The sequence below is a fragment of the Clostridium sp. chh4-2 genome (assembly GCF_002899675.1).
Classification (GTDB): Bacteria; Bacillota; Clostridia; order Lachnospirales; family Lachnospiraceae; genus CHH4-2.
In genome coordinates this window covers 57,672-173,014 of record NZ_PKUU01000006.1, presented here as the reverse complement: position 1 = coordinate 173,014, position 115,343 = coordinate 57,672, and the positions used below count along the sequence as shown (strand labels likewise).

Sequence of the window (115,343 nt, the reverse complement as noted above, 5' to 3'; positions counted from 1 at the left end):
CTATCCGGGAAGCCCTTGCCGCTGCTTCCGGCTTTGATGAGTTTGCCGCCCTGCTTCTCCGGCATGGTGTGACCGTCAAGGAGAGCCGGGGGCGGCTAAGTTACCTCACGCCGGACAGGACGAAGCCAATTACCGCCCGGAAGCTGGGGGACGATTTTGACCGGGCTGCTGTCCTCTCCGTTTTGGAGCAGAACGCCGCCAGAGCCGCCGAAAAACCCGCAGCCATAGCGGAATACCCCGGCAGTATCAAAGACCGCTTACGGACGAAAAAAGAAGCGAAAAACGCCCCGAACAATGACGCTGTACAGCGCATGGTAGACATAGCCGCCAAGCGAGCCGAGGGGAAAGGACGGGGCTATGAGAAGTGGGCGACCATGCACAACCTCAAACAGATGTCGGCTACCCTCATGCTCTACCAGCAGTATGGCTTTTCTTCCCCGGACGAGCTGGACGCTGCCATTTCCGCAGCCAACACCGCCACGCAGGAGAGCCTTGCCGGACTGAAAGGGCTGGAAGCCGCTATCCGGGAGAAAAAGGAATTGCAGCGCAACCTTTTGGGCTATATCGGCACGAAGCCCGCCCGTGACGGTCTGAAAGCGCAGAAATCGGAGAAAGCCCGGAGAGCCTACCGGGAACAGCACGAAAGCGATTTTATCATAGCGGACACAGCCGCCCGTTATTTCCGGGAGCATGGAATAACCAAGCTGCCAGCCAGCAAAGCCCTGCAAAGGGAGATTGAGCAGCTTACCGTCCAGAAGAACGCCGGATATAACGACTACCGGGAGAAACGCCAGCGGGCGCAGGAGCTTCAGACAGTCAGACGCAATATCGACCAGATTTTAAGGGGCGCACCGAGCCAGCAGAAAAAGCGTGAACAGGAGCGTTAAAGACCGCCCCGAAATGATACCGAAACCCTACAAAAATACAGGTATGATATGAACCCTTACCGCAATACTCCCCGACTTCCAAACGGGGCTTACAGGGCAGAAAAAGCCCGAAAATGATACCGAGAACATACAGAAAATGCCCCCTATCCCGCTACACCGATAGGAACGGCAGAAAGGAGCTTACCATTGCCGAGAATGAGCAAGAAGCGGCGGCTGGAATGGTCTTTCTTCCTCAACCACCGCAACCGTATCACTTACAACGACCTATGCCGGGGCTGCACCCGTGACTGCAAACAGAGCTTCCGGGCGGTTATCATACTATGCCCTCGCTATTATTCCAAACGCTGGAAAAAGGAGGACGCAGCCTATGGCAGATAACCGCAAATATTACTACCTCAAGCTGAAAGAGAGCTATTTTGACGATGATGCAATCGTTCTGCTGGAAAGTATGCAGGACGGCGTTATCTATTCCAACATTCTCTTGAAGCTGTACTTGAAATCGCTGAAAAACGGCGGGAAATTGCAGCTTGACGAGAATATCCCCTACACCGCCCAGATGATTGCGACCATTACCCGCCAGCAGGTAGGTACCGTAGAGAGAGCTTTGAAAATCTTTATGAAGCTGGGGCTTGTGGAGCCTTTGCCAAGCGGCGCACTCTACATGAGCAACATTGAGCTTTTAATCGGCCAGTCCTCTACCGAGGGGGAGCGCAAGCGCAGGGCGCGGCTGGCTTTGCAGGAACAAAAAGCCCTGCCGCAGACAGGGGCGGACAAATGTCCACCATATCGAGCGGACATTTGTCCACCAGAGATAGAGATAGAGAAAGAGATAGATATAGAAATAGAAAAAGAGAGAGAGTTAGAAACGGGACACCCCGCCCCCGCCGCCTATGGCAGATACCACAATGTCATTCTTTCCGATACGGAGCTTGACGGGCTGAAAACAGAGCTTCCCGGCAAGTGGGAGTATTACATTGACCGCCTATCCTGCCATATCGCTTCCAGCGGGAGGAAATACAAGAGCCATGCAGCCACGATTTTCAAGTGGGCGCAGGAGGACGCAGCCAAGAAAGCCCCGAAAAAGGGCATACCCGATTATACCTGTAAGGAGGGCGAGAGCTTATGACGAATGGATTTGATGAAATGATTTTGAATATGACCGACACCACGCCGGAGCCGGAGGACTACACCGGCGAGGACGGGCTTTTATACTGCGGGAAGTGCCACAAGCCCAAAGAGGGCTATTTCCCCAAAGAAACCGCCGCATGGCTGGGGCGTGACCGCCACCCGGCAGAATGTGACTGCCAGCGGGCAGAGCGTGAGGAACGGGAAGCCGCAGAGAAACAGCGCAGTCACCTTGAAACTGTCGAGCGGTTGAAGCGGCGGGGCTTTACAGACCCGGCTATGCAGGGCTGGACGTTTGAGAACGACAACGGCAAGTGCCCGCAAATGGAACACGCCCATTTCTATGTGGAGAACTGGGAAACCATGAAAGAGCGCAACATTGGCTATCTGCTATGGGGCGGCGTTGGCACAGGCAAGAGCTATTTTGCGGGCTGTATCGCAAATGCCCTTATGGAGCGTGAAATCCCCGTGTGCATGACAAACTTTGCATTGATATTGGGTGACCTTGCCGCCAGCTTTGAGGGCAGGAATGAATATATCTCCCGACTTTGCAGCTTCCCGCTGCTTATCCTTGACGATTTTGGAATGGAACGGGGAACGGAATACGGCTTAGAGCAGGTCTACAACGTGATTGACAGCCGTTACCGCAGCGGCAGGCCGCTGATCGTCACGACTAATCTCACGCTGGAGGACTTGCAGCACCCGGAGGACACCGCCCACGCCCGCATTTATGACCGTCTGATTGAAATGTGTTCTCCTGTCCGCTTTACCGGGAGCAACTTCCGAAAAGCCACGGCGCAGGAGAAAATGGGACAACTGAAAAAGCTGATGAACAGAAAGGAGAGCCGCCTATGACCAACACCCCAAAGAATGACCGCAGCACCCGCCGCCCGGATTGCGTGACGGAAATCCGCATAGGTAATTCTGTCCTTGTCGTTTCCGGCTATTTCAAGCAGGACACCACCGCCACCGCCGCCGATAAAATGCTGAAAGTGCTGGAAGCGGAAGCTGCTACACAAAAATCGGCAATTTGACGGGACGTAAAGAAGCAGAAAGGACTGTACAGCCAGCCCCGGCGTGTGGTATGATAGTCATACGGAATAGTGGGGCTGGCTGTCGGAAATGGAGGACACTATGTTAAGACAGACCACCCGAAACCTTATTACCGCCCTTTATCCGAGATTATCCCACGAGGACGAGCTGCAAGGTGAGAGCAATTCTATTTCAAACCAGAAGCGTATTCTTGAAACCTATGCGAAGCAGAACGGCTTTTCCAATCTGCAATGGTACACAGATGACGGTTATTCTGGGGCGAACTTCCAAAGACCCGGTTTTCAAGCCATGCTTGCGGACATTGAAGCCGGAAAAGTCGGCACCGTTATCGTCAAGGATATGTCACGGTTAGGGCGAAACTATCTGCAAGTGGGAATGTATACGGAAATGATTTTCCCACAGAAAGGCGTCCGCTTTATCGCTATCAATGACGGAGTGGACAGCGCACAGGGCGACAATGATTTTGCCCCTCTGCGGAACATTTTTAACGAATGGCTGGTGAGAGATACGAGCAAGAAAATCAAAGCAGTAAAACGGTCTAAGGGTATGAGCGGGAAGCCCGTCACGAGCAAACCCGTATACGGCTACTTTATGGACGAGGACGAAAATTTTATCATTGACGGGGAAGCCGCCCCTGTTGTGCGGCAGATTTACAGCTTGTGCCTTGCCGGGAACGGGCCGACCAAGATAGCCCGTATGCTCACAGAGCAGGAGATCCCCACGCCGGGAACGCTGGAATACCGTCGGACGGGAAGCACCCGCCGCTACCACCCCGGCTATGAGTGCAAGTGGGCGACCAATACCGTGGTACATATCCTTGAAAACAGGGAGTACACGGGCTGTCTGGTAAACTTCAAGACGGAGAAGCCGTCCTACAAGACCAAGCACAGCGTAGAGAACCCCATTGAGAAACAGGCGATTTTCGAGAACCACCATGAGCCTATCATTGACACCCAGATGTGGGAGCGTGTGCAGGAGTTACGCAAGCAGCGCAAACGCCCGAACCGCTATGATGAAGTGGGCTTATTCTCCGGCATACTCTTTTGTGCCGACTGCGGCAGCGTCCTTTACCAGCAGCGTTACCAGAACGCCACCCGCAAGCAGGATTGTTATATCTGCGGGAGCTACAAGAAGCGTACCCGTGACTGTACGGCGCACTTTATCCGCACCGACCTGTTGACCGCCGGAGTGACCGACAATCTGCGGAAAGTCACCAGCTATGCAGCGAAGCACGAAGCCCGGTTTATGAAGCTGCTGATCGAGCAGAACGAGGACGGGGGCAAGCGCAGGAACGCCGCAAGGAAAAAGGAGCTGGAAGCCGCCGAGAAGCGTATCAGCGAGTTATCCGCTATCTTCAAGCGGCTGTATGAGGACAGCGTGACCGGGCGCATTTCAGACGAGCGTTTCACGGAGCTGTCGGCAGACTATGAAGCCGAGCAGAAAGAACTGAAAGAGAGAGCCGCCGCTATCCGGGCAGAGCTTTCCAAAGCGCAGGAAGCCACGGTAAACGCAGAAAAGTTTATGAATGTTGTCCGCAAGTACACCAGCTTTGAAGAACTTACCCCTACCCTTTTGCGTGAGTTTGTGGAGAAAATCGTTGTGCATGAGTGCAGCTATGACGAGAACGGCACACGCAGACAGGACATTGATATTTATTACTCTTTCGTTGGCAAGGTAGACCTGCCCGAATGACCGCCCGACCTATCCGGCGCAATGCGCAAACGCCGGATAGGAACGGCAAAATTTTTTACACTTCTACTACTTCTTTATCACACATCAGCAAAGGATTCGGGATTAAAACAGGCGGAATTTGCCGACAGGACGGGGGTTAGTGTGGTTCAGCTGTCCAGGATGGAGAATGACAGGATACAGCCGGATCTCCGCTGGCTTTTCGGGGTTTGCGAGCAGTTTCATGTAAATGTCAGGTGGCTTTACCAGGGAATCGGACCTATGTATAAAAAAGAAGGGCGAAGCATGGAAACGGCTCGACGGATGCTTCACCAAAGCCTTGCTTTGACCGGGCTTTTGGAAAAATTATCACGTCTGCCGGAAGAGGAACAGCAGGAGATCATCAGACTGTGGGAGACGGGGCTGGAGCAAAAACGCAAGGAAGAGGGATGCCGCCAGGAAGAGAAGAACCTAAAGGTTTACCGCCTTCACCTGGAGCTTTATTCTGCATGGTTTCTTGCGAGTGAGCAGCGGATATTAGAGCGCTATAACGGAGGGGAGGCGATTACCCGGGATATACTGATTCCGGAGGATATGACTTTCCATGCGCTCCATTATGCGATTCAGAGGCTTTTTGGATGGAGAAACAGCCATTTGCATCAATTCTGCCTGGAAGAGGAAGATTTTGAGCGGCTGACACATGGGGGGAAATATAAAGTCTGGAAGCGGCTGGCAGGATATCTCTTCCGGGTTCCCACGGATGATCCCGGATATTTTTGGGATGATGATTACGATCAGGATGGGCCCTCCGGAGTGCGGTGGATGAAAAAGAAATATAAGGGGCCCTATTATTATGATTCTGATGTGGAAACCTTGGAATATGCCTATGATTTTATAGAAGAAACGGAAAAAACGATGAAAAAGATCGGAACCGTTACGGTGCCGGATTATTTCGAAGCGGTTTCTGAGAACACTGGAAAGCTGATGAAGCGGGAAAAAAAGGTGGATTTAGCGGATTTTGAAAATTTGCGGCTGGCAGACCTGCAAAGCGCAATTATATTTGACGGCAGCTTTAACAGGATCCGGGAGAGCCTGCCGGTGGCTTCCGTGCTGAACAGCAGGGCGGATATAGGGGAAAACAGCGGATATCCCGATGACGGGCCCGTCTGCAACTGTATCGACTATCAGTATGATTTTGGCGACGACTGGAAGGTTCTTATTGAGTTATACACCCTCAGCGCGGCGGAATCAGAAGACAGAAGAATTTTAGAGGCTGTCCAAAAGGTTCGTGCTTCCCATGCGCCGGTTTGTATTGAGGCGGTAGGCAAATCCGTTATGGACGATGTGGGAGGATACCGCGGCTATATAAGCTTTTTGGAGACGATCAACGGCTGCGGCGGATCAGATGAGGAGAAAGAACAAAGGCGCAATTACAGACTCTGGGCGGCAGGGCAGGGATGGAAAAACACAAAACCGTCTGCGGAGAAATTATTATAAGCTGAAAATTCATGCTGTTTATCCCGTCAAACATACTGCCTGTCAAGAGGACAATACAAAGTAATAAATTTTCATATCGTCAGCCCTGCTGTGGCTGGCGATATTTTATGCTGCTTTCGTATACAGGGCTTGGTAACGGGCCTTTAAGGCGCTATATTAGTGGAATTTAATAAATGCCATATAAAAAACATCTTGATAACAGAAAATCCTTATAACAACTCAGTCATTCCACCACTCCTATCAGCTATTCCCTCAAATCTATTGTCATATATTGTAAAAACAAGTATAATAATTCTGTGAAATAGACAGAAAATAATGGCGAAATCGATGAAAGTTGATGACGCAAAGCTATAGGGCCTATAAAATGGCATCCAGTTGCATGTTTAATGGAAAAATAAAAGACACTAGCTTATTGATGTAAGAATTCTTCCGTTGAAGGCTGAGTGCTATAAAAGATTCCCATTTCGGAATGTATGTGCTTACACCGCAATTCCAGATGTGAATCATAGATGAAAAAGAAAGGAGTATTATATGGCAGAATATCGATCACCCGGTGTGTATGTGGAAGAATTTGACTCCGGATCAAAACCCATGGAAGGGGTGGCGACGAGTACGGCGGGTTTTATCGGCGCAGCCCAAAAGGGACCGGTACAGGGACTTCCCCGGCTGGTTACTAATTTTTCTGATTTTAAAAGGATTTATGGAGAATATCTTTCCGCCAATGAATATGGAAATTACCGGTTTTTGCCCTATGCAGTGGAACATTTTTTTATTAATGGAGGTTCCAGGTGTTTTGTGATGCGTGTGGCGCCTCAGGATGCCTCCTGTGCGGTTTGCGCGGTTCCGGCAGGAGAGAATGCAGTGATCCGCATAACGGCGAAAAATCCCGGGCTGTGGGGGAATAATATAAAGGTCATCATTTCTCCGTCCAGTAAGGCGAAAACTCAGATTTATGAAGTGTTGGATACGGAACAGGAAAAACGGTATTCTGTGAAAAACAGCGCAGGATTTTTTGAGGGCGACGTGGTGTGTTTTAAGGACCGCGACAGTGTCTCTTATAACCGGGTGGTGAAAAATCAGGATAATTTCCTCACATTTGAGCGTGAGTTTGAAGGAGATGTGACGGACAAGAATCTTCTGCCGGAGAAATACATAACCACCTGTGAATTTAATATGGAGGTCCGCTATGAGGACTATATGGAAAATTATGAGAATTTGTCCTTTAACATAGGCAGTCCCCACCATGTAGAAAAAAAGCTTGCCAAGTCGGATCTGATCACTGTTGCCTATACCGGTGGTGAAACAGAAACTCCGGCTCCCCCTTTTGCCCGTCTTGCAAAGGCCGGTGAGGCGGTTATCAATGCCGGATTTACAGGAGGCGGCAATGGTAATGTTCTTGGCATGACGGCGCCGGACTTTATTGGAAAGGATGAGGTATCGGGGAAGCGAAGCGGTATCCAGGCATTTATGGATAATGATGTGGTATCCATTATGGCGGTTCCCGGTGTGACCGATTCCAGTGTTCAGCTTTCGCTGACTGAGCACTGCGAAAAATTAGCCAGCAGATTTGCGGTGCTGGATGTACCTCAGGAAGCAAAAAACGTAAAGAATATTATGGCTCACAGAAATATTTTTGACAGCACTTATGCTGCTCTGTATCATCCCTGGCTGCTCGTATTTGACCCTTTGGATAAAAAGAATATTGCGGTGCCGCCGTCAGGGGCGATTATGGGAATCTATGCCAGAAGCGATAATACCAAAGGAGTACATAAGGCTCCGGCCAATGAGGTGGTACGGTCATGTATAGGATTAGACATTCAATTCGACAAGGGAGAACAGGATATCTTAAATCCCCGGGGCGTGAACCTGATCCGGACATTTCCGGGTATGGGAATTCGCGTGTGGGGAGCCAGGACTGCCGGCAGCGACGGAAGTTGGAAATATATCAATGTGCGCAGACTGTTTATCTTTATTCAGGAATCGATCAAGGCAAATACCAGCTGGGCGGAGTTTGAACCCAATGATGAAATGCTGTGGATACGTGTACAGCGAAGCATAGAGATGTTTTTGACGAACCTTTGGAGAAATGGTTCATTAGCCGGTTCTTCACCGGCTGAGGCCTTCTTTGTCAACATAGGACGCTCTACTATGACACAGGATGATATTGATAACGGGCGTCTGATCTGTGTAATCGGCGCTGCACCTGTGAAACCAGCAGAATTTGTGATCTTCAGGATCACAAAGAAGACTGGGGATGCGCAGTAAACTAGAAAGATAGGAGGCAGAAGACATGGTAGATTATCCACTGAAAAAATTCCGTTTTAAACTGGAAATAGACGGCCTGGGCACCGGAGGATTCTACGAGGTCAGCAGTTTTGATACCTTCCAGCCCATCGAATACAGCGCTGGCGGCAGAGAGGCGGCCCCTCATTTAAAAATGGCTGGGAGGGTAAAATATGGAAACATTATATTAAAATACGGCATGATAGAAGGCCGGGGGTTCTATGACTGGATTGTAAAAGGTTTGACCGGCGAGGCGGAGAGAAAAGACGTTGCGGTCAGCCTTTTGGATGAAAATCAGGCAGAGGCGGCCTCCTGGAAGGTAATAAACGCATGGCCCATCAAGTACACAGTACCGGATTTTAATGCGTCTTCCAATGAAATTGCGGTAGAAATTCTGGAACTGGCTCATGAAGGTATAAATAGAGTGTTCTAAAATATAAGAATGGGGAGGATAAACGTGGAAAGTATTGCGACAGCGATTGTAAAAGAAAACTGGAATCAAGAAAAGCCGGGATATGTGAAAGTAGAATATACCCTTGGGGAATCGGAAAAATGTGTGACAGACTGGATACCCGTTATGACACCTTATGGCGGCTCCGGTTATGCGGGCTATCATCTGCCGGAAGTTGGAAGCAAGGTGGTTTTGGGTTTCAACTGCGGAAGAGAGGATATGCCCATTGTGTTGGGCTGTTTGAGTAATGGAGACGATGCTGCGTCTGAGCGCATATCTACAGAAGAAAACACCACAAAACTGATCCGAATGAAGTCCGGATACCAGATATTTGTGGATGAAGAAGAAAAGAAAATGGTGATCAGCGACAGCAAAGGGGAAAATGATATCACAATTCTGGAGGAATCCGGCACGGTATGCATCCGGGCCGGGAAAAAGCTGGAATTTAGAATCGGAGATCAGATAAGAATGACTATGGATAAGGATAAAGTGGATATTGCAGAAGTTCTGACTGTTACAGATGGAATCCTGATGAAGGGAAAATCCATCACGGAAGACCCGGAAAATGAAGTCTCCATAAAGGGCAGATCGGTAAGCGTCCAACCAAAGGAAAAGATATCATTAAACTCCACGAATGTACAGGTGGAAGGAATGCAGGTGAAGATCAAGGGAAACCAAGTGGGCATAGAGGGGAAAGCTGGAGCAAAAATACATTCAGATGGAATGATGGAAGTCAAAGGCGCGATAATAAAGCTGAATTAGTTGAGGGCTCTATAGAAGGTTATAAAATCCCGGGAAGGGGGACTTTTCGGGATTTCAGACAGAGTTCCAGACAGGTTTTCAGGAAAACTTCTGATCAGAGAAGGAACTGAAGCCGCAGTGAGAATGAAACCAACCTCTGTTTCCGAAATCCATATTAGCGCTCAGAACGATAAAAGGCCTGTCAAGACAGGCGGATGGGAGAAAATCATGTCGAAACTTGTATGCGGAGGAGCCAGTCTCCGGTGTTCGTTTGGCACAGCACCAGGTATATTATTGGTGCAGTCGGCCGCAAATGTTATGACCCCTCAGATGCTGGCCAGCATTATGGATCAGATACCGCTAGTAAATATAATGCCATTTGGAATGTGTACCAGTATGGCAAATCCCACTGTGGCGGCCGCCACAGCAGCAGCCTTGGGAGTATTGACGCCGATGCCGTGTATTCCGAATACGATATCACCCTGGATGCCGGGAGATCCCCGGATTTGGATCGGAAATTACCCGGCTCTTACCGATAATTCCAGACTGATGTGCGCATGGGGCGGCTCTATCAGCATCGATTTTCCGGGAACGGCCAATATAATAACCGGCTGAATATAAATGGCGTAACTATCTTTTTATAACAAAAAAACAGCTTACGGCAATAATCTGCCCGACAGCTGTTTTTTATCTTATCTCGTTTTAACCCATTTCCCACTGCTGTTAACATAGTAATTATCAATCCAGGTATCATGAGCCATGGTGCCGTCCTGATGAAGGTAATACCAGGACCCCTGATCTTTGAGCCATCCTGTTTTCATGTATCCTTTATCATCGAGATAATACCAGTTATCATCAATTTCGATCCAACCGTATTGATATTTTCCTTTGTCATTCGTGTATTTCCAGCCGACGTCACCCTGTTTTTCCCATTCGGCATAAGCGGGAACCGACAGGTAAGTGACGAGAAGGAGAGTGGTTAGTATTGTCAGTAAGGCCTTGCGCTTCATAAACAATCTCACCTTTCTTAATTTTTTCTTAATTATAGCACAGTTGGAATCACTATGCTAGTATCGTAATTTACTAAAATGTGAACTTTTTCTGACATTTTTAAAAAAGGCCTACAAAAATAGTAAAGTATCCGATATAATACTAGATGTTGAACTTGAAGGAGGAAAAAAGCAAAATGAAGAAAATGCTTATTTTAATTGCGAGCTGCCTGTTATTCCTGAGCGGCTGTACCAAAAGTAATATCGTTGCACCGAGTCTTGCAGTGGAACCGGAAACTGACATAAAAGAAGGAATTGAAATCGACTGGGGACAGGTATGGGACGGCCTGGACGAAACATTTATCGATCCGGATGCCTATCCGATGGCAGTGGAGATCGGCGGAGCGGTTGAGCCTGACAAAAAGTATGCCCAGCTGACCATCCAGGTAAAAGAAGGAACCGATCCGGATGAAGCGGTTGCATATGCCATGGAAGTTGCAAAAGGCATGAACGATGAAGTGGCCACACAGGATTTTAACTATGAGCGGTCATCTGCCGATTCATTTGGCGGGTTTTTCAAAGAATACACCTTACAGGTTATGGTTTATCCTGAAGGACAGTATTTCGATGAAAGCAAGTGTATTATGGACGTAACGGTTGAGCCGGGAGAATATGTGGAGTTTAAGGCTCAGAGTTAATCTGTTTGCTGACAGTGAAATAATTCCATGATCCATACCGTTTGGTGAGAAGCTGTTCAATCTCATGTTTAGGATAGACGGTAAATGGAAATTGTTCTTCCGCTATAATGAGATCGTCAAAGAGCCTGCACGCATCTAATGCCAGCAGGCTTTCTTTTACAAAGGTCTCAGGATTATAGGCGACCAGCACGCTGTGGATTCCTTTATTGCGGTTCTTTTTCAATGCATTCGGAACTTCATGAGCGAAATGGACATCCGGAAGGGAACGGAAAAAGAGTTCTCTATAATTTTTTGGAAATGTTTTTGTGTCAATTTCGACGATTTCATCGAATATAAATATCTGTGTCATATCCATAGATCTTGTATCCTCTCCATTGAAAAATCCATATTTTGTATAACTGAAGGCTATAAAAGTGTTAATTGTTAGTTAATTTGTTGATCAGCTTGTCGAATTCTGCGATTTAATTTACTTTTCAAAATGAGAAAAAAGATTTATATTGGTTTCAGTTAATAATCTTGCAAGGAGGTTCCCGCGATGAATGAAACCAATCAATTGGTCTTGCTTCAAAAAGAAAACGAAAGGCTGAAGTCTGATAATGAAATGCTGCTGAACATTGTGGCGCAGATGAAAGTTACATTAAACCGCCTGATCGGTCACTATATAACGGATGACAGTTCAGAAAAGATGGCTTAAACTTACCGATACATAAGAACAAGGGGAGTGCAGTGCACTCCCGGCCGTTATTTCTCTAATTCTTTTTTCAACTGTTTGTTTTCTTTTAACAGATCCCATATGGTGTTGTGCATCCATTTAAGCGTATCATTCAGTTTTTGGTTGTCCGTTTCCAGCTCAATAATTTTCTGACTCATGCGGGCAATTGTTTCCCGATGGTTGGCCGCCTGATGAGGAGCCATGAGCTGTTGGACATAAGTAGGGCAGGATTCAAGGATCAAGTGAGAAAACAGATGATCCCGCTCTTCGCAATCCAGGTTCATGAAGTCCTGATAAGTCATATCCAGAAGCTTCATAGGTTCATTACAGATCGGACAGGTCGCATTCTTTGATGATTGGTAATAGCCGTAGCGTCCACATTTCAGGCAATAATACACAGCTAATTCTCTCACAGTGATCCCCTTCCTAAAAAATGATAAAAAATAACCTAGTAGTATAAACGCAAGAATGACTATATTATAACAAAATTCGACAAATATAAATACGATAATAGAGATTTGTAATTGAAAAAGCTGCCTTGGGCAGCTTTAAAGACCACATATAACTATATATATGCAAAAATAATATCGAATAGACTATTTTGAACTAAAATATACAGAAAATTTGCCGCTTTTTGCAGCGCTTGGATGTCGATTTATACAAATAGAACAGAAGCGCAGCAAAAGCATTACAAAAGAGATCCACACCAATTTCATAAGAACTGGTGTGGATCTCTTTGTGAACGGACAGACGGCAATCTGCCCGTTTGTATGAACGGATCTTTTTCTCTCTAATCCGACAAGGCGGATTCGTATTACTGAACAATACCTTTTGTATCTACAACCCAGGTTTTATCATTTGCATCTTTGATATCCTTATAACCGGAACCTAATTCCGGCTTTTCGCTGGACTTGGAACCGGAGGATGCCTTCTGGATGGTTCCTGCCGTATTTACCAGGTAGGAAACGTCGTCAAGAGTTACAGGGGCATAACGCAGGTCAGCATCCGCTTCCAGGCGCAGGCCGTATTTGAACACGTTATTTTCACGCACACCGTGGAATCCCTGTCCTTTTTTGGAACCGTCTGTATAGAAGAACCATGTCTGGTTCTGGCCCAGGTCTTCATCGAAAATGGTCTGTTTTCCGGTTTTCATGATGCCGTCGGTGCCAAAGTAGAAGTTGGCAACATTTCCGTTATCTAAAGTAACAACCTGAAGTCCTGTCTGCATTTCACCTTTTGTATTGAAGCCGTATTTCTTGGAATCTACGGTAAATACCTGGATTCCTGTTTCTGCGAAGAATGGTTTTCCGTTTTTGAAGTAGAAGTTATACAGTTCTGCTTCTTCACTGATGCCCTGTGCGCCTTCGATTCTGCGCCATCCATCGGCACGTTTGCCATTTTCTTTATCATAATACTGGTATCCTGCAACAGTAGCAGTTGTCTGAGCTGCTTCTGCATTGGAATCAGTCGCTTCATCCGCAGTTTCTGCGACAGGAAGTTTGTACCAGCCGGTCTGCATTTTACCGTTTACAAATGTGTAATATGCGCCGTCGATCTTTTTGTCAACCTGGTTTTCAACCATTTTACCGTTGGAGTTGAAATAGTACCAAACGTATTCCTCGTCCGGATTGTCAGATTCTTCTTCTAACTGAATCCAGCCTGTTTTCATAACGCCGTCATTTTCCTCTCCCAGATAATAAGTTGCGCCGTCAATTTCCACTTTTCCTGTCATCATCTGGCTGTCACTATTGAAATAGTACCAGTTTTCGCCTATATTGTACCATTTGGAAGTAACGGCTTTTCCGTCCTTGCCAAAATAGTACCAGTAATGTTCCGGCTCGTCTGAATCCCAGTCCACCTCATTGTCAACGGTGATCCAGGTATTGAAGACACGTTTGCCGAATTCATCTACGTAGTATTCGTCTACCATGGTGTCAAAAGCGAGTTCGCCTTCACTGTCTAAATAATACCAGTTGTCACCATGCTTTTTCCATGAGTCTGTCAGATAGTAACCATCGGCATCATAATACATCCATGAGCCGTTTTCCTCTACCCAGCCTGCAGGCTGAGCCGCGTAAGCGTCTGTAGTTGATACGATAGGGGCTGCCACACACATCATTGCAGCAGCGGATAATACAGCCATAAAATTTGTTGATTTTTTCATAAATATGTTTTCTCCTTTTTGAGTGTTGAATTGATAATTTTCTTCTGGCCGAAAATCCATCGTTGCATTACGTTTGTGATTATATCCTGCGGCAAGCGCTTTGCATAGATGTGTGTTACTGGTAAACCTACCAGGAATTAGGGTGGGCCGAAAGGAGACGCGTGATCCGGGGAATGGATGGCAGGGGTCCGGTGGTCTGGACAGGGGTGGGGGTTCGCGGTTCCGGCTGTGGGCATTTCTAAGGCTGGGGGCGGACGAAAAGCTCAGAACCGGCAAATGTCACCCGAATTTCTGAAGAAATTCGCGCGCCAGTTGCCTTGAATTTTGATTTGGAGATCAAAATTCATCTGAGCTTTTCGCCCGCCCCCAGCCTAAGAAATGCCTACAGCCTCCACAGCGAATCCCCACCCCCTGTCCAGACCACCGGACTCCTGCCATCCATTCCCCGGATCACGCTGTTGACTGGCGGCCGTGAGGATAAAAGACTGGTTTGATGGGAGGTATTGTCTCTGATTGGTTGACATGATTATTTTAAAATACTAAGATTAAAATAAAGTTTCATGGACATCAGGGAGTACGGGATGTTCAATGAATTGGAATTTGCAAAAGAAAGAGGGATTGATATGGGATATGGCATTGCTATTGTAGGCGCAAACGGCAGCGGAAAAACCGTTTTAGGCAGATACCTTGCCGATTTGTTGGGATATTATCATATGGATATAGAAGATTATTCTTTTAAAGACTCCACGATCCCGTATTCCAATCCCCGTACGAAAGAAGAGGTGCACAAACTTTTATTAGCTGATATTGAAAAACAGGAACATTTCATTTTATCCGCAGTGAACTGTGATTTCGGAGATGAAATCAACGATAGATATCGATGTGTTATCTATATCAAAGTTCCTCTTGAAACAAGACTTAACCGCATTAAGCAAAGAAGCCTTAATAAATATGGAAGCCGTATCTTAGATGGCGGGGATATGTACGAACAAGAGCAAAACTTTTTCAAGTTCGCCGCTTCCCGCACAATGGATAAAACCGAAAACTGGCTGCAGACCTTAACCTGTCCTGTCATCTGTATAGATGGAACAGAACCGGTTGAAGTAAACGCAAAGAAAATAAAAGAATCCATCATAAACCTGATTTGAAGATACCAAAAATCCCAGGAGGTCAAATTATGTCTCATAATTTAGATGAAATATTAGAAAATGAAGAGTTCCCTGCAATTTGTCCATTTTGTCATCACAGGGAAGCCCATCTCTATCTTCGGGGCGATACCCAGCGTTCTTATCGGGGCGGAATGTGGCTCTGGTGCAGCAATTGCGGCGCTTTTGAGCACGGTTCGATCCAAATGCCTTCCTATTGGGTAAACGACAGCTTCACCGATCCCGAAAAACTAACCATATCTTACTTAGAACATCACAAACATAAAATCGATTCCTACATAACTGAAAACTACAAGGGCCTTGACCACGACCCCTGCGGCTCTTGCATCCGCTTCCAGGATTTTTCCGACGCCCTATGCCCCAACTGCCGCAGCAAAGGCGCAATAATCCGCTTAGAAGGCCACACCCTAATCGCCAAATGCCCAAACTGCGGCTACGAAGTTGCAGGAGCCAGCTTCTACGCCCCCTGCGAAAAAGACAACCGCACCTACCACATTAAAATTCACGACAAGAACCTCCCCGCCCCCCAAATCCTCTCAATCAGCCGCACACTCCACCTGAATGCCCAAACAACCAGCCAAACCATAACCTCCGGCCTCCCCCTTCCAACCGCCCTGCACTTAGGAGACCTCATAAAAGCAGAACAACTACTAAACTCCCACCAAATCAAATACAGCACCATCCCGCCCCACCACTATTCCAAACTCCACCAATGCCCCCGAAAACTCCTCCCCCTCCACCTATAAAGTTTTTAAACAATTTTTCGCTTTTCCCTCCCTAACTCCCGAGAAAACCAGCGAATCATCGGATGGGGACGGCAAAGGCGCATGGTGTGGGGGATGAAGGCGCTTTGCAGGCTGTTAGGGGTTCTTAGGCCGGGAGCGGCGAAAAAGGTCAGGTGAATTTTGATCTCAAAATCAAAATTCAAGGCAACCGGTACGCGAATTTCTTCAGAAATTCGGGTACCATTTGCCGGTCCTGCCCTTTTTCGCCGCTCCCGGCCTTAGAACCCCTTACAGCCGAAACGCGCCTTCATCCCCCACACCATGCGCCTTTGCCGTCCCCATCCGATGATTCGCGTCCCCCCCTCAAAACAAAACACTTTCCCCGAAAAAGTTAATATGGTATACTATTGGCAATAATGTGTAGAGGAGAAATCGCATATGAGAATGAAGGTATCTAATTATATTGCGGAAAAGCTGGTACAGGAAGGCATCAGCCAGGTATTTACCGTCACGGGCGGCGGAGCCATGCATTTGAATGACGCTCTGGGCCATCAGAAGGGCCTGCGCTGCCTTTATAACCATCATGAGCAGGCCAGTGCCATTGCAGCAGAGGCATATGCCAGAATCCATAATACAATCGCCGCTCTCTGCGTGACCACAGGTCCCGGAGGAACGAATGCGATCACCGGCGTGGTGGGCGGATGGCTGGACTCCATTCCGATGCTGATTTTATCCGGGCAGGTGAGATATGATACGACGGCCCGCTGGTCCGGCGTGGGCATCCGCGCGCTGGGAGATCAGGAATTTGAGATCACAAAAGCCATCGGCTGCATGACCAAATACTGCGAGATGGTTATAGACCCTATGCGCATCCGTTTTTGTCTGGAAAAATGTCTTCATTTGGCTTATTCCGGCCGTCCGGGCCCCGTTTGGCTGGATATTCCTCTGAATGTCCAGGGCGCGTTTATCGAGACGGATGATCTGATCGGATTCGACGCGGCGGATTATGACGCAGGAGGAACGGGATGGCCTGCGGATGCCAAAGGAACGGTTCCGCAGATTGAGGAAGACAAAGCGGGCTTTGGAGAACCGAGACAGGTTCTTCCGGAAAAAGTGAGCGAGGAGACAGCCCGCGGGATTATAGAGAAGATCCGGCAGGCAAAAAGGCCGGTGTTTAATGCGGGCAATGGAATCCGCATCGCAGGAGCCCATTCCGTATTTATAAAAGTGGCGGAGAAACTGGGAATTCCGGTTGTGACCACATGGGACAGCGAGGACTGTATCTGGGATACCCATCCCCTTTATGTAGGCCGTCCGGGCAATTTAGGAGACCGTCCGGGCAATCTGGCCATGCAGAACAGCGACCTGGTATTTTCCGTAGGAAGCCGTTTGAGCATCCGGCAGGTTGGATATAATTATGAGACATGGGCGAGAGAAGCCTATACGATTATCAATGATATTGATCCGGAAGAATTGAAAAAGCCCACTCTTCACGTGGACATGCCGGTGTTGGCCGATGCGAAAGACCTGCTGGAGGTGATGGACCGTCTGCTGGATCAGGAGGAAACTCCCGTATTTCACGGCGGCGAAGGGCTTCCGGGGATGACCTGGCAGGAGACATGTCAGATGTACAAAAAGAATTACCCGGTGATCCTGCCGAAACATTTTGCCAATACGGACGAGGAAGAGGCCAATGTATATGCGATGATCTATGAGATCAGCAGCCGTCTGCCAAATGGGCAGATTACAGTGGTCGGCAACGGTTCCGCCTGCGTGGTGGGCGGACACGGATATATCATCAAGGAAGGACAGCGCTTTATTACCAATTCGGCCATCGCTTCCATGGGATATGACCTTCCTGCGGCCATCGGTGTTTGTATGGCGGAAAATGCTGAGAAAGACATCATACTGGTGACCGGAGACGGCAGCATCCAGATGAATATTCAGGAACTTCAAACCGTGATTCATCATAAGCTGCCGATTAAGATCTTTTTGATCAATAACGGAGGATACCATTCCATCCGCCAGACCCAGAAGAACTTTTTCGGCGAGCCTTTGGTGGGAATCGGCGTGGACAGCCACGATTTAAGCTTCCCCGATATGGGAAAACTGGCGGCGGCCTATGGATATCCGTACATCTGCGCTCATCACAACAGCCAGTTAAAGGATGCGGTGGAAAAAACGCTGGAGACCAAAGGGCCTGTGATCTGCGAAGTATTTGTCACAACCGATCAGAATTTTGAGCCGAAATCAGCGGCAAAACGGCTACCTGACGGAACGATGGTTTCTCCGCCTCTGGAAGATCTGGCTCCGTTCCTTCCGGATGAAGAGATGGACAGGATTATGGTGATTAAGAGAATAAAATAAGGGCGGGAACGCAAAATGAAGTTTATAGTAACGGGGGCTACCAGCTTTATCGGCAGCCATACGGTAAAAATGCTGTTGGAGCAGGGACACCAGGTCTGCGCGGTCGTGCGCCCTGGTTCCTCCAACGCAGATAAATTGGAATACTATGATAATTTGTCGGTGGTCTGGCAGGATCTGTCAGGCCTTAACCGGCTTATAGAGGATAAGGAATGCCGGGACGCCGATATTTTCCTGCATTTCGGCTGGGACGGGATCGGAAGCGCCGGTCGGAATGATCCGGAGATTCAGAAAAAGAATCTGGAACATTCCATGCAGGCGGTGAAGACGGCTCAGGAGCTGGGATGCGGCCGTTTTCTGTTCAGCGGTTCCCAGGCTGAATACGGCATACACCGGGATGCGATGACGGAAACCAGCAGCTGCAGTCCGGTGTCGGAATACGGAAAGGCTAAACTGGAATTTGGCCGCCGGGCCATGGCTGAGCTTGAGGGCGCGCAGATGGATTTTATCCATGCCCGGATATTCAGCGTCTATGGGCCGGGGGATCATCCGTGGTCGCTGGTGAACACGGCTTTGAGCACATTTTTGTCCGGCGGGCACATGGAACTTGGGGAATGCACCCAGAAGTGGAATTTTTTATATATAGAAGATATGGCCGGGGCTGTGATAAGTTTAGCATTAGGACTTGCGCCAAGGCAGTCGGGCGTATATAATATTGCTGGTAATGATACCCGTATATTGCGGGAATTCGTAGAAGAGATATATGAGTTATGCGGAAAGAGGGGCAGTTTTTCTTATGGATTAAGACCGCCGAATGCGGAAGGACCTGCGTCTCTGATTCCTGATATTAAAAAGATAGAGGAAGCAACCGGATGGAAGCCGGCCGTGTCATTTGCGGACGGAATCCGTTCCATGCTTCCGGTACAAAAGGAGTAAGCTGTGAAACGTAAAAGATGTATATCCTGTGGGGCGCCTTTATATGAGAACCCCATATTGACCCTGGACAATATGCCTGCATCGGCTCAGGATATTCCTGATGCGGACCAGGTTTCATCAGATCATGGGCTGACGCTGAATCTGTGTCAGTGCAGGGGCTGCGGGCTGGTTCAGTTTGATTGTGAGCCGGTGGGCTATTACAGAGATGTAATCCGGTCCGGAGGCTTTTCCACCACCATGGTGGAACTCAGGAAAAGCCAGTATGAACACCTGATTGAAACTTATCATCTTCAGGGGAAGAAATTTATCGAAGTCGGCTGCGGCAGAGGGGAATTCTTATCCGTTCTGACCCGGTTTCCAGTGGAATGTTATGGAATTGAAAACAGAGAAGATCTTGTAAAGACAGCAAAACAGGAAGGCCTCAATGTGAGCCGCGGATTTACGGAAGAGGAAGATACCGTGATTCCGGGCGGACCATTTGACGTGTTTCTGTCATTTAATTTTATAGAACACCAGCCGGACCCCAACCGGATGCTTCAGGCCATCTACAATAACCTGAGAGAAGACGGTATGGGCCTGATCACTGTGCCCAGCCTGGAATACATTCTGGAATATGACGGATTTTATGAGCTGATCCGGGATCATATCGCGTATTTTACCTTTGATACACTGAGATTTTTGCTGGAACGCAATGGATTCGAAGTGCTGGAACAGGAGATGGTGAACCGGGATACCATTTCCATGATTGTGAAAAAGAGACAGAAGCTGAATGCGGCCAGACTGCAGGAAAGCTTTCACGTTATCAATAAAGAAGTAAATGAATTTATCGATCATTTGACGGATGAAGGAAAAAGCATTGCCATCTGGGGCGCCAGCCATCAGGGATTCACCCTGGCGGCCACCACCAGATTGGGGGAAAAGGTGAGCTATATCATCGACTCGGCTCCGTTTAAACAGGGGAAGTTTGCGCCCACGTCTCATCTTGCAATTGTTTCACCGGATTATTTTATGGAACATCCGGTGGATGCCATATTGATCGTGGCTCCCGGCTATACTGCTGAGATAGCCGGAATTATACGGAAACGGTTTGGATCGGAAGTGGAGATACTGGCGTTGAAGTCCAATCACCTTGAGAAACTGGAGGAAAGCTGATGAAAGCATTTGTACTGAAAGAACCCGGAATAGTGGGATGGTTTGACGCGCCGGAGCCGGTACTCACGCCTTACGGCGCAATTCTGCGTCCGGTGGCATTGGCGCCATGTTCGTCTGACGTCCATACGGTATTTGGCGGAGGATCGAAAAAGGCTCCTAACCTGGTATTGGGCCATGAGTGTGTGGCTCAGATTCTGGAAACAGGAGAGCTTGTGCAGGATTTTAAGCCGGGGGAGATTGTGGCCGTGCCGGCCATTACGCCCAACTGGAGGGATCTTGGAATCCAGGACGGGAACTTTAAACATGCCAGCGCGCCATTTTCCGGTCATCAGCTGGGACGAAGCCAGCCGGGAACATTTTCAGAGAGATTTCTGATTCCGGATGCGGATACTACCCTTGCCAGAATTCCGGAAGGGGTCAGCATAGAACAGGCGCTCATGTGCGTGGATGTGGTGACTACCGGATTTACGGGAGCTGAATTTGCGGATATTAAGTTTGGAGACACGGTGGTTGTGATGGGGATCGGCCCCATCGGACTGATGGCCATAGAAGGGGCACGTCATCTGGGAGCTGCCCGCATTGCGGCTGTTGGAACAAGGCCGGTCTGCGTGAAGCTGGCCCGGGAGTTCGGAGCTACCGATATCATCAGCTATAAAGACGGCAATGTGGTGGAACAGGTGCTTGCAATGACAGACGGAATCGGAGCGGATTCCGTTATCATATGCGGAGGCGGAGACGAAGTATTTTCCCAGGCCATCGATATGGTGCGTTATGGGATCGGAACGGTTTCCAATGTGAATTATTTCGGAGGAACCGGAAATCTGCCATTTCCAAAATTCTCAGGCGGACGGGGAATGGCCGGAAAGACCATTCATACGGAGCTTGCTAAGGGAGGAAGAGTGAGAATCGAGCGGATGATGCAGATGGTCCGCTGCGGACGCATTTCTCCGGAAAAACTGGTGACTCATTGTTTTGAAGGGCTGGACAGGATTGAGGATGCCCTGTATCTGATGAGAGATAAACCGCAGGACCTGGTGAAGGTGATGGTCCGCATAGATTGGAAGTGAGCAGATGAAGAAGATCAGTATTGTTGTACCCTGTTATAATGAAGAAGAAAATGTGGTTCCGCTGAGCCAGGCCATTATCGCCATGTTTCATAAGGATCTGCCTGGTTACGAGTACGAACTTTTATTTATTGACAACGATTCCCATGATAGGACCCGGGATTTAATCCGGGAACTCTGTGAAAAAGATCCCGGGATTAAGGGGATTTTTAACGCGAAGAATTTCGGGCAGTTTAACTCTCCTTATTACGGAATGCTTCAGACTACCGGAGACTGCACCATCCTGATGGCGGCGGATTTCCAGGACCCTGTGGAGATGATTCCCAAATACGTGAGCGCATGGGAAGAGGGCTATAAAATTGTGATCGGAATAAAAAAGAGCAGCCAGGAGAATAAGATCATGTACTGGCTGAGAAGCTGTTATTATAAGCTGATTAAAAAACTTTCCGATGTGGAGCAGATTGAACATTTTACAGGATTCGGCCTGTATGATAAACGGTTTATCGGCGTGCTCAGGGAATTGGACGATCCGACTCCGTTTTTGCGGGGAATTGTGGCGGAACTGGGATTCAGAAGAAAAGAGATTCCTTATGAACAGCCGAAACGGCGGGCCGGAAAGACCAGCAATAATTTTTACCGGCTTTACGACGCTGCCATGCTGAGCATCACGTCCTATACAAAGGTAGGGCTGCGTCTGGCCACCATATTCGGATTTATCTGTTCCGGCATCAGCATCGTGGTGGCGCTGGTTTATCTGGTGATGAAGCTGATCTGGTGGGACCGTTTTCCGGCAGGCATGGCGCCTATGCTGATCGGAATGTTGTTTTTGGGGTCCATCCAGATATTTTTTATCGGGCTTGTGGGCGAATATATCCTTACCATTAATTCCAGAGTGATGAAGCGGCCTCTGGTAATCGAAGAAGAAAGAATTAACTTTACAGACCTCAATGTTAATAAAGGAAACAGCGAAGTTTGAAACAAAAATCGTTTCAAATATTGAATTGATGTCCGCTAAAACGGACCAGGGGTGTAAAAATGAAGTACAAGATAGATATTGTCCGGATACGTGAAAATGAGATAACTTTAAACGGCTGGGTCATCGGCCGTGATCCCCAGTCCCAGGCCGTCTTTGCGGTGGAAGACGCCAAACACAGTCCGGTTGAATTCCGCTGTGTGTCCACCAGGCGTGACGATGTGAGCCAGATCTACTATAAACAGATCATAGACAAGGATTTCGGGTTTGACATCCAGTTCCCCTATGAGCGGGGCCAGGATTATTATCTTCTCATCACCTGCGACGGCAAGACGGCACGCATCAAATACAACGAGGAGCTTATCGCAAAACGAAGCAGCGTGGCCCACAAGCGGAAAGAGAAGATCAAAGACCTGATGAACATGGAAACGGTTCATGTGGCCATGGATTTCTGGAAAAAGAACGGCTTAAAAGCGTTAATCGTAAAATCGAAACATAAAATTCAGGGTTTGGATAATGATTATGATTATGCGGAGTGGTATGAGCTGACCAAACCGTCGGAGGAAGAGCTGGAAAAGCAGCGCCATGAATCATTTGATTTCATGCCTAAATTTTCCATTGTAATCCCTGTATTCAAAACACCGGAAAAATATCTCCGTGAGATGATTGATTCCATTCTGGATCAGACTTATGTAAATTGGGAACTTTGCATTGCGGACGGAAGCCCAAAAGGCCAGGATGTGAGCCGCATTTTAAAACGCTATGCAGACCGGGATAAACGGATTAAATACAAGGTTTTAGGGGAAAACAGAGGAATTGCAGGCAATACTAATGCGGCATTGGAAATGGCCGCAGGAGATTTCATCGTTTTGGCAGACCATGATGACACAATTCCTTCCCACGCCCTTTATGAATGCGCCAGGACCATCAATGAAAATGCCGGGTGCGATGTGATTTATTCCGATGAAGACAAGCTGGATATGGATGGAGGGGCATTATTTGACCCTCATTTTAAACCTGATTTTAATCAGGATCTTTTAACCAGCGTGAATTATATCTGCCATCTTTTTGTGGTGAAACGCAGTTTATTTGAGAAGGTGGGCGGTTTCCGCCAGGAATTTGACGGCGCCCAGGATTATGATTTTATCTTCCGATGTACGGAAGAAGCCGAAAAAATCTGCCATATTCCCAAGATTCTGTACCATTGGCGTTGCCATCTGGATTCGACGGCCAGCAATCCGGAAAGCAAGCTCTACGCATTTGAAGCGGGTTCCAGAGCTATCATGGCCCATTATGAGCGGATGGGGATTAAAGCGGAAAAGGTGGAAAAGGGTGTGGACTACGGCATTTATCACACCACATTTGAAATTGAGGGTAATCCTCTTGTGTCCGTCGTGATACCGAATAAAGACCATCACAAGGATCTGGATCTGTGCATCCGGTCGATTTTAGAGCGGGCTTCTTATAAAAATATTGAATTTATTGTGGTTGAGAATAACAGTACGGAGCCGGACACATTTGACTATTATACGAAAATACAGAAAGAATTTCCTTGCGTCCGCGTGGTGACATGGGAGAGGGAATTCAATTATTCTGCAATCAATAACTTCGGCGTGCAGGCGGCCTTAGGGGAATATCTTCTGTTTTTGAACAACGATACGGAAATCATAGAACCCAGGATGATTGAAGAGATGCTTGGATTCTGCCAGAGGCAGGATGTGGGAATCGCCGGAGCCAGACTGCTCTATCAGGACGATACCATACAGCATGCCGGCGTGGTGGTTGGGTTCGGAGGAATCGCAGGCCATACGTTTATCGGGCTTCATAAGGCGGAAAACAGCTATTTCCACAGAGCCATGTGCGCCCAGGATTACAGCGCTGTGACGGCGGCCTGTATGATGACGAAGAAATCCGTGTTTGAAGAGGCGGGCGGTTTCAGTGAGGAACTGGCTGTGGCTTTTAATGATATCGATTATTGTATGAAAGTGAGAGCCCTTGGCAAACTAGTAGTGTACAATCCTTATGCGGTTCTCTATCACTATGAATCCAAATCCAGAGGATTAGAAGACACGCCGGAAAAAGTTGCCAGATTTAACCGGGAAATCTCCATTTTTGCGAAAAAATGGCCGGAGATTCTGGAAAAGGGAGATCCTTACTACAATCCGAACCTGACTCTCAGAAAATCCAATTTCGCCCTGCGCGATCTGCAAAAGGAAGCCATCGGAGAACCTTACCGTCTGGAGGTGTAGAGGATAATATGAAAAAAGTTACGATAATTATTCCCAATTACAACGGCTTGAAATTCATGGAACCGTGTTTTGAGACGCTGAACCGCCAGACCACGGACGATTATCAGGTTCTGGTGGTGGACAACGGGTCGACGGACGGCAGCGTGGAGTGGCTGAAGGAACGGAAGATTCCCTCCATTTTTCTGGAAGAGAATACGGGATTTACCGGCGCGGTGAATGTCGGACTGAAAGCGGCGAAAACGCCATATGTGATTTTACTTAATAATGATACGGAAGTTCATGAGGACTTTGTGGCGCAGATGATCCGGGCGATAGAGAAATCACCCTCTATTTTCTCGGTCAGCTGTAAGATGATCCAGCTTCACCAGAAAGATCTGATGGACGACGCGGGAGATATGTATACCGTGCTGGGCTGGGCTTATCAGCGTGGAGTGGGGCAGAGCTCATCCGGTTATAATAAGGAGCGGGAGATATTTTCTGCCTGCGCCGCCGCGGCTATTTACCGCAGGGAAGTGTTTGAAACCATCGGTTATTTTGACGAGATGCATTTTGCATATCTGGAGGACATGGACGTGGGATACCGGGCGAAAATCGCAGGTTACCACAACCGGTATTGTCCGGACGCCGTCATTTACCATGCGGGAAGCGCCACCAGCGGTTCCAAGTACAATTCGTTTAAGGTGAAACTGGCTGCAAGAAATAACATCTATCTGAATTATAAGAATATGCCGGTGATTCAGCTGCTGGTCAATCTCCTTCCCCTTATTCTGGGAATCTGTGTGAAATACGGATTTTTCAAAAAAAGAGGGTTTGGAAAGGATTATTTGGCCGGTCTGACGGAAGGACTGAAGACGGTTCATAAATGCAAAAAGGTGAAATACCGCCCCGAAAACCTGGTGAATTATCTGTCAATCCAATGGGAACTGATAGCCGGAACCTTTCTCTATGTTTGGGAATTTTCCAGGCGGAAGCTGCTAAAATAGGAAAAAAACGTCAGATTATCTAAAGAAAAACGTCGAAAGACCAAACTTTTTAAGAGAATTTTAATAGCATACGTTTATGATATCATGTATAATAGATGAGATATTAAACTGAGGGTGGGTACGATGATAAAAGATAATCAGAAAAAATTTAACCGGTTCCACGTTCTGCTGGATGCGTTGGTGATTATCATTTCCTATACGCTGGCATGGACGATTATGTACTGGGAAAATAGAATCCTGCGTCCCCATTGGGGCATCTTAAAGGCAGAAGTTTATTTCACTGCGCTGGTTATTGTGGTACCGCTTTATCTGTTTTTATATATGGCATTTCATCTGTATGCGCCGAAACGTGTTCAGGGAAGGCGCATGGAGCTTGCCAATATCTGTAAGGCCAATACTATCGGGTTTCTGATCTTAACCATGGTTCTGTTTGCCCTTCGTAAGAATCCGTATTGGGGCAATATCTCCGGCAAGATGGTGCTGTATTTCTTCCTGGTCAATGTGATTATGGAAGGGGTGGAGAGGAATGCGATCCGCCTTGTGCTGCGTTCCATGCGGTCCAAAGGATATAATCAGAAGCATATTCTGCTGATCGGCTACAGCCGTGCGGCGGAAGCGTATATCGACAGGGTTAATGCCAATCCTGAATGGGGATACCAGATTAAAGGCATTTTAGATGACAATAAGGAATGGGGATATGAATATAAGGGAATCCGGGTATTCGGGAAGAATTCCGACTTAAAGGAGATTCTCAACCTGAATGAACTGGATGAAATTGCGATCACGCTGAGCATTAAAGAATACGAACATTTGGAAGAGATCGTTGCCGCCTGTGAAAAGTCCGGCGTCCACACCAAGTTCATTCCCGATTACAATAATATGATCCCGTCCATTCCGCTTATGGAAGATTTACAGGGACTGCCTGTGATACATATCAGGCGTGTTCCGTTAACAGATCCGTTAAATCGTGCGGTGAAGCGTGCGGTGGATATTGTCGGTTCCGTTGTGGGGCTGATCGTATTTTCACCTGTTATGCTTTTGACCGCGTTGATTATAAAACTGACTTCTCCGGGCCCTGTTTTTTACAGCCAGGAACGGATCGGGCTTCACAACCGCCCGTTTAAGATGTATAAGTTCCGTTCCATGGAAGTTCAGGCGCCGGACGCTGAAAAAAGCCAGTGGACAACACCGCGTGATCCAAGGGTAACGCCCATCGGACGTTTTATCCGCAAGACAAGCATTGACGAAACACCTCAATTTTTTAATGTATTGATCGGGGATATGAGTATTGTAGGCCCAAGGCCGGAACGCCCGTTTTTTGTGGAACGTTTTAAAGAAGAGATACCAAGATATATGATCAAGCATCAGGTTCGTCCGGGTCTGACCGGATGGGCGCAGGTAAATGGCTACCGTGGAGACACTTCAATAACGAAACGAATTGAACATGACTTGTATTATATTGAAAACTGGACCCTTGGGTTTGATATTAAAATTATGTTTTTAACGGTGTTCAAGGGACTGATTAACAAAAATGCATATTAGAGGTACAAGATGAATAACGAGTATGAAGATGAATTAGAGTATAGCCGGGAGCGCCGCAGCCGGAGCAGAAAGAAAACCGGAAGCGAGATTCCGGAGAGAACCAGCCGGGGAAGAACTTCCGACCGGGTGGAGACAACGAGAACGTCATCAGAGAGAAGCGAACGGAGAACGCCTAAGTTCAGAGATCCGGAACCGGAACGTCCGACGCCCAGAAAGGCCAGGAACAAGAAGCGCAGACGGATTATAACCATGATAGTTGCGGAATGTTTCGCACTGCTGTTTATTTTTACTTATGCATTTTTTGCAAAACGATGGAATATGATTCAGCGGCACGAATTTCAGCCGGACAGCATTAAGAATGAAGAGCTGACGGTGGAAGATTTGACGAAGATGAAGGGCTACTGGATGATCGCCGTATTCGGCGTGGACAGCCGTGGCAGCAACGTGGGAAAAGGAACCAATGCGGATGTTAACATGATCTGCTGTGTAAACAGGGAGACAGGAGAGATCAAACTGGTATCCGTTTTCCGTGACAGTTACTTAAACATCGATGATAAGGGAAGCTACAATAAGATCAACGCCGCATATGCCAACGGAGGTCCGGAACAAGCGGTTAAAGCGCTGAATAAAAACCTGGATTTGGATATTACCGATTATATCACGTTTAACTGGAAAGCGGTGGCGGATGCCATCAACATTCTGGGCGGCGTGGATATTGAGCTTAGTAAAGCGGAACACGCATATATTAATTCATTTATCACGGAAACAGTAAAGGTTACAGGAGTTTACTCCACTCACATTAAAAAAGCGGGTATGAATCATTTAGACGGCGTACAGGCAGTTGCATATGGCCGCCTTCGTCTGATGGATACGGATTTTGCCCGTACAGAACGCCAGCGTAAAATCATTGCACAGGCGTTTGAGAAATGTAAAAAAGCAGATTTTGCAGCACTGAACCAGATTCTCGAAATTGTGCTTCCTCAGGTTGCGACCAGTATTGATTTAAGTGATCTGACCAATGTAGCGCTGAACGTTACCAAGTATCATATGGGCGAATCCGTCGGTTTCCCGATGGCCCGTGATGATGCCAATATGGGTAAGAAAGGCGCCTGCGTTATTCCTACAACATTGGAGAGCAATGTAATAGAACTTCATAAGTTCCTGTTCGGCGAGGAAGATTCCTACGAGCCGACTTCAACTGTAAAGAAGATCAGCGCAACCATATCGGAACATACAGGCAAGTATAAAACCGGCACGCCCGTAGGCCATGTCTCCACAGAGGGATATCTTCCAAAGCAGACAACCGCAGCGGTGGAAAAGACAACGGAAGAGACTTCCAGTACAGTGGAATCAGAGAGCACATCAGAATCGGAAACATATGAAACAGATGAGGACGGCAACATCATAGATCCTCCGGAGGATTTAGACCCGTCGGCCCACAGCACTTCATCGGCTGATGGAAACAGACCGTCGTCACCGTCGTCTTCCTCCACTTCGGATGAAAGCTCCGGTCCGGGAGTAAAGCCGACCCAGCCGCCGGAAGAGAGTTCTCCGGTAGAGAGTTCTCCTCACGAGACCACATCGTCACATGGTCCAAACGGCCCGTCAGATTCAACCGGTTCTCCGAATATGCCTGGCGGTACCACATCGGCATCCACACCCGGCGGCACATCGCCTTCGATGCCGGGAGAAACAGTGACGGTTCCTGCGCCGCCTCAGCCTACCAGCTCAAGCGCGCAGCCTTCAAGTTCAAGCCCTCAGCCTTCAAGCTCCGTAGCCCCGTTCCCCGGCAGCAATGAGAATAATACGCCGGGAGGAAATTCAATGGGACCGGGAGGAACGAACTAAATAAATATTGTTATTAATTGCCCTCCAGATAGTTTTTGGCATCGATGAAAAAGCTTCTTATAATCAGGAATATGATAATTCCGATTGGGAACGCTGCGATGATTGAAACTGTCTGGAGGTTATTCATTGAATTCTCCGAGAAGATGAGAGCGATGGGGAGCAGCATTAAAAGGATCGCCCAGAATAATTTCACTTTTTTATCCGGTTCCTGTCCCGCAGGAAGCTCTTTATAGGAATAGGAGGAGGCCACCATAGTCAGCGCATCGAAGGAAGTCGCGTAAAATGCGATCATGGTAACGGCCAGAAGGACTAAACCTGCGCCGGAGAGAGGAAGGGTCTGCATGACGGACATGATGACCTCATATAAATCTCCGCTGGCGGCATAGATGGAAACCACATCCAGTTTTCCGTGCATCTGCAGTCCCAGGCTGTAATTTCCTAATATAATAAAGGAAGTAAATGTCCCGGAAATCCCCCAGAAATATCCGCCCAGTATGGTCTGGCGGATCGTCCGCCCTTTGCTGATCGATCCTATGAAAAATGGAGTTGCAACGCACCAAACCATCCAGTAGGCCCAATAAAAGATTGTCCAGGTCTGTGGGAAGGATGAGGTTCTTAAAGCGTCCGTCCAGGTGGACAGTCCGATAAAATTCTGTACCAGGTTGCCGACAGCGGTAATTCCCGTTTCCACGATATATCTGGGGCTTCCGCCTCCGATAAATACATAGAGCAGCAGCGCAAAAAACAGATAAGTACAGGAAGCGGCCAGCTTGGCGATTCCCTTCATTCCGAAATAAACGGTTACCGTATAGGTGATGCCGATAATCAGTAAAATTCCGATTGTCAGCAGATTTGACTGATGGATTCCGAATACATGGCTGAGTGCCATGGAAAGCAGAGGAGTTGCCAGGGAAAATGTGGTTGCTGTTCCTGCCAGCAATGCGATAACTGCGATCAGATCGATCAATTTTCCGCACCAGCCATCCACTCTATTGCCTAAAATCGGCCTGCATGCCTCGGAATATTTTTGTTTTGTCCTCTTGCGGACATGAAGCATAAATCCGAATGCGACGGCTAATACCATATAGAAACTCCACGGAATCGGGCCCCAATGGAATAAGGGATACGTGGAAGACCAGTCCTGCATACTTCCCATATCCGCAATATGAGGCTCCGCAGCATATAAGATCCATTCACAAAGGGAATAAAACAGGATATCGGCTGCCAGACCGGCGGTGAACATCATGGTTCCCCATTTAAATGAGGAATACTCCGGCTTTTCTATATTTCCCAGTTTAATCGCCCCGTATTTGGAAAATGCGATGTACAGGGAGCAGAGAAACACGCCCAGGCCGATGACCAGATAGTAGCTGCCAAGCTGATCGCCTAAAAAGTAGCGGATAGAACCGAGAATGGCCGAAGACCCTTCCGGGTTCAGCATGAAAAGAGCGCACAGCAGAACTATAAAGATAAAAGGAACAATTGTGGTAATCCAATCCAGCTGCTTGAAAACGCCGGTATTATTTGTATCTTTCATGTGGAACCTCCTGATGTTCAAAAATATTTAAAAAATAATTATATTGAACATACTACCATCATCCCATGGTAATTGCAAGCAAAAAATGGGATTTTTTTTATAATTTTATCAAACCCCCTGTCAAAACCGGGGAGTATCATATATAATACTCGTATTGAAAAATGATAGGAATGAAGGATATTATATGAATAATCAAAAACAAAATGCCTGGTTAGGCCTGCTTTTATGCGCGGCCGTCATCTGTCTGACAGCCGTATCCGGACCTGAAAATCAAAGAAAACCGATTCGCCCCGAATTGCCCGGAGATGTGGTGATGGAAAAACAGGAGATCGGCATACCCGTAATCTTACCGGAAGCGGAACATAAACTGACTGATGAGCCGCCAGCTTCAACCGCATTTTTAGGTGGAGGCAGAATTACCCTGCTGGCCAATCAAACGGACAGCCAGATGCTCTCCGCAGTGTTGGAAACCCCGGAAGGAAGTATCATAGTGGTGGACGGGGGTACTCCCGGAGATAAGGATCATCTGCTGGAAACTCTGCGCAGCAAAGGCGGACATGTATCGGCCTGGCTGGTAACCCACCCACACGCAGACCACATCGGCGCTTTAAATGAAATTCTGAATGACCCGGCCTCCGGCATCACAATCGACGGCCTTTATTACCGCCTGGCAGATTTAAAATGGTATTACTCCAGCGAATCCTATCGTGCAGATATGGTTGCCCGTTTCATGGAAACCCTTTCCAAACAGCCGGAAGAGATGCTTCATGGGGATATTACAAAGAATCAGAAGATTTATGTGGATAATACAGAGATAACCGTGATGAACGAACCATATCTCTTCCCCCGCAATTCAATTAATAACAGCTCAGTGGCTTATACCATTAAGATGAACGGGAAATACATCGTATTTCTAGGCGACATGGGAGAAGAGGCCGGCGACCGCCTGGTAAAGGATTACGGCAGCGATAACATGTACTGCGATATCCTCCAAATGGCCCATCACGGTCAATACGGCGTTTCGGAAAGCGTCTACCGCATCCTTCACCCCAAGATCTGCCTATGGCCCACTCCGGGCTGGCTCTGGGACAACGATAACGGAGGCGGCCCGGGAAGCGGCAAATGGTTTACCGAATCAACCCGCGAATGGATGCGCAGAATCGGCGTGCAAAAAAATTATGTAATCAAAGACGGCGACCAGATTGTTGAGTAAGGGGGGACGCACGGAATCGGGAGGCGGAGCCGGGAGAAGACGAGCGGAGAGGCGGTCCGGGACGGCGAAGGAAGATACAGACGAATGGGATTCGGGATTCGCCCCCAAGAACTACTAAGACCCGTAAGGACAGAACGAGGCAGGCCAGCGCCATTCGCAGTGAACTCTTTATGACTTCGCTGCTCAGTGGCGCTTTAGAAACTGACACGGAAATCAGTTTCTACCTGCCTCGTTCTGCCCTTCCGGGTCTAAGTAGTTCTAAAGGGGTTCCATACGATCCCATTCGTCTGTATCTTCCTTCGCCGTCCCGGACCGCCTCTCCGCTCGTCTTCTCCCGGCTCCGCCTCCCGATTCCGCGCTGGTTTTCGCTAGCCTGGTTAAAAGCGATGTGTTTGCAGTGGTATTTAAATAGAAGAACGTTTATATGGAGTGTCAAGAAATTTGTGGAAAATCCCTCAGGTTTTACATCAAACGTGAAGGCATTTCACGAAAAGCCTTCACGTTTGATGTAAAAACTTATTCTCCGCTCAACCAAATCTTTTTATCCTTAGCTAGCCAAGCAACAGCCGGAAAGAAGGGACCACCCAGGCAGCCGTCTGGGCGGTCCCTTCTTTCCGGCATATCTTAGTTAATCAAATAAAGATTTGCGAAAGCCCCTTTTTACTTTCCGTTAAATTCCGGTTTTCGCTTTTCCTGATAAGCTGCTACAGCTTCCTTAAAATCATGGGAACTGAGCATAAAATCCATAAAGCAGTGTTGCTCGGCCATGAACTTGTCCCTTAGTCTTGCGTCCACATTGGCATTGAAATTCTGCTTAAATAATCCTACTGCCCGGTAGCAGGAAGCGGCAATTTTTGCTGAGAATGCGTCAGCTTCTTCCCAAACTGCCTCTTTTGGTACCACCTTCATTACGGTTCCCCAGCGGAACAATTCTTCCGCTGTTAAAGGAGTTCCGGTAAACGCCATATATTTTGCCACATGGAGTGGAAGGGCTAAATGGGCGAAGCAGCCTGCGGCAGGAATGCCTAAGTTTATTTCGGGAATTCCGAATTTTACGCCTTCTCCAGCGATTATGAAGTCGGAAGCTGCAACCATCCCGAATGCGGCGCCCATACAGGCGCCCTGGACTGCTGCCAGGACAGGTTTTTTGCAGTTCCAGATGGAGTTGATGGCCAGAGCGCATACTTCTGCCGCATCTTCGGCTGTGCTCCTGGAATTAAAGGCTTCGAATTCGCTTATATCATTACCTCCGCAGAAGATCTTTCCTTCCGCGCGCAGCACAATTATAGCCACATCATCCCGCTCGCCCAATTCGTAAAAGGCATTGGCAATATCAAGATACATTTCTCTAACCAGCGCATTGGCCGGCATACGGCTCAGCGTTATATGGGCCGTCTTATTTACCAAATCTGTTTTTATATAATCTGACATAGTTGGTCTCCCTTCCGTATGCGTCAAAGCGTTTTCTTTTCCAGATATTCTCTCAGGCCGCCCCAGCTTTCCTCAAACAGGAAACTGTCCATTTCCTTCAAATCAGGTGAAATGAGAGGTTTAAAATCCATCTGAGCCAGGATGTCCGCTTCCAGATCCACTCCCGGAGCGATCTCAATGAGTTCCATTCCCTGACCGGTCAGCCGGAAAACTCCGCGTTCCGTTATATACAGAACCTCTTGTCCGGATTCCACTGCATAATCGCCGCTAAATGTTACCTGCTGGACTTTGTCCATGAATTTGTGGCTTCTGCCCTCCTGAACGATAACCAGTTTTTTATCCCTGATTTCTGTTTGGAGCTTCCCTGCGGTAAATGATCCGCAGAATACTACTTTTTTAGTCGGCTGTGTGATATCGATGAAGCCGCCCGGGCCGTTAAGCCGGGTGCCAAATTTGCTCACGTTCACATTTCCCCGCTGATCGGTTTCCGCAAGGCCTAAGAAAGCAGTGCCTAAACCTCCGCCGCTGTACCAGTTGAGCTGAACATCCTGATCCAAGAAACAGGCCGGATTGTAGCAGCTGCCGAAATTCTTGCCCTGAACTGCGATTCCTCCGATAATTCCCGACTCGCTGGTCAGGGTAAAGCAGTCATTGACGCCTTCTTCCACGGCTACAAGAGCGATCATCTGGGGGATTCCGATCCCCAGATTGACACAGGTTCCCATATCCATCTCCATAGCTGCACGCCTTGCGATTACCTTGGAGTCCTTCAGAGCGAGACTCGGCATGGCAGACATTTCAGCTTTGACATTGCCGCAGAGAGTGGGATCATAAAATACATCCACAGTCTGATAATGAGTATCGGATGCAGGATCGCTGACAACCACATAATCCACCAGAACTCCGGGGATGTGAATATCCCTTGGATGAAGGGAACCGGCTGCCGCCAGATATTTTGCCTGTGCGATTACGATACCGCCGGAATTTTTAACCGCCTGGGCTACGGCCAAAGCGTCTCCGTTAATACACTCTTCTGAGATAGTCAGGTTTCCGTCCGCATCTGCTGTGGTTCCACGGATTAATCCTACATTTAAACCGGGATTCTTGTAAAACAGCCATTCCTCACCTTCCAGTTCGATCAGTTTTACGATATCCTCTTTGGCGGCTTCATTTACCTTTGCACCCTCCAGTCTGGGGTCCACATAGGTTTTCAGGCCTATTTTGGTTATGAGTCCGGGGGTATGGCCGGCTATCTCATGGTACATGAGATCAATAACCCCCATTGGGAGACAGTAACCTTCGATCTTATTTTCTCTGCACATTTCACCAATTTTGGGTGAGGCGCCTAAAAAGCCGCCGGTCCACCGTTTCAGCATTCCCTCATGCGCCCAGTGGTCCCATCCGTATTTCACGATCGGATTGTCGCCCTGGTGAGCTCCGTAAAATAGGTTCAAGTCCTTAGGATGTCCGGTTTCCAGAAACAGCTGTTCCGTTGCCCGTATGACTTCCTCACACAATCCCATGATTCCCATGCCGGCTGATGCCACGGTGTTGCCGTCTTTGATCAGCTGTGCGGCAGCCTGAGCCGAAATAACCTTTGCCATAAAATGTCCTCCTTTTCATTTCCTTTAAAGTAATTATAACAAATGCATTTCGCCATTTATATTGGCTTACCCGTTGACATTCCTATGATCTTTTTCAGCACTTCTTATAAAAAACCAATGAAATCTACTGCAAATATGGTAAAATAGAACTTTTTCTACCACATTTAGAAATGTATTTTTGCCATATTCCTTTCACTTAACCGGCGGCTTGCTTGATGCATTTTACCTGTTATGTTATAATGAAGACATTAAATTACACCCGGTAAAAGGAGGAGATCACTTGTTCCAATCCCTGCTCAACTGTGAATGGATTTTCATCTCCCAGATGATCTACCGCATTAACCAGTGCAGTTCCTACGAGGAATTTGCCAATGTCTGTCTCTGCAATTTAAAGGGACTTTTTGACTTCTCTCTCGGCGTCATGTTTCAAGCCAATATTACGGATGGAAAACCTAAGCTTCTTAGACCGTACAGCATTGATTCCAATAGTCAGTATTTAGATGTTAATTTTTATATAGAGGGCAACTATCATCCCAAATGGACGGAATACTTTTTCTGCCCCTGGAGCAGCGTGTTCCGCTATTCCGATATCAGTGAAGAATCGGAATGGACGAAAAGCCGGATCTATAAAGAAGTTTTAGAACCGCTGGATCTTTATTATGGACTTTATAACACGCTGATTTATAACGATACCGTGTTGGGAGCTGTGGTTTTGTGGAGACCTAAGGCCGCCGGAGATTTTTCACCCAGGGAACTGTTTATTATGGACTGTTTGAAAAATCATCTCGCCCTTAAATTTTACAGCCTTTCAGCCGGAGCAATCAAACATTCCAAGGAAAAGGAGGACAGAAACACCTTTCTTCTGGCCTCTTTCAGCAGGAAATATCAGTTGACAAAACGGGAAGAAGAGATTATCAGATTGCTTTATTTGGAAAATGGAACGGATGAAATCTGCCGTAATCTGTGCATCTGCCCATCGACTTTACGCAAACATATTTACAATATTTATAAGAAAACAGGAGTCAGCAGCCGGGCTAAGCTGATTCTGTTGATTAAGACATAGTGATATGAAAGAGGGGCAAAAAAGAAAGAAGCGGAGAGGACGAAAATCGTCTGCTCCGCTTCTTTCTTTTTTGCTCCTCTTTTGCTGGCCCGGCGTACCTATCGGTATACTTACTGTACGCTAAGACCGCTGTGATAAGAATAACTGCCTAATTCCTTTATCAGTTTGTTAAAATCCAGCTCATCCAGCGGGATTCCGCTTGTGAGATCGGCATTCAGCTGATAATATACATTGTTGCATTTATTTAAGGACTGGTAGAACAGGTCCGGGAAAGAGGCGGTGGAGGCCAGCCGCTTGTCCCATGGATTGCACCACACTTCGTGATTCAGGTTCAGGCTCTTTTTCGGATTGATAACCTGGTCTGTTACCAGTTTGGTGGAAGCGATTGGTTTTTTCAAAAATATGGACTCCACTTTGCGAATGCCGTTTTTTTTGCGGCCCGACGGATCGGAAAGCGTGCGGCAGCCAAAGCGGATCGCCAGAATGGAACGGTGAACCATCCGCGGCGTCACTTGGAAATTATTCCGGTAGTTGATCGGATAATAAGTCATATTAATGCATTTTGAAAGAATGCGGGAGATGAACTGCATCTCAAAGCCGTTAAGGCAGATGGTGGCCGCCTGGTTAAACTGGGACGGCTTTTTCTTTTTGTATTTTAGCAGAAGGAGGGCGTCGATGTCATTTTCCAAAGTGGCATGAAGGCCGTGGGTATAGTTGTTCGGATTCTTCACGTCGTAATCGATGCGGCCATAGACATAGGGGTGGCAGATGGAGTCACCGATGTAATGGCAGAGGAATCCGCAGAAATAGGAGAGGGCCTGGTCCCGCTGCTGCTTGGATTCAATTTCAGAGACGACTTTCAGATAATTCACAAAAAAATCGCTGATGCAGTGTTCGTGCATATGTGATCCCACATTCCGGTAATCGCGGTGACGGAGGATGGGAATGTTATAGAAGAAGATATCCGGTCCCTGAAGGCCCAGCTGATAAAGCCACCGGTATTTTGCAATTATGAATTTCAGTTGGTTATTGGGTAAATCGTTATAAGCTTTCATCCCTAAGATATAATGAGTCGTAAAACCTGGCATAAAGATACCTCGCTCTCAGTAAAATTCTTTGAACCTATTAAAAATATTATATCATAATCGCCAATCAAATAGAATAGAAGATATAGAGAACAAGTGCGATGGAGTTGACAATTCACGGCTCCGGTGGCCTCCGCCGTCCGTTCAGGTTCCAGCAGTTTTGCAGGAACTTTTATGTGACTTTGCAGGGCATTAGCAATTCTTAACGCGCAGAATTTTTCGTTCAAGGGAAATGTCCACCTGTTTGAGCGGAGCGAGTTTGGGCATTTTCCTTGGCTTTTAGAAAAATCCTGCACGTTTAGAAGTGCTTATGCCCGAAACTGGAACTGGAAAGTTCCTGCAAAACTGCTGGAACCTGAACGGACGGCAGAGGCCGCAAGAGCCGTGAATTGTAACCAACGAAGTTGACGGAGGACAGGATGATCCATACAATTCACCAGCTTGTCTGGGGGCCGTGGCTGCTTTTGATGATCCTTGGAGTGGGCATATTATTTACTGTAAAATCAGGATTTTTTCAGCTTACTGGCTGGAAAATGTGGTGGAAAGAGACTGTGGGGAGTTTGGGCAGCGAGAAAAAGGATGTAGATAATCCCCATTCGGTAACTCAGTTCCAATCCGCATGCACCGCTTTAGCTGCCACGGTAGGGACAGGTAATATCGTGGGCGTGGCAACTGCGCTCTGTGCCGGAGGGCCGGGGGCTCTTCTGTGGATGTGGATTTCTGCGGGAATCGGAATGATGACCGCTTATGCGGAAGTCGTGCTGGGAATCCGTTACCGCAGGAGAAAAAAGGACGGCAGCTGGATCAGCGGACCTATGGTCTATCTGGAAAAAGGGCTGGGATTTTATGGGGCAGCCGTTTTATATAGTTTTTTTGCGGTTTTGGCATCCTTTGGAATGGGGAGCATGGTTCAGTCAAACTCTATCGCAGAAACCCTGGAATTTTCATTTTCATTTTATCCCATAGCTACGGGAGCGGTTCTTACGCTGCTGATACTATTGGTAATACGCGGCGGTTTGGGCAGGATTGCCAAGGTGACGGAGCGGCTTGTGCCTGTTTCGGCCGGAATTTATACGATTATTTCTCTCATTGTCATCATGTCTTATTATGACCGTTTGCCGTCGGTTCTATTAATGATCCTGGAAAGCGCATGGAAACCGTCCAGCGCGTTGTCCGGCGCGGCGGGATATGGAATCAGTGTGGCGGTCAGATACGGCGTTTCCAGAGGCGTATTTTCCAATGAGGCAGGACTTGGGAGCTTGGCTGTTATCCATGGAGCGGTGGAAGAGACGACGCCGGAAAAACAGGGGATGTGGGCTATGTTTGAAGTGTTTTTTGATACTATGATCAGCTGCAGTCTGACCGCATTTGTAATTCTATGCGTGATGGGAAGCGGAGCCGGAACATGCGGTTTGGATGGGGCGGCGCTGACGGCCCATTGTTTTTCAGAACGTCTTGGGCCGGGCGGTGAATATCTGGTGTCTCTGTCTATGCTGTCGTTTGCATTCGCCACGATCATTGCGTGGTATTATCTGGGCAGGCAGAATCTGGCCTATCTGGCTTCCAGAACGGGAATGAACGCCCGGACAGCCGAAATGGTCTATATGTTTTTATATTTAAATGCAGTTTTTATCGGCTGTATCGCCAGGCTGGAAACGGTATGGGAATTGTCCGATATCTGGAACGGACTGATGGCTGTGCCCAATGTGGCCGCATTATTTTTGCTCAGAAAACAAATTCATTTTCCGAAAAAGCATTGACAAATACTGAGAAAATTCATATACTAAGTGGGAATAAGAGGGAGTAGCTTGCAGCTGCAGAAGTGCGGTTGTTATGCGGTATCGTCATCACGATGATTATCATCCGGTACGTATAGTAAGAAGCGAGACTTTTGTTGTATCTTTTGGTACAATAAAGGTTCTCGCTTTTTTGTATCATAAGAAACAATTCGGAAATAATACAATTAGAAAAGAGGGAAAGATATGATGATGTATGTTTGGCTTCTCATTGGTTTTATTCTTTTAGTGAAAGGCGCAGATTATTTTGTGGAAGGAAGTTCCTCTGTGGCAAAGCTGCTGCGTGTTCCAAGCATTGTGATCGGACTCACAATTGTTGCATTTGGGACAAGTGCACCGGAGCTGGCCGTAAGCATTACCGCAGCCATCACCGGAAACAATGAAATTGCGGTGGGAAATGTAATCGGCTCCAATGTTTTCAACTTATTAGTGGTTGTGGGAGCCTGCGGAGCCATCGCGCCTATGGCAATTGAGAAAAAGATATTGAACGGAGATTTTCTTCTGTCCATCGCTGTGGCTGCAGTTTTAACTGTGATGTTAATGTTTGGCAGCGGAGTCGGCAGAGGCGAAGGTCTCCTGCTCCTCGTTTTATTTGTATATTTCCTTGTAAAAACAGTGCGCAGCGCCATGATGAACCGGGTATCGGCAGCGGAAAAGATAGAAGCTCTGTCGCCGTTTCTCAGCATTGTTTATATTGTTGCCGGAATTATAGCAATTGTTTTGGGAGGAGATTTTGTTGTGGACAGCGCCAGCAAGATTGCCGCTTCCTTCGGATTAAGCCAGACTCTGATCGGCCTCACCATTGTGGCGATGGGAACATCTCTTCCGGAACTGGTGACCTCCGTTGTGGCATCCAGAAAGGGAGAAAACGGGCTTGCACTTGGAAATGTGGTGGGCTCTAATCTGTTTAATATTCTGATGGTGTTAGCCGCATCTGCAGCGATCAGTCCGATTAAGGTCAGCATATTGTCCGCATATGATGCGCTGTTTTTAGTGGCGGCCAGCTGTATTGTCTATTTCCTGGCTAAGAGCAAATTTCAGATCAGCAGACGAGAAGGCATTCTGATGCTGGGTATGTACGCATCCTATATGGTTTATATTGTGGTACGATAGAAAAAGTGATATGAGAGCACAAAAAAATTCCTTTCTATTATGAGGATAGAAAGGAATTCAAAAGGTTAAAGGGAGGAGAGCTGATAATCAAGATTATCAGCTCGAGTATTATGAAAAAAATCTTATAAGCTTTGTGGCTAAACAACTTGTTCTGTTGTCTATGGTTATAGTATATGGGGAAAACATGAAGAAATCATGTTAATTGTGTAAAAGGTTTTTGAATGATATATGAACAAAGTATGAATGAGAAGGAGAAAGAGCAAAGAGAACCCCCAACCTGCCGGTCAGCATAAAGGATATCCTATCTTTTTTCACCTCGTAAAAGATCAGAAACAATCAGTCCAAACTCAGGATAAGACCGGCTGGACTTTTACACAGGGTTTTGGTAAAATAACTCTATTGGAATCTGATTCCGAGAAAAGATGATAAATGTAAGGAGAAAGAACGATGAAAAATCCAGTAGTTACGTTTGAGATGGAAGATGGCGGCATTATGAAGGCAGAGCTTTATCCTGAGATTGCTCCAAACACAGTTAATAATTTCATCAGCCTTGTAAACAAAGGTTTTTATAATGGACTGATTTTCCACAGAGTAATAAGCGGCTTTATGATTCAGGGCGGTTGTCCGGACGGCAACGGTATGGGCGGCCCGGGATATTCCATTAAAGGCGAATTCAGCCAGAACGGAGTTGCCAACAATCTGAAACATTCAGAAGGCGTTTTATCCATGGCAAGAGCGATGCATCCCGACTCAGCCGGATCACAGTTCTTCATCATGCACAAGAATTCTCCGCATCTGGACGGCTCTTATGCGGCATTTGGCAAGATTGTGGAAGGTATGGACGTTGTGAATGCGATCGCAGATGTGAGAACGGATTATAACGACAGACCGATGAAAGAACAGAAGATAAAATCAGTTACGGTTGACACCTTTGGCGAGACTTATCCGGAGCCGGAGAAATGCTAATATGACAGAAGAACGGTTTGTAGCAATAGAGGGAGTGAATTATCCTGTATTGATTTCAGACGAATACCAGGCCCTTCAGGCTGCTTTGGCAGCAGGAAGGGCCGTTGTTGAACTTATTATGGGCAGCGGACCCATGTCAGGCGTGCCATTTGCGGTGGAACGCCTGGAAGAGGCCGATGGGGATTATCTGGAACGTGTGGTCCGAAGAGCGCTTAATATGCCCTGGATCATAGGTGAAACTAGGCGTCTAATGATTCGGGAATTCTGTATGGAAGATATTAAGAGCGTAAGAAAAGAGCCGGAAGACACAGAAGATGACCGGATATTCTACACGGCGGATAAACTGGAGGCATATATCAAAAACCAGTATGGATTTTACCAGTACGGAATCTGGGCGCTGGTGGAGAAATGCAGCGGCACTCTGGTTGGAATGGCCGGGCTGACCGATAAAAACGGGGAAGAATGGGACGGTGAAACGGTCCGTTTAGAGCTGGGATATCATATATTTGAGCCTTACAGGAGAAATGGTTACGGAGTTGAAGCATGCCAAAAGATTCTGGATTACGCAGATGAAAATATATGCAGGAAAATCTGGGCTGAGATAGAGTCCGGTAACCTGGCCTCTATCTCGCTGATAAAAAAGCTTGGTTTTAAATTGGTTAGTCAAAGATATAGTGAAGAAGGGCGATGCAGTTTTCTGTATGCTCGGAATTAGAAAACAGGGCAATGAGAGGCGGTTCCATAACCAGGTTCATGTCTGCGGCGAATTTGGTATCCTCCAAAGAGACTGCGCAGGGCTGTGACACGCCTTCTTCATTCATGGTATAATAAATACGGTCTTTCACCTTTTCATACAGATCGGCAGGGAGGATTTCTTCGAGATTTGTCATTCCGCCCAGCTTTGCATAGTTATCAATGCTGTCCGTATCTGCAATCATGATGTCCAGCTCCCTGGATGCGACTAATGCCGAGATCTTTGCCATGGTGGCATAACCCAATTCGTTGGTGTTGTCGCCGTAGCTTATAAACATGCTGGAATCATAAACGATCTCTCTGACATCCGAAAGGTTCAGATAGTCCTTCAGCTCTTCCAGAACCTGATTCTGGTTTCCGGCTTCGCTGGTGCGGTTATTGATAACAACGCAGTAAAGCGCCGTGTCAAAACGGTTGTTGTACATGGTGGTGCCTACAGAGATGATGATGCCCACGGCACAGACAACTCCGATGATGAAAAACTTATAGTATTCCCAAATGTACCAGATCTTGTCCTTTAACGTCATATTGCGGAGCTTTTCCCGTTCCTCACGGGCTTCATTTTTAAATGCTTCTTTCAGTGACATGATGATAAACCCTCTTTCGTTTCATTCATGTGCTTTAAGCCAAGCACAAGCTAAGAAGAGTATATCATAAAAGGGAAGATATTTTTATAAATTTTTCGTGAATTGTTTCGGAAAGTTTGATTTTTTACAGGAAATTAGCTATAATGTTTTAATACGACAAATGAGAGAGAAGAGGTAGTCGAATGTTTTCAGGTTTCTTTAATTATGATAATCCGGTTTGGCGGTTTATCGGTAAATTCTGGGATGTTATTATATTAAGCTTTTTATGGGGAATCTGCAGTATCCCTGTGTTTACCATCGGGGCATCCACTACAGCTATGTATTATGTGACTTTGAAACTGGTAAGAGATGAAGACGGATATACGTTCCGTTCCTTCTTTAAGTCCTTCAAAGAGAACTTTAAGCAGGCCACAATCATCTGGCTGATCATGCTGGCGGCAGGGCTGATTCTGGGCGGCGATCTCTGGTTTTTCCTCAGAGTTTTCAAGGGAAGTTCCCAGTTCCGGTCCATTATGATCGCTATTTTCCTGGCATTTTCCTTCATCTATCTGGCCATATTTACATATGTATTTCCACTGCAGTCCAGATTTTACAATACGGTGAAGAAGACGCTGTTCAATGCATTTTTTATGTCAATCCGCCATTTCCTTCATACGCTGGGTATGCTGGCTATCGATGTGGTGCTGATTATAGTCGCATTGTTCTATTTTCCGCCGCTTATGCTTTTCGGCGTGGCTTTGCTGGCTTTTGCTAATTCCTATATGCTGTCGGCTGTATTCAAACGCTATATGCCGGAAGAACAGAGGGACGACGGCGAGATGAGACCGCTGTTTGCCGACGAAGACGGATACGAAGATTTAAAAATGGAAGTAAAAAATGACGATGATACCCAATAAAGTAAACGAAAATAGTTTCATTTTCACTCCCGATCCGGCCGATATACAGCCTGGAAAAGCGGGAAAACAGGCCGTGGATGCGGTTGTGAAGAATATTCCTCACAACCGCATCCACGGCCTGTTTTTTCACGCTATTTACACATAAATTCCTATTTCTGACTGTCCAGCATTTCCTTTAAAGCGTCATCGCTGTCATCGATCCAGACATCCTCTTCCTCCGCATTCAGCCCTAAAAACTGAGCCAGAGTCCGCGTATCGTCGCTGTTGTTCCACTGGGAGATATAGAGGTCGATCTCTTCAAATTCAATTTCACCTGCAAGGTAACGTTCTTTGAAATTCATAGATTATTCCTTCTCCTTAATATTTTTCGATACGGTGATCTCCTGGTTGTCGATGTGCTCGCGGATCGCGGCCTTTGCTTCAGCCACGTGGCGGCTTCTGACAGCCTTTAAGATATTGTCGTGTTCTACGAGAAGAACCTGGCGTTTATCCTCATCCTTAATATATTCCAGGCGGTAACGGTACATCTGTTCCCGGAGATTATTTAAAATCTGCACCAGGCGTGCATTGCCGGTTCCAAAATAAATGACATCGTGATAATGCTCATCCGTTTCCGCTATTTTCATAACGTCTTTGCTTTCCACCGCTTTCCGGAAATCCTTCTGAGCCTCTTCCAGCTGCATCAGTTCGTCTTCGCTCATTCTCTGGCAGGCCAGTTCAATGGCCAGTTCCTCTAAGGAACGGCGGACTTCCAGCACATCGCGGAGGCTCTTTTCTGAAATCTTGGCAACTTCCGCGCCCTTTCTTGGAATCATCAGCACCAATCCCTCTAATTCCAGTTTCCGGATGGCCTCCCGGATCGGCGTTCTGCTGACGCCTAAACGCTCAGCCAGCTGAATTTCCATCAGCCTTTCACCCGGTGTCAGTTCCCCTTTTAAAATCGCCTGGCGGAGTGTGTTGAACACAACGTCCCTCAGCGGAAGATATTCATTCATATTAACCTTTAAATCATGATCCATAAGACCGGTCCTCCTTAATGTTGTAAAAATTAGTCAGATATACTTGTTTTGCCAGTTCGCTGTACTGCCCGTAGCGAAGGGATTCATAAGCCTCTTCAGCCGCTTTCGGGCTGGTGAACAGGCCGAATACGGTTGGGCCGCTTCCGCTCATGATGGAACCGATGGAACCGGCTTCCATCATAATGGATTTTAACTCTTCGATGACCGGATATTCCTTTGCCGTTACGGTTTCCAGCACATTTCCGAATTTACCGGCAATCCGGTAGATATCCCCGGCTTTTATGGCATTTATCATGCCGTCGATGTCGGGATGCTGTTCCGGCCGCAGATCGTTGGCATGAAGATTTTCATAAACAAATTTTGTGGACACATTGATGCCCGGTTTGGCAATCAGAACCTGGCACTGCGGTACGGGCGGAAGGGGAGTGAGTACCTCTCCGATGCCCTCCGAAAGAGCGGTTCCTCTCATAATACAGTAGGGAACATCAGCACCGATTTTGACGCCCCGCTCCATCAGCTGCTTCATTGTAAGCCCCAGCCCAAACATCTTATTGACTCCGAACAGGACGGCTGCCGCATCGCTGCTGCCTCCTGCCATTCCGGCGGAAACCGGGATGAATTTTTTCAGCCCGATCTTAACTCCTGCCTGGATCTTAAATTCATCCATTAAGAGTTTGGCAGCCTTATAGACCAGGTTATTTTCATTATTGGGAAGATAGTATAAGTTGGTCTCCACTTCGATGCCGGGAGCGGATTGGTAGTTCAGATCGATGCGGTCATAAATTCCTACGGTCTGCATTATCATGCGAACGTCGTGATAGCCGTCTTCACGTTTTCTAAGTACATCCAGGCCCAGATTTATCTTTCCATAGGCCTTTAAGCTAAGGTGTCTGATCATGTAAAAACCCCTTTAAATTGGTAACTATTCAGAGGGTATCTTCTTGTATAGCCTTCGGCCGTACAAGAAGCATCGGAGATTACTCCGATGTGAATATTGATACCAAAATCTGAACTGTTACGTTAATTGTATTTTTGCATTATTTTGTATACAATATATTATATACTCTATACAGCAAAAACACAAGCATTTCATTTTGTCTATATTTCACAAAAGATATAAAAATTGCGGCTTAAAAATATATTTGACAATTTAAAAGATCTCTGTATAATAAACGTATATTGAACGAGGGCGTTCCGGTTTTCCGGAATGGCCCTCTTCTTCGTTGTACGGAACCTTTTTTGTACGACGTAAAAAAATAGGAGGAATGCTGTATGAAAAAATTGGAGATCATTATTAAGCCCGAGAAACTGGAAGACTTAAAGACCATTTTGGAAGGCTGCAAGGCCAACGGCATCATGATAAGCAATGTCATGGGCTACGGCAATCAGAAGGGGTATAAACAGATGTACCGCGGCACCGAATATACGGTCAATCTGCTGCCAAAGGTCAAGGTGGAAACCGTCGTGGCGGAGGAAACGTCGGAAGCCATCGTGGAAAAGGTCGTAAAAGAGATTACGACCGGCAATTACGGCGACGGCAAGATATTCATCTACGATGTCCAGGATGCGGTTCGTATCCGTACCGGTGAGAGAGGCGTTCAGGCGCTGTAAGCCGGTTCTTTCATACAGAATACATAAATTATCAAGGGAGATAATTGCTGAAAACAGCGGTTGTCTCCCTTTTTAATTGGACATTGGGAGCGCTTGAAAAAGGATATGAGGAGGAAATGATTATGAACTTATTAGATTTAATTGACAGCGGCATGGAGGCTTCCCAGGCGGCAGACCTTCTGATGAACGTCACATGGACGATGCTTGGAGCATTTCTTGTCTATTTTATGCAGGCCGGCTTCGCCATGGTGGAAGCAGGATTTACCAGAGCTAAAAATGCGGGCAATATTATTATGAAAAATATGATGGATTTTGTACTCGGTTCCTTATTCTTCTTTGTAATTGGATTTGCGATTATGTTCGGTAAGGATACAGGCGGCTTTCTGGGGACTTCCGGTTTCTTTCAGCCGTATTCTTTAGCGGACGGATCGGGGCTGATCAATGGCCTTCCGATCGGCGTATTCATGATTTTCCACACCGTTTTCTGTGCTACGGCGGCTACGATTGTATCTGGAGCCATGGCGGAGAGAACTAAATTCATGGCGTATCTGATCTATTCGGCAGCTATCAGCGTCTTTATCTACCCGGTAACCGGCCATTGGATCTGGGGCGGCGGCTGGCTGGCAGAAATGGGCTTCCACGATTTTGCAGGTTCCACCGCGGTACATATGGTAGGCGGCCTCTGCGCCCTGATCGGAGCAAAGATTTTAGGGCCGAGACTTGGCAAATACAATGCGGACGGAACGCCAAATGCATTTCCGGGCCACAATATCACCATCGGAGCATTAGGCGTGTTCATTCTCTGGTTCTGCTGGTTTGGATTCAACTGCGGCTCTACAACAGCGGCATCCACCAGCGTAGGCCAGATCGCGATCACAACAAACCTGGCAGCCGCTGCAGCCACATTCGTGACGCTGGTATTTACATGGGCAAAATACGGAAAACCCGATGTTTCCATGACACTCAACGGTTCCCTTGCCGGTTTGGTTGCGATCACCGCAGGATGCGATGTGGTAACTCCTTACGAGGCCATTATAATCGGCGCGCTGGCTGGTATCCTGGTGGTTCTGGTTATTGAAGTGGTGGACAAAAAACTTAAAATCGACGATCCGGTGGGCGCAATCGGTGTTCATGGCGCATGCGGATGCTTTGGAACAATTTTAACCGGTGTGTTCGGAGAAGGCTGTAATATCATAACACAGCTGATCGGTGTGGGGGCTGTTATTGCATATGTGGCGATTATGGCATTTGTAATATTCACAATTATTGACAAGACGGTCGGACTCCGCGTCAGCGACCAGGAACAGCTTGACGGACTGGATATGCATGAGCATGGAATGACCGCTTATGCCGGATTCAGAATTGATAAATAAACTGCTTTTCCCTCATTTTATTGATACATACCTCAGGAAACCCCGGCCTTTTGTGGGCTGGGGTTTTCCTATACCGATGGAAAATAACAGGGCATTGTGATCTGCTAAAATTGATGGTTTTATGCAGAATGCACTTTACATGAAAAATGAAATATGATAAATTTTGTCTAAATTAAAACGAAGTCATGAAGCAAAGGAGCGACAGTTCATAGAGCCAAGCGCCTTTTTTGTATAATGGACTTCCATTAAAAATTAGTACAGTTCATGCATCGGAAAGCAAGTGAGCGCTCATTTTTCCCTTACGGGAACGAAGTGGACGCTCTTTTTTTATATCCAATTCAAGCAGGGTTTGGGGAAGGCACGCCCCAATAAATTACCGTCCGGCTGTCAAGACAAATAAGCAGAATGCGAAATTTGGACTACAGGGCGAAACTTGCTCTTGTATTTGTTTCTCTGCCTATAAGCCGAAATACCGCAAAATAGTTCAAACAAATCTAAAAATATAATGCACACGGTTTTGATTGTCGTTCTGGAGAAATGAGAGGACAATCAAGGAAATTAGGTTGGCGTTCGCCAAATTAAGTGACGCAAACAGAGGAAATTATGGTACAATGTTTTGTATGATGCTATTACTATGGTTCGTTAATGAGAGGTGTTCATTATGGATGTATGCTATAACAAGTTATTTAAGCTATTGATTGATAAAGGATTAAAGAAAATGGATTTCCGAGATGAGGTTGGAATCAGCAGCAATACGCTTGCAAAACTCTCTAAAAATGAATATGTTTCTATGGAAATCATTGTCCGGATTTGCAGAAAGCTGAATTGTACAGTAGATGAAATCATGGATATACTACCAAGTCCCGACAATGGGACAGGTGAACCAGTAGAATGATAATTGGAAAGGAATAGGTTTTGCTATGGAACGAAAAGAATATAGTGCCAGTGCAACCAAACATGCCTTCTGGTTCATGGAATTTCGCAAGGAAGTTCAATTATTGTCTGAAGGAAAAACCTATCATGAAATTAAACTCATGAGTAAGGATGAAAATATATTTGGGGCGTCCTCCACCAATCGTGCTATACAGATTTACAATACTGTAACAGCACGAGTTAAATCACTGGATGAATCCTTCATCCCGGTTTTTCAAAATGGAGATACCTCAACGCAGAAGATGTTTGCACTTGTAGCAGCAATGGCGAATGATGCCTTGCTGTTTGATTTTGTATATGAAGTAGTCAGAGAAAAAATGATCATTGGAAGCAATGAATTTGCAGACTGCGACTTTAGAATTTTTTTCAAAAACAAGCAGCAGCAGAGTGAAAAAATTGCAGGATGGACAGAGGCCTCTATCAAGAATCTGATGAAAAGTTATAAGAGCATGCTCTTTGAAGCTGGTCTGACTGACAAAGGAAAAGATGCTCGTAAAATCCAGAAGCCAATCTTAGAACCGGCAATGGAATTGTGGCTGAAAAACAACGGCATGGAACTAATGATTCCTACGTTGACGGGGGTGAGATAATGGCAAGTTTACAGGAACGATTAGACCTGATGGAGGCTATGATTAAGAAAGACTCCTTCCGTCAGAATAAAGGAAAAGCCAATGAGGTCAATTACTGGATATTCGATTATCCACCTGAACGTGAGCTGGAAGTGCGTGAACGTATTGCATACATGAAGGGAAAAAACTCTAAAGGAACTGATGGATTTGAACTGGTAGTCTTTGATTTATATGACATTATCATCGACTATCTTAGCGAAAAAAACTTTTTAGATAAGTGTATCTCATTTGAAAAGAAACAGGGTTTTGACCGCATCATCAAGGCGGTTAATAACTCCATGAAAATCAATGACGATGACAGCTATCTGGTACGCTATATTTCAGAACACACACCAGAAAAAGCAGTTGTGTTTTTAACGGGAATTGGCAAGTGTTATCCAATCCTTCGTTCCCATAAAGTGTTGAACAATCTCCACCAAGCGTTTGTACGCTTACCGGTTGTCCTTTTCTTTCCTGGAACATATAACGAGCAGGAACTGATCCTGTTTAACGAAATTAAAGACGACAACTATTACCGTGCTTTTAGGATGATTAAGTAAGGGGGACTACTACTATGAACATTAAAGAAATGTTTGCAAAACCGGTTGACCGTGAGATTCAAGGAGTTATTATCGTTGGTCAAGGTGAAAAGACGAACATATCACAGGAACTTGAAGAATATGTTGTGACCAGAGAGCTGCAGAAGCACTTTGCAGATTTCTTTTCTTCTTATAAAAAAGGAATTACAGGAACCACACCGAAGATGGGTGTCTGGATTTCCGGCTTCTTTGGAAGTGGTAAATCTCACTTTCTGAAAATTCTTTCTTATCTGTTGGCAAATAAAGAAGTAGGTGGTAAACATGCCATTGACTACTTCATTGAGGATAGCAAAATTGTGGATCCAATGGTTCTGGCAGATATGAAGCTGGCAGCATCCACCTCCACTGATGTTGTGCTGTTTAATATTGATTCTAAAAGTGAATCTACCGGTAAGCAGGACAAGGATGCCATCGTAAATGTCTTTCTGAAAGTTTTTAATGAAATGCAGGGTTTCTCCGGTTCGATGCCTTTCCTTGCTGATTTGGAACGCCGCCTGTCTGAGGCTGGACGTTATGAAGAATTCAAAGAAAAATTTGAAGAGGAGTATGGTGAAGGTTGGGCAGAATCCCGTCAGGATTTTGACTTTATTCAAGACAGCGTTGTAGATGTGCTTGCAGCTATGGATTTTATGAGTGAAGCAGCAGCTCGTAACTGGTGTGAGAAAGCAGCGGAGCCATATCGCATCAGCATTGAGGATTTTGCAAAACGTGTCAAAGCCTATATCGACCGTAAAGAAAATAACCACCATGTAGTATTTCTTGTGGATGAAGTTGGCCAGTACATTGGTGACGATTCTAAACTGATGCTGAACATGCAGACTGTTACCGAAGAACTTGGTAAGGAATGTGCAGGTAAGGCTTGGGTAATTGTAACCAGCCAGCAGGATATTGATTCAATTACGAAAGTAAAAGGAAATGACTTCTCCAAAATTCAGGGACGTTTTGATACTCGTCTCTCTCTTTCCTCTGCCAACGTTGATGCCGTTATCAAGAAGAGAATTTTGGATAAAAAAGAAACTGCAGCACAGACACTTCGTCTGCTCTACGGTCAGAAGGCAACGATTATTAAAAACCTGATTGTGTTCAATGATGGTGTAGAAAAGAAGCTGTATTCCAATGAAACAGACTTCTCAGAGATATATCCATTTGTGCCTTACCAGTTTAATCTCTTGGCAAGTGTGCTGACCTCTATCCGTACTCATGGTGCATCTGGAAAACACCTTTCCGAAGGTGAACGTTCCATGCTCGCCATGTTCAAAGAGTCTGCAATGGAATTCATGGATGCACCCGAAGGAACCATCATTCCATTCCATGCTTTCTATGATGCCTTGGAGAACTTCTTGGATCATAGTCATCGTGGCGTTATCATTAAAGCCTATGAAAACAGTTTTATCAACCCGGATAAAAAAGAAAGCGATGTTTTTGCTATCAACGTGTTGAAGACCTTATTTATGATTAAATACGTGCAGGACATTACTGCCAATATTGACAATATCACTTCTTTGATGATTTCTGATATTGATAATGACCGTATTGAACTGAAAGCAAAAGTTGAAGAAGCTCTGAAAGTTCTCATGCGTCAGATGTTGGTGCAGAAGAATGGCGACATCTATGTATTCCTAACAGACGAAGAACAGGAAATCAATCGTGAAATTGACAGTCAGGGCGTTGAGATGGCTGAGGTCATCAATAAAATCTCTGAAATGATTTTCGAGGATATTTTCACGGACAAGCGTTATCGCTATCCGGCATTCAATGGTCGTTATGCATTCTCATTCAATCAGACTGTTGATGACCGTCCTTATAAATCAAATCAGAATTATGACATCGGAGTTCGTATCCTTACCCCTGCCTCTGAATATGGCAGCGAGGAAACCACACTTCGTATGATGTCCGGTCAGGGTAAGGAAGTTCTGGTTGTATTACCGGATGACCGTACCTTCATGGATGAAATCCGTACCTACTTGAAAATTGAAAAATTCCTGAGACTGAATACCTCTTTGGCCTTATCAAAATACGAGACAATCAAAGAATGTAAGCGCATGGAAATGCGTGAGCGTTTCAGCACTGCCAAACTCTTCCTGACTGAATCTCTGAAAGATGCAACAATCTATGTAAATGGTGATCGGGCACAGATTGGTTCCAAGGAAGTATCCAGCCGTATCAATGATGCCCTTGGTCGTTTGGTTATGACTGTATATCACAAGCTCTCTTATATTGATATGGCAACATCGGAAGACGATATTCGTAAGCTGATGCGTACTACCAACCAGCTTTCTCTGAACTTGGAAGGCGGTAAGGAAGCAAACGTTCATGCATTGGACGATGTGCTACAGTATATCGCTGGCAATACCAATATGCACATGAAAACTTCCATGAAATCTGTGAAGGATCGTTTCACAAAAGCTCCTTATGGATTTATCGAAGATGATGTGCAGTGGCTGGTAGCAAGACTGTTCAAACGTGGCGACCTTGCATTTACTGTAAATGGAGCAAGCGTTACCCTGATGAATAAAACGGAAGAGGAAATCATCAGTCTGATTACTAAGAAAGCCTTTGTAGAAAAGCTGCTGATGGAGCAGCGTATTCGTGTCGCAGATAAAGATAAAAAAGTAGTGCGCGACATCATGAAGGAACTGTTCCATACATCCAGTGTGTCTGATGAAGAAGACACTATGATGAATAACTTCGTTACTTACAGTAAAAATGTGTTGGAGAGCCTCGGCCAGCTGGAAATTCGCTATGAAAGTAAAGAATATCCGGGAAAAGCAGTAGTGCTTGCAGGGCAGAAAGTGTTGCGTACTGTTATTCAGGCTCAGTCACCGTTAGAGTTCTTCCAAGTAGTTGGAAAAAATAAAGACGATCTGCTTGAATTTGCAGAAGATTTCGAGTCGGTAAAAGCCTTTTTCAATGGTGAACAGAAAGCCATTTTCGATAAGGCCTTACACCTCATGCAGATTTATAACGACAGTAAAACCTACATCGTAGACGCTGACGTGGAAACAGTAGTTGCCGCAATAAAGGACATCCTTCGTAAGCATGTTCCATACAAAGATATTCCAAAGCTGCCTGAACTGTTGGAGAAGTTCCAAAACGCATATATGGCAGTATTGGATGTGCAGGAAGCTCCGGTACTGGCTTCTATCAACGAATCCAGAACCCGTGTATTTGAAGTCTTAGGCGCCAAACCGTACAAAGAAGAAAAGTCTGCTAAGTATCGTGAGTTGTTTGAAGAAATTCATGATGCTGCCCAGCATTGCAATAATGTATCCACCCTAAGAAGTTTCTCTGACCGAGCAGAAGCTTTGAAAATCCGATTGCTGAATGAAATGGATGCAATGGATGCGAAAATTGCACAGGCTGAAAAGGAGAAAGCAGAAGCAGAACGTAAACGTTTGGAAGAATTAGCAAAGCAGCAAGGAAAGGATCCTGCAACCGTAGTTGCAGATCCTCCTGCACCGTATGTTGTAAAGAAAACCAAAAACGTTGCAATCAAAACTGTTACCCGTACCTCTTCTTGGAGAATCGAATCTGCAGAAGATGTCGATAAATATGTTTCTGCCCTTAAAGATCGCCTGATGCAGGAATTGGTTGAAGACACGATTGTGAATATTGAATTCTAAGCGCTTGGAGGAATTGCAGCATGAATAAAACCGCAATTAAGAACTTTGCAGTTTGGGCACGAAACAAACTGATTGCAGATATAAGTTATAAAGCAGGTCTTATGGGCATTGCGGAGGACGGAATCAAATCCGCTCTCCCTCAGTCCACCAAAGGCACAGCGTTCTTTGATATTGGAACTAAAGAACCATATTCTATCAGCGGAGATGAGGTCAAGCAGCGGAACCATCTGGCAGACCTGATTACAGCTAAAGCAGCATCTTTAGACTACAAGACTGCCTACCGTAACGTGGTTGAAGAGGTTGCCTACACTTGGTTTAACCGTTTAATTGCCATTCGTTTCATGGAAGTAAATGACTACCTCCCTTCCCGCATCCGTGTTTTATCCTCTGAGGGAAGCTCTAAACTGGAGCCGGATCTTGTTACAACTCCTTTTGATGCAGAATTGGAATTAACAGACGCTGAAACAGAGCAGATTGTAAAACTGAAAAATGACAACAATGTGGATGAATGTTTTCGTTTGTTGTTTGTAAAACAGTGTAATGCTTTGAATGCCATTCTTCCGAACTTATTTGAAAAAACTTCTGATTATACGGAACTTCTTCTGAATGTTTCTGTTACTGATCAGGATGGCGTGGTATATCACCTTGTCCATGATATTGATGAAGATGACTTCAATATTGAAAAAGGTGGTCAAGTAGAAATCATAGGATGGTTGTATCAGTATTATAATACCGAGCCAAAAGATGAAGCCTTTGCCCTTCTCAAAAAGAACATAAAGATTACCAAAGAACGTATCCCTGCAGCAACACAGCTGTTTACACCGGATTGGATTGTTCGCTACATGGTAGAAAACAGCCTTGGCCGTTTGTGGCTGGAAGGTCATCCAAATGATGACTTGAAATCGGAATGGAAATATTATCTGGAAGAAGCTGAGCAGGAAGCAGATGTTCAGGCACAACTGGATAAAATCAGAGAAGACTATAAGACAATAAAACCAGAAGATATTAAAATTATTGATCCTTGTATGGGAAGTGGTCATATTTTGGTGTACGCTTTTGACGTTCTGATCCAGATTTATGAAGCTGCTGGTTACACCCAGCGTGATGCTGCAAAGAGTATTCTGGAAAACAATATCTATGGCCTTGATATTGATGACCGTGCATTCCAGCTGGCATACTTCGCTGTCATGATGAAAGCAAGGCAGTATAACCGTAGAGTTTTGAATGGCGAATCTATTTGCCATGTGTATTCCATTCAAGAAAGCAATGGTATCAACCGAAATCAGTTGCAATACTTTGGAGCTGGAATGAGTGATATTGAAAAAAATGATGTGATGAACCAGCTTACAAGCGTGTTAGATACGTTTATGGATGCAAAAGAATATGGCTCTATTCTCAATGTTGAAAAATGTAACTGGGAATTGCTCCGCAAATTTACTGCAGGTACAAACGCAGAGGTTCAGCTTTCCATAGATACCATTGGAATTGATGAAACTAAAGCAAAACTGCAGTTGCTGATTGATATTGGACAGATTATGTCTCAGGAATATGATGTGGTAGTGACGAATCCACCATATATGGGCTCTAATAGTATGAGTACAAAGCTGACTAACTATATTAAAAAGTATTATCCTGAGAGTAAAGCAGACCTATTCGCTGTATTTATTGAAAAATGTGATGAAATGATATGTAAAAATGGATTTCAAGCTATGATTACGCAACACGCTTGGATGTTTTTGAGTAGCTTTGAAAAATTACGAGTAAAAATGCTCAAATCAGATTTTGTTAGTATGGTTCATTTGGGCTCACGAGCGTTTGAAGAAATAAGTGGAGAAGTCGTTCAAACTACGTCTTTTGTCAGGCGGCAAGGATTAACTTTGAACTACGCCGGAAAATATTGTCGTCTTATTAAGCCTTCAACGCAAAAAGGAAAAGAAGATGCATTTTTAGCACAAAAAGAACTATTCACTGCTAAACAATGTAATTATGAAAAGATACCCGGCAGCCCCATAGCATATTGGATTAGCGAACATTTTGCGAAAATTTTTGATATGTACCCCAAGTTGGGAGATTTTGTAGAATGTGCAGCAGGTATTTCAACTGGAAACAATGACTTGTACTTAAAACTTTGGCCAGAAGTTGATTTGACTAAGATTGCAAAAGGGATAAAAAGCGAGGAAACTTTTCAATCTTCTGGTTATACCTATGCTTATTGTAACAAGGGAGGAACTGTTCGCAAGTGGTATGGAAACAATGATTATGTAGCCAAGTGGTGTTTGTCTGAGCAGTTTCACCGTAACGGAGCGACATATAAGCATTTGCTTTTTATTGAGGGAATTACGTGGTCGGAAATTTGCATGGGCAATTTTAGCTCTCGATATTATAAGGCAGGACAGATTTTTGATCATAAATCACCGGGTATGTTTGTAATAGATGACAATATGATGAAGATCTATCTTGGCTTGTTGAATTCTAAAGTTACTGCCAGTATATTAAATGTTATAAATCCAACTATAAGCACAGGTGCTGATACGCTTCGAAAAATCCCTATAAAATTGGATGGCCATAGGAATGAAGCTATATTGGCTAATGTAAATAGTTGTGTTGATATATCAAAACACGATTGGGATTCCTTTGAAACCTCATGGGAGTTCACCGATCATCCCCTTGTTAAATGGGCGAAATCTCTATGCGATTGCACAGCGATTGGTGAAACCATGGATTTATACTACGGAGCTGATAAGCCAAAAACAGTCAGTTGCCCACTTGAACTCTGCTATTTGCTATGGCAAGGCGAGTGTAATGAACATTTCAATACCCTCAAAGCCAACGAAGAAGAACTGAACCGTATCTTCATCGACATCTACGGTTTACAAGACGAACTAACACCGGAAGTCGCTGACAAGGATGTCACGGTTCGCAAGGCAGACTTGACACGAGATATTAAGTCACTGATTTCCTACGCTGTTGGCTGTATGTTTGGCAGATATTCTCTCGATACTGATGGTCTTGCCTATGCAGGCGGCGAATGGAACGATGAAAAATACAGGACTTTTATTCCTGATACAGATAATATCATTCCAATCACGGATGAAGAATACTTTCCGGATGACATTGTTGGATTATTCTGTGGCTGGCTGAAAAAGGTATATGGCGAAGATTCACTGGAAGAAAATTTGGACTACATTGCACATGCACTTGGCAACAAAGGCAATTCCAGTCGTGAAGTGATTCGTAATTACTTCCTTGGGGATTTCATAAAAGACCATAATAAGATTTACCAAAAACGCCCTATCTACTGGTTGTTTGACAGTGGCAAACAAAATGGTTTCAAGGCGCTTGTGTACATGCATCGTTATGATGAAAATACCATTGGTAATCTGCGTATTGACTATCTGCACCGTATGGAGCGCGTGTACGAAAGTGAAATCCATCGTATGCAGGATACGATGGATAGCAGCACCAATTCCCGTGAAGTGGTGGCAGCGACCAAACGCAAAGAAAAGCTGCAAAAACAGGTCAAAGAGTGTAAAGAATACGATGAAAAAATTGCCCACCTAGCCCTTGCCCGTATCGCTATTGACTTGGATGACGGTGTAAAGGTCAATTATGAAAAGGTTCAGACCAGTACGGATGGTAAGAAATATCAGGTTTTGGCTAAACTATAATTTATCAAGAACTTGATTAGGGTATAAAGATTTGAGGTGAGAACAAGATATGTCAAAATCATTTGAGTTATCCCAGTTTGATTCCTATAAAGAAGATAACCGCCGGGAAGTGAAAAAGGCCAATGGCGGTTTACCCAATGATATGTGGGAAACCTATTCGGCTTATGCCAATACCTATGGTGGTGTCATTATCCTTGGCGTGAAGGAACTGGAAAATAAGCATTGGAAAACAACCGGATTAAAGGCAGAAGACAAAGAAAAGCTGCTGGATAATCTGTGGAACTTGCTGCACAATCCGAAAAAGGTGAACATCAATCTCTTATCAGAAACTGATGTGGAAATCTATGAGGTTGGAGAAGATATAATCATTGTCATTGAAGTACCAATGGCAAAACGCAGCCAGAAACCTGTGTATATCAACGGAGATATGTTTACAGGAACATACCGCAGAACAAATTCTGGGGATTATCGCTGTACCAGACTGCAGGTAAAAGCAATGCTGCGTGACCAGACTGAAAACACAGTGGATATGGATGTCTTAGATGATGCAGAGCTTTCAGATTTGAACAGTGAAACCATTCAGGGATATCGAAACCGTCATCGGACATTGAAGGCTGGCCATCCATTTGAGCGTTTAGACGATGCAGAGTATTTGCGCAGTATCGGTGCTGCAGCAATATCCAAGGAGGATAAGCGACTCCATCCTACGGCAGCCGGTATGCTGATGTTTGGTGAGGAATTTAATATTGTTCGTCATTTCCCTGAGTATTTTCTGGATTACAGAGAGATGCTGGATCCTGCTATAAGATGGACTGACCGTTTACAGTCAAGTTCTGGCGAATGGTCGGGTAATATTTGTGATTTTTATTTCAGAGTATATAACAAAATCATAAAGGATATAAAAGTGCCATTTAAGATGGTAGGTGGAGACCGAATTGACGATACACCAGTGCATAAGGCACTAAGAGAAGCCCTTGCAAACTGCTTGATTAATACTGATTTTTATGGTGTACGTGGAGTTGTTATCAAAAAAGAACCAGATAAATTGATACTGGCAAATCCGGGATATATCCGTACCGGAAAGCAGCAGATGCGTATAGGTGGAGAATCAGATCCACGAAATAAAGCATTGATGAAGATGTTTAACCTGATTAACATTGGTGAACGTGCCGGAAGCGGTGTTCCGAATATATTCAACGTATGGGCTGATGAAGGTTGGGTGGAACCAGTCATTGAAGAATGGTTTGATCCGGATAGAACAGTTTTATCGCTTGAATTCAAAAAAGCAAGCGATAAAAAGCAAGCGATAAAAACAAGCGATAAAAAACAAGCGAATAAAACAAGCGAAAATATATCTAAAATTCGAAGTTATTTACTGGAACAAGGTGCGTCAAAAACCAGTGATATTGCTAAATTCATTGGATTAAGTGCAGCCAGAACAAGGGCAATTATTGCTAAAATGGATGATGTCGAAGGAACTGGTGCAAACAGAAGCAGAACGTATCGCTTGAAAGAATAAGTATCCGAAGGAGTAGCGTATGGCAGAACTAAACTTTAAACAAATAATAGATCGCCTGAATGCAGAGTTTACCGGGGAAACCCGGAAACTCGTATTCTGGTATGATGATAAAGCTGACTTTGCTGAGGATATTGATACTGTTCAGCTGGATAATGCCAAGCTGTTAAAACTGAAACCAGATAATCAGTTTCAGATAAAGTATTTCTTGGAGCGTCAGGATACCACAACAAATTATCTGATTTATGCTCCATTCTCAAAACCAGATGTCAGAGAAAATCATTTGGAAGATACTATGCTGTATTCCAAACGTTTCTATGCAGACCGGGCATCCTTGCTCTCTGTTGACCTTGGAATTGAAGAAAAATATAAGCATGTGATTGAGAAACACATTAAATTCTTTGCCAATAAAGACCGTACTCAGCGGTTCTACGACTTGGAAATTGAGAATTTCAATGAAGATAATATCCTAACTGGGCTAATGAGTGCAGTATGTCGTACCAAAACCTGTTCCTTTGATGAAGTGGTTCGTGTCCTTCTTACAGATGACACATTGGAAGACAATAAATTCATCGCAGAGTTCGACAAATATGAACTGCTTCCTGTATTCTGGAAGTTCTGTGAACAACAATTTGGGTATGCTGATCCGAAGCCTTCCTTGGAAAAATTGGTCGTAACTATGTTCGTGACTTATGCGGAAAAGTATATTCAGAAGGAAGTTCCAAAGGGCTGGAGGTCCTTCATTTCCTATAAGGCCGGTAATATCATTGCTTTCTTAGACAGCTTGATGAACAATATGCTCTATCGTGAACGTTATGATGAATTATCTGCTCATGTAGCTGCCGGTTTGAATGTTGCATCTGCTTTGGAAGATTATGATCCCGAAACATTGGTAGAGTGTGATTCCTTTGCACAGATTGATCTCATGATTATGAAATGGCTCATAGGTCGTTTACTGGCAGAGGATACCGGAGCAAAACTTGGCAATCATTCGATAACAGAAGTATGTGAGATGCGTTTGAAGATGCACTTTGGAGAACGCTTTGCCGCTTCGTATGATTTGCTAAGAAGTGCATACAGCATTGTAATTACGGTGAATTATCAGGCTCCAAACGGATTTAAAGCAATGACTGACCGGTACTGCAGTAGCGATTGTCTTGTTGATACGGCATACCGTCACTTTTACACTTCATATGATAAGTTGGAGGATACCGGTGCCTTTGAGCAGTTGCGTGATTTGATAGAGAACATCTACACCAATGAATACCTTGGTAAACAGCTTCCAAGTTGGAATGCCGGTATTGTTGGAGAAGATGCCCTTTCTGCACTTCCTCTGCAGCGAGATTTCTTTAGCAGATATGTGAAATACAACAAAGACAGAACCGTTGTTATTATCTCTGATGCCATGCGTTACGAGGTTGGGCGAGAATTGTTTGTGAAAATGCAGGACGATCCTAAATGTACTGCAAAGATAGAATCGATGCTCAGCACCCTTCCTTCCTACACTCGCCTTGGAATGGCCGCTTTGTTGCCACATAGCTCCTTGGAGCTTACGGATGATGGCAAAGAATTGGTGGATGGTGTCTATTGTACAGACACTGTATCCAGACAGACTGTTCTGCAAACGGCTGTCAAAGATAGCTGTTGTGTGCAGTTTGATGAAATCAAAAATATGAAAAAAGCTGGTCTGCGTGAGATATTCACTGGTAAGCAGGTTGTATATATCTATCATGACCATATTGATGTTCGTGGAGAACACATGGAGGATGAAGTCTTCGCTGCCTGTGAGGAAGCCATCACAGAGATTTATGATTTGATACACAAGATTGCAACCAACGCAAACTCCCTCCACTTTATCGTTACTGCAGATCATGGCTTTATTTATAAACGTGACAAGGTGACAGAAAGCGACAAGATTGGTGGCGTAACCGACAAGAACAGCATTGTAAAACGCCGTTATATTGTATCAAAGCAGCCAGTTCAGGATGATGGCATTCACAATCTTGGCTTGGGATATATTCTTGGCAATAATGATGGAAAGATTGTATCCTTCCCTTGCAGTACCAGTGTATTTAAAACACCGGGCAGTGGTGGTCAGAATTATGTTCATGGTGGCTCTTCGCCACAGGAAATGATGGTTCCGGTTATCGACATTAAGATGGAAAAAGGCCACATGGAAACCAGAACGGTTCAAATCATGATGGTAAGCCTTATGCAGAAAATCAGCAATTTGATTACTACATTAGACTTCATCCAGTCTGATCCGGTCAGCGATGTGGTGAAAGGAACCAGCTTTAAGCTGTACTTTGTATCAGAAGATAACGAACGTATCTCCAATGAGAATATCTATGTTGCAGACAAACGTGACGCAGATGCACAGAAGCGTATCTTCCGTATGCGGTTTACATTTAAGAACAAGAAATATGACAAGGACAAGTACTATTATTTGGTGGCTTATGATGAAAGTAATGACTTGGAAGTATTCCGTCATGCAGTAGTCATGGACTTGGCTTTCTCTGATGATTTTGGATTTGGAATTTAAGGGGGTGTATTCATGTTTGATGAAGCACAGGATGAATTGGAGCAGATGCACCAGAAACTGCGAGACAATTTTGCAGGTAAAATAGTCCGCAAAGATTTGACAAAGAAAATCAAAGAAGGAGCTAATGTTCCGGTTTATGTATTGGAATACCTCCTTGGTATGTATTGTTCTTCTCAGGATGATGAAGAAATTGCTGCCGGCGTAGAGAATGTTAAAAAGATACTGGCAGATAACTTTGTTCGCCCTGATGAAGCACAGAAAATCTTATCTATGCTGAGACAAAAAGGCAGTTATACTGTCATTGATAAGATTACTGTAAACTTGAATATTAAGGTAGACTGCTATGAAGCTGAGTTTTCTAATCTTGGATTAAAAAATATTCTTGTTGGAGAAGAATACCCCACTCAATATGATCGACTGCTTTGTGGTGGTATTTGGTGTATTGTGCAGCTTGATTACGAATACATAGAAGAGGATAAGAAAAACGGTTATCCAATCAAAATTCGCAAGCTAAATCCAATTCAGATGCCTCATGTTGATATTGACGAACTGAAAGCAGCTCGTCAGGCCTTTACGCAGGATGAATGGATTGACCTCATGCTTCGTTCTATTGGCATGGAGCCTACAACACTTACTGTTCGTGAAAAGTGGCTGCTTCTTGCTCGTATGCTGCCATTGGTAGAAAACAACTTTAATCTTTGTGAGTTGGGGCCAAGAAGCACTGGTAAGTCCCACCTCTACAAAGAAATTTCACCAAACTCAATACTGGTTTCCGGTGGACAGACTACGGTTGCAAATCTGTTTTATAACATGGGAAGAAAGACGGTCGGTCTTGTTGGCCTGTGGGATTGTGTTGCTTTTGATGAAGTAGCTGGTATTAACTTCAAGGATAAAGATGGTATCCAGATTATGAAGGATTATATGGCATCAGGCTCCTTTGCTCGTGGCAAGGAAGAAAAAGCAGCTTCGGCATCTATGGTATTTGTCGGGAACATCAACCAAAGCGTAGATGTGCTTTTAAAAACATCCAGTTTATTTGATCCGTTCCCTACCGAAATGGGCACGGATACGGCTTTCTTGGATAGAATTCATTGCTATATACCGGGCTGGGAAATTCCCAAATTCCGTCCTGAGCATTTTACAAATGATTATGGTTTCATTACTGATTATCTGGCAGAGTTCCTTCGTGAGCTTCGTAAGGAGCAGCATGGTGACGCATTGGATAAGTATTTTAGACTAGGTAAGAACCTAAACCAGCGTGATACGATTGCAGTCCGTAAAATGGTTGGTGGATTTATCAAGCTGCTTTATCCTGATGGTATTTATTCAAAAGAACAGCTGGATGAAATCATGAGCTTTTCTCTGGAAATGAGAAGGCGTGTAAAAGAACAGCTGAAAAAGTTGGGCGGTATGGAATTCTATGATGTGAATTTCTCCTATATCGACAATGGATCTTTTGAAGAGCATTATATTTCTGTTCCTGAACAAGGCGGTGGCAAACTTATACCGGAAGGAATGTGTAATCCGGGACAGGTTTATACTGTTTCACAGGGTAAGTCAGGCATGATTGGTGTGTTCCGTTTGGAATCGCAGATGCTGCCGGGTAGTGGCAAGTTGGAAAGAACCGGCCTTGGCTCTGACCGTGAACCGAAGGAAGCATCCAATACAGCATTTAATTTTCTGAAAGCCAATAGCAACAGGATTAGTGGCTCTATTAGCACAACAACAAAAGACTACATTATCAATTATCAAGATTTACAAGGAATTGGTATGACAAAAAATCTTGCCCTTCCTACATTGATTGCTCTTTGTTCTATTGCTCTTGGTAAACCTGCTGTCAGTTCACTGGCTGTTCTTGGTGAAATTAGCATCAGCGGAACCATGATTAAAGTGGATGAATTAGCAAACTCTCTGCAGGTATGTCTTGACAGCGGAGCTAAAAAGGTATTGCTGCCAATTACATCTGCTGCAGATCTCGGTGCAGTACCAGCAGAACTTGTGGGATGCTTCAATCTGATTTTCTATCAGAGTGCAGAAGATGCCGTATTTAAAGCGTTAGGGGTGGAATAAATGAGGTGGATAGGAAACTAATATACGCTTAACTCATGAAGACGTATTTGGAAGATTAATAGCTCCCATTCGCCAAAACTTTTTTATCTTTAGCTAGCCAAGCAACAGCCGGAAAGAAGGGGGCTCCCTTCTTTCCGGCGTTTCTTCCTCAGTTAAATAGAGATTTGCAGCAGATCAACCAAGATTTTTCTGTGCCGTAGCCAGCATCAGTTTGATTCTGTTTAATTGGTTCACTTCGCTAGCCCCCGGATCGTAATCCACTGCGATGATATTTGCATCGGGATGGGACCGGCGCAGCTCTTTAATCACGCCTTTGCCTACGATGTGATTGGGCAGACAGCCAAATGGCTGGGTGCAGACGATGTTGTGAACGCCGCTCTGTAAAAGCTCCAGCATCTCGCCTGTCAGGAACCAGCCCTCACCGGTCTGGTTGCCCAAAGAAACATATTCCTTTGCCATATCGGCCAGATGGCTGATGGGCGACGGGGCGTCAAAATGTTTGCTGGCCTGCAGCTCTTTTCTGGAAACCCGTCTGAAGTATTCCAACAGGGAAATTCCCATATTGCAGAGGTAAGCGGTGGAACGTTTGCCTCCCAGATAATCGGCCTTAAAGTTGCTGTTATAGAAACTATATAATAGGAAGTCTAAGAGATCGGGCATCACAGCTTCCGCCCCTTCTGCCTCCAGAAGTTCTACAATATGGTTATTGGCCAGCGGAGAAAACTTAACCAGTATCTCTCCAACAATGCCCACGCGCGGCTTTACAACGTCTCTTCTTGGAAGAGCGTCGAAATCGCGGATGATTCCGCGGATAATCCGGTTAAATTCCAGCATGGACGGAGACTTCTTGGAAAGGGACTGAATACAGCGTTCCTTCCATTTCTGATGAAGGGCGTCGGCGGAACCCGGTTCTGCTTCATAGGGGCGGGTCGCATAGAGTACTCTCATAAAGATATCGCCGTATACGACACCCTGGATTGCCTTTGTCAGCAGAGGCAGGGTGATGGAAAATCCCTGGTTCGTCTCCATGCCGTTGGCATTGACGGAAATCACCGGAATCTGCCCCATTCCCGCTTTTTCCAATGCGCGGCGGATAAATCCGATATAGTTGGATGCGCGGCATCCGCCTCCTGTCTGGCTCATGAAAATGGCCGTATGATCCAGATCATATTTGCCGGACAAAAGGGCTTCCATGATCTGCCCGATCACGATCAGGGACGGGTAGCAGGCATCATTGTTTACGTATTTCAAACCGGTGTCGATAGCGGAGCGGTTGTGATTCTGAAGCACTTCGATCTTATACCCAAAGGAGCGGATTGCCGGTTCGATCAGGTCAAAATGGATCGGTGACATCTGAGGACAGAGAAGGGTATAATCTTTCTTCATATCCTTGGTGAATTCCACCCGGTTGTACGCGCTGGACACCACATGGCGTTCATGGTGCTTCACGTCCCTTACCCGGAGCGCAGAAATCAGGGAACGGATACGGATTCTGGCCGATCCTAAGTTGTTCACTTCATCGATCTTCAAAACGGTATAGATCTTTCCTGAACCGGTCAGGATATCATTCACCTGGTCGGTGGTTACGGCATCCAAACCGCAGCCGAAGGAGTTTAACTGGATCAAATCCAGGTTTTCCGAATGTTTAACCACATCGGCGGCCCGGTAAAGCCTTGTATGGTACATCCACTGGTCAGTCACGATGATTGGACGCTCCGGCTTTCCAAGATGGGAAATGGAGTCTTCCGTCAGCACCGCGAAGCCGTAAGAGGTGATCAGTTCCGGAATTCCATGGTTGATTTCCGGGTCCACATGGTAAGGACGGCCTGCTAAAACGATTCCCCTTCGGCCGGTCTTGTTCAGATATTCGATGACCTCTTCCCCTTTTTTCTCCATATCATGACGGGAGGCTAAAAGCTCTTCCCAAGCCGCATGCGCCGCCTGGCGGATTTCTCCCCCATCGATTCCGAATTCATTTTTAAATTCCGCAACCAGCTGTTTCGTCAGAATTTCTTCGTTGGTAAATGCCATAAACGGGTTCAAAAAGCGGATATTTTTTTCCGATAACTCTTCCATGTTGTTTTTAATGTTTTCAGCATAGGAAGTTACCATCGGGCAGTTGTAGTGATTGCCTGCGTCCGGCGATTCGTTGCGTTCATACGGAATACACGGATAGAAAATGGTTTTCACACCCTGGGCGATCAGCCAGGAAATGTGTCCGTGTACCAATTTTGCCGGATAACATTCCGATTCACTGGGAATGGATTCGATTCCCAATTCATAGATATTTTTAGTCGATTGTGGAGATAATACAGTTCTGAAGCCAAGATTTTTGAAAAATGTGGCCCAGAATGGATAATTCTCATACATGTTCAGCACTCTTGGAATGCCGACCGTGCCGCGGGGCGCCTGATCCGGAGTCAGAGCTTCATAATCAAACATCCGGTGGTATTTATAATCGAACAGGTTAGGGATATCTTTTTTAACCTTTTCCTTGCCCAAACCTCGTTCACAGCGGTTTCCGCTGACAAATTGGCGTCCGCCTTCAAACTTGTTGACCGTGAGCACACAGTTATTGGTGCAGCCCTTGCATCGGGCCATGGCCGTGGTGTATTTTAAGGACAGGATCTTTTCGATCGGCAGCATGGTGGTGCCTTTTTCCGCGTCATACCGTTCACGGGCGATCAGCGCGGCGCCGAAAGCGCCCATAATGCCTGCGATGTCGGGACGGACGGCCTCACAGCCTGAGATCTTTTCAAAGCTTCTTAAAACGGCGTCATTATAGAAGGTGCCGCCCTGTACAACCACATGTTTTCCCAGATCGGACGGGCTGGTGATCTTGATTACCTTATACAGCGCATTTTTAATCACCGAATAAGCCAGGCCGGCGGAGATATCAGCTACGGAAGCGCCTTCCTTCTGCGCCTGTTTTACGTTGGAATTCATGAAAACCGTACATCTGGTGCCCAGATCGATGGGGTTTTTGGCGAATAGCGCTTCTTTGGCGAAATCCACCACGCTGTAGTTCAGGGATTTTGCAAATGTTTCGATAAAGGAACCGCAGCCCGAGGAACATGCTTCATTCAACTGAACGCTGTCAACCGTGCTGTCCTTGATCTTGATACATTTCATATCCTGGCCGCCGATATCCAGAATGCAGTCCACATCCGGCTCGAAAAATGCGGCGGCATAGTAGTGGGAAATGGTCTCAACCTCTCCTTCATCCAGCATCAGCGCCGCTTTTAGCAGGGCTTCCCCATATCCGGTGGAGCAGGAATAGGCGATGTGTGCCTTTTTAGGCAGCAGTTCATGAATCTCCGTCATGGCCTGAATAGCAGTGGCTAACGGGCTTCCATTGTTATTGTTGTAAAAATTATATAAGAGAGAACCGTCTTCCGCCACAAGGGCCACTTTTGTCGTGGTAGAACCGGCGTCGATTCCAAGAAAGCAGTTTCCCTCATAGTTCTGGATAGGCTTTGTCTTCACGTTATTATCCGCATGGCGGTCGCAGAACTCGGCATAATCGTCTTCGTCGATGAACAGCGGTTCCATACGTTTTACTTCAAATTCCATCTGAATGCCGTTTGACAGGCGGCTGATCAGTTCTTCTAACGAGACTTCATCTTCCGCAGCCATCTTGGAAGAGGCGTTCATCGCAGAACCAACCGCTGCAAAAAGATGGGAATGGTCAGGAGCGATGATCTGTTCCCCCGACAGATGGAGGGTGCGGATAAATGCTTCCCTCAGCTCGGATAAAAAGTGAAGGGGGCCGCCTAAAAATGCCACGTTTCCCCGGATTGGCTTGCCGCAGGCCAGACCGCTGATAGTCTGATTGACAACAGCCTGGAAAATGGATGCGGAAAGGTCTTCCCTGGTAGCGCCTTCATTGATTAACGGCTGAATATCCGATTTGGCGAACACGCCGCAGCGGGCCGCGATGGGATAGAGTGCTTTATAGTTTTTTGCGTATTCATTTAAGCCGGAGGCGTCGGTCTGAAGAAGCGCTGCCATCTGGTCGATAAATGAACCGGTTCCGCCGGCGCAGATTCCGTTCATACGCTGGTCAATTCCGCCTGTGAAATAGATGATCTTTGCATCCTCGCCGCCCAGTTCGATGGCAACATCGGTTTGGGGAGCATAATCCTGAAGGGCGGAAGCCACTGCAACCACTTCCTGAACAAATGAGATCTTTAAGTATTTAGCGAGTGTAAGCCCGCCCGATCCGGTGATCATAGGGCGCAGCATCATGGGCCCCAGCTTTTCAAGGCCTCGTGTCAGAAGAGTTGCCAGGGTTTCCTGGATGTTTGCATAGTGACGCTCATAATCTGCAAATAATATATTGTTATTGGAGTCTAAAATGGCGATTTTAACGGTCGTAGAACCGATATCAATGCCAAGGGTGTTATGTAATGTTGTCATATGTGCGGGGATTACCCCTGCCTCCTTTTCAAAAAAACAAGAAACGGTAAACCGCTTCTGGCGTAAAATGCATCAGTATTTTCAATTTCCATGTAAACCCATTATAATAAGAAATTACGCATACCGCCAACAGTTTAACATAGAATTGAAAATAATACAATCGGCATTGAGCGTTAAAAAAACGTAAAGAAATAATTAAATTTCGGTAGCTTTTCCAAATTGCTCCCTTTTCGTTTGACAAAAATAAGGTGAGAATCTATAATGTATAAGTCGCAGTATGCAAGTATGTTGAGAAAGGAAAGTGAAGGTATGGACAGCGGTTCGAGTTATCACGCGGAAACTGAAGACGGACGAGAACGGATACCTGCACTGGATTTCTGAATTTCCTTACGGAGTACAGTGCGGGTTGACTGATCATGCATTGTATTAAATAAGGAAAGGACAGAAAACATGATACGTATATTTAAAACGGAAGAAGGCACCATCCATCAGAAAGATGAGATGCAGACAGGATGCTGGATTGCGCTTACCAATCCTACGGCTACAGAGATATTGGAGATCGCGGATCATTATCAGATCGATCCGGATCATTTAAAGGCTCCTCTGGATGAAGAGGAACGCTCCCGTATAGAGATGGAGGATCATTATACATTGATCCTCGTTGATATTCCGGTTATTGAGGAACGGAGCGGAAAGGACTGGTATGTGACCATTCCTATGGGCATTATTACATCTGATGAGGTGATTATCACCGTTTGCCTGGAAGACACACCGATTTTAACAGCATTTATGGATGGAAGGGTCCGTGACTTCCACACCTATATGAAGACCAGGTTTATTCTTCAGATTCTGTATAAGAATGCGTCTTTATTCCTGCAGTATCTGAGAATTATTGATAAGAAGAGTGAGGTTGTGGAGCGCAAGCTTCATCAGTCTCAGAAAAATCAGGAGTTAATTGAACTTCTGGAACTGGAAAAGAGCCTGGTATATTTCACCACCTCTTTAAGGTCAAATGAAGTGGTATTTGAGAAACTGTTAAAAAATGAAAAAATCAAAAAGTATCCTGAGGATACGGAGCTTCTGGAAGATGTTATCATCGAAAACAAGCAGGCAATTGAGATGGCTAATATCTACAGCGGAATTTTAAGCGGAACAATGGATGCATTTGCCTCTGTTATTTCCAACAACTTGAATATCGTTATGAAGTTCCTGGCAACGATTACCATTGTATTATCGATTCCGACTATGGTAGCCAGTTTTTACGGCATGAATGTGAATTCAGCCGGGATGCCTTTTGCCAACAGCCCATGGGGATTTGTGATAGTACTTGGATTTGCGGCGTTTTTATCTTTGCTGGTGGCATTGATTTTTTCAAAAAAAGACCTGTTTTAAAAAGGATGATTAGATGAGTTTTTTTAACAAAATGGAACGAAAATACGGCAGATATGCGATTCATAACCTGATGAATTACATTGTGATTCTGTATGCAGTGGGAATGCTGATTCAGCAGTTGAATCCCATGTTTTATTACCAATATCTGTCGTTAGATGCGTCAAAGATTCTTCGCGGACAGGTATGGAGAATTGTCACATTTATGATAATTCCGCCATATGGAGACCTGCTTTCCAACTTGCTTATGACGTATCTGTACTATTCTCTGGGGACTACGCTGGAACGTGTATGGGGGGCATTCCGTTTTAACGTTTATTTCTTCATGGGAGTGATCGGTCACGTGCTGGCCGCTATTTTCGGATATCTTGTGTTTGGCCAGATATGGTATTTAAGCACCAAATATCTGAATCTTTCACTGTTTTTTGCGTTTGCAACCACATTTCCTAATCTGCAGTTTTTACTGTATTTCATCATTCCGATTAAGGCAAAATGGCTGGGAGTGATCTATGGAATCTCCGTAATCTGGGGATTTATCACAGGAAATACGGCGGTCAGATGTGCGATTGCACTGTCTTTAATAAACTACATTATCTTTTTCCTGATGACGCGCAATTACAATAAAGTGAATCCACGAGAGATAAAACGGAAACAGGAATTTAAAACCCAGGCCAAGATTTTACCGCAGGGCAAGACCCGGCATAAATGCGCGGTTTGCGGCCGGACTGAAAAGGATGGCGAACATCTGGAATTCAGATACTGCTCAAAATGTGAGGGCGATTACGAGTATTGCCAGGATCATTTGTATACACATCAACACGTGACCGGAAGCGGACAGCGGCCGGATCAGTTCAACTAGTTTTTGGAGGTAAATTTAAAATATGAAAAAGACCAAGATAATCTGCACTATGGGACCTAATACCAACGACAGGGAGATGCTTTATAACCTGGCAAAAAACGGCATGGACATTGCCAGATTCAATTTTTCCCACGGTGATTATGAGGAGCAGAGAGGCCGTTTAGAGCTGTTAAAGAGCGTTCGCGAAGAATTAAATCTTCCCATCGCAGCTTTGCTTGATACAAAGGGACCGGAGATCCGTACCGGACTGTTAAAAGATGATAAAAAGGTAACTCTTGTGGAAGGCCAGACCTATACTCTGACAACCCGTGAGATTATCGGAGATGACACAATCGGCCACATCAACTATTCCGGCCTGAATGAAGACGTGGTTTCCGGCAACAAGATCCTGATCGACGACGGTTTAATTGAACTGGAAGTGATGGAAGTAAGCGGAACCGATATCGTTTGTAAGGTTGTAAACGGCGGAGAACTTGGCATGAGAAAAGGCGTTAACGTGCCTAATGTTAAGATTAAGCTGCCGGCTCTGACCGATAAAGATAAAGCCGATATTAAATTCGGTATTGAAGAGGGATTCGATTTCATCGCAGCTTCCTTTGTCCGCACAGCCGACGCTGTTTACGAGATCAAAGCGATGCTGGAAGCGGCAGGCGCCAACATGAAGGTTATCGCCAAAATCGAGAATGCGGAAGGAATTGAAAATCTGGACGCCATCATTGAAGCCAGCGACGGAATCATGGTTGCCAGAGGAGATATGGGCGTTGAGATCCCTGCAGAAAAGGTTCCTTATATCCAGAAGACAATTATCCGCAAATGCAACGAGGCATGCAAACCGGTTATCACAGCGACACAGATGCTGGATTCCATGATCCGCAATCCCCGCCCGACGAGAGCCGAAGTTACCGACGTTGCCAACGCAGTTTATGACGGCACAGATGCGGTTATGCTTTCCGGTGAGACCGCTATGGGTAAATATCCGGTAGAAGCCCTGAAAATGATGGCTCAGATTGTAGAAGCTTCAGAGGGACACCTTGATTACGGCGCATACCGCATGAGAAAAGTTTCCACAGAGAATGCCCACAATATATCCAATGCAGTTTGCTACGCATCCGTTGCAACCGCTCATGACCTGGGCGCAAAGGTGATTGTAGCACCAAGTATCAGCGGATTTACAACGAGAATGCTTTCCAAATGGAGACCAAACACCATGATCATCGGCATGTCTCCAAGCGCTTGTGCAGTCCGCCAGATGCAGATTTACTGGGGCGTTTTGCCGCTTATGGCAAAACGTGCGGATTCCACGGATGAACTGATTGAAACATCCATCGAGCACCTGAAAGAGAGAAATATAGTTCAGACAGGTGATCTGGTTGTTGCCACCGCAGGAGTGGTGAGCCGCGCTAAAAGACATGAACCGGCTCCTCATACCAATATCATGAGAGTGGTTACTGTAGATTAATTATAAAAATTATTGTAATAAGTACTGGACAAGGAAGTCTGGCTTAGGTTATGACCGCATGAGCGGCTGCAGCCTTTGTCAGATTTTTTTGCCTTTAGAAGAAGGATATGAGAGGAGATCATTATGGAAAAGAAACCATTTGTAACAAAAGAACAGCTGGAAGAGATTATTCAGACTTATCCGACCCCATTTCATCTCTATGATGAAAAAGGGATTCGCAGCAACGCAAAAGCGCTGAAGGAGGCATTTTCCTGGAATCAGGGTTTTAAGGAGTACTTTGCGGTAAAGGCCACTCCAAATCCATTCATCTTAAAGATTTTGAAAGAGTATGGCTGCGGAACGGACTGTTCTTCGGAAACAGAACTGATGATGTCGGAGGCCTGCGGATTTAAGGGGCATGACATTATGTTTTCATCCAATGATACTCCCCTCGATGAATTTAAGTATGCGGATGATCTGGGAGCCATCATCAATCTGGACGATATCACCCATATCGAGGGATTGGAGAAAGCGGTGGGGAGAATCCCGGAAACCATCAGCTGCCGCTATAATCCGGGCGGAATATTCCGGATGAGCAACGGGATTATGGACAACCCCGGAGACGCCAAATACGGGATGACGACAGAGCAGATTTTCGAAGCTTACAAAATTCTTAAATCCAAAGGCGCGAAAAATTTCGGAATCCATGCATTTTTAGCCAGCAACACGGTGACCAATGAGTATTATCCGCTGCTGGCAAAGGTGCTCTTTGAACTGGCGGTCCGCCTCCAGAAGGAAACAGGCGCGAAGATCAGATTCATCAACCTGTCAGGCGGAATCGGCATCCCTTACCGCCCGGATCAGGAGCCCAATGATATCTATGCCATCGGAGAGGGCGTGAGAAAGGTGTATGAGGAGATTCTGGTTCCGGCCGGAATGGGCGATGTGGCTATCTACACGGAATTGGGACGGTTTATGTTGGGGCCTTACGGCTGTCTGGTAACAAAAGCCATCCATGAAAAACATACCCACAAGGAATATATCGGCGTGGACGCCTGCGCGGTAAACCTGATGCGCCCAGCCATGTACGGAGCTTACCACCATATCACGGTGATGGGAAAAGAGGAAGAAGCGTGCAGCCGTAAATACGATATTACCGGCTCTTTGTGTGAGAATAACGATAAATTTGCGGTGGACCGAATGCTTCCTGAGATAGAGATGGGAGATCTGCTGGTGATCCACGATACGGGAGCGCACGGGTTTTCCATGGGATATAATTACAATGGGAAGCTGAAATCGGCGGAACTTTTGCTGAAGGAGGATGGCTCTGTGGAGATGATCAGAAGGGCGGAGACGGCTAAGGATTATTTTGCGACGTTTGATTTTTGTGATCTTTTGATGAAGTATTGATGAAATGATAAGGCGATTTACGCAAAGGGTGAAGGCATTTCGCGAAATGCCTTCACCCTTTGCGTAAAAAAATTGGGCAGAAAAAACCCCGTATTCATAAAATACGGGGTCGCTTTTCTTTAGGATTAGGATTTTTCAAAAAGGTTGGAAGGATAAATAGTTTCGTTAGTACATTTCTTATGATGGTTTTAGTATATCACAACGTCCGGGAAAATGTTTGTATATTGTTTGAATAGATTATGAAGATTTTCTTAATATAAAGATTAACAATATAAGGGGAACGTAAATAAATTAAGGGAAAAGTTCAACGTCAATATTACATAAAAAAAGTAATCCGTTCCCCTCATTTTTGCCCGTAACATATAATTTTAAGAAAATATTCCGCTATAAGAACATGTAAAACCACAAAAACAATATAAATCCGCCGCCGGTTATAAAACTATTTTTTCAGCGAGCATAATCAATACGGACTGACATCTGAGGATATCTTCACATGGGACGGATTCATCCGGTTTATGTGCCAGTTCCAGATCCCCGGGGCCATAAGACATACAGTTGTGATTGTGAAGAGTACCTGAGATCACGGCGCTGTCCGTATAACCTGGAAAATAGGTGATCACAGTATCTTCCCCTGTTATTTCCCCGCACACATCTTTCAGTTCCTTGAGCAGAAATGAGCTGTCATCCCTCTCCACATAAGGCCGGTCTCCGGTAATCGTATAGGAGGGCCGTATACCGGGCACCTGCAGAATGGCATCTTCAAATGATTCTTCAATCATATTGGCCGCATCTTTTGTGGTAACGGGCGGAGCCAGCCTCATATCGATCCAGGTTTTACAGCTGTCGGGAACCACATAAGGGCGGTATCCTCCCTGAATCTGTCCAAATGTGACCGTAGACCGGCCCAACTCCTCATGTTCCGGGCAGGCCAGAATCCGTTTCCTGATTCCGCAGATAATTTCCGCCATTCCTGCGATAGCATCCGATCCTTTCCATGGCGTGCTGGCATGGGCGGTGATCCCTTTCACATCCACTTCAAACCAAGCCCGGCCCTTATGAGCTACCTGGATCTGCCCGTTGGTGGGTTCCGTATCCAGCACCCAGCTGTCTTTCGTGACCCAGCCGCTTTGGATTGCCTTTTCCACACCCCGCATAAAATCTTCTTCGTCCACGGTTGCGATCAGGGCAAAGCTGTGTTTGGGCCTTTTCCCGCTTTGATCCACTTGATAAGCCAGTTCCAGACAGGCCGACATGGCACAGGCCAGACCGGATTTCATATCGCAGGCGCCTCTTCCGTAAATTCTTCCATTTCTGTATTCTCCCCCTAAAGGATCACAGGTCCAGTTATCACCGAATACAACCGTGTCCATATGGCAGATATAGATCAGGGCAGGATCGTCAATTTCTCCCTGAATCTTTGCCCTGATGTTAAAACGTCCCGGCAGAACTTCTTCTTTTGTCAGCTCAATACATGGATGTGTCAGGGTTTTCCATATAAATTCCCCGATTGTCCCTTCATAGGAGCCGGGGTCGGTGCTTTCGATCTGCACCAGCTGCTGTGTCAGCGTAATTGCGTCAGTTTCTAACATAATGTCCTCCCAGAAAATATGATGGTTCTAATTATAGGCCTTTTCCAGCCGGATGTAAATCCGTGGACGAAAAAGAAAAATGAAACATTAGGCAGCTAAGACATTTACTAACTTTTCGCTGTTAACAGCTACCAATACCCCAGTCTTGGCTAATCATTTGTAACTTTATCATGTGCGGATAAATTTTGCCTGTGTTCATCAGTTGCTTTGGCGCACCTTGCTCTGCAACGCAGCCGTCTGAAAGCACAATCACTTTATCCGCGCCACTGACAGTACGCATACGGTGAGCAATAACAAGTACGGTCTTATCCTTTATCAGCCTTGACAAAGCAGCTTGTATCAGTGTTTCATTTTCTACATCAAGGCTTGCCGTTGCTTCGTCCAGTAAAATGACAGGGGAATCCTTAAGGAAAGCACGGGCGATTGAAATACGCTGCCTTTCGCCGCCGGACAGTTCACAACCATTTTCCCCAATCATACTGTGATAGCCGTCCGGGAGCTTTGCGGCAAATTCATCACAATTCGCCAACTTTGCTGCCGTAATCACTTCTTCATCAGAGGCGTCTTTTTTACCGATTCTGATATTTTCCATGATTGTATTGTTAAACAGCGTTACATCCTGAAAAACAATGGAGTATAATGACAATAATGTTTCCGGTTCTATTTTCGATATGTCCATACCACCGACTGTGATTTTGCCTTTGGTTATATCCCAAAATCTTGCGGCAAGACGCGACACCGTAGTTTTGCCGCCGCCGGACGGACCGACCAAGGCGGTAACTTCCCCCTGTTTTGCAATAAAAGATACATTCTTTAATACAGTTTCCCCGGTATTGTAAGCGAAGCCTACATGGTCAAACACAATATCATAACCTTTATTTGTTGCACGATTACTGCCTGCCTGAACAGGTTGGTCAAGAATTTCGTTCATGCGGTTTATGTTTGTTTTGGTAGAAATCACTGCTGCAAGATTTTGCAATGCGCCTTCAAGCGGAGCATACAGCCTTGAAGCGACAAGTAAAAACATAAAGAATAGCGGAATATCAATCTCCCCGCGAATGAGAAGCGCGGAACCCACAAGCGCAACTGTGGCAATCCCAAACTTTAATATCAGCGTTGATGAAACAACAAAAAGAGCCGTTCCAAGCTCCGAAATAATGTGCCGTTTTTCCACATGATCAATTTTTCGGTCAAGTCCTTTCAGATAGGTTTCTTCCGCGTTATTCGCTTTTAAGTCCTGCAAACTCTCAATGCACTCCTGCACACCGCTTTCAAGAGCAACATTTGCGGCTGCGGATTTACGGTTAAAATACCCTTGTATGCGGGCTGAAAAGAATGTAATTGCAAATGCAATCGGCAAAACCCAAACTGCCGCAAGAGCCATGCGCCAATCGTAAGCAAAAAGGCAAAGTGCGATCAGCGTTGTTGAAATAAGGGAGCCTGCCAAAGCGGGGACATAATGGGAAAATGCTGTTTCAAGTGTCGCACAGTCCCCCATAATAGAATTTGTTAAATCGGCAAGGTCTTTTTGGCCAAAAAAGGATAACGGTATTTTTCGGAGCTGCTCGGCTAAGGAAATTCGCCTTACCCCGCTTTCCACATAGGTCGCCAAATAAGTAGTGTTATATTGAAACCAAGTCGCGATAAATATAAGGCATAAGCAAACCAAAGCGCCAACCGCATAAAAAGCTATGCGGTTTCCACTCACACCTCCATTCATAGTATCAATGACAAAGGAATACAGAAGCCCGACAGGAAACATAAAAGATATATCCTGTGCAACGCAAGCAATGCACCCTTTTATTAAATCGACGGCCCCCTCTTTTGATAACGCAAAGCGTCTTTGCAATGTCTTAATCATGCTTTTACCTCCTTTGCAATTCTCCATTCTGCCGCTTCGGAATAATTCTTCCACATACGCGTGAATATGCCGTTTCTTGCTATCAGATTGTTATGCGTACCACTTTCGACAATTTTGCCGTCTTGCAGTACATAAATGCAGTCTGCATTTGTGATTGACGACAGCCTGTGTGCAATCATAATAACTGTTTTTCCAGGGGAATTGCTCTTTAATTCCCCTTTTGAAAGAGCAGATAATGCCTGTTGGATCAGCACCTCATTGTCGGGATCGGCAAATGCCGTCGCTTCATCAAGAATGAGGATTGGTGCATTTTTCAAAATAGCACGGGCAATCGCTATTCGCTGCCGCTCGCCTCCGGACAGGTGTACCCCATTTGATCCGATAACGGTATCTATACCGTTCGGTAACTTTTCAATAATATCCAGACACTGTGCAGTTTTCAAGGCGTGAGTGATTTCTTCGCGTGTTGCTCCTGGCTTTGCCATACGCACGTTTTCCAATATAGACGCTTTAATCAGGCGGCTGTTTTGAAATACAAAAGACACTTTATTCATTAGTGTTTCTTTCGGAATATCGCGTATGTCGATATTTCCTATCAGTACGCGTCCCTCCACTGGGTCAAAAAATCTTGTCACGATATTTGCAAGGGTGGTCTTACCGCTGCCGGACGCACCAACTAATGCGATTGTCTGTCCCTGCTTTATACGCAATGATACATCATTGAGTGCTTTTTTCTCCCCGCCATAGCTGTAAGTAACGTGTTCTAATGCAATCGAATTATCAGGCGGTATATTGTTCGCCGTGCTTTCAGACAGCGGCTTTTCGTTCAGCACTTCATCAATCCTGCCCATTGCGTCACTTACAATCATTGCATCCTCGCTCATAAACATGATTTTCGTCAATGTCGTACCGATAACAGGCGTAATTACAATGTAGAAAATAAGATTAAGTAGCAATTCATTTGCTACACCCTTCCTTGTAAAGAAAATGCCTCCGGCGATTAAAAAGGCAAATACACCATTGATTGCGGTAGTATAAAACATCATAGGGAGCCTTAATGCTTTTGTGTATGAGATCACCCATTTTTCGTAATTATCAATCGTCGCTTTGAAGCGTTTAAAAGAAAATATGGTCTGCCCAAAAGTTTTTACTACGGGTATGCCCCTTACATATTCGACCGCTTCATTTGACATATCGGAAAGCGCATTTTGATATTCCTTCATTCTCTGCTCCATGTCTTTTCCGGTCATTTTCATCATAATCAGAAAACCAAGCGCAACGGGAACAAGGCTTAAAAGTCCTAATCGCCAGTCAAACACAAGCAGTAAAAAGAGCAGTCCTATGGGCGTTGCAATTGCGCCTGCTTTATCGGGCAGTCTGTGTGCAAGATAAGTTTCTGTAGCGGCACTGGAGGTGTTTACTGTTCTACGCAGTCTGCCGCTTCCATATTTTTCCGTTACCCCAAGCGGCAGGGTTGTAATATGCCGCATAAGTTCCTTTCTTATATTCGCGGCCACCCGGAACGCGCTGATGTGCGAACACATCAAGGCGGCTATATAAACCACAACAGATATAACCGCGAACAATACAGCAGACCAACCATAGCGTGTGACATCCTCCGCCTGTGAAAAGTCCGGGGAAACTTCCAGTATGTCGTGAATGATACGCCATATATACCAAAAAGGCACAAGAGCCAACAGCGCACTCATTACGGACAGTATCCAAGAAAGATAGGTCAACATTTTATGTTTCCCGGCATACTCCATCAATCTCGATAGATTAGATTGCTTTTTCATTGAAAAACCTCCTTAAAATGATTTATGATATGAAAACGCAATATGCGTTCCCGAATATCCATTACAAATGGTTAGCTGCTGCTAACTTATGCGTAAAAATTATAGGGCTTATTGCCCCATAATTTTCATCCACCCAGCGGTGTAAAAAGCTCTCATCTCTTTTAGATAATGCTTTGCTTCTTCAATCGGCATTTCATGTATAATCAACTCAAAAAATGTATTAAACATTCCGGTAATCAATATATGCTCTAACCGTTTATCAATAGGCGGCGACGGTCTGCCTAACTTTTCAAGCACCGCCAAATAATCATGTGTTCCCTTTGTTTCTATCTCTACCATTTCATCAATCAGTTTGGAAAAACGTGTTCCCTCTGCACAGCAGAGAATGAGCTTAAATTGATTCAAATGTTCATAGGCATACAAAAGCATTTCGTACATACACTCGCCGGAAATATCGGTAAGATTGTCTGGCTGCTTTTCTGGTGGGATGTCAGCAAATTCATTCTGCGCCTTGCAAAAGCAGTTCAAAAGAAAGTCATACTGTTCGCCTACCAGTGCTTCAAATAAATCTTCCTTGCTGTGATAGTAACCATAGAATGCGCCCGTTGTGACCCCCGCTGTTTTGACAATATTTCGCAAGGAAGCGGATTTGAACCCTTTTTCAAGAAATTCCTGCATGGCGGCTGAAAGAATTAGGTTTAATGTTGTCTGTTCATTTTCACTCATTGGATCACCTCTTATATAACACTGTTATATTCTACTCCGCTTTTTGACCCACGTCAAGTATTTTTGCATATTTTTGGCAAAAAATCATAGACGCTGATACATGGGAACGGGTGCAGGAATTACGGAAGAACGGACGAAAAACATTGACAGGTTTATATACTATCTGCATCCTTGTTCAATGGCCTGTCAAACGGAGAAACAGCATAGCCGAAGCTGTGCCGTTTTTCGAAAACATCTTTATGCTGTATTGTGAGTGCCGCCCTTTGGCGCATTTTCTTATTTTTTACTCAAAATCTGTATCGGAGTATCCGTTTTTACAAGCCGGAAATCGATGGACCGGGTTCCCAGCGGAAAAAGATTACATATCTTAATAAAAAAGGGAAAAAGGTTATAATGTGAATCAAGTAAAAACATGGATTCATTGCGGCGAAGCCTACCACGCCGGTTATACCGGAAAAGGGGTGGGCGTAGCCGTATTGGACACAGGTATATTTCCGCATGTCGATTTTGATAACAGAATCATTGCGTTTGCAGATATGGTACAGAAGAAGAAACATGCCTATGATGATAATGGCCATGGAACCCATATATCCGCGATTATTGGCGGAAGCGGAACGGCTTCCGACGGCCGCTATCAGGGAGTTGCTCCGGAATGTAATTTGATTGCAGTTAAGGTGCTGGATGATAAAGGCAATGGATTTGCTTCCGACGTGATGGCCGGTCTGAACTGGATCCGCTATCACAAAGAAGAATTGGGAATCAGAATAGTCAATATTTCCGTAGGTTCCTATAACCGAAAAGGAATGAATGAAAACTCTGCATTGGTCAAAGCCGTCAATGCAGCATGGGATGATGGTCTTGTAGTGGTCGTTGCCGCCGGAAACCAAGGACCCAAACCAATGACAATCACCACTCCAGGAATTAGCCGGAAAGTGATAACAGTCGGCTGTTCTGATGATGATAAGGAAGTAAATGTGATGGGCAGCCGAATGGTGGATTATTCCGGAAGAGGCCCTACCAGCGCCTGCATCTGCAAACCGGATATTGTAGCTCCCGGTTCCGGCATTGTAAGCTGTTCCAATATAGCCGGGCGGTATGCGGTAAAGAGCGGAACCAGCATGTCCACCCCTCTTGTATCCGGAGCCATTGCCCTCTTGCTGGAAAAATATCCATATATGAACAATAGGGATGTAAAATTGATGCTGAGAGAGCGCGCGGTGGATATGGGACTTCCAAGGAACCGGCAGGGGTGGGGACTGTTGGATGTGGGGCGGCTTTTGAAGTAAATATTTGGAATGAGATATTGGGAGCGGAAAGACTAAGAACGACGGAAAGAAGGAGAAACCAGGCAGACGGAAGGAAAATGGGGGTGTGGATATTTTACTTCTGCTGCGTCGTATGGGGGTCTCCTTCTTTCTGGTCGGTTGTTATTAAAGTAAGGCGTGAAGGCATTTTCGAAAATGCCTTGAGGATTAAAGTAAAACGTGAAGGCATTTTCCGAAATGCCTTAAGGTTTCACATAAAATGTTTAAATTTAAGCTCCAATACCCAATAATTCCAGCAGCTTGAATTTCACCTTCACGTCCCCCTTCACCAATTCCGAATAATCCTCCGGCGCCAGCAGATGTTCCAGCGTATCTTTAGAAGAATCCGGCACCTCAGCATATACCGCGTCCGTAAAACAAAGCGGCGGGTACAGCACACACCACCAGTTATGCCCTTTCCCGCTTCCGATGTCCACGGTCACGGCTTCGTAGTTTCCATTGGGAAACGTCATATCTCCATAAGTTTTTTCGGGGAAATACTGTTTGGAAACCTGGATTGTTGTTTTATAATCAAAGCCCTGCTCTTCAATAAATGTATCAGAAAGCATCTCTAAATCTGTCTTTTTCTGCAAAATGTAATTTTTTATGTCCGATTTGCTGGCAGAACTGCCTAAATTCTCATAGATAGTATTAAGAAGATAATCCCGGACCTGTAATTTTAATTCCTGGTCCTTTTTGCTGTCGCTGTTGGCCCTCACGTGAAAGCGCATGATTTCCGGCGCAATTCTGGATGCCAGGTGTTCTCCGTTTTGCCTGTAACCGTTCATGGCCAGTAAAAATACCATCAGGCCCAGGCTGATAGAAGCGATCAGCATTTTTCTGTATTTCATGATTTAATCCTCCTTTTTTCATGATCCTATTGGTAATTATTGACGCTTGTGTTATAATGTAAACCTGATAAATGTATTTATTTTTCTGCAGTGCCGGACGGAGAGTTTGAAGCAGGCAGAGACTGCCGAATTAACCGACAAGTATTGTGTCCGGAGTGGATATTGAGCCCCAAAAAGGGAAGAAAGGTGTATAGATAAGATGGAAAAACGCATGATAGCGGTAATTTTTGGCGGACAGTCATCAGAGCATAGTGTTTCTTGTATGTCAGCAGCCAATATCATTGAACAGATAGATGAAACAGCATTTGAAAAGATGCTGATCGGAATTACAGAGGATGGAAACTGGCTGAAGGTTGAAAGCTTAGAAGATATCCGAAGCGGAGCATGGAGGGACAGCCGGATCGGAGCCGTTCTTTCTCCCGACGCTACGGAGCAGTGTGTGATATTAACCGATGGAGAAGATGTGGAGAAGATCCATGTGGATGTGGTATTTCCTGTGCTCCATGGATTGTACGGAGAAGACGGAACCATCCAGGGGCTCTTGGAACTGGCCCGGATTCCATATGTGGGCTGCGGTGTTCTGGCATCGGCAGTATCCATGGATAAGTTATATACCAAGATCATTGTGGACGATCTTGGAGTAAAGCAGGCGGATTATGTGCCTGTAATGAAATACCAGCTGGATGATATGGATGCGGTTTTAAACCGCGTGGAAGCCAAATTCAGCTATCCTGTATTCGTAAAGCCGTCCAACGCAGGCTCTTCCAAGGGGGTGAGCAAGGCGTCAAACAGAGAGGAACTGGCAGCCGGACTTTTAGAAGCGGCGAAACATGACCGCAAGATATTGGTGGAAGAGATGATCATCGGTCATGAAGTGGAATGCGCTGTCTTCGGAGGCGGAACCGTTCCTGTAAAGGCATCCGGCGTTGGAGAAATCCTGGCAGCAGCCGATTTCTATGATTTTGATGCCAAATACAACAATGCGGAATCCAGAACCGTTACTGATCCGGAACTTCCCGGCGATGCTGCAGTGAAAATTCCTGAGATTGCCAAAGCCATTTTCCAGGCAGTAGACGGATATGGTTTGTCACGTGTTGATTTCTTCGTAAAAGAGGACGGGGAAGTTGTCTTTAATGAGATCAACACCATGCCGGGATTCACTGCGATCAGCATGTATCCGATGCTGTGGGAGGCCAGAGGTATCTCGAAAAAACAGCTGATTAAAGAGCTGATTGACCATGCATTTGAAAGAAAACAGTAAGAGGTCAGGGAGAGTGTGTGATATGGACAGAAATGCACCGATCGGAGTATTTGACTCCGGTGTAGGCGGACTTACTGTGGTAAGAGAGATTGTCCGGCAGATGCCGGAAGAACGGATTGTTTATTTTGGAGATACGGCCCGCCTACCATATGGAAGCAAATCAAAGGAGACAATTATCCGGTATTCCCATCAGATCATCCGCTTTTTGCGGACTCAGGGTGTGAAGGCCATTGTGATTGCCTGCAATACGGCCAGCTCCTATGCTCTTGAAGAGGTGAGCCGGAACCTGGATATCCCCATCATCGGCGTGATCAATGCGGGGGCCAAGACGGCGGTCAATGCCACCAAGAACGGCAAAATCGGGGTGATCGGAACGGAAGGAACCGTCAACAGCGGCATCTATGGAGAGACGATGAAACGGATGAAAGCGGATATCGAGGTTACGGAGAAATCCTGTCCGCTGCTGGTGCCTTTGGTAGAAGAAGGCCTTCTGCACGATTCCGTAACCGATGAGATCGCTTCCCGTTATCTGAGTGAATTGAAGGGGAAATACATCGATACATTAGTTTTGGGCTGCACTCATTATCCGCTCCTCAGGTCTACTGTTGGAAGGCTGATGGGGGAAAGTGTGACATTAGTGAATCCGGCCTATGAAACAGCGCTTGAATTGAAACAACTGCTTATGGATGAGGATTTAATCTGCTCACAAACGGCTGATGCGGAGGACCAGTACCGTTTTTTTGTCAGCGACCTTGCGGATAAATTTACAAGATTTGCCACGGCCATTCTGCCGGACCAGGTAAAAGAGACAAAGCAGATTAATATAGAGGAGTATTAACATGACGAAGGATGTATTAATCAGTATAAGTGGAATACAGATCGCTGACGGAGACAACAGCGATGTGGAGATGATCACCACAGGAGACTATTTCCTGAAAAATGGTAAGCATTATATCATGTATGATGAAGTGATGGAAGGGTTCGACGGTACGGTTAGAAATACCATAAGAATTCATCCCGGATGTTTGGATATTATGAAGAAGGGCGTTGCCAATGTGCATATGGTGTTTGAAGAGGCGAAAAAGAATATCGCCTGCTACGCAACTCCATATGGAGATATGATGGTAGGAATCAACACAAACCATATTTCAATTGATGAAAGTGAAGATAAGTTAAAGGTCCGGGTGGACTATTCCCTTGATATCAATTATGAACATGTGTCGGAATGCAATATTGTAGTGGATGTGCAGTCGAAGAGCAAGGCTGAGATCTGCTTATCATAAAAGAGAACCGGATGGTCCTGGATTCAGGACCATCCGGTTTTTTGTATCATAGGAAAATGCTCCTATGATATAAAAAGCCCTCCGGGCAGGAGCGCACTGCGGCGGTAAGGTATAATGCCGCTGAGGTGACCCGCCGCAGGCGGGGAATCCCGCCAGCGGGACCCTTTCCTATATCAGTGGAAATGTATAGATTATAGGCGGAATCGTCTATGTTGATTGCAGGCATCTGACAGTATAATGGTGCTATAAAACATTAAAAGAGGAGTGTTGCTATGTATAACCATTTTTCACCTGTAATCCCCTGCAATCCGCGCAATGAAAAAATGATGGGTCTAATTGAAAAAGCAGCGGCAATCTATCAAAAAGAAGAAATCTCAGAACTGCCCTTTTCTAAATATAAAATTTATTTTGAGACAGGAAGCAGGGTGGAATATGAAGCTTGTTATATCGGACACCGGCGGAGACTGAATGTATATGCCGCTATGGCATTGTACTCAAAGGATGAATGCTGGATCAAAGGGCTGGAAGATATTATATGGGCGGTCTGCAATGAATTTACATGGGCATTTCCCGCCCATATAAAAGACGAAAAGGATCTTCAGGAGAGCAGCGTTACTGTGGATTTGTTTGCGTCAGAAACAGGTTTGGCGCTTTGTGAAATCTGCTGTCTGATGGCGGACCGGATCTCCTCGATGGTTCGGGAACGCGTCAGGTCGGAGGTGTACAGACGTTTGATCGTTCCATACACAGAGAAAAATATAACATTTCATAAAGACAATTGGTCCGCAGTATGCGCCGGATGCATAGGGATGGCAGTAATGTATTGCGGAAGCCGCCAGGATTTTATGCGGATAGAGGATAAAGTCATGCGCTCCATGGAAGATTTTATAGGAAGCTATCAGGATGACGGATGCTGTCTTGAGGGAGCATTGTACTGGGGATACGGATTTGGATATTTCTGCTATTTTGCTGAAATGCTCAGGGAATATACGGGAGGAGAGAAGGATCTTTTTAAACTGGAGAAGGTAAAACAAATCGCCCTGTTCCGTCAGAAGATATTTTTAGAGAAAAATGTGGTGGTTCCCTTTGCAGACGCCCCTCATAATTATAATTTCCATATAGGGCTTGTGCATTTCCTGGCAAGGGAATATGAGGAGGCGGAGATTCCGGACGAAATGTATGCGGCGATGTTCGACGACGATATCAGACATCGGTTTGCAGATTTTATCAGAGACTTTTACTGGTATGATCCATGTATGGATAAAGCCTGCGCAAAAAATAAAACAAACATATTTTATCAGTCCCAATGGTATTTAAAAAAGATGGAAAATTATTGGTTTGCGGCTAAGGGCGGCAGAAATAACGAACCCCATAATCACAATGATTTAGGTTCCTTTATTATCTATGATGACGGAACATTTATATTGGATGACCTGGGATGGCCTGAATATGACGGGGATTATTTTGGAGAGAAACGTTATGAGAATCTGTGCGCTTCCTCAGCCGGGCACAGCGTTCCGATTTTGGGAGAAACCGTTCAGGAGCGGGGAGGAGAACATTTTTCAGAATTATTGAAAGCGGATGAAGAGGGGCTGAGTCTGGATATAACCGGGGCTTACCAACATGGTATTTGTGGGAAACTGATACGGACGTTCCGGTTGGAGAGCGAAGGCATCTGCCTGAGAGATACTGTTAATGGCGTGGCAGGAGAAATTAAGGAGCGTTTTATCACGCGGATTCCTCCTGTAATTGTGAATCACAGCGTGAGCATTGGGAACTGGAAGATCGAGTGCATAAATCAGGAGGCATCCATAACAATTACCGAAAACCAGTTCAGGCCCAGACTCAGTATCTGTAAAATGGACATGAAACAGGTTGAAACCGCATATCTGATTGATTATGTACTGCAAGCAGGAGAAGCAGAAACCGCATATGATTTCGTCATAAAGAAATAAACTCATTCAATCTAGTAAGGATTAGATTTAAAACTATTAGCTGACGGGGCAGCGGGGGCGTAAAATCAGCCCCCGGAACCATTATCAGACGATTGATTCTGAAGATACTGCCGTGGGGAGCAGCCTTCAATTTTTTTGAAGACTCTGCTGAAATAAAAGGAATTTTCGAATCCAAGCTGAGTAGCTATTTCGTATATTTTTTGGTCTGTGTGGAACATCAGGTATTTGGCTTTTGAGATTTTTGCCTGTGTAACATATTCGTTGAAGCCCATAGAAGTGGTCTTTTTAAACAGATGTCCCAGGTAATTGGGGCTGATTGAAAAAATAGCGGCCACATCATTTAAAACCAGCTTTTCCGTTATATGGTTTTCAATATACTGCATGATATTTTGAATTAAGGTGTTTTTCAGTCCCTTGTATTGGCTTTGATAGAATTCCATAACGGATTGGCTGAAAAGGTCCAGCCAGTCCATAACCTGCTCTGTGCTTTTCTGATTATATAAAGAGCGGTAAGAATCGTGGTATTGAGAAAACTTTTCAGCCAGATATTTTTCGCTTTCAGGAATCATGGTGAGGCACAGGTGCAGGATATTGGAGGTGACGTCCATGGCTTGAATGTAGCTGGAAGGATGGGCGCGGAACAGGGCGCTGATGGAGCTGGTTATATGTTGGAAGGAGGACATATCATACTCTTCAAAGGCTCTGCGGATGTCTTCTTTTAAAATAGTAATATTAAACGTATTTTTAAGGGACGGAATAGTTTCTGTCAGCTGATTGGGGAAAAACTGAATCGGCTCCGCTTTCGTGCACATTGGAAGAAGCTGGCAGGCTTCCTGGTAGGAATCGGAGATAAGATGAATGTCATCTTTGTATCCGCCCACTGCGCAGAGAATCGTGACGTTAAAATAATTGTGAACCATGTCAAATGTTTCCCTAAGTATGTCCGAAAAGGCCTGCAGATCATAATAAGGCGAGTTTTCATAAAATTCAAATAAGATACAAAAGTGCTTCATATCCAGTGAAACGATGTGAAAGGGAATGTATTTGGTCAATATGTTTGACAGCATGGAAAATGTGTTATTAAATAAAATCACATATTGGTCATTTTCCATAGAAATCGGAGGGCAGTCGGAGATCAGGCAATAGGAAGCAGCATATTTATCCGCATGGAAAGAGAGGTCTAACTCGTTTGCCTGAAGGGTGAACTGTTCTGTACTGTCAAAAAGGCTGTGAAGCAGTTTAAGAATGAATTTATCCTTGTAATTTTGGATAACCATATAATTTTCCGGGTGTTCGAAAGAGGCCGATGCATTTCGTGCTTCAACTTTTTTCAGAGCGCGTTCGACCGCCAGACTTAATTCCTGAGGCTTCAGGCCTAATTTAATAATGTAGTCGACCGCCTGATATTCCAGGGCTTTTTTAATATAGGGAAAATCTTCATAGCAGGTTAAGATAATGAACTCAGGGAGCGGATCAGGGAGATCCTGGCATGCTTCCATCAGTTCCAGTCCGTTCATTATGGGCATTTTGATATCTGTAATCACAATGTCCGGGTGAAGGGACCGTATCATTTCTAAAGCCTGTTTTCCGTTGGAAGCATTTCCGCATACGGAAATATGATAATCCGCCCATGTTAACATGGATTGAAGGCCAATTTGAACTAATGGTTCGTCATCTGCAATTAAGACTTTATACAAGACCGGTATCCTCCTTTCTTTGGCAGGGAAGCGTAATTATTACCGTAGTGTAACTGCCGGGACTGCTTTTGATGGCAATTCCGTAGTCGGGGCCATAGGCGTATTGGATTCTTTTTTGAATATTGTTAATTCCGATTTTTCGAAACAGATCTGATGAATCAGGTTCGCTGTTAAGGGCGTCATGGATTTGGGATTCTGTCATGCCGATGCCGTCGTCGGTGACTGAGATGAAAAGGTCCTTATTTCCATTCATATGTCCAATGGTGATTTGGATCAGGCCGTGGGACCCTTTTGGCTCGATTCCGTGGAAGATGGCATTTTCCACAACGATCTGAAGGATGAATTTAAGGACCATGCAGTCGTAAAGATCCTCGCTTTCCACTGTGCAGGTCAGGGACAGGCCGCCTCCGTAACGGTACTTTTGAATAAGAAAATAGTGATGAAGCAAGTCTAATTCTTCGCGCAGAGTGTGCATCTGAGCCGATTTTTTGGAGATTGACTTCAGAAGGAGAGATAACGACGTGGCCATATCGACAATGCCGTTGGAACCTTGAGCCGCCGCCATCCATATGATAGAATTCAGCGTATTATACAGAAAATGAGGGTTCACCTGATTTTGGAGAATTTCATATTCCAGTTCATATTTTTTCTCCTGATCTTTCATTCTGGATTGAATCAGATGGGAGATGTCATTCCCCATAGAATTTATGCCCCTTCCGATCTCTCCCAATTCATTATTCCATTCGATATTAGGATCAGAAGTAAAATCACCGGAAGAGACAGAGGACAACTTTTTCTGCAGCCTGCGCAAGGGCATATTGATGGAATGGTGGATGTAAAACGTAAATGCCAGTCCCAAAGATATTACAATACCGACAATCAATAAAAGGGAAGACATATAAATTAAGGTTTGCTTTGACAATGCCGTATGTGAAACGGATTGGCTGATATACCAGCTGCTGTTTGGAGATTCATAGGAAACCAGATTTTGAAAATGGCTCCCTTCTTTTTTTGCAGATGCAGGGGCGGTAAAATCGGCAATACCGCTGTCAGTCAGTTCATTATTCTCCCAAATGTACGTTTTATCGCCTAACGTGATGTAAAGTTTGCTGTCCGACGGAAGATTATAGCTTTTTAAACGGTTTGTAAAAATGCCGGGGGAAATTGCAAGATAGCACCATCCTGAGATCTCTTTGCCATAGACAGAGTAAATCGGGCGGACTATGGGGAGAACAAGATTATTGGGGGAGAACGGAGTGATGGGGTCCTGAATAAAACCGGTCTGAATGTGAGTGTCGGAAGCGTAAAGTTTATCAAAAAAAGGCTGTTCTTTTATGAGCTCGGCGCATGGTAAATTTTGGTAGATCACAGACGGAGAGATCTGTATATAATTGTTATTCAGATCGGATACGATCACCCGGTTCAGATAGATGGAACTGCTGTTGCCCAGATATTCTTCCTGCAGGCGCTGCCAGGCGTGGTTAGCCAGAGAAACTGTGTTATCCTGCCCCTTGTTGGAGGACTTCAGATAAGAATTTATGGTGCCGTTAGAGGTGCAGAAATCAGCCAGCGCCATGGCGTTATTCAAATCGTATTGGATCGTTTCGGCAAGGAGCTGAAGACTGTATTCCGTGGACTGTTTCAGGCTGTCATAAAGGATTGACTGATAAGAAAAATAACAGTAAGTTGAAGTTAATAAGGCCACCGACAATGTAAAAAATGTGGTGATCCAGAGAAGTCTTTTCTTAATGCTTTTAAACGCTTTTTTATCATTCATAGTACCCATACCCTTTATAGAAAATCTTAGCTTTTATATTTTTAATCATACTAAAGTGTTTATGGCATGTCAACGTGGGGAGCAAGGTCTCATTGAATTGTATATGTTTCCAGTTAAAAAGTGTAAAATTGCAAAAAAGTCAGGTGGATATGGAAAAAAGCCGGCGGAAAATGATATGTAATTACATTTATATAACAGTTACAATATAATTATCAGAAAGAAAGCGGAGGTGGATATTATGAAGAAACAAAGGAAAAAATTGTCATTGCTTCTTGCTGCGGTTATGGTAATACAATCTCTTTCGGGGTGCAGCCCGGCGAAGGAGGTTCCAAAGAGCAGTGATGTTTCAAAAGCAGAGGAGACCGTATCTGTCGGTGAAAGCCAGAAAGACAATGGAAAATCAGAAGGACAGAAAACAGAATTAAAATGGGCCGTATGGTCTGCGGATACCCAGCCATATTGGCGGCCGATAGCAGAAGAATATATGAAGCAAAATCCTGATATTTCCATAGAACTGGTGGATTTGGGAGCCACCGATTATTCAACTGCGCTGGCAACCCAGCTGGCGGGTAATGATTCGCCGTTTGACATTGTGGCAATTAAGGACAGCGGAAGCTATATCAGTTTGATTTCAAAAGGAATTTTAAAGGAACTGGATAAAGATAAAATTGAAGAAGCGGTTTATGGAGAAACGTTAAAGTCTCTGACATGGCAGGATCAGTACTATACGCTTCCACTGAGAAGTGATTTTTACGTAATGTTTTATAATAAGGGAGTTTTTGATAAAGCCGGAGTGCCTTATCCTACTAACGATATGACGTTCGAAGAATATGACGAAATGGCAAAGAAGCTGACCGATACCACATTCGGCTCCGAAACATATGGTTCCCATTATCACACATGGAATTTCTGTGTTCAGGGCATGGCGGCTGTAGGAGAGGGAAGGAACAGTCTGGACGGAGACTATGACTATATGAAACCGTATTATGAAATGGTTCTGAACCAGCAAAATAATAAGGTGTGCATGGATTATTCCACTTTAAAGACCAGCGGCCTTCACTATATGGGAGCGTTTGGACAGGGCAATGTTGGAACGATGCTTATGGGAACATGGGCCATCGGTACGCTGATAACCAGAATCGACGAGGGCCAGTATCCGGATTTGGGTGAATGGGCGGTGGCCGCTTATCCTCATAAAGAGGGGGGAGAGCCGGGTAATACGCTGGGCAACTTTGTAGGCGTATCGGTGGTGAAATCTTCTAAAAATGCGGAAGCGGCCGAAGATTTCGTGCGGTTTGCCGGAGGCCCTGAAGGCGCTAAGCTGGTGGCTGAAAAGGGTTACATGCCGGGAGCCATGTCGGACGACGCCATGGATGTAATATTTTCAGTGGAAGGATTTCCTGTGGATGAGCAGAGCAAAGAAGCCATTTTAGGAGTCAAAAAGATTTATCTTGAAACGCCTATCGGAGAAAATTGCCCGGAAATAGATCAGGTACTGAATACGGGACATGATTATATTATGACTGGTGCAATGACTGTGGACGAGGGAATAGCCTATATGAATGATGAAGTGGGAAAATTAATAAAATAAACGGTTGGCGGGATGAAAAGGGGGGATTATATGAAACAGTTAAGCAAAAAAACAAAGAGGAATTTGGTGGCCTACTCATTCATAGCCCCCAATTTCATCGGATTTTCAATTTTCACTTTGGGCCCCGTGTTATTCGCGTTTGTATTGGCCTTTCATTCCTGGGATGGCAATAATCCGATTGAATTTGTCGGTTTTGCAAATTTCATTAAAATGGGTTCGGATACCAGGTTTTGGGCCGCATTGAAAAACACGATTGTATACACGGCTTCTGTAGTTCCGTTTACCATGATAACAGCGTTAGGCTTAGCGATGCTTCTGAACTCTAAAATTAAAGGGAGAGAAATATTCCGTACCGTCGCATTTTTTCCCTATGTTGCATCGCTTGTAGCCTGTGCCGCAGTCTGGAACATCATATTCAGCCCGGGAGCCGGGCTGATAAACATCATATTAAATTCGTTCGGCGTTCAGAATCTGCCTAAATGGGCCGCCGACCGGAGATGGGCTATGTTTACCATCGTAACGTTCAGTATTTGGAAGGATATGGGATATTATATGGTCATCTATCTGGCGGGATTGCAGGGGATTTCCGGGGAACTTTACGAGGCTGCCAGCCTTGACGGAGCGGGCGGCATGCAGAAGTTTCGTTACATAACATGGCCGCAGTTAAAACCGACCACTTTCTTCATTATTATTATGCTGACAATCAATGGATTTAAGATATATGACAGAGTGCTGCTGATTACAGAAGGAGGGCCGGGAACGGAAACCCTGGTGCTGGTTTACCATATCTACGACATTGCATTCGGGAACAGCCAGTTTGGATATGCAAGCGCCATAGCGGTGGTGCTGTTTGCGCTGGTGCTTTTTGTTACTCTGGTTCAGTTTAAAGGAGAGAAAAATTATGCGGGCAGTTAGAAAAAATGTATGTTTATATACCGGGTTAGCTCTCTTTTCCATGCTTTTTTTGATCCCATTTTTCTGGATGTTTTCTTCCTCATTAAAATTGGATAAAGATGTTCTCACCGTACCGATCCAATGGGTTCCAACTGTTCCTCAATGGCACAATTACATAGATATATGGAAGAGAATACCGCTCTTAACTTACACGGTTAACACGGGAAAGATCACCATATGCACAACGCTGATTCAGTTGTTTACCAGCAGTTTTGCGGCCTATGCATTTGCAAAACTGGAATTTAAAAACAGGGACAGGCTGTTTCTGGCTTATATCGGCACGATAGCGGTGCCGTGGCAGGTATACATGGTTCCTCAATTTATTATGATGAGAAGTATCCATCTGAATAATACCCATCTTGCAATTATTATTCTGCATGCATTTACAGCATTTGGGGTATTTCTGATGAGACAGTTCTATATGAGCATCCCTGATGAATTGTGTGAAGCGGCCCGCATCGACGGGATGAGCGAATATAAGATATATGCAAAAATTATGCTTCCATTATCAAAGCCTGCATTGTCTACCTTGGCCATATTCACATTTGTTAATACGTGGAACGATTTCCTGGGCCCGTATATATATCTGACCACCAAGACGAAAAAAACGATTCAAATCGGGCTTCGCGTTTTCATGGATGATTATACCCAGGAATATGGTATGATCATGGCGGCGTCCGTGCTTTCCCTGATTCCGGTTTTAATTATCTTTCTGTCGCTCCAGAAGTATTTTGTGGAGGGAATTGCGTCTACAGGAGTGAAGGGATAATCTTTTATATACAAAACATAAAACCCTGCTGGATGTTTTCCGAATATTAGAATATAATAATGAGTATAACTATCACTATCACATGTATGCAAGGAGAGGAGTCGGAAATGGACAACAGGGCAATGTTTAAATTGGGATATGGTCTTTACGTACTGACAGCAAAAGACGGCAGCAAAGATAACGGCTGCATCATCAACACCGCGATTCAGGTCACGACAACGCCGAACCGGATATCCGTTACGGTGAACAAGCAGAACTATACACACGATATGATTCACAAAACAGGAGAATTCAACCTTTCTGTGCTGACGACGGAAGCTCCGTTCGACGTATTCCGCCATTTCGGCTTCCAAAGCGGAAAAAATGTGGATAAATTCGACGGATATGAGGGAGCGGAGCGGTCGGATAATGGAATCTGCTATCTCACAGGCCCGGCTAACGCCTATCTGTCGGGAAAAGTGATACAGGAACTGGATCTGGGAACCCACACCATGTTTATCGCCGACGTGACTGCGGCCGAAGTGTTAAACGATGTTCCGTCGGTGACGTATACCTATTATCAGGAAAATATCAAACCGAAGCCGGAAGCAAAAGATGAGAAAAAGAAAGGGTACCGCTGCCTGATATGTGGTTACATATATGAAGGCGATGAGCTGCCGGCAGATTTTATCTGCCCGATATGTAAGCATGGGGCCAGCGATTTTGAAAAACTATAGGATGATAAAAAAGGTGCTGTCGGAGAATTGAGTTTTATTCTCCGGCAGCACCTTGTGCATGTCCGATTATTTGTTATTCTTTTTTTCTCTTTTAAATCTATCCAGGAATTTCTTCTTTTTAGGCACCGCCGGAATTGCTCCGCCGCGGACGCTCTTAATCTCTGTTATGTAGATGCCGCTGACAACCACTTTAACTTCAGTTTTAACCGGAAGTACGGCAAATACCTTCTCGTCAGCCATCATGGTCATAACCTTAGGTCCAACCTTAGCTTTAACAACGGGAACCTTTGCCCAGCGCATATACTTTGGAGTCTGCTCATATACGATTTTTGGAAGACCGGCTTCTTTTAGTTTCATGCGTTTTTTGTCGATGACAAGCATAGAAACTGTCTGTGCCGCCGCTTCTAAAGCTGACTGCTGTTCAACCTGACGCTTTTCCAATTTTCGCCCAAGAAAATAAAGTACGACGAGTGCGATAGCTACAATGAGCAAAATTACGACCAAAACGTTTAAAAATCCTCCCATGGGGAATACCTCCAATAGTTCTTTTAATAAGCACATCTACTTACTTATTAAAAATAAGTGCGCCTATCTGGAATAGTATATCATTGTTTAATGGAAAAAGCAAGCAAAAAATCCTTGACACCTTGACAACGCTATGTTAAGATGGAATGTGCACTATTGTGGCCTCATGTGCTCTACGGGAGCAGTGTGCCCAAAATTAGAATAGAAAACAGGGGTGAAACGTCAATGGAGAAAAGCAGAATGCGTCCCGTTAAAGCCGGGAAGAGCTTAAGAATGAGCTACTCAAGACAGAAAGAAGTTCTTGAGATGCCAAACCTGATTGAGATTCAGAAAGATTCCTATCAGTGGTTCCTTGATGAAGGATTGAAGGAAGTCTTTGAAGACATCTCTCCAATCGCCGACTTTGCAGGTCATCTGAGCTTGGAGTTTGTTGACTTTACATTATGTAAAGATGATATCAAATATACAATCGAAGAGTGTAAGGAGCGCGACGCAACTTATGCAGCGCCTTTAAAAGTAAGAGTAAGACTTTGCAATAAAGATAAAGATGAGATTAATGAACATGAAATCTTCATGGGTGATCTCCCACTTATGACGGATACAGGTTCTTTCGTAATTAACGGCGCTGAACGTGTTATTGTTAGCCAGTTGGTACGTTCCCCAGGAATATATTACGGCATAGGACATGATAAGATTGGTAAGGAATTATATACCTGTACGGTAATTCCTAACCGTGGAGCATGGCTGGAATACGAAACCGACTCCAATGACATTTTTTATGTCCGTGTCGACAGAACAAGAAAGGTTCCGGTTACCGTGCTGATCCGTGCGCTTGGTTACGGAACGAATGCCGAGATTATCGACTTATTTGGTGAAGAACCAAAATTGCTGGCCAGCTTTGGTAAGGATACTTCCGATAATTACCAGGATGGTCTGCTGGAATTATATAAAAAGATTCGTCCGGGCGAGCCTTTATCCGTTGATAGTGCAGAGAGTTTATTAAATAGTATGTTCTTTGACCCGAGAAGATACGATTTAGCAAAAGTAGGAAGATATAAATTCAATAAAAAGCTTCATTTAAAGAACAGAATCACAGGTCAGACACTGGCAGAGGATGTGGTTGACTTGTCTACAGGCGAGATTCTGGCTGAAGCTGGGACAACGGTTGACAAGGTTCTGGCTACAGAGATTCAGAACGCGGCGGTTCCGTTTGTTATGATTCAGGGTATTACCCGCAATCAGAAGGTTCTTTCCAACATGATGGTTGACCTGGCTGCATACGTTGATTTTGATCCGGCAGAGGTTGGCGTTTCAGAGTTAGTATTTTATCCTGTGCTTCAGAATATTCTGTCAGAAGCTGGAAGTGAAGAAGAACTCAAGGAAGCGGTCAGAAAGAACATCCATGAATTGATTCCTAAGCACATCACAAAAGAAGATATTATCGCTTCTATTAACTATAATATGCATCTGGAAGAAGAGATCGGCAATGCTGACGATATCGACCATTTGGGCAACAGACGTATCCGCGCTGTGGGCGAACTTCTTCAGAACCAGTACAGAATCGGACTTTCCCGTATGGAGCGTGTTGTTCGTGAAAGAATGACAACTCAGGATATGGACGGTATTACACCGCAGTCCTTAATCAACATCAAACCTGTAACAGCAGCTGTTAAAGAATTCTTCGGAAGTTCCCAGCTGTCACAGTTCATGGATCAGAACAACCCGCTGGCTGAGCTGACCCATAAGAGACGTCTTTCCGCATTGGGACCTGGCGGTCTTTCCAGAGACCGTGCCGGATTCGAGGTACGAGATGTACACTACACCCATTATGGACGTATGTGCCCGATCGAGACGCCTGAAGGTCCTAACATCGGTCTGATCAACTCCCTGGCTACGTATGCCCGGGTGAATGAATACGGATTTATCGAAGCGCCTTACCGCGTGGTGGATAAAACAGATCCTGAGAACCCGATCGTAACGGATGAGGTTGTTTATCTGACAGCAGATGAAGAAGATAACTTCGTAGTTGCACAGGCGAATGAGCCGTTGAAAGAAGACGGACATTTCATTCATAACAACGTTTCCGGACGTTTCCGCGAGGAGACTTCCGAATTCCAGAAAAAGAATATCGATTTAATGGACGTTTCTCCTAAGATGGTATTCTCAGTAGCTACATCCATGATTCCTTTCCTGGAGAACGATGATGCGAACCGTGCGCTGATGGGTTCCAACATGCAGCGTCAGGCCGTTCCGCTTCTGACCACAGAAGCTCCTGTAGTAGGTACCGGTATGGAAGCAAAAGCAGCGGTTGACTCCGGTGTCTGCGTCCTTGCCAGAAATGCAGGTGTGGTTGAGCGCTCCGCATCCAATGAAATTATTATTAAAAGAGATATTGATGGAAATAAAGATGTTTACCATCTGACCAAATTCAAGAGAAGCAACCAGAGCAACTGCTACAACCAGAAGCCGATCGTTTATAAAGGCGATCACGTGGAAGCTGGGGAAGTAATTGCCGACGGCCCATCCACACAGAACGGTGAGATCGCCCTCGGTAAAAACCCTCTGATCGGATTTATGACCTGGGAAGGTTATAACTACGAGGATGCGGTACTTCTGAGCGAAAGACTGGTTCAGGAAGATGTTTACACCTCTGTTCATATTGAAGAATATGAAGCAGAAGCCCGTGACACCAAGTTAGGGCCGGAAGAGATCACCCGTGACGTGCCTGGTGTCGGTGAAGACGCGTTAAAAGATCTGGATGAAAGAGGTATTATCCGTATCGGCGCCGAAGTACGTGCCGGAGATATTCTGGTGGGTAAAGTAACTCCTAAGGGAGAGACAGAGCTTACAGCAGAAGAACGGCTTCTGCGCGCTATTTTCGGTGAAAAAGCGAGAGAAGTGCGTGATACTTCCCTGAAAGTGCCTCACGGCGCTTATGGTATTATCGTGGATGCCAAAGTATTTACAAGAGAAAACGGAGATGAACTGTCACCTGGTGTTAACCAGACGGTACGCATCTATATCGCTCAGAAGAGAAAGATCTCTGTTGGTGATAAGATGGCCGGACGTCATGGTAACAAGGGTGTTGTTTCCCGCGTGCTTCCTGTTGAAGATATGCCGTTCTTACCGAATGGCCGTCCTCTGGACATTGTATTGAACCCATTGGGCGTACCTTCACGTATGAACATCGGTCAGGTGCTGGAGATTCATCTGAGTCTTGCTGCAAGAGCCCTTGGCTTTAACATCGCTACGCCTGTATTCGACGGCGCTAACGAGATTGATATTATGGATACCCTGGATGTGGCTAATGATTATGTTAACCTGTCATGGGAAGAATTCCAGGAAAAATACAAAGATCTGCTGAAACCGGATGTGATGGAATATCTGGAATCTCATCTGGATCACAGAGAATTATGGAAGGGCGTTCCGTTAAGCCGTGACGGTAAAGTAAGACTTCGTGACGGACGTACCGGAGAGTACTTCGACAGTGCCGTAACAATCGGACACATGCATTACCTGAAACTTCATCATCTGGTAGATGATAAGATTCATGCCCGTTCCACAGGCCCTTACTCACTCGTTACACAGCAGCCTTTGGGCGGTAAAGCTCAGTTCGGCGGACAGCGTTTCGGTGAGATGGAGGTTTGGGCTCTGGAGGCGTATGGCGCTGCTTATACCTTACAGGAAATCCTTACTGTTAAGTCGGATGACGTTGTAGGCCGTGTTAAGACTTATGAAGCTATTATCAAGGGCGAGAATATTCCTGAGCCTGGTATTCCGGAATCATTTAAGGTACTTCTGAAAGAACTTCAGTCTCTCGGACTGGATGTAAGAGTTCTCAGAGATGACAATACGGAAGTTGAGATGTCTGAAAGCGTGGATTACGGTGATACCGACCTGCGTTCCATCATCGAAGGAGACAGACCGTTCAACCGCGATGAAGTGGAATCTTTCGGTGACTTCGGCTACCAGCAGAAAGAGATTAAAGGCGAAGAAATAGTAGACGTTGAAGATGATTTTGAGGAAGAAGAGGAATTGTTTGACCTGGAAGATTCCATGGATGATGAAGCCTCTGATGAAGAATAATAGAAGGGAGTAACGCTCATGCCTGAGACAAATGAAACCACCTATCAGCCAATGACATTTGATGCCATTAAAATCGGTTTGGCTTCTCCTGAAAAGATTCTGGAGTGGTCCCATGGTGAAGTAAAGAAGCCTGAGACGATTAACTACAGAACACTGAAACCGGAGAAAGACGGTTTGTTCTGTGAAAGAATCTTTGGACCGAGTAAAGACTGGGAATGTCACTGTGGTAAATATAAAAAGATCAGATATAAAGGTGTTATCTGTGACCGATGCGGTGTTGAAGTAACAAAAGCCAGCGTTCGTAGAGAACGTGTGGGCCATATCGCATTGGCAGCTCCTGTATCCCATATCTGGTATTTCAAGGGTATCCCCAGCAGAATGGGACTTATTCTTGACATTTCTCCAAGAACACTGGAGAAAGTCCTGTACTTTGCATCCTATGTGGTTCTGGACCCTGGTAAGACCAGCCTCCAGTATAAGCAGGTATTATCTGAGAAGGAATACCGTGAGGAGACAGAGAAGAACGGCTACGGCACATTCCGCGTAGGAATGGGTGCGGAAGCGATTCAGGAGCTTTTAAAGGCCATCGATCTGGAAAAGGATTCGATGGAACTGAGAAAAGGCCTGAAGGATGCGACCGGACAGAAGAGAGCCAGAATTATCAAGAGACTTGAAGTTGTGGAAGCATTCCGCAACTCCGGCAATAAGCCTGAATGGATGATCATGAACGTGATTCCGGTTATTCCTCCGGATATCCGCCCTATGGTTCAGCTGGACGGCGGCCGTTTCGCCACTTCCGACTTGAACGATTTATACAGAAGAATTATCAACAGGAACAACCGTCTGGCAAGACTGCTGGAATTAGGCGCTCCTGATATCATCGTCCGCAACGAGAAGCGTATGCTTCAGGAAGCGGTTGATGCTTTAATCGATAACGGCAGACGCGGAAGACCTGTTACAGGTCCTGGAAACAGAGCGTTAAAATCTCTTTCCGATATGCTGAAAGGTAAACAGGGCCGTTTCCGTCAGAACCTTCTTGGAAAGCGTGTTGACTATTCAGGACGTTCGGTTATCGTCGTAGGACCGGAACTGAAGATCTATCAGTGCGGCCTTCCGAAAGAGATGGCAATCGAGCTGTTCAAGCCGTTTGTTATGAAAGAACTGGTTTCTAACGGAACCGCTCATAATATTAAAAATGCGAAAAAGATGGTTGAAAGACTTCAGCCTGAAGTTTGGGATGTGCTGGAAGATGTTATCAAAGAGCACCCGGTTATGTTAAACCGTGCGCCTACCCTTCACAGACTTGGTATCCAGGCATTTGAGCCGATCCTGGTTGAAGGTAAAGCGATTAAGCTGCATCCTCTTGTATGTACTGCGTTCAACGCCGACTTCGATGGTGACCAGATGGCTGTCCATCTGCCTCTTTCCGTAGAAGCTCAGGCAGAGTGCCGTTTCCTTCTGCTGTCTCCGAACAACCTGTTAAAACCTTCCGACGGTGGTCCGGTTGCCGTTCCTTCTCAGGATATGGTGCTCGGTATCTATTACCTGACCCAGGAAAGACCTGGAGTTAAGGGCGAAGGCATGATCTTTAAGAGCGTAAACGAAGCGATTCTCGCATATGAGAACGGAGCTGCAACCCTGCATTCCAGAATCAAGGCGAGAGTAACTAAGACCATGGCCGACGGAACCGTGAAGACCGGAACTGTTGAGTCCACCATCGGACGTTTCATCTTCAATGAGATCGTTCCTCAGGATCTTGGTTTCGTGGACAGAAGCATTGAAGGCAATGAATTAAAGCTGGAAGTGGATTTCCACGTTGGCAAAAAGCAGTTAAAACAGATTTTGGAGAAGGTTATCAACGTTCACGGCGCAAGCCAGACCGCTGAAACTTTGGATGATATCAAGGCCATCGGCTACAAGTATTCAACCAAAGCGGCTATGACCGTATCCATTTCCGATATGACCGTACCTGAGAGCAAACCTCAGCTGATTGCAGATGCTCAGGCAACGGTAGACAGAATCGCTAAGAACTTCCGCCGTGGTCTTATCACAGAGGAAGAGCGTTATAAAGAAGTTATTGAAACATGGAAAGTAACGGATGACCAGCTTACCCATGACCTTCTGACAGGCCTTGATAAATATAACAATATTTACATGATGGCCGATTCCGGAGCCCGTGGTTCCGATAAGCAGATCAAACAGCTGGCAGGTATGCGTGGATTGATGGCCGATACAACCGGTCACACAATCGAACTTCCTATCAAGTCCAACTTCCGTGAAGGACTTGACGTATTGGAGTACTTTATCTCCGCTCATGGAGCGCGTAAAGGACTTTCCGATACAGCTCTGCGTACAGCCGACTCCGGTTATCTGACCCGTCGTCTTGTAGACGTTTCACAGGATCTTATTATCCGTGAAGTGGACTGCTGTGAGGGCAAGGATATCCCGTATATGGAGATCAAGGGCTTTATGGACGGACAGGAGACAATCGAGGGTCTTCAGGAGCGTATTACAGGCCGTTATATCGCTGAAACCATCACTGATCCGGATACCGGCGAAGTGGTAGTAAAAGCAAACCATATGTGCACGCCAAAACGTGCCGAAGCGGTTATGAAGGTGCTGAATAAGCTTGGAAGAGACAGCGTTAAGATCCGTACCGTTCTGACCTGTAAATCCCACATCGGTGTATGTGCGAAGTGTTACGGCGCCAACATGGCGACCGGCCAGGCCGTGCAGGTAGGTGAGGCTGTAGGTATTATCGCAGCTCAGTCCATCGGTGAACCTGGTACACAGCTGACCATGCGTACATTCCATACCGGCGGTGTTGCCGGCGGCGATATCACACAGGGTCTTCCCCGTGTCGAGGAGCTTTTTGAGGCGCGTAAGCCAAAGGGTCTTGCTATCATCGCTGAATTCGGCGGCGTAGTGAGCATTAAAGATACAAAGAAGAAACGTGAAATCGTGGTAACTGATCCTGAAACAGGAAATACCAAGACTTATCTGATTCCTTATGGTTCCAGAATTAAAGTTGTGGATGAGCAGATCCTGGAAGCCGGTGATGAACTGACAGAAGGTAGCGTGAACCCTCATGATATCCTTAAAATCAAAGGCGTTCGTGCCGTTCAGGATTACATGATTCAGGAAGTTCAGCGTGTATACCGTCTTCAGGGTGTTGAGATCAATGATAAGCACGTTGAGATGATTGTTCGTCAGATGTTAAAGAAGATCAAGATCGAAGAGAGCGGCGACAGCGATGTGCTGCCTGGCGTATCTATGGACGTTCTTGATTATAACGATATGAATGAGAAGCTGATCGCTGAGGGCAAAAAGCCTGCAGAAGGTAAGCAGGTTATGCTGGGTATTACAAAAGCATCCCTGGCAACCGACTCCTTCTTATCAGCTGCATCCTTCCAGGAGACTACGAAGGTATTGACGGAAGCCGCAATTAACGGTAAAGTTGATAATCTGATCGGTCTGAAGGAAAATGTTATCATTGGTAAACTGATTCCGGCCGGTACCGGTATGAAGAGATACCGTAATGTGAAACTGGATACGGATGTGACTATGGATGATGAAATCCTGCTTTCTGATGATGACATCATGTTGTCGGAAGAGAGTGATGATTTCGATGAAGTTCTGGACTTCGGTGAAGAGGATCAGGAAATCTAAATAATAGAATGGCTGCGGCATGGATGAAGTTCATCTGTGCCGCAGCCATTCTTTGTTATAGGATAGATTGGGAAGAAAATGTACTAAATAGCTAAAAATATGTAAATAATATTAGTGTATACATACAAATAATATAAAAACTGTTGACAAATCCTCCCATAGGATTTATAGTAAGCTCAAGGTTAATAAAACCAAGGCCAATTATGAGGAGGATGTATATGAGAGTTTTAAAACGTGCAACAGCTATGGTTCTGGCAGCGTCTATGATTGCTTCATTAACTGCCTGTGGTTCGTCCGGTAAAAGTGCGGGCACCGCAGATACCGCCGCAGATACCACCGCAGCAAAAACTGAAAGTAAGGAAGAGGGTTCTTCCGCGGCTTCCGGCGAGGCAGCGGAAAATGGCGACGCAGTTACAATTCGTATGAGCTGGTGGGGAGGCGACAGCCGTCATGAAGTAACGAATGAAGCTATCAAAGCATTTGAAGCAAAATACCCGAATATCAAAGTGGATACAGAATACTCAAGCTGGGACGGATGGGCAGAGAAGTGTTCCACCGCGCTTGTAGCAGGAACGGCTCCTGATGTAATGCAGGTAAACTGGAACTGGTTATATCAGTTTTCAGCGGACGGTTCCAAATTTGTGGATTTGAACGAATATAAAGATATCATTTCTTTACAGAACTATCCGGAGAAGATTCTCGATCAGTGTGTGGTAGCGGATAAGCTGCAGGCCCTTCCGATCGGAACTACCGGTAAATGTTTCTTCTGGAACAAGACAACCTTTGAAAAAGCAGGTCTGGAAACACCTAAGACCATTGACGACCTGATGAATGCAGGAACTGTATTTAAAGAGACTTTAGGCGATGATTACTATCCGATTGCCATGTTCGGCTATGAGAGAATGCTTCTGATGCTCTACTATCTGCAGTCCAAATACGGAAAACAGTGGGTGGAAGACGGAAAAGTTAACTACAGCCTGGAAGAGGTAAAAGAAGGTCTTGACTGGATCTGTTCTTTGGAGGATAATCATGTAATGCCAACGATCGGAACATTAATCGGTTCTGGCTCCAACGTGCTTGAGAAGACTCAGGGATGGATTGAAGGAAAATACGCAGGATTTTATGAGTGGGATTCCGCTCAGGTTAAGTTCGAACAGGCTCTTGATCCGGGTCAGGAATTTGTTCTTGGAGATTTCATCACAGGAATTGGCGAATATGAAGCAGGACTTACTAAGATTTCCCAGTGTTTCGCCGTTACAGAGAGCAGCAAGCACAAAAAAGAAGCGGCTATGCTTGTGGAATTTTTAACTTCCGATCCGGAAGGCGTCGCCATTCTTGGAACAGAGAGAGGTATGCTGGCTAACTCAGAAGCCAATAAGACTCTGGAAGAAAGCGGAAAATTAGAAGGTCTTACCTATGAAGCCAACAAGGCTGTTATGGAAGTTGCCAACTTCTCATTTGATCCAAACTTCGAGGATTCCGCTTTAAAAGACAGCACAGGCGTATATTATGAAGTATTTGAAGCGATCAGTGATGGAGAAGATACACAGGAATGGGCTGAGTACCTGATTGATTCCGTTAATGAAGTAAATGAAAAGAAATCGTATTAATTTAGCTGAATGAACAGAAGAGCTGAGGCGGTTTCACTGTAAAGGCAGGTGGAAGACAAGGGGGGAATTTCCCCCTTGTTTTTAGAAGGAAATCATTTAACAGAGAGGAAACGACGGGAATATGTTATCTGAAAAAGAAATAATCTCTTATGCAGAAAAGATGAAACAGACTGAAAGATGGGACTGGACCGCTAAGACGGCCCTCGCGTTAACGGGAATTTGGAATCTGTATGAAGCGTACAATCATGAAGGATGCCGTGAGACAGTGAAAAATGCGATGGATCAGCTGGTACAGGATCTGAAAGACCGGGACAGCGGGATGATAAATTTCGCGGTTTTGGGATGCGGACGGCATCTTTTTCCATTGTACAGAGAAACCGGTGAAGAGGTTTATAAGAAGACGGCCTGCAGGCTGTGGCAGTGGATTGAGAGCCGGCAGGATGCGGTTTTGGAAGGTCCGTGGACAGAGAATCTCTTTCTGGCAGAACCTTTCATACTGGAATATGAGAATCAGTTCCGTGGGAAAGAGGGATATCACCAGATTCAAAAACAGCTGTCAGACGCAAACCGTATGGCTGCAGAGCAGCTCTCGGGCATGGATCAGGAAACATCCGGTTACTATCTGATGGCATTAATAGACAGCAGCAGCCTGATTTCAGAAGAGGTATTTGACCATTATAAAAATGCGGAGAAGTATTTTAAAGCCGGTTTGAAGCTGGTTGATGACAGAACATCACCCTATGCAGTTTACTCTGTTTTAAAGGGCTGCCGTCTGGGCGCTCTGCTTGCGGAAAAATACCAGGAAGCAGCAGAGCAGTCACTGCCGGATCATGAAGGATTGACAGATGAATGTGCAGGAATTATGCTGATGGCATATGGAGAATACGCGAAACTTCATGGAAAAGATGCGGGCTGTTCTTCATTGGATCAAAGTGCTGCCAAAGCGGCGGATTGAGAGGTTAATGGGATGATTTCATTTGATATTATTTTAAAGACGGCCAGGAGAATGACAATTGAACTGAAAGACCAGGGAATTTATTATACAGACCGGCCTTATCAGATCTTTCTTAACGGCGAACACTATATGGATGCGAAAAAAGCGGTTCAGACGATTAAAGGGCTGAAGCCTGATACGGAATATCAGATTCAGATCAAAAATGATACGGACGAATCGGAAGTTGTTACATGTTCTACCGAATATGAATTTGTAACCCTGGATGTGAGAAAATTCGGCGCCAGAGGGGACGGGCAGCATGATGACACCATCTGCATTCAGGCGGCCATTAACGCTTGTCCGGCCAACAGCCGGGTGTGGATACCTAAGGGAATCTATAAAGTATCCTCCCTGTTTTTAAAAAGCGATCTGATTCTGGAACTGGATGATGAAGCGGTGCTTTCCGCCTATACGGAGCGCTCCAAGTTCCCCATCCTTCCGGGGCTGATTGAGAGCTATGATGAGAGTTCAGAATACAACCTGGGGTCCTGGGAGGGAAATCCGCTGGACAGCTTTGCATCCATTATTACGGGAATTAACGTACATAACGTGGTGATCACCGGAGGCGGAACTCTGGACGGCAATGCCAGCTTTGAAAACTGGTGGGAGGGAGACGGACGCCTGAAGACAGAAGGCGCATACCGCCCAAGAATGATTTTCCTAAATCATTGCGAAAATATCACCGTTCACGGCCTTACCATCCAAAACAGTCCGGCCTGGAATCTGCACCCTTATTTTTCAAACAATACCAGGTGGATTGATCTGACCGTATTGAACCCCAAGGTTTCTCCGAATACGGATGGAATGGACCCGGAATCAGTGGACGGCCTGGAAGTGGTCGGCGTTTATTTCTCCCTGGGCGATGACTGCATAGCCATGAAGTCGGGAAAATTCTATATGGGCAATAAATACAAAGTTCCGTCTCAGAATGTAATGATCCGGCAGTGCTGCATGAAGCATGGACACGGTTCCGTGACCTTAGGCAGCGAGATGGCGGCCGGCGTGAAACATCTGGTGTGCAGAGACTGTATTTTTGAAGTCACGGACCGGGGGCTGAGGGTAAAGACCAGACGGGGACGCGGCAAGGATGCGGTTATCGAGGACATCACCTTTGAAAATATCAAGATGAAAGGGGTGCTGACCCCATTTGTGGTTAACTCTTACTATTGGTGCTGTGATCCGGACGGACATTCGGAATATGTGAGCACCAAGGAAGCTCTCCCGGTGGACGACAGAACACCTCAGATCAAGCAGCTGGCATTCCGGAATATCGAAGCGCATGACTGCCATGTGGCGGCGGCATTTATCTACGGACTTCCGGAATCTAAGGTGGAAGAGATCACATTTGAGAATGTTAAAATCGATTTTGCCGAGAATCCAACCCCGGAGTATCCGGCCATGATGGCAGATGTGGAGCCGTGCACCAATAAAGGCATTTATATCAATAATGTTAACAAATTAATCCTTCATGATGTGACTGTTACAGGCGCAGAAGGGGAACCGATAGAAATTATAAATGTGGACGAAGTGATCCGCCGGTAGAAAGGTATTAAATTATGAAGTTATCAATGACATGTACAGAAATGACACATCTGAGGGCAAAAGCTCCGGTAGTTTTCCGGGGCGGACTGGAAGAGTGCTTGTCACAAATCGCATCGATAGGGTATAATGGAGCGGAGGTCCATATCCATGATTCCGCGCTGGTGGACAGAAATGAGATGAAACGGCTGTTGGCACAGTACGGATTAGAGCTTACTTCTATCGGTACCGGAACGGCATATGGCATCGATCACCTGTCTTTGACCAGCGAAGAGAAAGAGAAGCGTCAGGGAGCGGTGAAACGCTTAAAAGATCATATACTGACAGCCGCGGATTACGATCATGCAGTCGTTATTTTGGGCCTGATACGCGGAAAAGTGGCCCAGTGCTCCAGCCTTGATCTCTATAAGAAGCTTTTGATGGAAGGGCTGGGGGAATGCTGTGATTTCGCTGCCCAATATGGGGTAACCCTGGGGATTGAGCTGATGAACCGGTATGAATGCGATTATGTAAATAACATTGACGAAGGCCTTGAACTGCTTAAACAAGTGGGTTCGCCATGGCTGAAGCTCCACCTGGATACATATCACATGAACATCGAAGAGGGCAATATCAGAGAGGCTATATTGAAGGCAGGGGATCAGATCGGACACGTGCATATTGCGGACAGCGACCGCTGGTATGCAGGACATGGACATTATGATTTTGCGGAGACAGCGGCTGCTTTGAAAGAAGCGGGGTATGAACATGCGCTGGCTGTGGAAAGTTTTAATTTCCCAGATCCTATATGTTCGGCAGAAAAGAGTTATGAGACCATGAGCAAATTGATATAGTTCAGGCAGGAAAGGAATGTGAGCGGGGTGCAGAAACTGGAAAACAAGGTATCTTTAGTAGAAGAGGCATATGAGAAAATAAAACAGAAGATTTGTGATTTTGAACTTTATCCCGGGCAGGAGATTTCGGATTTTACATTGAGTAAGGAACTCAGCATGAGCCGTACTCCGATCCGTCAGGCATTGGGGCAGTTGGAAAACGACGGCCTGATCTATGACGGAGGACAGGGACGGGGGTATATCGTGTGTGAGATCACGGAGGAAGATATCCGCGATATCTTTGCCGCCCGTGAATGTATCGAGATGATGTGCCTGAAACTGGCTATGGAGCGGGGGATTAAAGAGGAGTCATTTGCATATCTGGAGAAGATCAACCGTCAGATGGAGGAGATGGATCAGGCGGGAAATATCAAACGTCAGTTTTATTTTGACCAGCAATTCCACAACTGCCTTGTGTTGCTTTCTGAAAACAAGCGCCTGATCAGATTCTATGAATCGCTCCGAATTCAATTATCCCGTCTGAGGGTATTGTCATATCTGGAGCGTTCCTATCAGAAAAAGGCTTATAATGATCACAGCAGGGTGCTGGAATGCATCCGGAATAAAGACGGGGATGGCGCAGTACAGGCGATCATGGTTCACATTCAGACATCCCGGGAAGATTACTGTGATCTTCTGGCAAATAGAATCTCTCTCGATTCCTTCGGAATGCTGCGTTTTCTTATGAAGACCGCAGAGGGAAAAGAAGAGATCGGCTGAAAGACAGAAGGCCGGCTGCAGAAACAAACTGTTCCCTTAGCCGGCCTGATACCGATCATTAATTCATTTACTTTATCATCATCGTTTCTATATAAGCCAGAATCAGCGGAGCCACGCCTTTGGCCTCATTCTTAACAACAGGTTCTCTCATATAGTAGTCAAAGGTTCCTTCTCTGTGCTCTACATTGCCGAGACCGGCAACGAGACAGATACCATCTAACTGCAGCTCCCCGTTTTCTTCAGACAGATATTTTTCACAGGTGCCGTAAAAGGCTTTTTCACCAAATGCACGGTAGCTTTCCGGCAGATATCCCAAACGTACACTTTTCATAATGGCATAAGCAAAGATTGCAGAACCGGAAGTTTCCAGATAGTTAGGAGCTATGCCCCCCCGGTTTACGACCTGATACCACATTCCGGTTTCTTCATCCTGGTAAGGGAGCATGGAGTCGATTAAGTCACGGTAAATCTGATTCAGTTCTTCTTTTTCAGCAATCATGGTTTTCGGCATGATCTCCATGGTGTCGATCAGGGCCATGGCGAACCAGCCTAAGGCTCTGAGCCAGAAGTTATCGGATAAGCCGGTCACCTTATCGCACCAGAACATGCTGCGGGAATCATCATATGCATGATAGTAAAGACCGTTTCTGGAGTCCCGCATCAGCTTATGTACATTCCTGAACTGGGAAATGATGTCCATACAGTTTTTGCAGCCGTTATATTCAACCTCGTACTGCATATAGAACGGCTGGGCCATATAAAGGCCGTCCAGCCAGATCTGGTTTGGATAGATCTCCTTATGCCAGAAGTTTCCGGTGGAAGTGCGGGGCTGTTCTTTCAACTGACTGTACACAGTATCCATACCCTTACGGTACTTTTCTTTGCCTGTTAATTTATATAAGTCAAATAATGTTTTTCCGGCATTAACATTGTCAAGGTTGTGTTCTTTTGGATCGTAAGAAACGATAGAACCGTCTTCTCTCACAAAGTGATCGATGAAATGATCAGCAAATTCCAGATAGAGGCTGTTCTGGGTTATATGGTAAAGCTCCAAAATAGCTTTAATCATACAGCCATCCATATAATTCCAACCGGAATGTCCGTCTGTTCCGATCTCTTCCTTATACCAGATAGGAGCTTCCGGAGTGCTTTTTTCTAACAGCTGATGAATGTAGCGGTCCAGTATTTCCATGTAATGATTCTCCTTTTATTATGATAGAAAATGAAAACTTACAAACGTTTGCATTTCTTTAATGATAACATATTTAAAATAAAAGTAAATTAGGCATTTTCCATAAAAAAATATTATAAAGCTATACGAAATATACAATTGACACATGGGGTGATCAGTGATATAGTAAAAACATGAACAAGAAAGTGCATGTTTGCTTTACAAATCAGGGGTTTTGCCCGAGGATAATAGCGGAGATGCATAATTTTAAAGAAGAAACTGCAAACCTTTGCAAAATTAAAAAAATGCAACATTATAAGAAAGGGAGAATGTCTTATGAGAAAGAATTGGAAGAAAGCATTATCATTAGTTATGGCAGCGGCCATGACAGCAAGCTTGGCAGCATGCGGCGGCGGAGCTAAGAAAGAGGAAGCTCCTGCGGCACAGTCCACAGAAGCAGAGAAAACAGAAACAGCGGCGGAGACAACCGCAGAGCCGGCAGCAGCAGAAGGGCTGACCGTTAACACCACAGATCCGATTGAGATCACCTTCAGCTGGTGGGGCGGAGATGCAAGACATGAAGCTACTTTAAAAGCAGTTGAAGCATTCATGGAAAAATATCCGAACATTACAGTTAAATCTTCTTATGCAGCATGGGACGGCTGGGAAGATAAGATGTCTTCTCAGTTTGCAACAGGAACTGCACCGGACGTTAACCAGATCAACTGGAACTGGATCACCTCTTTCAGCTCTGACGGAAGCGCTTTCTATGATCTGAATAAAGTATCCGATATTCTGGATTTGACACAGTTTTCTTCTGATTATTTAGCACAGTGTACCGTAGCTGATAAACTTCAGGGCGTTCCGATCTCCATGACAGGAAGAATCTTCTACTGGAACAAGACTACATACGACCAGGCCGGTCTTGCAACACCGACCACACTGGCTGAACTGATCGAAGCAGGTAAAGTATTTAAAGAGAAATTAGGCGATGATTATTATCCGCTTGCAATGAACGAATATGACAGAACCATTTTCATGGTATACTATCTGGAATCCAAGTACGGAAAACCATGGGTTGAGAACAACGAATTACAGTACAGCAAAGAGGAAATCCAGGAAGGTCTTGATTTCATTCAGTCCCTGGAAGACGAACATGTAATTCCGTCTATTGCAACCATCGCAGGCGACGGAGCAGCTTCCTTTGATAAGAATCCTAAGTGGATGGAAGGAAGATATGCAGGTATCTTCGAGTGGGATTCCGCAGCAACCAAACAGATGGGCGCTTTAAATGAAGGCCAGGAATTCGTAGTTGGTGAAGAATTTGCAGATATGGGCGAATACAAAGGCGGATTCGCAAAAGTATCCATGTGCTTTGGTATCTCTGAAAACACAAAATATCCGGCAGAATGTGCAGCTTTAATCAACTTCCTTTTAAATGAAGCAGAAGGCGTTGAACCGGTTGGTTCTGAAAGAGGTATCCCATGTTCAGCAGCAGGATTACAGATTTGCAAAGATAAAGGTTTATTGAACGAAGTAGTTGCAGAAGCCAATGAAAAAGTTCTTGCATATGTATCATTCCCGCTTGATCCTAAATTCGAGGCAAGCGCATTAAAAGCTACAAACGAAGGTGTTTACTGGGAGGTAATGGCCGGTTTAAGCTACGGCGATTATGAATCAGATGAAGCAGCAGACGTATTGATTGAAGGTATTAACAAAGTACTGCATAAATAATTATTTGAACCGCGGCGGAGACTTTTAAAGGTTTCTGCCGCATTAGAAAGAGGAGGTATAGGTATGAAGCAACCAGCAGCTATGAACCAGCCAGCAAACCGTAAAGGTTTAAAAAAGACCATTCAGGAAAATGCCGGCTTTTTCTTTATCCTGCCATGGCTGATCGGATTTCTTATTTTTAAGGTATATCCGTTTGGATCATCACTTTTTTACAGTTTTACTGACTATCATTTGTTTGACGGAATTTCAAAATATGGCCTGATGAACTACGACGAGATTATACATACTAAGAAAATTGTGAAAGCTTTTGTGGTTACGATGAAGTACGCCTTTATGACTGTGCCGCTGAAACTGGTTTTTGCTCTGTTCATTGCCTATATTCTGAATTTCAAGTTAAAAGGTGTGAATCTTTTCCGTACTGCTTACTATATTCCATCCATTCTGGGCGGTTCCATTGCCATCGCGGTGCTGTGGAAAGCGGTATTTAAAGATGAAGGTATTATCAACATTTTACTGAGCTATATCGGAGTACAGGGACCTAACTGGCTGGCAAGCCCGTCCCATGCTCTGTTCGTTATCTGCCTGCTCAGGGTTTGGCAGTTCGGTTCAGCCATGGTTATCTTCCTGGCCGCATTAAAAGGCGTGTCCAATGACCTCTATGAAGCAGCTTCCATCGATGGAGCGGGTAAATGGAGACAGTTTTTCAGCATCACGGTTCCGTTAATCACACCGGTTATTTTCTACAACCTGGTTACTCAGTTATGCCAGGCATTCCAGGAATTCAACGGACCTTACATCATTACGCAGGGCGGACCGAGAAGCTCTACAACGCTGATTTCCCTGCTTATTTACAACAACGCATTTAAGAGCTACGAGATGGGTATGGCCAGCGCACAGGCTTGGCTGCTGTTCCTGATCGTTATGACATTTACGGTTATCGCATTTATCAGCCAGAAGAAATGGGTTTATTATTCAGATGAGGATGGGAGGTAGAGGTAATGACTAGAGAGACAAAGAGAAAAATCAATACATTCTTTCGCTATTTTGTGTTGATTGCCGTAGGCCTTATTATGATTTATCCTCTGATCTGGATGGTTGGAGCTACATTTAAGACAAACAACGAGATCTTCAGCGGAATCGGATTTATTCCGAAGAATCCTACTCTCAGCGGCTATAAGAATGCGATGAAGAGCTATGGCGGAGATATCGACATCATTAAAGCGATGATCAATACATATTCCATCGTTTTACCAAAAGTAATTTTTACCATTATTTCAGCAACGATTACAGCATACGGATTTGCCAGATTCCAGTTCAAGGGAAAAGGCTTCTTATTCGCAGTGCTGATGTCAACCCTGTTCCTTCCTCAGGTAGTATTGAACGTTCCTCAGTTTATTATGTTCAATAAATTCGGTTGGGTTGATTCTCCTGTTTACCTGGCGCTTATCGTGCCAACTTTATTTGCAACCGATACTTATTTTGTATTCATGCTGATCCAGTTCCTGAGAAATATTCCGAAAGAGCTGGAAGAAGCAGCCAGAATCGACGGATGCGGATCTATAAAAACGCTTTGGTATGTGATTGTTCCAATGCTGAAGCCATCCATCGTATCCTGCGCATTGTTCCAGTTCATGTGGTCTTCCAACGACTTCATGGGACCATTGCTTTATGTTAACTCACCGGCACGTTATCCGGCTTCCATCTTCGTTAAGCTGTCCATGGATGCTGATACCGGTTTCGAGTGGAACAGGGTACTTGCAATGTCATTAATTTCAATCATCCCATCCTTAATCGTTTTCCTGGCAGCTCAGGATCAGTTTATCGACGGCATTGCCGCCGGCGGCGTAAAAGGTTAATTTGCATAAAATTGTTATTTAACGGAGTTGGCGAAGGGGTACGCCCGGAATCGGGAGGCGGAACCGGGGGACGAAGGTCAGAGGGGCCGTCCGGGACGGGGAAGGAAGATGCAGCCACATGGGATTCGGGATTCGCCCCTAAGAACTACTAAGACCCGCAAGGACAGAACGAGGCAGGCCAGCGCCATTCGCAGTGAACTCTTGATGACTTCGCTGCTCAGTGGCGCTTTAGAACCTGACACCGAAATCAGGTTCTACCTGCCTCGTTCTGCCCTTGCGGGTCTAAGTAGTTCTAAAGGGGTTCCATACGATCCCATGTGGCTGCATCTTCCTTCCCCGTCCCGGACGGCCCCTCCGACCTTCGTCTCCCGGCTCCGCCTCCCGATTCCGGGCTGGTTTTCGCTGGCCTGGTTAAAAACAATTGATGTGCTTAGGTAGTTGTATAGAACCGCATTTACATAGATCGTGAAGGGATTTTCAGAAATGACTTCAGGTTTTACTTTAAACGTCAAGGCATTTCGCAAAATGACCTCGCCCTTTACATTAAATGATGAAGGCATTTCTGAAAAAGACTTCACGGTTGATGTAAAAAACTACCCCATCCACCAAATCTTTTTTATCCTCAGCTAGCCAAGCAACAGCCGGAAAGAAGGGGGAACCTGGGCGGGCGGCGGAAATCATAAGGAATAGGGGATCGTTTGCAGACCCTTAGAGGTACTTGGTCGGCAGAAGCGGAAAAAGGCAGACAAATACTGAATACCGAATCAGTATTTGAGGCGCCCCTTGAGCAGTGAAGTCATCAGGAGTTCACAGCGAATGGGCGCCGCTCTGCCTTTTTCCGTTTCTGGCGGCCTTAGTACCTCTTAGGGTCGAAACTCGAATCCCCTATTCCTTATGATTTCCGCCGCCCGCCCAGGTTCCCCCTTCTTTCCGGCGTATCTTAGTTAACTAAATAAAGATTTGCATCAGTCCATTCTTTGCAAAAAGGGGAATAGAATGTTATACTAACCATGATAGGGAAAATTCTTGCTAAAGAGGGTGTAGAATATGGCAGTGACAATTAAAGATGTGGCTAAACAGGCCGGAGTTTCCTACTCCACGGTATCCAGGGCATTGAATGATCCAAAGGCGGATAAGTCGGATAAGAAAAGAAGAATTTTAAAAATAGCGCAGGATATGGGATATGTGCCGAATCAGGCGGCGATTAACCTGAAGATGTCCCGCTCTTATGTAATAGGACTTTATTTTTCTACGATCAGTAAGATGACATCTCCCTTTGTTCTTCATGATGTTTTGACGGGAGTATACAGTGTGGTTGGAAGTAAATATAATGTTGTGGTAAAGGGTATCGACATGTATGAACCCGGGACTCTTAATCCTACCTATTTTGACGGGATTATTGTGTTGTCTCAGAGAAATGAAGATTTGGAGTTTATGGAAGAGGTGCTTAACAAAGGGATTCCCATGGTGGCCATCTGCCGTGCGGTATTCTTAGACGTGCCAAACGTGACTACAGATGAAGCTAAGGCTATGGAAAAGGCCATGGATTATCTGATTGAGAACGGCCATAGAAAAATAGGAATTATTGAAGGAAATTCCAATCTGGATTCCACAAGACTCCGCCACAGGGGCTGGAGGGCGTCCATGGAAAAACATGGGCTCGATCCGGAAAGTATTCCGGTAGAACACGGCACTTACCGGTATGCCAGCGGATATCAGGCGGCTAAACGGCTTTTGGAGCAGGATCTGACCGCTATTTTAAGTTTTAATGACGAGATGGCATTCGGAGCAAGAGAGGCGATCGTGGAGATGGGGCTTAAAGTGCCGGACGATATTTCGCTGGTTGGATTTGATAACTGGGATCTGTCAGGTTACGCCAGCATGAAGCTGACCACTGTGGAACGGAACATGGGGGAAATCGCCAAAGAAGGAACCAGGGTTTTGCTGAGGCGTTTGGAAGAGGGGATTATTGATAACCGGAGAATTTATCTGGATAATAAGCTGATCATCCGGGAGAGTGTCAGGAATTTGAATGAATAACTATTTGTATAATGATAATCAATATCAAAATTATTGACATTGAAACAGAATGGGAGTATAATGCAGTTAACGTGATAGAAAGAGAGGGATTTGTGATGATTGACTGGATTATAGGTATATTGATCGCCGCTGCATTAGCTGCTGTTGTAATAAAGAAGATAAAAGATAAAAAAGCCGGAAAGAGTGGCTGTGGATGCGGATGCAGCGGGTGTTCCATGAATGGAAAGTGTCATAATTAAATATGGTATTGGCGTAAGGACATACAGAAGCCGGGAATTCTTTAGAAGAGGATTCCTGGCTTTTTTGTATCCATTTTGTTTTTGAGCAGTGCAAATTTTTCCATAACCAATAAAAGGAAGAAAACGCCAAGTAGGGGAGCTACCGGCGTTTCCTTGAGGGGAGTATAAATAATTAATAAGGTTGAAGAAACGGTTTTAAGGGAAACCAGATTTCTTCCAATATAATTATAATATAGTGTATTTGAAAAAGCAAATAAAACTTGAGTTTCCGTATAGGTATCTGTAGAGGTAACGCTGCTATTCACGGCTCCGGGGATCTCTGCCGCCCGGTTATGGTTCACGGGTAATCAGACTGTTTAGGCAGAAAAGACCTGCGGACCCGCGGGCGGCAGCGTTTGGCGCTTCCATGCCGGAGGGCTTTGATCATATGGCAAGATTTTTGAATGATTGAGCAAGAATTATGAATGTGGCACCATGGAAAAATTATTATAATAGAATTAAGAAATCCCCGGGGATTTTAGACATTGTTGTAAAACTATTTGTGTTAAGGAGGAAGGACATGAAAAAGAGTAGTGTATTAGGGGCTTTATTGGCGGCAGTTTGGGTTACGGGCAGTTTATTGGGATGCGCATCAAACAGTGATACGGCGAAGACGACAGCGGGAACGGAAGTGCAGACGGCTAAAGAAACGGAGCAAGATTTAAAAAAAGAGGAACAAAGCAGTGAGGAGAAAAAGGCGGATTCTGCGATAGGTGAGATCACGGTGTATTCTCCCGCACCGGCTGAGCCGCTGGAAGGCGGAGTCAATGCATTTACCCAAGCGACCGGGATACCGGTTAACGTTGTGGCAGCGGGCACCGGGGAACTGCTGAAACGGGTGGAATCAGAGGCGGAGAATCCATTGTGTGACGTTGTTTGGGGAGGCGGAGCTGAGTCCATGCAGTCTTATGCGTCTTATTTTGAACCGTTTGTATCTGCGGAAGATAGTGTAATTCCGGATTCAATCAAAGATTCCAATGATTTCTGGGTAGGAGAATCGCCGGTTCCGGTTGTTATCATGTATAACAAGGATATTTTAGATCAGCTTGGAGTGGAAGTGCCTGACAGCTGGGAAGATTTGCTGAATCCTAAGCTGAAAGGAATGATCTCTTATGCGGACCCTGGAAAATCAGGATCTGCCTATACATTGCTGTGCACGATGGTGACTGCATTTGGCAAGGACGATGATAAGGGATGGGAATTTGTGGAGAAACTGTATCAGAATCTGGACGGCAAGGTACAGGGAAGCTCATCCAATTCCTATAAACTGGTTGCGGATGGAGAATACGCCATCGGCCTTACTCAGGAAAAATCGGTTCAGGAGTATTTGGATGCCGGAGCGGAGAATATCGGTTATGTATATCCAAAGGAAGGAACATCGGCAGTGCCGGACGCCATCGCCATTGTAAAAGGCTGTCCTAATCCGGAAGGAGCGAAGATGTTTGTGGACTTCATTCTCAGTAAAGAAGCCCAGCAGCTTCAGGCGGATCAGTTTAACAGACGCCCTGCAAGAGGAGATGTTTCAGCGCCGGGAACCTTGTGCGATCTGGAGGAAATACCATTAGTGGATTACGATTTTGAATGGGCAGGCAACAATAAGGCGGAAATATTAGAGCGGTGGCAGGAAATCATTGTAAATAACTAACTGGAGAAATGCATATGAGCGGAGATGTCAGTATAAGAAATACTGTAAAACGGTACAAGGATTTTGTGGCGGTAAATAATATC

At 45.3% G+C, this 115,343-nt stretch carries 93 protein-coding genes and 1 riboswitch (2 of these 94 cut by a window edge); of the genes, 70 read left to right on the top strand and 23 right to left on the bottom strand.

What is annotated here, in order from left to right; all coding sequences use genetic code 11:
* The 11 genes from C0033_RS08425 to C0033_RS08370 form a co-directional block, all read left to right on the top strand.
* Nucleotides 1-887: the 3' portion of a relaxase/mobilization nuclease domain-containing protein gene (locus C0033_RS08425; protein ID WP_002602093.1), read on the top strand. It extends 736 nt beyond the left edge of the window; the window shows 887 of its 1,623 coding nt (coding positions 737-1,623); the start codon falls outside the window, past its left edge; it ends in the stop codon at nucleotides 885-887.
* A gap of 186 nt (nucleotides 888-1,073) precedes the next feature.
* The gene (locus C0033_RS08415; RefSeq protein WP_006058351.1) at nucleotides 1,074-1,265 is read left to right on the top strand and encodes a hypothetical protein; all 192 of its coding nucleotides are present in this window, start codon (nucleotides 1,074-1,076) and stop codon (nucleotides 1,263-1,265) included.
* Entirely contained in the window at nucleotides 1,255-2,013 is a 759-nt protein-coding gene (locus C0033_RS08410; protein WP_002605636.1) for a phage replisome organizer N-terminal domain-containing protein, read from the top strand. Before C0033_RS08415 ends, C0033_RS08410 begins: the two co-directional genes overlap by 11 nt.
* Nucleotides 2,010-2,867, top strand: coding sequence for an ATP-binding protein (locus C0033_RS08405; RefSeq protein ID WP_002605635.1), 858 nt, complete (start codon nucleotides 2,010-2,012; stop codon nucleotides 2,865-2,867). Before C0033_RS08410 ends, C0033_RS08405 begins: the two co-directional genes overlap by 4 nt.
* Complete coding sequence (locus C0033_RS08400; RefSeq protein ID WP_002605634.1) at nucleotides 2,864-3,046, top strand: transposon-encoded TnpW family protein; 183 nt, start codon at nucleotides 2,864-2,866, stop codon at nucleotides 3,044-3,046. The genes C0033_RS08405 and C0033_RS08400 overlap by 4 nt, the downstream gene beginning before the upstream one ends.
* Nucleotides 3,047-3,146: 100 nt before the next feature.
* The gene (locus C0033_RS08395) at nucleotides 3,147-4,757 is read left to right on the top strand and encodes a recombinase family protein (RefSeq protein ID WP_002605633.1); all 1,611 of its coding nucleotides are present in this window, start codon (nucleotides 3,147-3,149) and stop codon (nucleotides 4,755-4,757) included.
* A gap of 21 nt (nucleotides 4,758-4,778) precedes the next feature.
* Nucleotides 4,779-6,230 carry a helix-turn-helix domain-containing protein gene (locus C0033_RS08390; RefSeq protein ID WP_103227415.1) on the top strand — a complete coding sequence of 484 codons (1,452 nt, stop codon included), beginning with the start codon at nucleotides 4,779-4,781 and terminating at the stop codon, nucleotides 6,228-6,230.
* A 307-nt stretch (nucleotides 6,231-6,537) separates the two neighbouring features.
* A riboswitch (cyclic di-GMP riboswitch) is annotated at nucleotides 6,538-6,613 on the top strand.
* A gap of 148 nt (nucleotides 6,614-6,761) precedes the next feature.
* Nucleotides 6,762-8,495, top strand: a complete 1,734-nt coding sequence (locus tag C0033_RS08385; protein ID WP_103227414.1) for a phage tail sheath subtilisin-like domain-containing protein — start codon at nucleotides 6,762-6,764, stop codon at nucleotides 8,493-8,495.
* A gap of 25 nt (nucleotides 8,496-8,520) precedes the next feature.
* Nucleotides 8,521-8,946: a phage tail protein gene (locus tag C0033_RS08380; protein WP_103227413.1), complete on the top strand. Its 426-nt coding sequence runs from the start codon at nucleotides 8,521-8,523 to the stop codon at nucleotides 8,944-8,946.
* A 24-nt stretch (nucleotides 8,947-8,970) separates the two neighbouring features.
* Complete coding sequence (locus C0033_RS08375; protein ID WP_103227412.1) at nucleotides 8,971-9,726, top strand: phage baseplate assembly protein V; 756 nt, start codon at nucleotides 8,971-8,973, stop codon at nucleotides 9,724-9,726.
* Between the two features lie 207 nt (nucleotides 9,727-9,933).
* Nucleotides 9,934-10,320 (top strand): DUF4280 domain-containing protein, encoded by a 387-nt coding sequence (locus C0033_RS08370; RefSeq protein WP_103227411.1) that lies wholly within the window; start codon nucleotides 9,934-9,936, stop codon nucleotides 10,318-10,320.
* Between the two features lie 77 nt (nucleotides 10,321-10,397).
* Here the strand turns inward: C0033_RS08370 and C0033_RS08365 are convergent, their stop codons facing one another.
* Nucleotides 10,398-10,715: a hypothetical protein gene (locus tag C0033_RS08365; protein ID WP_103227410.1), complete on the bottom strand. Its 318-nt coding sequence runs from the start codon at nucleotides 10,713-10,715 to the stop codon at nucleotides 10,398-10,400.
* Nucleotides 10,716-10,891: 176 nt separating this feature from the next.
* Between C0033_RS08365 and C0033_RS08360 the strand changes: the two genes are divergently transcribed.
* Nucleotides 10,892-11,392 carry a hypothetical protein gene (locus C0033_RS08360; RefSeq protein ID WP_103227409.1) on the top strand — a complete coding sequence of 167 codons (501 nt, stop codon included), beginning with the start codon at nucleotides 10,892-10,894 and terminating at the stop codon, nucleotides 11,390-11,392.
* On the opposite strand, the gene C0033_RS08355 is transcribed toward C0033_RS08360, so the two are convergent.
* A complete protein-coding gene (locus C0033_RS08355) occupies nucleotides 11,376-11,741 on the bottom strand; it encodes a hypothetical protein (protein ID WP_180994633.1) in 366 nt (121 codons plus the stop codon). The two genes, C0033_RS08360 and C0033_RS08355, sit on opposite strands and share 17 nt — an antisense overlap.
* Nucleotides 11,742-11,927: 186 nt before the next feature.
* On the opposite strand from C0033_RS08355, the gene C0033_RS26960 reads away from it, so the two are divergent.
* Nucleotides 11,928-12,086 (top strand): hypothetical protein, encoded by a 159-nt coding sequence (locus C0033_RS26960; RefSeq protein WP_180994632.1) that lies wholly within the window; start codon nucleotides 11,928-11,930, stop codon nucleotides 12,084-12,086.
* A gap of 47 nt (nucleotides 12,087-12,133) precedes the next feature.
* Here C0033_RS26960 and C0033_RS08350 read toward each other — a convergent pair whose 3' ends face one another.
* Complete coding sequence (locus C0033_RS08350; protein ID WP_103227407.1) at nucleotides 12,134-12,517, bottom strand: hypothetical protein; 384 nt, start codon at nucleotides 12,515-12,517, stop codon at nucleotides 12,134-12,136.
* 401 nt (nucleotides 12,518-12,918) lie between these two features.
* The gene (locus C0033_RS08345; RefSeq protein ID WP_103227406.1) at nucleotides 12,919-14,268 is read right to left on the bottom strand and encodes a cell wall-binding protein; all 1,350 of its coding nucleotides are present in this window, start codon (nucleotides 14,266-14,268) and stop codon (nucleotides 12,919-12,921) included.
* Nucleotides 14,269-14,849: 581 nt separating this feature from the next.
* Between C0033_RS08345 and C0033_RS08340 the strand changes: the two genes are divergently transcribed.
* The 11 genes from C0033_RS08340 (at nucleotide 14,850) to C0033_RS08290 (ending at nucleotide 29,270) form a co-directional block, all read left to right on the top strand.
* Nucleotides 14,850-15,416 carry an AAA family ATPase gene (locus tag C0033_RS08340; protein WP_180994631.1) on the top strand — a complete coding sequence of 189 codons (567 nt, stop codon included), beginning with the start codon at nucleotides 14,850-14,852 and terminating at the stop codon, nucleotides 15,414-15,416.
* Between the two features lie 29 nt (nucleotides 15,417-15,445).
* Nucleotides 15,446-16,180, top strand: a complete 735-nt coding sequence (locus tag C0033_RS08335; protein ID WP_103227404.1) for a hypothetical protein — start codon at nucleotides 15,446-15,448, stop codon at nucleotides 16,178-16,180.
* A gap of 417 nt (nucleotides 16,181-16,597) precedes the next feature.
* A complete protein-coding gene (locus tag C0033_RS08330) occupies nucleotides 16,598-18,526 on the top strand; it encodes a thiamine pyrophosphate-binding protein (protein ID WP_103227403.1) in 1,929 nt (642 codons plus the stop codon).
* A 15-nt stretch (nucleotides 18,527-18,541) separates the two neighbouring features.
* Entirely contained in the window at nucleotides 18,542-19,459 is a 918-nt protein-coding gene (locus C0033_RS08325; RefSeq protein WP_103227402.1) for an NAD(P)-dependent oxidoreductase, read from the top strand.
* A 3-nt stretch (nucleotides 19,460-19,462) separates the two neighbouring features.
* Complete coding sequence (locus tag C0033_RS08320) at nucleotides 19,463-20,611, top strand: class I SAM-dependent methyltransferase (RefSeq protein ID WP_242984449.1); 1,149 nt, start codon at nucleotides 19,463-19,465, stop codon at nucleotides 20,609-20,611.
* On the top strand, nucleotides 20,611-21,678 hold the full coding sequence (locus C0033_RS08315; RefSeq protein WP_103227401.1) for a zinc-binding dehydrogenase: 1,068 nt from the start codon (nucleotides 20,611-20,613) through the stop codon (nucleotides 21,676-21,678). Before C0033_RS08320 ends, C0033_RS08315 begins: the two co-directional genes overlap by 1 nt.
* A 4-nt stretch (nucleotides 21,679-21,682) precedes the next feature.
* Nucleotides 21,683-22,651: a glycosyltransferase family 2 protein gene (locus C0033_RS08310; protein WP_103227400.1), complete on the top strand. Its 969-nt coding sequence runs from the start codon at nucleotides 21,683-21,685 to the stop codon at nucleotides 22,649-22,651.
* Nucleotides 22,652-22,710: 59 nt separating this feature from the next.
* Nucleotides 22,711-24,897, top strand: a complete 2,187-nt coding sequence (locus C0033_RS08305) for a glycosyltransferase family 2 protein (protein ID WP_103227399.1) — start codon at nucleotides 22,711-22,713, stop codon at nucleotides 24,895-24,897.
* An 8-nt stretch (nucleotides 24,898-24,905) separates the two neighbouring features.
* On the top strand, nucleotides 24,906-25,880 hold the full coding sequence (locus tag C0033_RS08300) for a glycosyltransferase family 2 protein (RefSeq protein WP_103227398.1): 975 nt from the start codon (nucleotides 24,906-24,908) through the stop codon (nucleotides 25,878-25,880).
* Nucleotides 25,881-26,003: 123 nt separating this feature from the next.
* Nucleotides 26,004-27,422 (top strand): undecaprenyl-phosphate glucose phosphotransferase, encoded by a 1,419-nt coding sequence (locus C0033_RS08295; protein WP_103227397.1) that lies wholly within the window; start codon nucleotides 26,004-26,006, stop codon nucleotides 27,420-27,422.
* Between the two features lie 9 nt (nucleotides 27,423-27,431).
* Nucleotides 27,432-29,270: an LCP family protein gene (locus tag C0033_RS08290; protein ID WP_103227396.1), complete on the top strand. Its 1,839-nt coding sequence runs from the start codon at nucleotides 27,432-27,434 to the stop codon at nucleotides 29,268-29,270.
* Between the two features lie 13 nt (nucleotides 29,271-29,283).
* Here the strand turns inward: C0033_RS08290 and C0033_RS08285 are convergent, their stop codons facing one another.
* Nucleotides 29,284-30,807 (bottom strand): BCCT family transporter, encoded by a 1,524-nt coding sequence (locus C0033_RS08285; protein WP_103227395.1) that lies wholly within the window; start codon nucleotides 30,805-30,807, stop codon nucleotides 29,284-29,286.
* A 184-nt stretch (nucleotides 30,808-30,991) separates the two neighbouring features.
* Here C0033_RS08285 and C0033_RS08280 point away from each other — a divergent pair, with 184 nt between their 5' ends.
* Complete coding sequence (locus tag C0033_RS08280) at nucleotides 30,992-32,020, top strand: MBL fold metallo-hydrolase (protein ID WP_103227394.1); 1,029 nt, start codon at nucleotides 30,992-30,994, stop codon at nucleotides 32,018-32,020.
* Nucleotides 32,021-32,680: 660 nt separating this feature from the next.
* Here the strand turns inward: C0033_RS08280 and C0033_RS08275 are convergent.
* Nucleotides 32,681-33,451 (bottom strand): enoyl-CoA hydratase/isomerase family protein, encoded by a 771-nt coding sequence (locus C0033_RS08275; RefSeq protein ID WP_103227393.1) that lies wholly within the window; start codon nucleotides 33,449-33,451, stop codon nucleotides 32,681-32,683.
* 23 nt (nucleotides 33,452-33,474) lie between these two features.
* Nucleotides 33,475-35,055 carry a CoA-transferase gene (locus C0033_RS08270; protein WP_103227392.1) on the bottom strand — a complete coding sequence of 527 codons (1,581 nt, stop codon included), beginning with the start codon at nucleotides 35,053-35,055 and terminating at the stop codon, nucleotides 33,475-33,477.
* 280 nt (nucleotides 35,056-35,335) lie between these two features.
* Here C0033_RS08270 and C0033_RS08265 point away from each other — a divergent pair, with 280 nt between their 5' ends.
* Nucleotides 35,336-36,118, top strand: coding sequence for a helix-turn-helix transcriptional regulator (locus C0033_RS08265; protein ID WP_103227391.1), 783 nt, complete (start codon nucleotides 35,336-35,338; stop codon nucleotides 36,116-36,118).
* Nucleotides 36,119-36,228: 110 nt separating this feature from the next.
* Here the strand turns inward: C0033_RS08265 and C0033_RS08260 are convergent, their stop codons facing one another.
* Nucleotides 36,229-37,206: a zinc dependent phospholipase C family protein gene (locus C0033_RS08260; RefSeq protein WP_103227390.1), complete on the bottom strand. Its 978-nt coding sequence runs from the start codon at nucleotides 37,204-37,206 to the stop codon at nucleotides 36,229-36,231.
* A 416-nt stretch (nucleotides 37,207-37,622) separates the two neighbouring features.
* Between C0033_RS08260 and C0033_RS08255 the strand changes: the two genes are divergently transcribed.
* From C0033_RS08255 to C0033_RS08235, 4 genes are all read left to right on the top strand, one after another.
* A complete protein-coding gene (locus C0033_RS08255; RefSeq protein ID WP_103227389.1) occupies nucleotides 37,623-38,963 on the top strand; it encodes a sodium:alanine symporter family protein in 1,341 nt (446 codons plus the stop codon).
* 222 nt (nucleotides 38,964-39,185) lie between these two features.
* Nucleotides 39,186-40,112 (top strand): calcium/sodium antiporter, encoded by a 927-nt coding sequence (locus C0033_RS08250; RefSeq protein ID WP_347501065.1) that lies wholly within the window; start codon nucleotides 39,186-39,188, stop codon nucleotides 40,110-40,112.
* 447 nt (nucleotides 40,113-40,559) lie between these two features.
* Nucleotides 40,560-41,078 (top strand): peptidylprolyl isomerase, encoded by a 519-nt coding sequence (locus C0033_RS08240; RefSeq protein WP_103227387.1) that lies wholly within the window; start codon nucleotides 40,560-40,562, stop codon nucleotides 41,076-41,078.
* A gap of 1 nt (nucleotide 41,079) precedes the next feature.
* A complete protein-coding gene (locus C0033_RS08235; RefSeq protein WP_103227386.1) occupies nucleotides 41,080-41,793 on the top strand; it encodes a GNAT family protein in 714 nt (237 codons plus the stop codon).
* On the opposite strand, the gene C0033_RS08230 is transcribed toward C0033_RS08235, so the two are convergent.
* Nucleotides 41,738-42,418, bottom strand: coding sequence for a hypothetical protein (locus tag C0033_RS08230; protein ID WP_103227385.1), 681 nt, complete (start codon nucleotides 42,416-42,418; stop codon nucleotides 41,738-41,740). The two genes, C0033_RS08235 and C0033_RS08230, sit on opposite strands and share 56 nt — an antisense overlap.
* A 182-nt stretch (nucleotides 42,419-42,600) precedes the next feature.
* Here C0033_RS08230 and C0033_RS08225 point away from each other — a divergent pair, with 182 nt between their 5' ends.
* Both C0033_RS08225 and C0033_RS26955 read left to right on the top strand, forming a co-directional pair.
* On the top strand, nucleotides 42,601-43,314 hold the full coding sequence (locus C0033_RS08225) for a YesL family protein (RefSeq protein ID WP_103227384.1): 714 nt from the start codon (nucleotides 42,601-42,603) through the stop codon (nucleotides 43,312-43,314).
* Complete coding sequence (locus tag C0033_RS26955; RefSeq protein ID WP_180994630.1) at nucleotides 43,301-43,459, top strand: hypothetical protein; 159 nt, start codon at nucleotides 43,301-43,303, stop codon at nucleotides 43,457-43,459. Before C0033_RS08225 ends, C0033_RS26955 begins: the two co-directional genes overlap by 14 nt.
* Nucleotides 43,460-43,463: 4 nt before the next feature.
* Here the strand turns inward: C0033_RS26955 and C0033_RS08220 are convergent, their stop codons facing one another.
* Genes C0033_RS08220 through ispE form a run of 3 tightly spaced genes read right to left on the bottom strand, consistent with a single transcriptional unit; the run spans nucleotide 43,464 to nucleotide 45,231 of the window.
* Nucleotides 43,464-43,655 (bottom strand): hypothetical protein, encoded by a 192-nt coding sequence (locus C0033_RS08220; protein WP_103227383.1) that lies wholly within the window; start codon nucleotides 43,653-43,655, stop codon nucleotides 43,464-43,466.
* Nucleotides 43,656-43,658: 3 nt separating this feature from the next.
* Nucleotides 43,659-44,333, bottom strand: a complete 675-nt coding sequence (locus C0033_RS08215; RefSeq protein ID WP_103227382.1) for a GntR family transcriptional regulator — start codon at nucleotides 44,331-44,333, stop codon at nucleotides 43,659-43,661.
* A complete protein-coding gene (gene ispE / locus C0033_RS08210) occupies nucleotides 44,323-45,231 on the bottom strand; it encodes a 4-(cytidine 5'-diphospho)-2-C-methyl-D-erythritol kinase (protein WP_103227381.1) in 909 nt (302 codons plus the stop codon). The genes C0033_RS08215 and ispE overlap by 11 nt, the downstream gene beginning before the upstream one ends.
* A 374-nt stretch (nucleotides 45,232-45,605) precedes the next feature.
* Between ispE and C0033_RS08205 the strand changes: the two genes are divergently transcribed.
* The 10 genes from C0033_RS08205 to brxL all read left to right on the top strand — a co-directional run bounded on the left by C0033_RS08205 (nucleotide 45,606) and on the right by brxL (nucleotide 62,876).
* Nucleotides 45,606-45,944, top strand: coding sequence for a P-II family nitrogen regulator (locus C0033_RS08205; protein WP_103227380.1), 339 nt, complete (start codon nucleotides 45,606-45,608; stop codon nucleotides 45,942-45,944).
* A gap of 122 nt (nucleotides 45,945-46,066) precedes the next feature.
* Entirely contained in the window at nucleotides 46,067-47,317 is a 1,251-nt protein-coding gene (locus C0033_RS08200) for an ammonium transporter (protein WP_103227482.1), read from the top strand.
* A 661-nt stretch (nucleotides 47,318-47,978) separates the two neighbouring features.
* Complete coding sequence (locus C0033_RS08195; protein WP_103227379.1) at nucleotides 47,979-48,212, top strand: helix-turn-helix transcriptional regulator; 234 nt, start codon at nucleotides 47,979-47,981, stop codon at nucleotides 48,210-48,212.
* Between the two features lie 25 nt (nucleotides 48,213-48,237).
* A complete protein-coding gene (locus C0033_RS08190) occupies nucleotides 48,238-48,840 on the top strand; it encodes a DUF1819 family protein (protein ID WP_103227378.1) in 603 nt (200 codons plus the stop codon).
* A complete protein-coding gene (locus C0033_RS08185) occupies nucleotides 48,840-49,418 on the top strand; it encodes a DUF1788 domain-containing protein (protein WP_103227377.1) in 579 nt (192 codons plus the stop codon). The genes C0033_RS08190 and C0033_RS08185 overlap by 1 nt, the downstream gene beginning before the upstream one ends.
* Nucleotides 49,419-49,432: 14 nt before the next feature.
* Nucleotides 49,433-53,080, top strand: coding sequence for a BREX system P-loop protein BrxC (gene brxC, locus C0033_RS08180; RefSeq protein WP_103227376.1), 3,648 nt, complete (start codon nucleotides 49,433-49,435; stop codon nucleotides 53,078-53,080).
* 20 nt (nucleotides 53,081-53,100) lie between these two features.
* Nucleotides 53,101-56,748 carry a BREX-1 system adenine-specific DNA-methyltransferase PglX gene (gene pglX / locus C0033_RS08175; RefSeq protein WP_103227375.1) on the top strand — a complete coding sequence of 1,216 codons (3,648 nt, stop codon included), beginning with the start codon at nucleotides 53,101-53,103 and terminating at the stop codon, nucleotides 56,746-56,748.
* 49 nt (nucleotides 56,749-56,797) lie between these two features.
* Nucleotides 56,798-58,267, top strand: coding sequence for an RNA-binding domain-containing protein (locus tag C0033_RS08170; protein ID WP_103227374.1), 1,470 nt, complete (start codon nucleotides 56,798-56,800; stop codon nucleotides 58,265-58,267).
* 19 nt (nucleotides 58,268-58,286) lie between these two features.
* Nucleotides 58,287-60,806 carry a BREX-1 system phosphatase PglZ type A gene (gene pglZ, locus C0033_RS08165; protein WP_103227373.1) on the top strand — a complete coding sequence of 840 codons (2,520 nt, stop codon included), beginning with the start codon at nucleotides 58,287-58,289 and terminating at the stop codon, nucleotides 60,804-60,806.
* Nucleotides 60,807-60,818: 12 nt separating this feature from the next.
* On the top strand, nucleotides 60,819-62,876 hold the full coding sequence (gene brxL / locus C0033_RS08160; protein ID WP_103227372.1) for a protease Lon-related BREX system protein BrxL: 2,058 nt from the start codon (nucleotides 60,819-60,821) through the stop codon (nucleotides 62,874-62,876).
* Nucleotides 62,877-63,050: 174 nt separating this feature from the next.
* Here the strand turns inward: brxL and C0033_RS08155 are convergent, their stop codons facing one another.
* Nucleotides 63,051-67,295, bottom strand: coding sequence for a 2-hydroxyacyl-CoA dehydratase (locus tag C0033_RS08155; RefSeq protein ID WP_103227371.1), 4,245 nt, complete (start codon nucleotides 67,293-67,295; stop codon nucleotides 63,051-63,053).
* A 450-nt stretch (nucleotides 67,296-67,745) separates the two neighbouring features.
* Here C0033_RS08155 and C0033_RS08150 point away from each other — a divergent pair, with 450 nt between their 5' ends.
* The 4 genes from C0033_RS08150 (at nucleotide 67,746) to C0033_RS08135 (ending at nucleotide 72,391) form a co-directional block, all read left to right on the top strand.
* Nucleotides 67,746-68,687, top strand: coding sequence for a magnesium transporter CorA family protein (locus C0033_RS08150; protein WP_103227370.1), 942 nt, complete (start codon nucleotides 67,746-67,748; stop codon nucleotides 68,685-68,687).
* 31 nt (nucleotides 68,688-68,718) lie between these two features.
* Nucleotides 68,719-69,543: a hypothetical protein gene (locus tag C0033_RS08145; protein ID WP_347501063.1), complete on the top strand. Its 825-nt coding sequence runs from the start codon at nucleotides 68,719-68,721 to the stop codon at nucleotides 69,541-69,543.
* Between the two features lie 22 nt (nucleotides 69,544-69,565).
* Nucleotides 69,566-71,002 carry a pyruvate kinase gene (gene pyk / locus C0033_RS08140; protein ID WP_103227368.1) on the top strand — a complete coding sequence of 479 codons (1,437 nt, stop codon included), beginning with the start codon at nucleotides 69,566-69,568 and terminating at the stop codon, nucleotides 71,000-71,002.
* 123 nt (nucleotides 71,003-71,125) lie between these two features.
* On the top strand, nucleotides 71,126-72,391 hold the full coding sequence (locus C0033_RS08135; protein WP_103227367.1) for a diaminopimelate decarboxylase: 1,266 nt from the start codon (nucleotides 71,126-71,128) through the stop codon (nucleotides 72,389-72,391).
* Between the two features lie 431 nt (nucleotides 72,392-72,822).
* Here the strand turns inward: C0033_RS08135 and C0033_RS08130 are convergent, their stop codons facing one another.
* The 4 genes from C0033_RS08130 to C0033_RS08115 all read right to left on the bottom strand — a co-directional run bounded on the left by C0033_RS08130 (nucleotide 72,823) and on the right by C0033_RS08115 (nucleotide 78,363).
* On the bottom strand, nucleotides 72,823-73,980 hold the full coding sequence (locus C0033_RS08130) for a M20 family metallopeptidase (RefSeq protein WP_103227366.1): 1,158 nt from the start codon (nucleotides 73,978-73,980) through the stop codon (nucleotides 72,823-72,825).
* A 121-nt stretch (nucleotides 73,981-74,101) separates the two neighbouring features.
* Nucleotides 74,102-75,841, bottom strand: coding sequence for an ABC transporter ATP-binding protein (locus C0033_RS08125; protein ID WP_103227365.1), 1,740 nt, complete (start codon nucleotides 75,839-75,841; stop codon nucleotides 74,102-74,104).
* Entirely contained in the window at nucleotides 75,838-77,637 is a 1,800-nt protein-coding gene (locus tag C0033_RS08120) for an ABC transporter ATP-binding protein (protein WP_103227364.1), read from the bottom strand. Before C0033_RS08120 ends, C0033_RS08125 begins: the two co-directional genes overlap by 4 nt.
* Before the next feature lie 108 nt (nucleotides 77,638-77,745).
* Nucleotides 77,746-78,363: a TetR/AcrR family transcriptional regulator gene (locus C0033_RS08115; RefSeq protein ID WP_103227363.1), complete on the bottom strand. Its 618-nt coding sequence runs from the start codon at nucleotides 78,361-78,363 to the stop codon at nucleotides 77,746-77,748.
* Nucleotides 78,364-78,758: 395 nt separating this feature from the next.
* Between C0033_RS08115 and C0033_RS08110 the strand changes: the two genes are divergently transcribed.
* Complete coding sequence (locus C0033_RS08110) at nucleotides 78,759-79,649, top strand: S8 family peptidase (RefSeq protein WP_103227362.1); 891 nt, start codon at nucleotides 78,759-78,761, stop codon at nucleotides 79,647-79,649.
* A gap of 248 nt (nucleotides 79,650-79,897) precedes the next feature.
* On the opposite strand, the gene spoIIR is transcribed toward C0033_RS08110, so the two are convergent.
* Entirely contained in the window at nucleotides 79,898-80,518 is a 621-nt protein-coding gene (gene spoIIR, locus C0033_RS08105) for a stage II sporulation protein R (RefSeq protein ID WP_103227361.1), read from the bottom strand.
* Nucleotides 80,519-80,717: 199 nt separating this feature from the next.
* On the opposite strand from spoIIR, the gene C0033_RS08100 reads away from it, so the two are divergent.
* From C0033_RS08100 to C0033_RS08085, 4 genes are all read left to right on the top strand, one after another.
* Nucleotides 80,718-81,779 carry a D-alanine--D-alanine ligase family protein gene (locus C0033_RS08100; RefSeq protein ID WP_103227360.1) on the top strand — a complete coding sequence of 354 codons (1,062 nt, stop codon included), beginning with the start codon at nucleotides 80,718-80,720 and terminating at the stop codon, nucleotides 81,777-81,779.
* A gap of 22 nt (nucleotides 81,780-81,801) precedes the next feature.
* Complete coding sequence (murI, locus tag C0033_RS08095; protein ID WP_103227359.1) at nucleotides 81,802-82,617, top strand: glutamate racemase; 816 nt, start codon at nucleotides 81,802-81,804, stop codon at nucleotides 82,615-82,617.
* A gap of 1 nt (nucleotide 82,618) precedes the next feature.
* Nucleotides 82,619-83,062 (top strand): DUF1934 domain-containing protein, encoded by a 444-nt coding sequence (locus C0033_RS08090; protein ID WP_103227358.1) that lies wholly within the window; start codon nucleotides 82,619-82,621, stop codon nucleotides 83,060-83,062.
* A gap of 272 nt (nucleotides 83,063-83,334) precedes the next feature.
* A complete protein-coding gene (locus tag C0033_RS08085) occupies nucleotides 83,335-85,017 on the top strand; it encodes a heparinase II/III family protein (protein WP_103227357.1) in 1,683 nt (560 codons plus the stop codon).
* Nucleotides 85,018-85,082: 65 nt separating this feature from the next.
* Here the strand turns inward: C0033_RS08085 and C0033_RS08080 are convergent, their stop codons facing one another.
* Complete coding sequence (locus tag C0033_RS08080) at nucleotides 85,083-86,714, bottom strand: response regulator (RefSeq protein WP_103227356.1); 1,632 nt, start codon at nucleotides 86,712-86,714, stop codon at nucleotides 85,083-85,085.
* Nucleotides 86,707-88,491 carry a sensor histidine kinase gene (locus C0033_RS08075; protein WP_180994629.1) on the bottom strand — a complete coding sequence of 595 codons (1,785 nt, stop codon included), beginning with the start codon at nucleotides 88,489-88,491 and terminating at the stop codon, nucleotides 86,707-86,709. The genes C0033_RS08080 and C0033_RS08075 overlap by 8 nt, the downstream gene beginning before the upstream one ends.
* A 238-nt stretch (nucleotides 88,492-88,729) precedes the next feature.
* On the opposite strand from C0033_RS08075, the gene C0033_RS08070 reads away from it, so the two are divergent.
* The 4 genes from C0033_RS08070 to C0033_RS08055 all read left to right on the top strand — a co-directional run bounded on the left by C0033_RS08070 (nucleotide 88,730) and on the right by C0033_RS08055 (nucleotide 92,521).
* A complete protein-coding gene (locus tag C0033_RS08070; RefSeq protein ID WP_103227354.1) occupies nucleotides 88,730-90,082 on the top strand; it encodes an extracellular solute-binding protein in 1,353 nt (450 codons plus the stop codon).
* 30 nt (nucleotides 90,083-90,112) lie between these two features.
* Nucleotides 90,113-90,997, top strand: a complete 885-nt coding sequence (locus tag C0033_RS08065; RefSeq protein WP_242984448.1) for a sugar ABC transporter permease — start codon at nucleotides 90,113-90,115, stop codon at nucleotides 90,995-90,997.
* A complete protein-coding gene (locus C0033_RS08060) occupies nucleotides 90,984-91,805 on the top strand; it encodes a carbohydrate ABC transporter permease (RefSeq protein ID WP_103227352.1) in 822 nt (273 codons plus the stop codon). Before C0033_RS08065 ends, C0033_RS08060 begins: the two co-directional genes overlap by 14 nt.
* A gap of 107 nt (nucleotides 91,806-91,912) precedes the next feature.
* On the top strand, nucleotides 91,913-92,521 hold the full coding sequence (locus C0033_RS08055; protein ID WP_103227351.1) for a flavin reductase: 609 nt from the start codon (nucleotides 91,913-91,915) through the stop codon (nucleotides 92,519-92,521).
* A 66-nt stretch (nucleotides 92,522-92,587) separates the two neighbouring features.
* Here C0033_RS08055 and C0033_RS08050 read toward each other — a convergent pair whose 3' ends face one another.
* Nucleotides 92,588-93,046: a hypothetical protein gene (locus tag C0033_RS08050; RefSeq protein WP_103227350.1), complete on the bottom strand. Its 459-nt coding sequence runs from the start codon at nucleotides 93,044-93,046 to the stop codon at nucleotides 92,588-92,590.
* Between the two features lie 225 nt (nucleotides 93,047-93,271).
* On the opposite strand from C0033_RS08050, the gene C0033_RS08045 reads away from it, so the two are divergent.
* The 7 genes from C0033_RS08045 to C0033_RS08015 all read left to right on the top strand — a co-directional run bounded on the left by C0033_RS08045 (nucleotide 93,272) and on the right by C0033_RS08015 (nucleotide 106,536).
* Nucleotides 93,272-97,132, top strand: coding sequence for a DNA-directed RNA polymerase subunit beta (locus C0033_RS08045; protein WP_103227349.1), 3,861 nt, complete (start codon nucleotides 93,272-93,274; stop codon nucleotides 97,130-97,132).
* An 18-nt stretch (nucleotides 97,133-97,150) separates the two neighbouring features.
* Complete coding sequence (gene rpoC / locus C0033_RS08040; RefSeq protein WP_103227348.1) at nucleotides 97,151-100,801, top strand: DNA-directed RNA polymerase subunit beta'; 3,651 nt, start codon at nucleotides 97,151-97,153, stop codon at nucleotides 100,799-100,801.
* 218 nt (nucleotides 100,802-101,019) lie between these two features.
* Nucleotides 101,020-102,411 (top strand): ABC transporter substrate-binding protein, encoded by a 1,392-nt coding sequence (locus C0033_RS08035; RefSeq protein ID WP_242984447.1) that lies wholly within the window; start codon nucleotides 101,020-101,022, stop codon nucleotides 102,409-102,411.
* A gap of 160 nt (nucleotides 102,412-102,571) precedes the next feature.
* Nucleotides 102,572-103,366 carry a glycoside hydrolase family 88 protein gene (locus C0033_RS08030; protein WP_180994628.1) on the top strand — a complete coding sequence of 265 codons (795 nt, stop codon included), beginning with the start codon at nucleotides 102,572-102,574 and terminating at the stop codon, nucleotides 103,364-103,366.
* Nucleotides 103,367-103,378: 12 nt separating this feature from the next.
* Nucleotides 103,379-104,947, top strand: coding sequence for a glycoside hydrolase family 28 protein (locus tag C0033_RS08025; RefSeq protein ID WP_347501062.1), 1,569 nt, complete (start codon nucleotides 103,379-103,381; stop codon nucleotides 104,945-104,947).
* 26 nt (nucleotides 104,948-104,973) lie between these two features.
* Nucleotides 104,974-105,777: a sugar phosphate isomerase/epimerase family protein gene (locus C0033_RS08020; RefSeq protein ID WP_180994627.1), complete on the top strand. Its 804-nt coding sequence runs from the start codon at nucleotides 104,974-104,976 to the stop codon at nucleotides 105,775-105,777.
* A 27-nt stretch (nucleotides 105,778-105,804) separates the two neighbouring features.
* Nucleotides 105,805-106,536 (top strand): GntR family transcriptional regulator, encoded by a 732-nt coding sequence (locus tag C0033_RS08015; RefSeq protein ID WP_180994626.1) that lies wholly within the window; start codon nucleotides 105,805-105,807, stop codon nucleotides 106,534-106,536.
* 67 nt (nucleotides 106,537-106,603) lie between these two features.
* On the opposite strand, the gene C0033_RS08010 is transcribed toward C0033_RS08015, so the two are convergent.
* Nucleotides 106,604-107,728 carry a glycoside hydrolase family 88 protein gene (locus tag C0033_RS08010; protein ID WP_103227343.1) on the bottom strand — a complete coding sequence of 375 codons (1,125 nt, stop codon included), beginning with the start codon at nucleotides 107,726-107,728 and terminating at the stop codon, nucleotides 106,604-106,606.
* 315 nt (nucleotides 107,729-108,043) lie between these two features.
* On the opposite strand from C0033_RS08010, the gene C0033_RS08005 reads away from it, so the two are divergent.
* From C0033_RS08005 to C0033_RS27770, 6 genes are all read left to right on the top strand, one after another.
* Nucleotides 108,044-109,441 carry an extracellular solute-binding protein gene (locus tag C0033_RS08005; protein ID WP_103227342.1) on the top strand — a complete coding sequence of 466 codons (1,398 nt, stop codon included), beginning with the start codon at nucleotides 108,044-108,046 and terminating at the stop codon, nucleotides 109,439-109,441.
* 63 nt (nucleotides 109,442-109,504) lie between these two features.
* Nucleotides 109,505-110,434, top strand: coding sequence for a sugar ABC transporter permease (locus C0033_RS08000; RefSeq protein ID WP_103227341.1), 930 nt, complete (start codon nucleotides 109,505-109,507; stop codon nucleotides 110,432-110,434).
* Nucleotides 110,435-110,439: 5 nt separating this feature from the next.
* Nucleotides 110,440-111,297: a carbohydrate ABC transporter permease gene (locus C0033_RS07995; RefSeq protein ID WP_103227340.1), complete on the top strand. Its 858-nt coding sequence runs from the start codon at nucleotides 110,440-110,442 to the stop codon at nucleotides 111,295-111,297.
* Between the two features lie 11 nt (nucleotides 111,298-111,308).
* Nucleotides 111,309-111,449, top strand: a complete 141-nt coding sequence (locus tag C0033_RS26950; RefSeq protein ID WP_180994625.1) for a hypothetical protein — start codon at nucleotides 111,309-111,311, stop codon at nucleotides 111,447-111,449.
* 895 nt (nucleotides 111,450-112,344) lie between these two features.
* Nucleotides 112,345-113,337, top strand: coding sequence for a LacI family DNA-binding transcriptional regulator (locus tag C0033_RS07990; RefSeq protein WP_103227339.1), 993 nt, complete (start codon nucleotides 112,345-112,347; stop codon nucleotides 113,335-113,337).
* A gap of 11 nt (nucleotides 113,338-113,348) precedes the next feature.
* Entirely contained in the window at nucleotides 113,349-113,576 is a 228-nt protein-coding gene (locus C0033_RS27770) for a FeoB-associated Cys-rich membrane protein (RefSeq protein ID WP_347501061.1), read from the top strand.
* Nucleotides 113,577-113,617: 41 nt separating this feature from the next.
* Here C0033_RS27770 and C0033_RS26945 read toward each other — a convergent pair whose 3' ends face one another.
* A complete protein-coding gene (locus C0033_RS26945; protein ID WP_103227338.1) occupies nucleotides 113,618-113,917 on the bottom strand; it encodes a hypothetical protein in 300 nt (99 codons plus the stop codon).
* Nucleotides 113,918-114,135: 218 nt separating this feature from the next.
* On the opposite strand from C0033_RS26945, the gene C0033_RS07975 reads away from it, so the two are divergent.
* The gene (locus C0033_RS07975; RefSeq protein ID WP_103227337.1) at nucleotides 114,136-115,260 is read left to right on the top strand and encodes an ABC transporter substrate-binding protein; all 1,125 of its coding nucleotides are present in this window, start codon (nucleotides 114,136-114,138) and stop codon (nucleotides 115,258-115,260) included.
* A gap of 14 nt (nucleotides 115,261-115,274) precedes the next feature.
* Nucleotides 115,275-115,343: the beginning of an ABC transporter ATP-binding protein gene (locus tag C0033_RS07970; RefSeq protein ID WP_103227336.1), read on the top strand. It continues 1,002 nt past the right edge of the window; 69 of the gene's 1,071 nt are visible here — the first part of the coding sequence; the start codon lies at nucleotides 115,275-115,277; its stop codon lies off the right edge, out of view.

Coding starts and splice junctions, on each gene's coding strand:
- C0033_RS08410 (WP_002605636.1), top strand. CDS start 1,255: ATGGCAGATAACCGCAAATATTACTACCTCAAGCTGAAAGAGAGCTAT.
- C0033_RS08405 (WP_002605635.1), top strand. CDS start 2,010: ATGACGAATGGATTTGATGAAATGATTTTGAATATGACCGACACCACG.
- C0033_RS08400 (WP_002605634.1), top strand. CDS start 2,864: ATGACCAACACCCCAAAGAATGACCGCAGCACCCGCCGCCCGGATTGC.
- C0033_RS08395 (WP_002605633.1), top strand. CDS start 3,147: ATGTTAAGACAGACCACCCGAAACCTTATTACCGCCCTTTATCCGAGA.
- C0033_RS08390 (WP_103227415.1), top strand. CDS start 4,779: ATGCGCAAACGCCGGATAGGAACGGCAAAATTTTTTACACTTCTACTA.
- C0033_RS08385 (WP_103227414.1), top strand. CDS start 6,762: ATGGCAGAATATCGATCACCCGGTGTGTATGTGGAAGAATTTGACTCC.
- C0033_RS08380 (WP_103227413.1), top strand. CDS start 8,521: ATGGTAGATTATCCACTGAAAAAATTCCGTTTTAAACTGGAAATAGAC.
- C0033_RS08370 (WP_103227411.1), top strand. CDS start 9,934: ATGTCGAAACTTGTATGCGGAGGAGCCAGTCTCCGGTGTTCGTTTGGC.
- C0033_RS08365 (WP_103227410.1), bottom strand. CDS start 10,715: ATGAAGCGCAAGGCCTTACTGACAATACTAACCACTCTCCTTCTCGTC.
- C0033_RS08360 (WP_103227409.1), top strand. CDS start 10,892: ATGAAGAAAATGCTTATTTTAATTGCGAGCTGCCTGTTATTCCTGAGC.
- C0033_RS08355 (WP_180994633.1), bottom strand. CDS start 11,741: ATGACACAGATATTTATATTCGATGAAATCGTCGAAATTGACACAAAA.
- C0033_RS26960 (WP_180994632.1), top strand. CDS start 11,928: ATGAATGAAACCAATCAATTGGTCTTGCTTCAAAAAGAAAACGAAAGG.
- C0033_RS08345 (WP_103227406.1), bottom strand. CDS start 14,268: ATGAAAAAATCAACAAATTTTATGGCTGTATTATCCGCTGCTGCAATG.
- C0033_RS08340 (WP_180994631.1), top strand. CDS start 14,850: ATGTTCAATGAATTGGAATTTGCAAAAGAAAGAGGGATTGATATGGGA.
- C0033_RS08335 (WP_103227404.1), top strand. CDS start 15,446: ATGTCTCATAATTTAGATGAAATATTAGAAAATGAAGAGTTCCCTGCA.
- C0033_RS08330 (WP_103227403.1), top strand. CDS start 16,598: ATGAGAATGAAGGTATCTAATTATATTGCGGAAAAGCTGGTACAGGAA.
- C0033_RS08325 (WP_103227402.1), top strand. CDS start 18,542: ATGAAGTTTATAGTAACGGGGGCTACCAGCTTTATCGGCAGCCATACG.
- C0033_RS08315 (WP_103227401.1), top strand. CDS start 20,611: ATGAAAGCATTTGTACTGAAAGAACCCGGAATAGTGGGATGGTTTGAC.
- C0033_RS08310 (WP_103227400.1), top strand. CDS start 21,683: ATGAAGAAGATCAGTATTGTTGTACCCTGTTATAATGAAGAAGAAAAT.
- C0033_RS08305 (WP_103227399.1), top strand. CDS start 22,711: ATGAAGTACAAGATAGATATTGTCCGGATACGTGAAAATGAGATAACT.
- C0033_RS08300 (WP_103227398.1), top strand. CDS start 24,906: ATGAAAAAAGTTACGATAATTATTCCCAATTACAACGGCTTGAAATTC.
- C0033_RS08295 (WP_103227397.1), top strand. CDS start 26,004: ATGATAAAAGATAATCAGAAAAAATTTAACCGGTTCCACGTTCTGCTG.
- C0033_RS08290 (WP_103227396.1), top strand. CDS start 27,432: ATGAATAACGAGTATGAAGATGAATTAGAGTATAGCCGGGAGCGCCGC.
- C0033_RS08285 (WP_103227395.1), bottom strand. CDS start 30,807: ATGAAAGATACAAATAATACCGGCGTTTTCAAGCAGCTGGATTGGATT.
- C0033_RS08280 (WP_103227394.1), top strand. CDS start 30,992: ATGAATAATCAAAAACAAAATGCCTGGTTAGGCCTGCTTTTATGCGCG.
- C0033_RS08275 (WP_103227393.1), bottom strand. CDS start 33,451: ATGTCAGATTATATAAAAACAGATTTGGTAAATAAGACGGCCCATATA.
- C0033_RS08270 (WP_103227392.1), bottom strand. CDS start 35,055: ATGGCAAAGGTTATTTCGGCTCAGGCTGCCGCACAGCTGATCAAAGAC.
- C0033_RS08260 (WP_103227390.1), bottom strand. CDS start 37,206: ATGCCAGGTTTTACGACTCATTATATCTTAGGGATGAAAGCTTATAAC.
- C0033_RS08255 (WP_103227389.1), top strand. CDS start 37,623: ATGATCCATACAATTCACCAGCTTGTCTGGGGGCCGTGGCTGCTTTTG.
- C0033_RS08250 (WP_347501065.1), top strand. CDS start 39,186: ATGATGATGTATGTTTGGCTTCTCATTGGTTTTATTCTTTTAGTGAAA.
- C0033_RS08240 (WP_103227387.1), top strand. CDS start 40,560: ATGAAAAATCCAGTAGTTACGTTTGAGATGGAAGATGGCGGCATTATG.
- C0033_RS08235 (WP_103227386.1), top strand. CDS start 41,080: ATGACAGAAGAACGGTTTGTAGCAATAGAGGGAGTGAATTATCCTGTA.
- C0033_RS08230 (WP_103227385.1), bottom strand. CDS start 42,418: ATGTCACTGAAAGAAGCATTTAAAAATGAAGCCCGTGAGGAACGGGAA.
- C0033_RS08225 (WP_103227384.1), top strand. CDS start 42,601: ATGTTTTCAGGTTTCTTTAATTATGATAATCCGGTTTGGCGGTTTATC.
- C0033_RS26955 (WP_180994630.1), top strand. CDS start 43,301: ATGATACCCAATAAAGTAAACGAAAATAGTTTCATTTTCACTCCCGAT.
- C0033_RS08220 (WP_103227383.1), bottom strand. CDS start 43,655: ATGAATTTCAAAGAACGTTACCTTGCAGGTGAAATTGAATTTGAAGAG.
- C0033_RS08215 (WP_103227382.1), bottom strand. CDS start 44,333: ATGGATCATGATTTAAAGGTTAATATGAATGAATATCTTCCGCTGAGG.
- ispE (WP_103227381.1), bottom strand. CDS start 45,231: ATGATCAGACACCTTAGCTTAAAGGCCTATGGAAAGATAAATCTGGGC.
- C0033_RS08205 (WP_103227380.1), top strand. CDS start 45,606: ATGAAAAAATTGGAGATCATTATTAAGCCCGAGAAACTGGAAGACTTA.
- C0033_RS08200 (WP_103227482.1), top strand. CDS start 46,067: ATGAACTTATTAGATTTAATTGACAGCGGCATGGAGGCTTCCCAGGCG.
- C0033_RS08195 (WP_103227379.1), top strand. CDS start 47,979: ATGGATGTATGCTATAACAAGTTATTTAAGCTATTGATTGATAAAGGA.
- C0033_RS08190 (WP_103227378.1), top strand. CDS start 48,238: ATGGAACGAAAAGAATATAGTGCCAGTGCAACCAAACATGCCTTCTGG.
- C0033_RS08185 (WP_103227377.1), top strand. CDS start 48,840: ATGGCAAGTTTACAGGAACGATTAGACCTGATGGAGGCTATGATTAAG.
- brxC (WP_103227376.1), top strand. CDS start 49,433: ATGAACATTAAAGAAATGTTTGCAAAACCGGTTGACCGTGAGATTCAA.
- pglX (WP_103227375.1), top strand. CDS start 53,101: ATGAATAAAACCGCAATTAAGAACTTTGCAGTTTGGGCACGAAACAAA.
- C0033_RS08170 (WP_103227374.1), top strand. CDS start 56,798: ATGTCAAAATCATTTGAGTTATCCCAGTTTGATTCCTATAAAGAAGAT.
- pglZ (WP_103227373.1), top strand. CDS start 58,287: ATGGCAGAACTAAACTTTAAACAAATAATAGATCGCCTGAATGCAGAG.
- brxL (WP_103227372.1), top strand. CDS start 60,819: ATGTTTGATGAAGCACAGGATGAATTGGAGCAGATGCACCAGAAACTG.
- C0033_RS08155 (WP_103227371.1), bottom strand. CDS start 67,295: ATGACAACATTACATAACACCCTTGGCATTGATATCGGTTCTACGACC.
- C0033_RS08150 (WP_103227370.1), top strand. CDS start 67,746: ATGATACGTATATTTAAAACGGAAGAAGGCACCATCCATCAGAAAGAT.
- C0033_RS08145 (WP_347501063.1), top strand. CDS start 68,719: ATGGAACGAAAATACGGCAGATATGCGATTCATAACCTGATGAATTAC.
- pyk (WP_103227368.1), top strand. CDS start 69,566: ATGAAAAAGACCAAGATAATCTGCACTATGGGACCTAATACCAACGAC.
- C0033_RS08135 (WP_103227367.1), top strand. CDS start 71,126: ATGGAAAAGAAACCATTTGTAACAAAAGAACAGCTGGAAGAGATTATT.
- C0033_RS08130 (WP_103227366.1), bottom strand. CDS start 73,980: ATGTTAGAAACTGACGCAATTACGCTGACACAGCAGCTGGTGCAGATC.
- C0033_RS08125 (WP_103227365.1), bottom strand. CDS start 75,841: ATGATTAAGACATTGCAAAGACGCTTTGCGTTATCAAAAGAGGGGGCC.
- C0033_RS08120 (WP_103227364.1), bottom strand. CDS start 77,637: ATGAAAAAGCAATCTAATCTATCGAGATTGATGGAGTATGCCGGGAAA.
- C0033_RS08115 (WP_103227363.1), bottom strand. CDS start 78,363: ATGAGTGAAAATGAACAGACAACATTAAACCTAATTCTTTCAGCCGCC.
- spoIIR (WP_103227361.1), bottom strand. CDS start 80,518: ATGAAATACAGAAAAATGCTGATCGCTTCTATCAGCCTGGGCCTGATG.
- C0033_RS08100 (WP_103227360.1), top strand. CDS start 80,718: ATGGAAAAACGCATGATAGCGGTAATTTTTGGCGGACAGTCATCAGAG.
- murI (WP_103227359.1), top strand. CDS start 81,802: ATGGACAGAAATGCACCGATCGGAGTATTTGACTCCGGTGTAGGCGGA.
- C0033_RS08090 (WP_103227358.1), top strand. CDS start 82,619: ATGACGAAGGATGTATTAATCAGTATAAGTGGAATACAGATCGCTGAC.
- C0033_RS08085 (WP_103227357.1), top strand. CDS start 83,335: ATGTATAACCATTTTTCACCTGTAATCCCCTGCAATCCGCGCAATGAA.
- C0033_RS08075 (WP_180994629.1), bottom strand. CDS start 88,491: ATGAATGATAAAAAAGCGTTTAAAAGCATTAAGAAAAGACTTCTCTGG.
- C0033_RS08070 (WP_103227354.1), top strand. CDS start 88,730: ATGAAGAAACAAAGGAAAAAATTGTCATTGCTTCTTGCTGCGGTTATG.
- C0033_RS08065 (WP_242984448.1), top strand. CDS start 90,113: ATGAAACAGTTAAGCAAAAAAACAAAGAGGAATTTGGTGGCCTACTCA.
- C0033_RS08060 (WP_103227352.1), top strand. CDS start 90,984: ATGCGGGCAGTTAGAAAAAATGTATGTTTATATACCGGGTTAGCTCTC.
- C0033_RS08055 (WP_103227351.1), top strand. CDS start 91,913: ATGGACAACAGGGCAATGTTTAAATTGGGATATGGTCTTTACGTACTG.
- C0033_RS08050 (WP_103227350.1), bottom strand. CDS start 93,046: ATGGGAGGATTTTTAAACGTTTTGGTCGTAATTTTGCTCATTGTAGCT.
- C0033_RS08045 (WP_103227349.1), top strand. CDS start 93,272: ATGGAGAAAAGCAGAATGCGTCCCGTTAAAGCCGGGAAGAGCTTAAGA.
- rpoC (WP_103227348.1), top strand. CDS start 97,151: ATGCCTGAGACAAATGAAACCACCTATCAGCCAATGACATTTGATGCC.
- C0033_RS08035 (WP_242984447.1), top strand. CDS start 101,020: ATGAGAGTTTTAAAACGTGCAACAGCTATGGTTCTGGCAGCGTCTATG.
- C0033_RS08030 (WP_180994628.1), top strand. CDS start 102,572: ATGAAACAGACTGAAAGATGGGACTGGACCGCTAAGACGGCCCTCGCG.
- C0033_RS08025 (WP_347501062.1), top strand. CDS start 103,379: ATGATTTCATTTGATATTATTTTAAAGACGGCCAGGAGAATGACAATT.
- C0033_RS08020 (WP_180994627.1), top strand. CDS start 104,974: ATGACATGTACAGAAATGACACATCTGAGGGCAAAAGCTCCGGTAGTT.
- C0033_RS08010 (WP_103227343.1), bottom strand. CDS start 107,728: ATGGAAATACTGGACCGCTACATTCATCAGCTGTTAGAAAAAAGCACT.
- C0033_RS08005 (WP_103227342.1), top strand. CDS start 108,044: ATGAGAAAGAATTGGAAGAAAGCATTATCATTAGTTATGGCAGCGGCC.
- C0033_RS08000 (WP_103227341.1), top strand. CDS start 109,505: ATGAAGCAACCAGCAGCTATGAACCAGCCAGCAAACCGTAAAGGTTTA.
- C0033_RS07995 (WP_103227340.1), top strand. CDS start 110,440: ATGACTAGAGAGACAAAGAGAAAAATCAATACATTCTTTCGCTATTTT.
- C0033_RS07990 (WP_103227339.1), top strand. CDS start 112,345: ATGGCAGTGACAATTAAAGATGTGGCTAAACAGGCCGGAGTTTCCTAC.
- C0033_RS27770 (WP_347501061.1), top strand. CDS start 113,349: ATGATAATCAATATCAAAATTATTGACATTGAAACAGAATGGGAGTAT.
- C0033_RS07975 (WP_103227337.1), top strand. CDS start 114,136: ATGAAAAAGAGTAGTGTATTAGGGGCTTTATTGGCGGCAGTTTGGGTT.